This window comes from Pseudomonas sp. LFS074 (assembly GCF_047978165.1).
GTDB classification, from domain to species: Bacteria; Pseudomonadota; Gammaproteobacteria; order Pseudomonadales; family Pseudomonadaceae; genus Aquipseudomonas; species Aquipseudomonas putida_P.
Genome location: NZ_JBFPFV010000002.1, coordinates 1 through 113,442, shown reverse-complemented (window position 1 = coordinate 113,442; position 113,442 = coordinate 1). Strand labels below are relative to the sequence as shown.

The window sequence follows — 113,442 nt, the reverse complement described above, 5'->3', positions numbered from 1 at the left end:
CTTTGGGCTACGGCCTCGGCTGCAGCCGAGCGTACCATTGGCGATGGCCGCGCGATAGGCGGGCATGCCGTTCTCGACCTCCGTCTGCCGTACAGCAGCGGTGCGCAAGGTTGAGGGTGCATGTCGTCTCTCCTGTTCGTGTGGCCCAGGCCAATGGCCGGGCCGGGACGTTGATGGGCAGGAGAATGGCGCCGAAGGCCCAACGGCCTTCGGCTCGGGAGAAAAGAGGAACCACCCGTGGGCTGATTGGCAGGCCCGGTCGTCGCTAGAACCGTCTGCTCATCAAGCAATCACACCCGGCCCATGTCGTGGCTGGGGCCGGCATCGTCTGGCGCACATCCGCGCACAAAGGGAGCCCGTTTTTGCACCGGCGGGCACCGGCACCGATTACCGCTGACCACGAAGGGTCTCCCGGTGGCTCGTGCAGCCTGGCAAGCCACCGGGAGACCCTTCGCAGAGGGCGGAAGAAACGCAGATCAACAGAACGCGCGTGGTGCGGCTCGCAGAGAAGCTACCTTCAGGTCCCGCGGCCGGGGACGGCTGGGCGGGACGCGCACACGGATCAAGAAGGCGTTGCGCGCTGGGCGTCCCGCAGGGCATGCGGCGGAGTGCGGGACAGGGGCCACGCCGCCGAAGGCGGGCACGGCTCACGGGGAACGGGGGCGGTCAGGAGCCTTTGCGGCCGCTACGGCGCGGGCGCGAGGCGCCGCGCTTGGAGCTGCCGGATTCGACTGGCAGCGTGCCTTTGCAGTCCGGGTAGCGGCTGCACGACCAGAACGGGCCGCTCTTGCCGCTGCGCTGGCGCGTGGGTGCGCCGCACTGCGGGCATGCCGGCCCTTGGGGAACCTTGATGGACAGGGAGGCGCTGCCGTACTGCGCAATCAACTGCGAAATCCACGCGGCCTGCTTGCCGATGAACACGTCCAGGGTGAGCTGTCCGGCCTCGATCATGTCGAGCGCCTGTTCCCAGACGGCGGTGGTGCCAGGGTCGGCAATCGCCGCAGGCACGGCATCGATCAAAGTGAAAGCCGCATCCGAGGCGCGGATGGCGCGCCCCTTCTTCACGAGGTAGCCGCGAGCGATCAGGCCGCCGATGATGTTGGCCCGCGTCGCTTCGGTGCCGATGCCAACCGTATCCTTGAGCTTCTGCTTCAGGCGGGGATCGGACACCAGCTTGGCGACGCCTTTCATGGACTTGACCAACTCGCCTTGCGTGTACGGTTTGGGCGGCAGCGTCTTGAGTGCCTTGAGATCGACGTCGGCCACCTGGCATGCCAGGCCCTCATACAGTTTCGGCAGCGCGGGCAGCACCTGGGCGCGGACCGCAGTATCGCCCTCGCCATCACCGTCTTCGGCCTGCGGCTCGGCGAGCACCTGGCGCCAACCCGGGATGACAACCTGCTTGCCCGTGGCCGCCAGGTTCTGCCCCCCGCACGAAAACTTGGCCACAGTGCGGTCGAACTCGTGGTGAGGGAGGAACTGCGCCAGGTAATGCGACCGGATGAGCCTGTACACGGCCAGTTCCTTCTCGCTCATGGCGGAGAGCTTCGCCGGTTCGAGCGTCGGGATGATGCCGTGGTGCGCCGTGACCTTGCCATCGTTCCAGGCGCGCGAGCGCTGCGAGCGGTCGAGCTGGCCCATGATCGAGCGCAGCGAGGGATCGGTCTTGAGCAGGCTGTCGAGAACGGTGGGCACTTCGGCAAACATGCTCTCGGGCAGGTAGCCGGAGTCCGAGCGGGGGTACGTCGTGGCCTTGTGCGTCTCGTACAGGGCTTGGGCAATCTCCAAGGTTTCCTGCACGTCCAGCCCAAGCTGCTTGGAACACACTTCCTGCAAGGTGCCCAGGTCGAACGGCAGCGGCGGGCCTTCGCGGACACGCTCAGTCTCCACCGACACGACGTGGGCACTGCCCGCAGCGCGGATCTGCTGCATGGTCTGCTGTGCGACCGGCTGCCGCAGGCAGCGGCCTGCGTCGTCGGTGCACGCATCGGGTGGAACCCATTGCGCGGCGAAAGTCGAACCGCCTGCGAACAGGGACACGGCGATGGCCCAGTATGGTACGGACACGAAGCGCGCGATCTCGCGGTCGCGGTCCACAACGAGCTTGAGCGTCGGGGTCTGTACGCGGCCGACCGACAGCACGCCGTCGTAACCCGCCTGTCGCCCCAGCACCGTGAACAGCCGGCTCAGGTTCATGCCCACGAGCCAATCCGCACGGGAGCGCGCCAGCGCCGAGTGGTACATCGAAAGCGTCTCGGCCGAAGGCCGCAGCTTGCCCAGTGCCGCCCGAATGGACGCATCGTTGAGCGCCGACAGCCACAGGCGTTCGATGGGGCCGCGGTAGCCGCAAAGCTCCACGATCTCGCGGGCGATCAATTCGCCCTCGCGGTCGGCATCGGTGGCGATAACCAGGTGAGTCGCCTTCGCCAAGAGCGCCTTGACGACCTTGAATTGCGTGGCGGTCTTCGGTTTGACCTCGACCCGCCAGTGCTGGGGAATGATGGGCAACTGCTCAACGGACCATCGTTTGAGCTGCTCGTCGTAGGCCTCGGGCGGCGCCGCCTCCACGAGATGGCCGATGCACCAGGTGACCGTGACGCCGGAACCGTTGAGGCAGCCTTCACCGCGCTGCGTGGCGCCGAGAATCCGGCCAATGTCTTTGCCCTGGGAGGGCTTCTCGCACAAGAACAGCCGCATATCCGTCCATCCCGATTCCTGTTGTTCATGGAGTTGCTGGGATCGAGGATGCCGAGCGCAGCCCCTGGCAGCAGCAAACAAGCCGCATGCGGCAGCGACCGCTTTCACGCCGATGAAATGGCGAGTGCGGGGAAGGTGCGTGGCCGGAAGTGTGCGGGCCGAGAGCCGCGATTTCCGGGAGCGCGCGTGGAACTCGGTGGACGTTGGTGGAGCTATCCCCTGGGGATAATTCGCAGCGCATGGAGGGCGGCGAAGCACTGCGGCAGCCGCCCTCCATGCCCGATCACTTCCTGCGCTTGGTCTCTTTCGGCGCCGTCGATTCCTGGGTGGCCTGGGGCTTCGGCTCTGCCTCCTGTGGCTTCGGGCTGAGGGCCACAGACTCGATGCGGTACGGCAGGATGCCGACACTGCGCGCGTTGACCTGCCAAGTCTCACGCGGCTGATCTTCGTTGTCCGTCCAGGGGTCGCGCTCCATGCGGCCGACGACCAGCACCCGCATGCCCTTCTGGTAGAGCTGCTGCCAGCGGTCGGCGTCGTGGTGCCAGAGTTCCACCGGCGCCCAGAAGCCGCCGCGGTCCTCGAACTCGCCGCCCTTGGTGGGGACGGGGTTGTCGAAGTACACGTTCAGCCGGAGCAACCGGCGAGGATCGTCGTTGCCATTGGGGAATTCGCGGTACTCGGGAGGCGATCCGATGTTGCCCTCGCCGATGAATTGTGTGCTCATGTTGGAATCTCCGTGGTGGTTGAAATACCCGTGCCTCGTTGGGCTCGGGCGCGTGCTCGGATGGCAGGCGCAATCACCGATCGCGCACTGCGGCAGGAACGGACGCGAGCCGGCGCAGGTAGGTGTTGTCCGCCTGCGCGGCCTTGCTGGCGCATTCCTGTGCTTGCCTGCCCAGGGTGTGCAGCAGGCTGATCTGCATGTTCAGCATGACGCGCTGCAGTTCGATCTCGTGCAGGTCGTGCAGCAGGTTGACCGGCGTGCTGGGGCTCGCCATCAGCTCCTGCCACAACGCCACGCCCATGGCCGATCGATCGTGCTTGCGCCAGCGAAGAAAGGTCGTGCCTGCGCCAGTGGTCTGCTGGGCCAGCTCGACGGGAAGCAGGTGGAAGGGATGCCCGCACGCCTGTGGCAGCACCTGTCGCTGCGCCAGGGCAATCAACTCGTCGCGCATGGCGAAGCACTGGCTGGCCCAGGCCTCGAAGTCCCCTTTACCTTTAAAAGGCTTTAAAAGGCCTTTTAGAGAGGCCGCGTGTTCCAGCCGCATGAAGGCTGGCTGTTCCAGACCACGGAAGTAGCGAGGTTCGCGGTTCGGGTCGCTCATGCCTGTTCGTCCTCGCCGGTGCTGGCCTCGGCCGGATCGGCGGCAGTGCCTTCGTCGCTGGGAGGTGCGGCTGCGGCAGCGCTATCACTGCGCTGTTGCAGGCCGCGGCGCACGACGGGCGGCGCAAACTTCGAGCGGCGAGCGCCTTCGAGCACGTCCTGCGGCAAGTCGCCGAACTTCTCCAGCGCCGCCCGCGCTGCGGCGTTCTTGGCCGCGAAGTCGTCGCGGGTGCATCCCGAGTAGCGGTACTGCTGGGCCAGGCTGAACAGGCTGCGCAGCGTGTGAGCGCCTTCGTTGAGCCACCGCTCCAATGTCGAGCGATCGATCAGCGCGGTGTGATGGGCGAGGATCAGCTTGCGGGCGATGTCGTCATAGTCGGCCAGGAGATAGACCGCGGCAAAGCCGAGCTGCGCGTTCACGAACAAGGGGAGCTTCACCGGTTGCACGTTGAGGTTCTCGCCCAGGCTCAACGCCGCTGGCACGCCGGCCAATGCCTGGTCCACCTGCTCGCGCAGCGATTGCAACGTGGTCTTGGCCTGGTCGAGCTTTTCCTCGATGCGCAACATCCACCAGTCGCTGTACGGGTCATCCTGTTCCGAGCCGCGCTTCATCTTGTTCATCACGGCGATGTAGCCGTTCAGGCCGACGATGCCGGGTCGCCCCTCGGCGGCGGCGCGGCCATGCCAGATGCGCGATGCGTGGTGGGTGTGAAGCGTCAGCGACATCGCGCTGCGCAAAGAGCCGAGATTGAGTTGCAGAGGTTCGTTGGTTGCCATGGTGTCCGCTCGCTTGGGAAAAGGAGCGGTCAGGATCGGCATGCAGCGGAAGGCAGTCAGTCAACAAACCGAAATGAACTGGTCCCCGGTTGTCGTGGTGGTGGCGGCCCGCAATGCGAGCTATCCCCAGGGGATAGCTCCATCAAACGCCACAGAGCGCTGCTCGCGCAGATGGTGGGTGCGCTCAGGAACCGGACGCCACTGCAGCACCGTGGACAGAAGCACCCAGCCTGTGTCTTTCGGTGTTACGCCTTGCATCACATCTATCCCCAGGGGATAGCTCTACTGACGGCCACGGGCGTCTGCTTCACGCCCTTGTCGCTCGTCGCGCTCAGCTACTGCGCAGAAGGTCGCGCAGCCGGTCGATGTGCTGCCGGGCTACCTCGGGCGGAACTACATTGCGCGGTGGCTCAGGCGGTGCATCTCGTGCAGGGGCAGGTGGCGGTGCTGACCCAGCTTGCCTGGCCCATGCGTTGAACTCGCCACGGATGGCACGTTGGATGATGCCGAACAGGTAGCCTGCCGGGTTGCGGATGGTGCTGCCACGACAGCGATCCGCCCATTCGTCCAGCACGGCCTGGCGTAGCGGGGCATCGACCTGCTGCAATGCCACCATGGCGCCGGCCTGCTGTTCATCTTTCAAGCCGAGAAAGCGATCAGGCAGACGAACTCCCGGCATCGCGCGCGCCTGCCCACGCTCACGCGCGGTAGTACGTACTTCATTAATACGACTACTACGTACAGTACGGTCCTGTTTCGGATTCCGAAGAGCGCCGTCTGCTGCGTGTTTTGGCCCTGCTTCGGAATCCGAAGAGGGCCGATCAGAATTCCGAAGAAGGCTCGGCGCCCCTTCTTCGGAATCGTGAACCGTGTCCTCCTGTGGATAACTCTCCTGCGACCCAATGCCTTGGCTTGCGAGGCGTTCGGCAAGGACCTGCAGCCGCGAGGGCAGCATGCGGCCAGACAGCAGCGGGTCTTCGGCGATCTCATTGAGCGTGTGCAAGCCCACGACCTGAACGGCCCTGGCCGAATGGCCCAGGGCTTGGCTGACGAGCTGCAGGTAGTCCGGGTCGAGCTGCATCGCCTCGAACGGGGTCAGGGGCTCATCGTGCAGGACGTAGAGGTTGCCGAGGATGCGCCCGGTCTTGGGGTCGCGCCTGCGGCGCACGAGACTCAACCAGCGCGTCAGGCGCAACAGCGTCAGCGCCCGTGCCACGGTCTCGTGGGAGGCCTGTCCGGCGCAGGGCATTGACGCGAGCCACGGGCGAAGTTGCTCATACGTCGGAAACGCCGTGACGCCATCCTCGTTGAGCATCATCCGGAAGACTTGCCAGGCATTGCGTTCCAGCGGCGTCAGGCGTCGGTCGAGGAACAGCCGTCGCGGCACGCTCTCGTGCCGATTTCCACTGAACAGGAAACCGTCGCCGGTTGCAGACACAGGAGACGTCGCGGATGCGAAGGCGGGAGCCGGTGCTAGTGGGCGAGGTTTCGGTGCAAGGTCTTTCAGCGCGCTGTCGAACAGATCAGCGAGGGCGACCGGACCTTGGCGTGGTGCTCGTGGTGCAGCGTCGTCCACGGCCATGATTCAACCCAGTCCCTGATCGATCCAGTTCTTGATCGCAGCCCAGACCACCGACAGCGGCAGCTCCATGCCTTCGGCGAGGTCCATTGCCGCATCAAGAACCGAGGTCTCATCCTCCAGCTCGACGTTCCTGCTGCTGGTCACGACCTTCCAGCGCCGCCACAGCTCGGTGTCCTGCTCCTCGTCCAGAACCGGATGGCGCCCCTTGCGTTTGGGCAGGCCGAGAACTTCGCGCCGAAGTGCGACTTCCTGATGTGTCAGCCCGTAGAAGCGGCTCACCATTTCGGTACTGGCACCCAGGCGCAGCATGCGATCGACGGTGGCGATCTCCTTCTCCACGTCCTGCGCCTGTTTGAGCAATCGCCGGAGCACTTCCCGGTTCACCGAGACAGAGCACCAGGAGACGTTGGCATTGGCCAGCACGCTGATCAGCGCCGGATGCTTGAGCGCATCCAGCTCTTCCTCGCCGAACCCCATCGCCTTGCAGCGACGCAGTTGCCCGTTTCGTAGGTCGTAGAGTGCCTGCGCGATGACGGCCTGGTTGAGTGGGTTCGGTGCGGACATGCAGGCCTCCCTCGCTCAGATCCCAGAACCGACAGCGCCGGCTTCCAGATCCAGCAGGCGCCGGGCCAGCCGCAGCAGACGAAACAGCTTGACCAGCGCGGTGTCGCTCAATCGCCGGGCCCCGCCGTCACGACGTTGACCCTGGCCGTGCAACAGCGCTGGCAGGTCTGTGATGAGTTGCCCGCTGTCCAAGCCGACGCCGGCTGGCTGCTGACCGGCCAGGGAAACCAGTAGTGCGAGCACGGCGCGTGCGAGCGGCGACGAAGCCTGGGCTGGGGCACGACACGTGAACCCGATGCCATCAGAACGATCCTCGACACACGCGTCCAGGTCGGCCTCGCCCGCGATCTCGCGCGCGAACTGCGCGATGTGGATGCGCAGGCGGTCGGGTGTGTCGAGGCCAGGGTCGATATACCAGATGTCCGAGATGGGATAGAGGCCACCGGCCTGCACGGGAATCGACTGCAAGACGTTGGCCGAGAAGTCGGGCGGCAGCGCATCGCCCAACTGGTCGGCGACCATGCGCTGGATGGACTGGAGCCGCTCCGTCGTGGGTGCCGGAGAGATGATGTGCTCGTCAAGCAGACCGCCATTCGCTGCCGCAGGGCTGGCTGCGGATGCCTCGCTCGGGGCCCCATCGTCCCGGGGCCTTGTCGGCGCGTCGGCAGAGTGGCCCGCAGAAGGTGCAGTTGTAGTGGGGGGCGGTGCCGGTTCGATCGGCGGCCGTGCGATGGCCCCAGGCTCGGGCAATGCCGGCGGCGCCGATGGCGGGGTTGGGTCGCTGACCAGGGCGCGGTGGCGGCTCTCGGATTCGGTCAGGTCCAAGGCGAGCACGTCGTAGTCGATGCCCAGCAGCTCGGACATCTGACCGATCAACTCGTCCTGCACACGCGGCGGCGAGAACTCGTCGGGCTGGACATCAAATTGCGACAGCGCCTCCAGAAAGAAGCTGTCGAAGTCCAGCGGCAGGGAGCGGCCTTTGGCATAGTGCTCCCACGTGCGTTCGCTGGCTTTGCGCATGACCGACAGCCGCTCGACCTGGTGGCGGCCGAGGCCCCCGTATAGGACGGTCGGGATCGCGGGCAGCAGGTAGCGCACCGCGTCAGCCATGCGGCTGATGTGCGACTGCTGGACTGGGAAGCCGTCGGCGGCCAGGCGGCGGGCCAGCTCGGACTGGCTCAGGGTGGTGCCGCTTTCAGCCTCATAGAACTCGCGGGCTTTCTCGACGCCCAGGGCGCGCTCGATGAACGTGAGGCCGCCGCGTAGTTCGTTCTCGGCGAGGTGCCCGGTCAGGGCGACGATCTCTCCGCGCGCAGGCCACGGCCGGAACAGGCACGATATGCGGAAGAAGCGTTCGTCCTTGGTCTCCGCCCAGAGTTCACGCAGGATCGCCAGCCTGGTGTTGCCGCCGTTGCGGATGATGTAGTGCGCCTCGCCAGGACGGCGTGTGATCGCTGGCGCCGCGTCCAGGCCGCGCTCTCGGATGGAGGCCTTGATTTCATCGTAGGCCGAGTTGCGCTTTTTGCGGGGGTCGTGGTCGTAGGGCCGCAACTGGTCCAGCGTCACGACCATCGGCGTGTCGGCGATCGGGTCGCTCAAGGCCGTGGCCGATGGCCCACTGCGCTCGAACCCGGCGGCAAGCAGCTTGCCGGCCATGTCCTGGGAGGTCATCTCAGCCATGACCACATCCCTCGGCGTTGACGGCCCGGGCCATGCGGGCCTCGCGCTCGGCGCGGCGGATCTGTGCACGGGCGTTGAGATCCGCCCGGTAGTCGCTCGCTGTTGAGCTGGTGTAGATGGCGGCGCAGCCGGCCTTGGTGAACTTGAGGTGTCCGCCCCGTGTGCGCTTGACGTGCCAGCCTTCGCTCACCGCAAACTCAATCAGGGCGCGCAGCCGTTTGTGGCCGCGGGCCAGTTCATGTGCGTTCGCCATGTGACCTCCCGGTTTCAATGGAACGAGGAGGACGGCCGGACACGAGGGCAAATCTGTCTTGCCACTGTGGGAACAGTTCGCCGGCGAGCGCGCGCATGGTGTCGAGCGCGGCGGGCGCAACTCTGCCCGGCGGCTGGCGATGCTCGACGCGATGCACCGGCAGGCCGCGGGTTGCGGCGCGCGGATAGGCCTCGATGGCCGGCACGTCGGTGCCCAGCACGCATATGCCGGCATGGTCCTGGAACAGGTCGCGCAGCGCCTGCTGGATCATCCGTGCATTCGCGGACACGGGGTGGACGCGATTGATGAGCAGGTGCAGGGATGGCGGTTCGATGCCGAGGTGCCGGTATGGCGCGATGTCCTCCAGCAACTGCATGGTGCCGCGTCGCAGTTCGCGGGCAGCGAGAATTTCCGGGGTCACGGGCGACAGCGCCAGGTCAGAGGCGAGCACCGCCATCTCCAACAGCACCGAGCGTGCACCCTGGGTGTCGATCAGCACCAGGTCATAAAGCGGCGCCAGCGCCGGCAGCAGGTGCCGCAGTCTCAGGCGTCCGTCTGGCGCGTGCAGTAGCAACGTGTTCAGTTCACCCCGGTGATCGTTCGAGAGCACCAGGTCCAGGCCCGCGATGATGGTGCGGGACACCAACTGATCGAGGGCGCGTTCGTTGAACGCCAGCAACTCATAGATACCGCCGGCAGCGCGGTGTGCCAGCTCGTAATAGGACGACAAGGTCGGCTGCACGTCGAGATCGAGCAGCAGCACACGCAGCCCCGCGTCCGCGGCGAGGCCGCCGAGGTTGGCGGCCGTAGTCGTCTTGCCTACGCCGCCTTTCGTTGAAATTATGGATACGACCTGCATGGCGCTCTCCGTTTGGCGATGGGAAAATCGAGGGGGAGCGGGTCAGGTCCGGTTGTTGAGGCGTTCGGCGATCCACTGGTCGATCTCGACCGAATCCCAGCCCACGGCGCGCACGCCCAGGCGCAACGCCTGCGGAAACTGGCGCTTCTTCATCAGGTTGTAGATGTGGGCGCGTTTGAAGCCGGACTTCGCTTCAACTTCATCGAGCCGCAGGATGCGGCGCTCGTGCGGTGGCAGTACAGGTATTTGCGACATGGCGGTCACTCCTGAACGCTCAGTAGCGTTTGTTGGCGTGACCTCTATTCAATAGACATGGCTGCGGAAAAACATTGCAAATGCAATCTCCGCGACTGCACATACAAGATGGAAGAATTCACGCGGCTGCGCTACGGACATTCTTCCTGGCATTGGCGAACTTGCCGTTCAAGGTTCGCTCCGTGATGCCCATGGTGCCGCCATAGTGGGCGAGCAATGCGGTGACGATGGCCTCCTGCGTCTTGAAGCTGGAGTACGGCACGCCGGATGGGGATTGGCTCAGCATCAGCGTCAGCATGCCGCCGATGATGTTCAGGTATGTAGTTTCCGCCCGATCACTGATCACGCACTGCTTGGGAGCCAGCAGTACGGCGGACTGCTTTAGCAAGACTTCGTGTTGCTGTTGCAGTTCGCGCATCTCGCGTCGGCTATGGTCCAGCGCGGCCTGCAGAGCCAGCCGTTCCAGCAGGATTGCCTGTCCTGTCTCGATGGTGATGAAGGGATGCACCATGCGCTCGCCGCGACTGAACAGAAATCCCGGCCGATGCTCGGGATAGTGGGTGCGCATCCACCGCTTCAGATCGACATGGCGGACGGTCAGATCGAGTGAACTCACCAGATCTGGGTCATTAAGTGTGATCCCGTTCTTGCCGAAGGGTAGTTCGGCGTTGAGGATACCGTCGTAGATGCGTTCCGAGTACAGCCGACACTCGTTCCATCGCGGGCAGTCCAACATCTGCGGCAGACAACGCGGTGATGCGATCGATGCGACGATCACCGCTTCGTACCGCAACAACCCAGCCCACCGTATGGCAGCTTCGATGGGACGATAGAACACCTTTGATAGTGGTGGCTCCTTGTGCATGTTTTCGTCTCCTTTCGGAAGCGCTACATCACCGGCTCCTTCTTGCCCCACCAAGGGGCTGTTTTTTCGTTATGCCTGTGGCTGATGCCTGGGGCGATGCCCTGGAACATGGACGGAAGAGATCATGGCACCCGTCACAGGTGGTTCTCTCTTGCTCGATATGCAAGAATTGACCAGTTGCCGGTCCGTCGAGTAATAAGGAAGAAGCACGCTCGACAATTGCGCTCACGGTGCCAGCGTCATGGGGTGCGTCAAGCACATCAAGACCGATTCGATATGGTCTGATATCCCCACGGTTTCACAAGGCGCAGGGGATTGCATCCGCTGCTCCACGTCCAGAGGGACCTGGAGAAATCCGCGCATGTCATGCTTGTTTCGGCATCCTGATATATCGACATAGCATCTTGCGGCGAAGCATTTTGCTTGGTTCAATCCAACGCACTTTGCGTTCACGCGCCTGCGGTGTGGGCCAAACATGGTCACATCGCATCAGGATGCAGTGCAGTTCTATCGCCCGCTAGGCATCCTGCCTTCCCTTGAACTAGTCCGTGGTGCGAGAAGGCATCCGCCGCTCTTGATAGAAGCATCTTGCTGCCGCGATGACTTTGATGGGCGTGATGCGCGGAACATAGTCCAAGAACTCGACGGCGGTATGCCGCGAAGCCATGAATGACTTGCCCGCTGATTCTTATCCATTAATTCAATAATTGTTGTACTATCGAATCATGAACGAAGATCAAGCCGTTTCCGCCCTGAGCGCCTTGGCGCACACCCAGCGCCTGCGTGTGTTCCGCGCCCTGGTCGTCGCCGGCCCGGAAGGACTCACGCCCAGCGTGCTGGCCGACCAGCTCGACGTGGCCCGCAACACCTTGTCCTTCCATCTGAAGGAACTGGCCCACGCCGGCCTCGTCAGCATCGAGCAGCAAGGCCGCAACCTGATCTATCGCGCCGAATACGACCACATGAACGGCCTGATCGGCTACCTGACCGAGCATTGCTGCCAAGGCGGAGTGTGCGAGGTTTCCGAATCCACCCGCTGCGACTGCTGACGCCATGACCGACACGATCTACAACGCATTGTTCATTTGCACGGGTAATTCCGCCCGCTCCATCCTTGCCGAAGGCATGCTCAACGAGCTGGGCAAGGGCCGCTTCCACGCTTATTCGGCGGGCAGTCACCCCAAGGGCGAGGTTCATCCGCTGGCACTTGCCACGCTGGAGCGGCTGCACCTGCCGACGACCGGCTACCGCAGCAAGAGCTGGGACGAGTTCGTGGCACCGGGTGCGCCGGTGTTCGACTTCATCTTTACAGTTTGCGACAACGCTGCTGGGGAGGCTTGCCCGCTGTGGCCGGGCAAGCCGGTGTCGGCGCATTGGGGCGTCCCTGATCCGGCAGCCGTCGAGGGCACTGAGGAGCAACAGCGCAAAGCGTTCCTCGACGCCGCGATCACGCTGCGCCGACGCATTGAACTGTTCCTGTCGCTGCCGCTCCAGCGCCTGGACGCCATGTCGTTGCAGCGCGAGCTGCGCGACATCGGCCGCCAGTAAGGGCGGCGCGATGACTACAGAAACCGAAGCGGCCGGTCACGCGCCGGCCGCATCTGCCATGAGCAGCTTCGAGCGCTATCTGACCCTGTGGGTGCTGCTGTGCATCGTTGCCGGCATCGCGCTGGGCCAGTTCGCGCCGGGCGCGTTCCAGGCCATTGGCCAGCTGGAAGTCGCCCAGGTCAACCTGCCGGTGGGCTTGCTGATCTGGGTGATGATCGTGCCGATGCTGCTGAAGGTGGACTTCGGCGCACTCGGCCAGGTCAGGCGACACTGGCGCGGCATCGGCGTCACGCTGTTTGTGAACTGGGCGGTCAAGCCGTTTTCGATGGCGCTGCTGGCGTGGATCTTCATCCGCCATGTCTTCGCACAGTGGCTGCCGGCCGGGCAGCTGGACAGCTACATCGCCGGGCTGATCCTGCTGGCCGCCGCGCCCTGCACGGCGATGGTGTTCGTGTGGAGCCGGCTGACCGGCGGCGATCCGGTGTTCACGCTGTCGCAGGTGGCGCTGAACGACACCATCATGGTGTTCGCCTTCGCGCCCGTCGTCGGCCTCCTGCTGGGCCTGTCGTCGATCATCGTGCCATGGGCCACGCTACTGGTGTCGGTCGCGCTCTACATCGTCATTCCTGTCATCCTCGCGCAGCTCTGGCGCCGGGCGCTGCTGCGCCGGGGTCAGGTTGCGTTCGACCGGGCGCTGGAACGTATTGGCCCGCTGTCGATCGCCGCGCTGCTACTGACGCTGGTGCTACTGTTCGCCTTTCAGGGAGAGGCCATTATCCGGCAACCGCTGGTGATCGCCATGCTGGCGGTGCCGATCCTGATCCAGGTGTTCTTCAATTCCGGGCTGGCGTACTGGCTCAACCGCAAGGTAGGCGAGAAGCACAGCATCGCCGGCCCCTCGGCACTGATCGGCGCGAGCAACTTCTTCGAGCTGGCCGTGGCCGCCGCCATCAGTCTGTTCGGCTTCCACTCGGGCGCGGCGCTGGCCACCGTGGTTGGCGTGCTGATCGAGGTGCCGGTGATGCTGCTGGTGGTGCGCGTGGTCAACCGCTCGCGCGGCTGGTACGAGCGCCAAGCGTAATCATGGACAACACCATCCCGCGCTCTCGCGGCTGGCTGATTCCCTCGCTCGGACTGACGCAGATCGTCGCGTGGGGGTCGATGTTCTACGCCTACGGCGTCCTGATGCAGCCCATGCAGGACGAACTCGGCCTGTCCAAGCCCGCCATCGTCGGGGCTTATTCGGTGGCCTTGCTGATCTCGGGACTGCTTTCGACCGCGGCCGGCAGCATCATCGACCGCATCGGTGGACGTCTGCTGATGGGAAGCGGCGCCTTGCTGGCCGCCGTCATGCTCGCGTGCCTCTCGCGGGTACACAACGCGACGGAGCTTTACCTCGTGTGGGCCGGTATCGGCGTGGCCATGAGCGCGACCTTGTACCAGCCGGCCTTCGCGGTCATCACGCAGGTCCATGGCAGCAACTATCGCCGGGCGATCACGCACCTGACGTTGTTCGGCGGTTTCGCCAGCACGGTATTCTGGCCGCTGACGCAAACGCTGTTGCAACACGTCGGCTGGCGCGAGGTCTGGTTGATCTATGCGGCCGCGAACCTGCTGATCTGCCTGCCCATCCATGCCAGCCTGCCAAAGGGACGCGGCCCGGCACACGGCACACCCCCAGCGCGGACGGAAACCCGATCCCGCAATCTCACCGCGGTCATGCGCGAACCGGTGTTCTATCTCGTCACGGCGGCTGTGACGCTGAATGCACTGGTGTTCGCGGCGATGTCGCTGCACATGATCCCAGTCTTGCAGGCACATGGCATCTCTGCCGCAAATGCGGCCTGGGTCGGTGCGCTGATCGGGCCAATGCAGGTACTCGGCCGTGTGGTGCAAGCCACGGTCGGCAAGCGGGCCAGCACGCGCCAGGTCGGCATGGCGGCCATCAGTCTGCTGCCGCTGTCATTGCTCCTGCTCTTTGCTTCCGAGCAGTGGCTGCCGGTGTATGTCGTGTTTGCCGCGCTCTACGGCATCGGCAATGGCGTCATGACGATCGTACGAGGCGCCTTGCCCGCCGAGCTGTACGGTCGGGCCGCTTATGGCGCCATCAGCGGCGCGATGGCGACACCCGTGCAGATCGCAGTGGCCGCCGGCCCCTTCGTGGCCTCGCTGCTGTATTCCGCCGGCAACGGCTATCCCGGCACGCTGCTGGCCCTGACCGGCATCAGCGCGGCGGGCGCGATCCTGTTCGGCTATGTGATCAGGCATCTGCGCCAGCAATCCATGCTTCTCTCGAACGAAGGCACCTCGACATGAGCCACATCACGATCTACCACAATCCCGATTGCGGCACGTCACGCAACGTCCTCAGCCTGATTCGCAACAGCGGCGAGGAACCGGCTGTCATCGAATATCTGAAGACACCGCCCGACCGCGACATGCTGAAGGCGCTGATCGCCGCGATGGGCATCCCGGTACGCGCGGTGCTGCGCGAGAAAGGCACGCCGTATGCGGAACTCGGCCTGGGAGATCAGAAGTGGAGCGACGAGCAATTGATCGACTTCATGCTCCAACATCCGATCCTCATCAACCGACCTATCGTGGTCACGCCGCTGGGCACGCGCCTGTGCCGCCCGTCGGAAACAGTGCTCGACATCCTGCCGCAACCGCAGCGCGGCGCGTTCAACAAGGAAGACGGCGAGCCGGTAGTGGATGTGGAGGGCCGTCGTGTCTGAATCCCGTCTCGACCTGCCGAACATCGACGCCGCATTGCTCCAGCCGCCGGACATGGAACGGCTACTGGCACCCGAACGTTCCACCCATGCGCCACGCTTCCTGCTGCTCTACGGCTCGCTGCGCGAACGCTCGTTTAGCCGACTGGCCGCCGAAGAGGCAGCCCGCGTGCTGCGGGCGTTGGGCGGCGAGACGCGGCTGTTCAACCCGTCGGGCCTGCCGCTGGTGGATGACGCGACCGAGGATCATCCCAAGGTCAGGGAACTGCGCGAACTCGCGCAGTGGGCCGAGGGTATGGTGTGGAGTTCGCCGGAGCGCCATGGCGCGATGTCCGGCCTGATGAAAACGCAGATCGACTGGATTCCGCTGTCAGTCGGCGCGGTGCGTCCGACTCAGGGCAAGACGCTGGCAGTGATGCAGGTGTCGGGCGGCTCGCAATCTTTCAATGCTGTCAATCAGATGCGCGTGCTGGGCCGCTGGATGCGGATGCTGACCGTCCCCAACCAGTCCTCGGTCGCCAAGGCGTATCAAGAATTCGATGAAGCGGGACGCATGAAACCGTCGGCCTACTACGACCGCATTGTGGACGTGATGGAGGAACTGATGAAGTTCACGCTGCTCACGCGCGATGCGTCGCCGTATCTGGTGGACAGGTATAGCGAGCGCAAGGAAAGCGCCGAGGCGTTGACCAAGCGCATGCAGCAGGCGGTAATCTGATAACCCCTGATTCCATTCGCCTATCGCCGCACGACGGCCTTGGCCACTGGAGGCCCCATTGCATCGCGACAGCATCGTAGGGCGGTGCGACTGCGAAAAGAGCAGTCCTTGGACTTCAATGGAAGTCGTTGGATGAACTTTGTTGCCGAGGGCGAAAAACAAGGCTATAATTGAGTTCTTCACTGATCACCACAGTGAAGAAAGTGATTGGGAAACAGAGACTTAGCGCTCTAGTGCATGACTCGTTTCCCGCTCCAAATTCGATCCTCAGTGCGTCGCTGGGATCAAAAAGAAGAGGCCTTAATGGCCTCTTTTTTTTTGGGGATTTTTTACCTATGGCTGGGTTGGCGGCTGCTTACCCGGCAATTTCAGCACTGGTTAGATCAAGCGCCGCTTCAGAGCCCCAGGCGTGCGCTGGGTTACACCCACAACGCCAGCAGCGCGGCAGCCAGGGCAGGGGGCATTACCAATAGCCCCAGGCGTAAGAAGTGCCAGGCCCCCACGTGCTCTCCCTCACGGCGGATCGCGACCAGCCATAGCAACGTGGCCAGTGATCCGGTAATCGACAGATTCGGGCCCAGGTCCACGCCGATCAGCAAAGCCGCGGTAGTTTGCTGCGGCAACTCGACGACCGACCCCATGGCCCCGGCAATCAGCCCGGTCGGCAGGTTGTTCATCAGGTTGCTGGCAATAGCAACCCCTGTGCCCGCTACCCAACTTGCTGTGTTCGGCGAGCCCTCGGCGAGCGCCGCCAGCGCATGGGCAAGACGCACCACCAGGCCGGTTTGGGCGACCGCTTCGACCAGCACGAACAAGCCTGCTACAAGTGGCAGCACGCCCCACGCGATATGGCGCAACACTGGCGTCGGGCTGCGCCGCTGGCGCAGGTGGATCAGGGCGGTGGTCGCTACCCCCGCGCAGAATGTCGGCAGCCCCAGCGCCTGGTCCAGCGCCGAGGCGCCCAGCAGCAAGACCGCGGTGAAGGCGATACCCACTGCGCACAACCGTGCGCCCGCGCTCAGTGGCAGGGTTTGAACGTTCAAGGCCAGCGGCTGGCGGATCTGTCGGCGCTGGGACAGGCGCAGGGCCACGTAGGTCAGGGCAATTGCCGCCAGTGATGGCAGGCTGAACTGTCTTAACCAGTCCAGTAGCGGCGGCATCTGGCTGCCAAATACCACGAGGTTGGCCGGGTTCGAGATGGGCAGCACGAAGCTGGCGGCGTTGGCGATGAAGGCGCAGATGAACAGGTACGGCAAAGGCTCGGCCTTGGCGGCCTTGCACGCAGCGTAGACTGCTGGGGTCAGCACCACCGCGGTGGCATCGTTGGACAGAAAAACAGTGACCAGCGTGCCCACCAGGAACACCAGGTCGAACAGCCGTTGCCCCGATCCTCGCGCGTGCTGGACGGCATAGTGGGCCAGCCAGTCGAACAGGCCTTCCTGGCGAGCAAGCTCGGCCAGCACCATCATGCCGATCAGGAACAGGTAGACGTCGCTGCCTTCGGCCACCGCAGCCAGCGCGCTGTGCGGCGTGATCAGGCCAAGAGCGGTCAGCAGCAGTGCGCCGCCCATGGCCCAGGCGTACTCCGGAATACGCCAGGGGCGCAGGATGACGCCGCAAGTGGCGAGGGCGGCTACGACCCAGATGATCGATGCGTTTTCGCTGACAGGCATGGAGGGGCGGTTTCCGGGAGGGATCGCGAAACAGGGGCGTGATCGGCAGCTGTCTTACGCGCCGGTTTCAACCCAATTGCAAGCGGTTGCGGCCGCTCCTTGACAATGTACAGTAGCCTGCTGGGCGCATGCGAGCAGTGTTTGGGCGGCTGAAGCGAGGATCAGGCCCAGAAGCCGAACAGTACCAGGGCTGTAACGCCAAGCCCCACCGCAATCGAGCAACCACCCAGCGACAGTGCAGCCCGGCCTTGCCGATACCAGCCGTCGTGGCCCAGTTGTCGTGCCGGTGCCAGCAGGCTGCGCCAGCGTAGCTCTGTCTCATGAAACGCTTGCAAGTTAGCCGGGTCCGCATCCAGCCAGCGGCGGAAGTCGATCCGCTCGCACGCTGTCACCTGTGGGCTCTGCAAGCGTACATACCATTGCCCGGCAACACTCGCCAGTACATCCCGGCGCGAGCGGCCCACCTGCAGCACTTGGTCCATGTTCCGTTCAATGCTTGCCAGTGGCAGATCAAGGCGGCTAGCGATCGTGGCAAAGTCCAGCTGGTCAAGGCGGTTGAGCAGGAACACTTGCTGCACGCGCCGTGGCAGCCGTTTCAGGGCATGTAGAAGGGCATCGTCGGCATTGTGTTCGGCGGCAGTGGTAGGGTGTTCAAGGGGCAGCAGCAGACGGGTCATGGACAGCTCCTTGCTCTATAAAGGGGAGGGGTGGGGGCATCTTCCCTGATGCGTGATCAGCGTAGGTGAAACGAGATTGATTCTCAAGTGCTGATTCCGCAAAGTTTTGTAATGAGCGTTCACGCCCTGAAACACCTTTGCTATCATGCGCGCCATCACGATCTTCATTAGCCTGAAGAGCCAAAAAAAAGACCCGGCAAAAAGCCGGGTCAAAAACCGTGATTAGCCTGATGAGGAGATAATCTGAGAGCGACCTAAGCTCCAGGTTATCCAGCAGATCTCGCGATCAGCTGAGTGCAATAATAATCGTTATCATTTGCCAGTCAAATGAATTTTCGCTAATTCGGTAAAAAAGTTTTACCGATGCGCTTCCTTGTCCCGGCAATCGGGGCATTTGCCGTTCCAGGCCATCACGTTTTCTCCCTTCTTCATTACTTGAAAACCGGTTCTCCGGCGCCTTTGTGCTCCAGCAGTGCCCGCGCCATGTCCATCATGTGCATCAGGGCGAAGGTCAGCTCGCGCTGGCTACCGTGCTGGTGGCTTGCGGTTTCCTGGGCGGTTGCAGCGGCGCAACGCAGCAGGGCGATGGCATGCTGCTGGGCCTGGTCGTTGGTTACGCCTTCGTGCAGCGTCCAGATCTTGTTGTCCAGGCTGGGCCGTGGCGGGTTCGGGTTGAGGTAGTAATCGAGAGCGCGGCGGGCCGCTTCGCTGTCGAGATCTGTTTCGTCGTTTTTCGGTGGTTTCATCGCGATACCTTCTGATTTCCCTTCAAACACACTGGAAATACAGGATAGGTCAATCTGTACTGTTAGATACCAGATAAATAATTCAGATTGTGTATTGCTGTGGGTAATACAGTCCGTATTGTTGCCGCTCATGGAAAACTGGAACGCATTTCTCAAGCGCTACAAGCGCGAACATAACCTCAGCCAGCTCAAGCTGGCTGAACGCCTGGGCATGACTCAGGGCGGCGTGGGGCATTGGCTGCGCGGCACGCGGCGGCCGACGGTGGAAACCATCAACGAAAAGCTCGAGAAACTCGGCCTGGTGTTTTTGGAAGCACAAGTCATGGTGGTAGAGCGCAACATCGTGCGCGAAGCCCCTGGGCGTTATGCAGTCGAGCAGCCGGTGTCGGGCGAAGCGCTGCTTTATGCAAGCTTTCGCTTCCCGGTGTTGGCTTGGTCCGACTTGCAGGGGCCTTTGCCTGAAACAGCCAAGTCCAACGAGCAGACCGATTACATGCCAGCAGGTAATGCGTTCTGGCTGTTGGTTGAAAACGACTCGATGAATGCAGCCAGCGGCAAGAGTGTTCCTGAGGGCATGCGCGTATTGGTGGATACTGGCCTGCCGGTAGAGCCCGGCAGGCTGGTGATTGCGCGCCAGCCGGGGCGGCCTGCTGTGTTGCGGCAGTTGGTCGAAGAGGGTGGCGACAAGATGCTCAAGCCGCTGAATACGCGCTATCCGACAATCCTGTGTGAAGAGGGATGCGAGTTTATCGGTGTGGTCGTGCGGGTGCATGGCGCCTTCTAGAATGCCGGGGCCGCAAAGCGGCCCCCGTACCCTTACTCCACCAGTTCGACCAGCACCGTCCCTTCGCTGACCATATCGCCTTCCTGGCAGAACAATGCCTTCACTGTGCCTGAATGCGGCGCACGAATGCTGTGCTCCATTTTCATGGCCTCCAGCACCACCAGCGCGGTGCCTGCTTCCACCACCTGTCCCGGTTCCACCAGCACCCGCACGATGCTGCCGTTCATGGGCGCACCCAGCCCGCCCTGATGACTGTGGCTGGCTTCCGCCTGCGCGATCGGGTCGAAGGCTTCGATGGCATGCATCTCGCCATCCCACTGCAGATACAGCGTGCCACCCCGGCGGATGGCCAGGTGCTGACGACGTACGCCGTCCTGGTCATGCAGCAGTTGTTCGCCCGTTAGCTGCCAGGTAGACGCAGCACTGCGTTCCAAGGCAACCGCCTGATCCTGCCCGCCGCTCACCAGATGCAGGCTGCTACGCGCTGGCAGGCCCAAGCGCAGGCCGTTGCACTCACCCCACGGCGAATGGCAGTCGTCATCGCGGTGATGGCCGGCCTGGCCTTGCAGCCATGCCTCGGCCGCCGCCTCCCAGAAACCTGCTGGCATTGCCTGTGGTGCCGGCAGCAAAACCGCCTGGTGGCGCGGAATGAAGCCGGTATCCAGCTCCGCCGCCGCAAACGCCGGGTGGGCCAGGATGCGGCGCAGGAAGGCGATGTTGGTCTTCAGCCCGCCAATGGCGAACTCTTCGAGCATGGCCAGCAAGCGCAGGCGCGCCTGCTCGCGGTCTTCGCCCCAGGCGATCAGCTTGCCCAGCATCGGGTCGTAGAACGGCGACACCACATCGCCTTCGCTGACCCCGCTGTCCACCCGCCGGCCCTCGCCTGGCGCCGACTCCCGATACAACATCAGCTTGCCGGTTGCGGGCAAGAATTCGTTGGCCGGGTCCTCGGCATACAGGCGCACCTCGATGGCATGGCCGATCAGCGGCACCTGCTCCTGGGTGATCGGCAGGGCTTCGCCGCAGGCCACGCGAATTTGCCAGGCCACCAGGTCCAGGCCGGTAATGGCTTCGGTGACCGGGTGCTCCACCTGCAGGCGCGTGTTCATCTCCATGAAGAAGAACTCGCCACGGGCGTCGAGCAGAAACTCCACGGTGCCGGCGCCCACATAGCCGATGGCTTGTGCCGCGCGCACTGCGGCTTCGCCCATGGCACGGCGCAGTTCTGGCGAGAGGCCGGGGGCGGGAGCTTCTTCGACCACTTTCTGGTGGCGGCGCTGGATCGAGCAGTCACGCTCGTTGAGGTACAGGCAGTTGCCGTGTTGGTCGGCGAACACCTGGATCTCTACGTGGCGCGGTTTGAGCACGTATTTTTCTACCAGCATGCGCGAGTCGCCGAACGACGATTGCGCCTCACGCTGGGCCGAGGCCAGGGCGTCGGCCAGCTGGCTTTCTTCCTCGACCACCTTCATGCCCTTGCCACCGCCACCGGCGCTGGCCTTGAGCAGCACTGGGTAGCCGATGCGTTCGGCGGCGGCGCGGAAGGTGTCCAGGTCCTGGGCTTCACCGTGGTAGCCCGGCACCAGCGGTACGCCGGCAGCCTCCATCAACGCCTTGGCCGCCGATTTGCTGCCCATGGCGTCGATGGCGCTGGCCGGTGGGCCGAGGAAAATCAGCCCGGCTTGTTCGATGGCCCGGGCAAAACCTGCGTTCTCGGACAGGAAGCCATAACCTGGGTGGATGGCCTGGGCGCCTCTGGCCTTGGCCGCGGCCAGCAGTTTGTCGACCTGCAGGTAGCTTTCGGCAGCCTTGGTGCCGCCGAGGTCGACGCGGATGTCGGCTTCGCGGCTGTGCCGGGCGTCACGGTCGGTGGCGCTGTGCACGGCCACGGTGGTCAGGCCCATGGCCTTGGCGGTGCGCATCACCCGGCAGGCGATTTCGCCGCGGTTGGCGACCAGCAGGGTGGTCAAAACGGGGCGGCTCATGGGCGCGGCTCCTTCTTGTCATCGGTTTGCCAGGCGGGGCGGCGTTTTTCCAGGAAGGCGCGCAGGCCCTCCTGGCCTTCGGCGCTGACGCGGATACGGGCGATGGTGTTTTCGCAGTAACGGCGCAGGGCCGGGCTGAGTTCGCCATCGTCCACTTCGCGCAGCAGGTCCTTGGTGGCGCGCAACGCTTGTGGGCTGTTCTGCAGCAGGTTGTTCACCCAGGCTTCGACGTGGGCGTCCAGCTCGCTGGCTGGATACACCTCGGCCAGCAGGCCCAGCTCGCGGGCGCGCACGCCGCTGAAGCGCTCTGCGGTGAGCGCATAGCGGCGCGCGGCACGCTCGCCAATGGCCTTGACCACGAACGGGCTGATCACTGCCGGGGCCAGGCCGATGCGTACTTCCGACAGGCACAGCTGGGCGTCTTCGGCGCCGATGGCCATGTCACAGCAACTGATCAAACCCAGCGCGCCGCCAAAGGCTGCACCTTGCACCACCGCCAGGGTAGGGGCCTTGAGGCGGTGCAGGGCGTACATCAGCTCGCCCAGTTCGTGGGCATCATCCAGGTTGGTATTGAAGTCCAGCTGCGCCGATTGCTGCATCCAGGCCAGGTCGGCGCCGGCGCTGAAGTGCCGGCCGCGGCCGCGCAGCAGCACGAAGCGCAGGCTGGCGTCTTCGGCCAACTGGTCGATGGCCACGATCAGCTCGCGGATCATCTGCGCGTTGAAGGCGTTGTTCTTGTCCTCGCGGCTCAGCCACAGGGTGGCGAAACCGCGCGGGTCGCGGGTCACTTCGAGGGTGCTGAAGTCGCTCATGGGTCACATCCGGAAAATGCCGAAGCGGCTCTGTTCGATCGGCGCGTTCAGCGCGGCAGACAACGCCAGGCCGAGCACGTCGCGGGTCTGTGCCGGGTCGATGACACCGTCGTCCCACAGGCGGGCGCTGGAGTAGTAGGGGTGGCCTTGATGCTCGTACTGGTCGAGGATCGGCTGCTTGAGCCTGGCTTCATCCTCGGCGCTGAACGGCTGGCCGCTGCGTTCGCTTTGCTCGCGCTTGACCTGGGCCAGAACCCCGGCGGCTTGTTCGGCGCCCATCACGCCGATCCGTGCGTTGGGCCACATCCACAGGAAGCGCGGGTCGTAGGCGCGGCCGCACATGCCGTAGTTGCCGGCGCCGAAGCTGCCACCGATGATTACCGTGAATTTCGGCACCTGGGCACACGCCACGGCGGTAACCAGCTTGGCGCCGTGCTTGGCGATGCCGCCTTCTTCGTACTTTTTGCCGACCATGAAGCCGGTGATGTTCTGCAGGAACAGCAGTGGGATACCGCGCTGGCAGGCCAGCTCGATGAAGTGCGCACCCTTTTGCGCCGCTTCGGCGAACAGAATGCCGTTGTTGGCCAGGATCGCTACCGGGTAACCGTGCAGGTGGGCGAAGCCGCACACCAGCGTAGTGCCGAACAGGGCCTTGAACTCATCGAAAACCGAGCCATCGACCAGCCGCGCAATCACTTCGCGCACGTCGAACGGTTGCTTGGCATCCGCTGGCACCACGCCATACAGTTCATCGGCGGCATACAGCGGCGCCACCGGTGCCAGGCGTTGCAGCTTGCCCAGCTTGTGCCAGTTGAGGTTGGCCACGCTGCGCCGGGCAATGGCCAGAGCGTGCTCGTCATTGTCGGCATAATGGTCGGCCACGCCGCTGGTACGGCAATGCACATCGGCGCCACCCAGGTCTTCGGCGCTGACCACTTCACCGGTTGCGGCTTTCACCAAGGGCGGGCCAGCCAGGAAGATGGTCGCCTGCTGGCGCACCATGATCGCTTCGTCGGCCATGGCCGGTACGTAGGCGCCGCCAGCGGTGCACGACCCCATCACCACGGCAATCTGTGGAATACCTTGCGCGCTCATGTTGGCCTGGTTGAAGAAAATCCGCCCGAAATGCTCGCGGTCGGGGAACACTTCGTCCTGGCGTGGCAGGTTGGCGCCGCCCGAGTCCACCAGGTAGATGCACGGCAGGCGGTTTTGCAGCGCGATGGTTTGCGCGCGCAGGTGCTTCTTTACCGTCAGTGGGTAGTAGGAACCGCCCTTTACCGTGGCGTCATTGGCCACGATCATGCATTCCACGCCTTCGACGCGGCCGATGCCGGCAATCACGCCCGCAGCCGGCACGTCTTCGCCGTACACCTCATGGGCGGCCAGCTGGCCGATCTCGAGGAATGGCGAGCCAGGGTCCAGCAGGCGGTCGATACGCTCGCGCGGCAGCAGTTTACCGCGCGAGGTATGCCGTTCCTGGGCCTTGGGGCCGCCGCCCTGGGCGACCTGGGCGAGCAGGCCGCGCAGGGCCTGGACCTGTTCGAGCATCGCCGCACTGTTGCCGGCGAATTCCGCCGAACGTGGGTTGATCTGGGTGTGCAAGGTAGCCATGTGCGCCCGTCCCTTTATGCTCAGCGGGTTTCGTTGAACAGTTCGCGGCCGATCAGCATCCGGCGAATTTCGCTGGTGCCAGCGCCGATTTCGTACAGCTTGGCGTCGCGCAGCAGGCGGCCAGCCGGGAATTCGTTGATATAGCCGTTGCCACCGAGAATCTGGATCGCCTCCAGGGCCATTTGCGTGGCGCGTTCGGCGGTGTACAGGATGACGCCGGCAGCGTCCTTGCGGGTGGTCTCGCCACGGTCGCAAGCCTGGGCCACGGCATACAGGTAGGCGCGGCTGGCATTGAGCTGGGTGTACATGTCGGCGATCTTGCCCTGGATCAGCTGGAACTCGCCGATGCTCTGGCCGAACTGCTTGCGGTCATGAATGTAGGGCACCACCAGGTCCATGCAGCTTTGCATGATGCCGGTCGGGCCGCCGGACAGCACCACACGCTCGTAGTCCAGGCCACTCATCAGCACGCGCACGCCGCCATTGAGTTGGCCCAGGATGTTTTCTGCCGGCACTTGCACGTCGTCGAAGAACAGCTCGCAGGTGTTGGAGCCACGCATGCCAAGCTTGTCGAACTTGTTGCTGCGGCTGAAGCCTTTCCAGTCACGCTCGACGATGAAGGCGGTGATGCCGTGCGCGCCCTTGTCCAGGTCGGTCTTGGCGTAGATCACGTAGGTGTTGGCGTCGGGGCCGTTGGTGATCCAGGTCTTGCTGCCGTTGAGCACGTAGTGGTCGCCGCGCTTTTCCGCACGCAGTTTCATCGACACCACATCGGAGCCGGCATTGGGCTCGCTCATGGCCAAGGCGCCGATGTGCTCGCCGCTGATCAGCTTGGGCAAGTACTTGAGCTTCTGCTCGTGGGTACCGTTGCGGTTGATCTGGTTGACGCACAGGTTGGAGTGGGCGCCATAGGACAGTGCCACCGAGGCCGAGCCACGGCTGATTTCTTCCATCGAGACCACATGGGCCAGGTAGCCCAGGCCAGCGCCACCGTATTCTTCCGGGACGGTGATCCCCAGCAGGCCCATGTCACCGAACTTGCGCCACATGTCGGCGGGGAACAGGTTGTCGTGGTCGATTTGAGCGGCGCGCGGGGCCAGTTCGGCGGCGACGAAGGTACGCACCTGGTCGCGGAGCATGTCGATGGTCTCGCCCAGGGCGAAGTTCAGGGAGGGGTAATGCATGCTGGGGCACCTTCTTGTTCTTGAAATGGGGTTACACCGTAGCGTCAGGGCAATCCGCCGGCCCTGCGAGACCCGGTGTCGTTCATCACCTTTACGTTAACGTAAACCTGCGTGCGATCACTGTCAATCCACTCATCACCTTTACGTAAACGTAAATCTGCGCCAGAGTATTCCCGCTTGCTTCAGCCGTGCCCAGAACAACCACAAGAAGGGACACCCATGAGTCAACCGAGTTATACCCGCGGTCGCCAGGACCAAGCCTTGCTGACCCAGACCATCGGCCAGGCCTTCGATGCCACCGTGGCCCGCTGTGCCGACAGCGAGGCGCTGGTGTCGCGCCATCAAGGCCTGCGCTACAGCTGGCGGCAGTTGGCCGCACAGGTCGAAAACCATGCACGCGCGCTCATGGCCCTGGGCGTGAACACCGGCGAGCGTGTCGGTATCTGGTCGCCCAACTGCGCGCAATGGTGCATTTTGCAACTGGCCAGCGCCAAGGTCGGGGCCATCCTGGTCAACATCAACCCTGCCTATCGCGTGGGCGAGTTGGAATACGTGTTGCGCCAGTCCAGCTGTCGCTGGCTGGTGTGTGCCGATGCCTTCAAGACGTCTGATTACCATGCCATGGTTCAGGAACTGGTGCCTGAATTGGCCAGCGCCAAGCCAGGTGAACTGGCCAGTGAGCGCCTGCCAGCGTTGCGCGGTGTGATCAGCCTGGCCGCCAACCCGCCTGCCGGCTTCCTGCCCTGGCACGCATTGCCCGAGTGGGCAGGGCAGACCTCGCCAGAGGCCTGCAGCGCTCGCCAGCAAAGCCTGCAGTTCGACCAGCCGGTGAACATCCAGTACACCTCCGGCACCACCGGCGCGCCCAAGGGTGCCACCCTCAGTCACTACAACATCCTCAACAACGGTTTCATGGTCGGCGAAAGCCTGGGGCTGACCGAGCGCGACCGTATGGTGATCCCGGTGCCGCTGTACCACTGCTTCGGCATGGTCATGGCCAACCTCGGTTGCATCACACACGGCAGCACCATGATCTACCCCAACGACGCCTTCGACGCCGAGCTTACCCTGCGCGCCGTGGCCGAGGAGCGCGCCAGCATCCTCTATGGCGTGCCGACCATGTTCATCGCCATGCTCGACCACCCGTCGCGTGCGCAGATGGACCTGTCGACCCTGCGCAGTGGCATCATGGCCGGTGCCACCTGCCCGATCGAGGTGATGCGCCGGGTCATCGACCAGATGCACATGGCCGAAGTGCAGATTGCCTACGGCATGACCGAAACCAGCCCGGTGTCGCTGCAGACCGGCCCGGACGACGACCTGGAACTGCGCGTGACCACCGTCGGCCGCACCCAGCCGCAGCTGGAAAACAAGCTGGTGGACGCCGACGGCTGCATCGTCCCGCGCGGTGAGATCGGTGAACTGTGCACCCGTGGCTACAGCGTGATGCTCGGCTACTGGGACAACCCCCAGGCCACGGCGGACGCCATCGACCCGGCGGGCTGGATGCATTCGGGCGACCTGGCGGTGATGGATGAACATGGGCACGTGCGCATCGTCGGGCGCAACAAGGACATGATCATTCGTGGCGGTGAGAACATTTACCCGCGTGAGCTGGAAGAGTTCTTCTATACCCACCCGGCGGTGGCCGATGCGCAGGTGATCGGCATTCCGTGCAGCCGCTATGGTGAAGAAATCGTGGCCTGGATCAAGCTGCACCCAGGGCATAGCGCCACGGTCGAGGAACTGCAGGGTTGGTGCAAGGCACGCATCGCCCACTTCAAGGTGCCTCGGCATATTCGTTTTGTTGAGGAATACCCGATGACGGTGACCGGCAAGGTGCAGAAGTTCCGCATGCGGGAGATTAGTGTGGCGGAAATCTCGGCGGTATCTGCGGGTTGATGGGTTGGGTCAACCGGCCCTTTCGCGGGTAAACCCGCTCTCACAGTACGGCGCCACTTGCAAGGTTGGCGCAATCCCTGTGGAAGCGGGTTTACCCGCGAAGAGGCCGGTCCTGCCAGTACACAATCCTGGTCTACCCTTAAGCCTTCACCGGTGGCTCCTGGCTCGGCGGGTCGCCCACCGTCGGTGGCATGGTCGGCTTGATCGGCAGCTCGTCCGGTTCTTCTTCTGGCACGGGCGGCGGCAAGCTCGGGTCGTCGATGTTGGGATCGGGGGTTTCCGGTGGAATGGGAATGTTCATGGCCTGACCTCGCGTGGGTGAATGAAGAGGTGCTGCAGGCTCTGACCGCTGGCAGCTGCCGTTCGCTCATTTTTTTTGAACCCCGCGCTTGTGCCTGGCTCTGAATCCTTACCGCCACCAGCCTGAGGGAGCAAGGTCGATGTCACGTAACGAGCCCTTTGAAAACGTGCCCACGGCGAACGATCACCCGGACCAGGCCATCAGCCTATCCCAGGCGTTGCTGGCGCCACGCATCGTGATCGAAGACACCCAACCGGTGCTCGAAGCCGGCACCTTCGCCGCCAAGGCCATCAGTGGCCAGCCGGTGGTCGTCGGCAGCAAGGTCTATTGCGATGGCCACGACCGCCTGGCGGTGATGCTCAACTGGCGCCAGGCCAACAGCCGCCGCTGGCATTGCGTGCCCATGCACTCGCCGGGCAACGACCTGTGGCTGGCCGAGTTCACCCCCACCGAACTTGGCCCGCACCTGTTCAGTATCGAGGCCTGGATCGACCCGTTTGCCACTTATTGCCACGACCTGGAGAAAAAATACCACGCCGGCGTCGAGGTGAAACTGGAGCTGGAAGAGGGCCGTTTGCTGCTGAGCAAAGGCCTCGAACTGTGCAGCGGCGCCCTGCACGAGGAACTTGAGGCCGTGCAGCAGCGCCTGGCTACACTCGGTCCCGACGACCAGGTGGCGTTGTTTCTCGACCCAACCACCGCCCGCCTGATGAGCGAAGCCGAACACCGCAGTTACCTGGCCCGCAGCCGTGAATTTCCGGTCGATGTCGACCGCCCGGCGGCGCAATTTGCCAGCTGGTACGAACTGTTCCCGCGTTCGATCACCGACGACCCGCAGCGCCACGGCACCTTCAACGACGTGCACGAACGCCTGCCGATGATTCGCGACATGGGCTTCGACGTGTTGTACTTCCCGCCCATCCACCCCATCGGCATGCAGCACCGCAAGGGCCGCAACAATGCCCTGCATGCCGAACCTGGCGACCCCGGCAGCCCTTACGCGATCGGCAGCGCCGAAGGCGGCCACGATGCGATCCACCCGCAACTGGGCAGTCGCGAAGATTTTCGCCGGTTGGTCGCCGCTGCGGCGGAGCACGGCCTGGAAATCGCCCTCGACTTCGCCATCCAGTGTTCGCAGGACCACCCCTGGCTCAAGGAGCATCCGGGCTGGTTCAGCTGGCGCCCCGACGGCACCATCCGCTATGCCGAAAACCCACCGAAGAAGTACCAGGACATCGTCAACGTCGACTTCTATGCCCCCGACGCGGTGCCGAGTTTGTGGCTGGCCCTGCGCGATGTGATCATCGGCTGGGTCGAGGAGGGGGTCAAAACCTTTCGCGTCGACAACCCGCACACCAAGCCACTGCCGTTCTGGCAATGGCTGATCGCCGATGTGCGTAGCCAGCACCCCGACGTCATCTTCCTCGCCGAAGCGTTTACCCGGCCGGCGATGATGGCGCGCCTGGGCAAGGTCGGCTACGCGCAAAGCTATACCTACTTCACCTGGCGCAACACCAAGCAGGAGCTGCGTGAATTCTACGAGCAGCTCAACCAGCCGCCGTGGAGCCAGTGCTATCGCCCCAACTTCTTCGTCAACACACCGGACATCAACCCGTACTTCCTGCACACCTCTGGACGCGCCGGCTTCCTCATTCGCGCGGCGCTGGCGACCATGGGCTCGGGCCTATGGGGTATGTACTCGGGTTTCGAGCTGTGCGAAGGCACGCCGCTGCCTGGCAAGGAGGAGTACCTGGATTCGGAGAAGTACGAAATTCGCCCGCGTGATTTCACCCAGCCCGGCAACATCATTGCCGAGATCGCCCAGCTCAACCGCATCCGCCGGCAGAACCGTGCGTTGCAAACGCATCTGGGCGTGGCGTTTTTCAACTGCTGGAACGACAACATCCTGTACTTCGCCAAGCGCACGGCCGAGCGCGACAACTACATCCTGGTGGCGATCAGCCTCGACCCGCACAACGCCCAGGAAGCGCACTTCGAGCTGCCGCTGTGGGAGCTTGGTTTGGATGACAACGCCGAAACCCATGGCGAAGACCTGATGAACGGCCATCGGTGGTCGTGGTACGGCAAGACTCAGTTCATGCGCATCGAGCCTTGGCACCAGCCATTCGGAATCTGGCGTATCGAAAAGGCTAGGTGAAAGTGGGAGCGGGCGTGCCCGCTCAACCTGGAAAATGCAAGGAGTCGCACATGGCCAAGCGTGCCCGCACGGCAGCCTTCATCGACGACCCGCTGTGGTACAAGGACGCCGTCATCTACCAGTTGCATATCAAGTCGTTCTTCGATTCGAACAATGATGGTATCGGCGACTTCGCCGGCCTGATCAGCAAACTCGACTACATCGCCGAGCTGGGCGTCAACACCCTGTGGCTGCTGCCGTTCTACCCCTCGCCTCGGCGCGATGACGGCTACGACATCGCCGATTACAAAGCCGTGCACCCCGACTACGGCAGCCTGGGCGATGCCCGGCGTTTCATCGCCGAGGCACATAAGCGCGGCTTGCGGGTGATCACCGAGCTGGTCATCAACCACACCAGCGACCAGCACCCGTGGTTTCAGCGTGCCCGCCATGCCAAACGCGGCAGCAAGGCGCGCGATTTCTACGTGTGGTCGGACGACGACCAGAAATACGACGGCACGCGCATCATCTTCCTCGACACCGAAAAGTCCAACTGGACATGGGACCCGGTCGCCGGCCAGTACTTCTGGCACCGCTTCTACGCGCATCAGCCAGACCTCAACTTCGACAACCCGCAAGTACTCAAGGCGGTGATCGGCGTGATGCGCTTCTGGCTCGACCTGGGTGTTGACGGCCTGCGCCTGGACGCCATCCCGTACCTGATCGAACGCGACGGCACCAACAACGAGAACCTCGCCGAAACCCACGACGTGCTCAAGGCGATCCGCGCCGAAATCGACGCCAACTACCCCGACCGCATGCTGCTGGCCGAAGCCAACCAGTGGCCGGAAGACACGCGTCCATACTTCGGCGAAGGCGAGGGCGACGAATGTCACATGGCCTTCCACTTTCCGTTGATGCCACGCATGTACATGGCCCTGGCCATGGAAGACCGCTTCCCGATCACCGACATCCTGCGCCAGACCCCGGAAATTCCCGCCAACTGCCAATGGGCGATTTTCCTGCGCAACCACGATGAGCTGACCCTGGAAATGGTCACCGACCGCGAGCGCGACTACCTGTGGAACTACTACGCCGAAGACCGCCGCGCGCGCATCAACCTGGGTATCCGCCGGCGCCTGGCGCCGCTGCTGCAGCGTGACCGTCGGCGCATCGAGCTGCTCACCAGCCTGCTGCTGTCGATGCCCGGCACGCCAACCCTGTATTACGGCGACGAACTGGGCATGGGCGACAACATCTACCTGGGTGATCGCGATGGCGTGCGTACGCCCATGCAGTGGTCGCCGGACCGCAACGGCGGGTTCTCCCGCGCCGACCCGCAGCGCCTGGTGCTGCCGCCGATCATGGACCCGCTGTACGGCTACCAGACCGTCAATGTCGAAGCGCAAAGCCACGACCCGCATTCACTGCTGAACTGGACCCGGCGCATGCTGGCGGTGCGCAAGCAGCAGAAGGCCTTTGGCCGCGGCAGCCTGCGCACCCTCACGCCCAGCAACCGGCGCATTCTCGCCTACGTCCGCGAGTACACCGATGTCGACGGCAACACCGAGGTCATTCTGTGCGTGGCCAACGTGTCGCGCGCTGCCCAGGCCGCAGAACTGGAATTGTCACACTTCGCCGACAAAGTACCGGTGGAGATGCTCGGCGGCAGCGCCTTCCCGCCCATTGGCCAGTTGCCGTTCCTGCTGACCTTGCCACCCTATGCCTTCTACTGGTTCCTGCTGGCCAGCCGTGACCGCATGCCCAGCTGGCATATCCAGCCCACCGAGGGGTTACCTGAATTGACCACGCTGGTACTGCGCAAGCGCATGGAAGAACTACTGGAAGCACCTTCAAGCGATACCCTGCAAGCCACCATCCTGCCGCAATACCTGCCCAAGCGGCGTTGGTTCGCCGGCAAGGAAGGGCCGATCGACGCCGTGCGCCTGTGTTACGGCGTGCGTTTTGGCACTGCCACCACACCGGTGCTGCTCAGTGAAATCGAAGTGCGCAGCGACGGCACGGCCACCCGCTACCAACTGCCGTTCGGCCTGCTGCGCGAGGAGCAGATCACTACCGCGCTGCCGCAGCAGTTGGCCTTGTCGCGGGTGCGCCGCGCCCACCAGGTTGGCTTGATCACAGATGCCTTCGTGCTGGAGCCGTTCATCCGCGCCGTGATGCTTGCCTGCCAAGATGGCCTGCGCCTGCCATGCGGCAACGATGAGGGTGAATTGCGCTTCGAATGCACGGCGCAATTGGCCGGCCTGGCGCTCGACGAGGAAAGTGAAGTGCGCTACCTCAGCGCCGAACAGTCCAATAGTTCGGTAGTGATCGGCGACCGGGTGGTGCTCAAGCTGATCCGCCGGGTCAACCCAGGTGTTCATCCAGAGCTGGAAATGAGTGCCTACCTGACCGCCGCCGGCTTTGCCAACATCTCGCCGCTGCTGGCCTGGGTCAGCCGAGTGGATGAGCAGCAGGCACCGCACCTGCTGATGATTGCCCAGGGTTACCTGAACAACCAGGGCGATGCCTGGGGCTGGACCCAGAACACCCTTGAACGGGCCATTCGCGACCAGATGGAGCCCACCACCAGCGACCCCGAGGCGCACACCGACGCACTGGCCGAGCTCAGTGGCTTCGCTGCCTTGCTTGGCCAGCGCCTGGGCGAGATGCACCTGTTGCTGGCCGCGCCAACCGAAGACCCGGCCTTCCAGCCACGTCCCAGCAATGCGCAGGACAGCCAGCGTTGGAGCACGCAGATCAGCGCCGAACTGACCCACGCTCTCGACCTGCTGGCCCAACACCGCGACACGCTCGACCGCGATAGCCAGGCCCTTGTCGATGACCTGCAGCAGCAGCGCGACGGCCTGGCCCAGCACATCGACAATCTGACCGACCAGGCCCAGGGCGGCCTGTTGATGCGGGTGCATGGCGACCTGCACCTGGGCCAGGTGCTGGTGGTGCAAGGCGATGCCTACCTGATCGATTTCGAAGGCGAGCCGGCCCGGCCGCTGGAAGAGCGTCGGGCAAAACACAGCCCGTACAAGGATGTCAGCGGCGTGCTGCGATCCTTCGACTATGCTGCTGCGATGATCTTGCGCAGCGCGTCTGCGGTGGACCTTTCAGACCCGGCGCGGCAGGCCCGGCAACGGGTTGCCCGGCAGTACCTGCACCAGTCGCGGCATGCCTTTGTCGAAGCCTATGGCCTGGCCACCGCCGCCATGCCCCACGCCTGGCAGCGGGCCGAGGGTGAGCGCGCGGCTCTGGAGCTGTTCTGCCTGGAAAAAGCCGCCTACGAGATTACCTACGAAGCCGAGAACCGTCCGAGTTGGCTGGCCGTGCCTTTGCATGGCCTGCATGGATTGATCAGTACCTGGGGAGAGTCAGAATGAACGTTACATTGCGTGAAAACGGTGGCCTTCGGCAACGGGACCTCGATGCCCTGGCCCGCGCCGAACACGCCGATCCATTTGCGGTACTCGGCCCCCATGGCGACGGCGCAGGCGGCCAGGTGGTCCGCGCCTTCCTGCCCAGTGCCCTGAATGTGCGCATCCTGGCTCGCCACGATGGGCGCGTGCTTGCCGAAATGGTGCAGGGCAGCTTGCCCGGGTTGTTCAGCGCGCACCTTGATGAGGCACAACCCTACCAGTTGCAGATCGGTTGGGCCGGTGGCGATCAGATTACCGAAGACCCCTACAGCTTCGGCCCACAATTGGGTGACATGGACCTTCACCTGTTCGCCGAAGGCAATCATCGAGACTTGTCCGGGCGCTTTGGCGCCCAGCCTACCCAGGTCGATGGTATCGACGGCGTGTGCTTCTCGGTGTGGGCGCCGAACGCTCGGCGGGTGTCGGTGGTGGGTGACTTCAACAACTGGGATGGGCGTCGCCACCCCATGCGCCTGCGCCACAGCGCCGGGGTGTGGGAGCTGTTCATTCCGCGCTTGGGTGTGGGTGAAACCTACAAGTTCGAAGTGCTCGGCAAGGACGGCATACTGCCGCTGAAAGCCGACCCGCTGGCCCGTGCCACGGAACTGCCGCCGAGCACCGCGTCCAAGGTGGCCGGTGAGCTTGGCCACGCTTGGCAAGACCACGACTGGATGGCGCAACGCGCGCAGCGCCATGCCTACAACGCGCCACTGTCGATCTACGAACTGCACCCAGGGTCATGGCGCTGCGAGCTGGACGAGGCGGGTGAAGTCGGGCGCTATTACAACTGGCGCGAACTGGCCGAGCGGCTGGTACCCTATGTGCAGGAACTGGGCTTTACCCACATCGAGCTGTTGCCGATCATGGAGCACCCCTTCGGCGGTTCCTGGGGTTATCAGCCACTGTCGATGTTCGCGCCCACCTCGCGCTACGGCAGCCCGGAGGACTTCGCAGCCTTCATCGATGCCTGCCACCAGGGTGGCATTGGTGTGCTGCTGGACTGGGTGCCGGCGCATTTCCCCACCGACGAACACGGCCTGGCGCGGTTCGATGGCACTGCGCTGTACGAATACGATAACCCCCTGGAGGGCTACCACCAGGACTGGAACACGCTCATCTACAACCTCGGCCGTAACGAGGTGCGTGGTTTCATGATGGCTTCTGCGTTGCACTGGCTGAAGCACTTTCACATCGACGGCCTGCGCGTCGATGCAGTGGCTTCGATGTTGTACCGCGACTATTCGCGCAAGGCCGGTGAATGGGTGCCCAACCGCCATGGCGGGCGCGAGAACCTGGAAGCCATCGACTTCATCCGCCACCTCAACGGCGTGGCTGCCCACGAGGCCCCTGGGGCACTGATCATCGCCGAGGAGTCCACCGCCTGGCCCGGCGTCAGCCAGCCGACCCAGCAGGGCGGCCTGGGCTTTGCCTACAAGTGGAACATGGGTTGGATGCACGACACCCTGCATTACATCCAGAACGACCCGGTGCACCGCACTTTCCACCACAACGAGATGAGCTTCGGGCTGATCTATGCCTATTCCGAGCACTTCATCCTGCCCATCTCCCATGACGAAGTGGTGCACGGCAAGCACTCGCTGATCGACAAGATGCCCGGCGACCGCTGGCAGAAGTTCGCCAACTTGCGCGCCTACCTCACCTTCATGTGGGCGCACCCGGGCAAGAAGCTGCTGTTCATGGGGTGCGAGTTCGGCCAGTGGCGTGAGTGGAACCACGACAGCGAACTGGACTGGTACCTGCTGCAGTACCCCGAGCACCAGGGCGTGCAGCGCTTGGTGGGTGACCTCAATCGCCTGTACCGCGACGTGCCGGCGCTGCACGAGCAGGACTGCCAGCCGCAGGGCTTCCAGTGGCTGATCGGTGACGACGCGCAAAACAGCGTCTACGCCTGGCTGCGCTGGAGCAGCAGCGGTGAGCCGGTGCTGGTGGTGGCCAACTTCACCCCGGTGCCGCGCGAGGGCTACCGTATTGGCGTGCCGTTTGGCGAGCGTTGGCAAGAGCTGCTGAACAGCGATGCCGGGCTGTATGCCGGGTCCAACGTGGGCAACCTGGGGGCAGTGGCCAGTGAGGCATTGCCCAGCCATGGGCAGCCATTGTCGCTGGCGCTGAACCTGCCGCCGCTTGGGGTTCTGATACTGAAACCGGCCTGAGATTGTTGGGGCTGCTGCGCAGCCCATCGCGACACAAGGCCGCTCCTACAGGCTGACGCGATCCCTGTAGGAGCGGCCTTGTGTCGCGATGGGCCGCGCAGCGGCCCCAGCAATGGCACAGGCCTACCACCGCATCCGCACCCCAAGGCTGCCAATCAACCCGTTCAGGTCATTGTCATCCACATCGCTGCTGTAGTCGGCACTCACGAACAAGGCCACTGAAGGTGTTACCCGTGCCACCAGCCCCAAGCCCAGTTCCACCGTGGTCGAATAGCGCGAGCTGGAGATTTTGTCGACCTGGTCCAGCTTCACTTCATCGGCATTGCTGAAGTCATACCACACGTTGGTCCGTACATAGGGCTCGATGGGCATGCCACGCACTTCGTAGCGACCGGACAATTTGGCACCCACACGGCCGCTCCAGGTTGGCTGGCTGTCAAATGCCTGCAAGGTCTCTTCCTGCACCTGGTTGCCAGGGAAGAACTGTTGATTTATCAACTGTGCCTGAGGTTCGATCACCCAGTTGCCGCCCAGGCGGATCGGGTAACCGCCCTCCACCGAGAAGGTCATCGCGTGGCCGCTGTCGTCCAGTCGTTGGCCGCTTTCGCCACGGCCCAGCACATCGATGCGCGAGCCCATGGCCACGGCGTCCAGGTGCCAACCCTGTTCATGGGTCATGCTCCAGTAAACGCCCAGGCTTTCCCCACTCAGGTTCACGGCATTGCGCTGCTTGTCGCCCAACAGCGGGCGCATGCCGTTGAAGCTGCTTTGCAGGTTGTTGTGCCCCACGAAAATCCCTGCGCGGTGCACATTGCCCGCTGCAGTTTCACGCACGAACAGGTCCGGGCCGATTGTCAGTTGCTGGCTGGGTGCCTCCAGTTGGTCTGGGGGCTGTGAAACACTGCGCGAGGTGGTTGGGAAGAACTGCGCCCACTGGCTGGCGACCAGGTCCGGTGCCGCCTGCCCGTGACGTGCAGTCATGGCTTGGGAGAACGCGTTCAGGGTGCCGATGCTCAAGCCACTGGCGCTGATCGGGTCGAGCGACAGCTGAGGCACTGCTGTCTGCTGCAGAAAGCCGGGCGAAATAGGGTCATCCTGCAGTTCGTACGCGAAAGTTTCCACCGGGGTTGCCAGAAGCAGCGACGTGGAAACCGCGTAGAAAATGCTGTCGAAGCGCAAGGGGTTCGAGGTGCTTTTCATGGCGGATCTCCTTTGTTTTTGTGGGGTACAGCCCGAGGACCTGGCCTGTTGTCACGAGCTGTACGGCAAAAACAGTGGGCGACCCAAACCAGCACGCCGGCTTTCGCAAACGCGCACGAAGGCGCGAGCTAGAGGCCCGGCGCGAGATCTTTACTACTTGGTAATGTTCAGCTAAGGAGAGGTGGCCGCTTGCGTCAAGAAAGCGTGAAGGAAGTGTTGATGATGTGTGGTAATGCTCAACCCCTTGTTTTGTTGAGCAAAACAGTAGGGTATAGCGGGGTTCGCTATTTGCCGTGCCCTGGCTATGAAGAATGATTGCTAGAGGCGCACTTCAACCGCCAACGGCAGGTGATCTGACAGGTGCGACCAAGGTTTGTGCCCCAAAATCCGCGGCCCATGGCTTTCGGCGTTACGCAGATAGATGCGGTCCAGGCGCAGCAGCGGCAGGCGGGCAGGGTAGGTGCGGGCGAGGTGCCCATGGTGGCGCTCGAATGCCTCGTGCAAGTCGCGTTGCAGGCCGAGCGTGCGGTTGCCGTGGGTTTTCCAGTCGTTGAAGTCGCCGGCGATGATCACCGGGGCATCGGCGGGTAAGGCGTCCAGCAATTTGCGCAGCAGTTGCAGCTGTTTTTGCCGGTGGCTTTCCAGCAACGACAGGTGCACGCAGATCGCGTGTACTTGGCCTTGCCCCGGTACATCCAGCACGCAGTGCAACAGGCCACGGCGCTCTGGCCCGGTGATTGACACATCAAGGTTGCGGTGCTCGATGATCGGGTATTTGGACAGCAGTGCATTGCCGTGATGGCCGTCGGGGTAAACCGCGTTGCGGCCATAGGCGAAGTCGCTCCACATGCTGTCCGCCAGGAATTCGTACTGCGAAGTCTGTGGCCAGCCGGGGTAACGGGCGGCGTGGCGGTCGTGGCTACCGAGCACTTCCTGGAGGAAGACGATATCGGCCTGGGTGCTGCGCACCGCCTCGCGCAGTTCCGGCAGGATGAAGCGCCGGTTGAAGGCGGTGAAGCCCTTGTGGGTATTCACCGTCAGCACCCGCAGGCGTTTTACGGCCGGGGCCTGGTTGATGCTGGCGAAACCTTCACTGCCGGCTTCGGGGTCCACGGTAACTCCTCGAACAATGGGTTTACACAAGGCCGCTTCTACAGATAACGGACATGCGCCAGTTACTCAGGTTCACTCCTCGTCGCGCTGCAGCACCATCAGCAGCATCGACCGCCCCTTGACCTCGAACGTGCTGTCGAACTGCAAATGCTGCCCTTTGCGTAACTCTGGCCGGTCGGTATCCACCAGGCAGCTCCAGTACTCGCCTTCAGGCACGGACGGCAACTTGAAAGGCACGATGTCATGGTGGGCATTGACGATCAGCAGCACCGTGGCCTCGGCGCCCGGCCGGGCGATGCCGCTGACCTGTGCGCGGCCATCGATCAGCATGCCCAGGCAGCGCCCGTGCGGGTCTTCCCACTGCTCCACAGTCATCTCGCTACCATCCGGCGCCAGCCAAGTCACATCCTTGACCCCGATCGCCTCATTGTAATCGCCCACCAGGAAACGTGAGCGGCGCAGCACCGGGTAGGCCAGGCGCAGACGGGTCAGGCGCTTGACGAAGGCCAGCAGCTCTTCGCCTTGCTGATCCAGGTCCCAGTTCACCCAACCGATCTCGCTGTCCTGGCAGTAGGCGTTGTTGTTGCCGTGCTGGGTGCGGCTGAATTCGTCACCGGCGACGATCATCGGCGTGCCCTGGGCCAGCAGCAGGGTAGCGAAATAGTTGCGCATTTGGCGCATGCGCAGGGCATTGATCCCCGGGTCGTCGGTCGGCCCTTCGACGCCGCAGTTCCACGACAGGTTGTTGTCGGTGCCGTCCTGGTTGTTCTCGTCGTTGTCTTCGTTGTGCTTGTGGTTGTACGACACCAGGTCGCGCAGGGTGAAACCATCGTGGGCGGTGATGAAGTTGACCGAGGAATACGGCCGCCGCCCACGGTTGTTGAACATGTCGCCCGAGGCGGTCAAGCGTGCGGCAAAATCGGCGAGTTGGCCTTCATCGCCTTTCCAGAAGGCGCGTGCGGTGTCGCGGAAGCGGTCGTTCCATTCCGCCCAGCCAGGGGCAAAGTTACCCACCTGATAGCCGCCGGGGCCGCAGTCCCAGGGCTCGGCAATCAGCTTGACCTGGCTCAGCATCGGGTCCTGGCGGCAGGCGACGAGGAAGCCATGACGCTCGCTGTAGCCGTCGTGGTAGCGGCCAAGGATGGTCGCCAGGTCGAAGCGGAAGCCGTCAACGTGCATTTCACCCGCCCAGTAACGCAGCGAATCGGTGACCAGCTGCAGCACGCAGGGGTGGCTCAGGTCCAGGGTGTTGCCGGTGCCGGAATCGTTGATGTAGTAGCGCTTGTCGTCCGGCATCAGGCGGTAGTACGAGGCGTTGTCGATACCGCGCATCGACAGGGTCGGGCCGCGCTCGTTGCCTTCGGCGGTGTGGTTGTAGACCACGTCCAGGATCACCTCGAGCCCGGCGTCGTGCAGGTGGGCGACCATTTCCTTGAACTCGGCAATCTTGCCGCTGGCCAGGTAGCGCGGGTGCGGGGCGAAAAAGGCGATGCTGTTGTAGCCCCAGTAGTTGTTCAGGCCTTTGTCCAGCAGGTGTTGGTCGTTGACGAAGGCGTGAATCGGCAGCAGCTCGATGCTGGAGACGCCCAGGTCCTTGATGTGCTTGAGCAGTTCGTCATTGGCCAGGCCGGCAAAAGTGCCGCGCAGCGCTTCCGGTACCGCCGGGTGGCGCATGCTGATGCCACGGGTGTGCGCCTCGTAGATGATCGTGCGTTCCCAGGGGATCAGCACGCGTTGGTCGCGGCCCCAGGTGAAGGCCGGGTCGATCACCTTGCACTTGGGGACGAAGGGCGCACTGTCGCGCTCGTCGAACGACAGGTCGCCATCGGGGTGGCCGATGGTGTAGCCAAACAGCGCTTCGGACCATTTCAGGCTGCCGACCAGTTGCTTGGCATAGGGGTCGATCAGCAGTTTGTTGGGGTTGAAGCGGTGGCCGTTTTCCGGCTCGTACGGGCCGTATACCCGGTAGCCATAGACCAGGCCAGGGTGAGCGTCGGGCAGGTAGCCGTGGTAGATCTCGTCGGTGTATTCGGGCAGCTCGATGCGCTCGATTTCCTGTTCGCCGGTGGAATCGAACAGGCACAGCTCGACCTTGGTGGCGTTGGCCGAGAACAGGGCGAAGTTAACCCCAAGGCCATCCCAGGTGGCACCGAGGGGAAAGGGCATGCCTTCGCGGATGCGCGACGGTGCGACCGAGCGGGTTTTCTTTGGGGTGCGGGGGCTCATGGCGGTCCTCGTATGGCCGTGGTGGAGGGGATTGTGCAGTCCTGCCCCGGCCTCTTCGCGGGTAAACCCGCTCCCACAGGTTCATCACCGGTGCTGAAAGCCGTGCAGTACCTGTGGGAGCGGGTTTACCCGCGAAGAGGCCAGTACAGGCTTAACCAGCAGAAGGCTTTTTCACCGCCCTGGGCTTTTTCGCCGCAGCCGGTTTAACCCCTGGCAGCGCGGCCACCTTGGGTTCGGCAGGTGGCTTGGGCTTGGCCGGTGCCCGTTTGCGTGGCGCCGCCTTGGGTGCCAAGGCTTCAGCCTCGGCCAACTTGCGCGCCATATCCCAGTGGCGGTCTTCCTGGCCGGCGGGTTTACCTTCGGACTCCCATATCTGGTAGGCAAATTCGCGAATACGCTTTTCATCGACACTCATCATGACGCTCCTGATGCTCAAGATTGTTGTATCAACAGGTTGACCGGAAACTCCGCCAGCACGGCGCTCAACATCAGCTCCTTGGAAGAGCTGACCGCCGCACAGGGGAAAAGTCCCGTCGAGTTGGCAGTTGACAAGGCAAACGGCAATACCAGCCGGGTGTCGTCCCAGTTCTGTGCCGGGATCAACGGGGTTGTGGCGCCACCGAGCAGGCTACTGGCCAGGCGTGGCGCGACGATGACGGCCCGCTCGCCTTCTCCCAGGCGGGCAAACGCAATCACGTTGTCTGCGTGCCGGCCCTGCACGCTCAGTGGCAGGTAGGCACCACGGCGGAACAAGTCGGCGTGTGCCTGGCGGCAGTCCAGCACTTTGGCGATCAAGGCCTGCTTGATGCGGCCATCGCGCCAGTGCGTCAGCAACTCGGCGGGCGCTGTGGCGTCGTCGAGGGTACGACGCCTGCAAGCGTAGTCCACGGCGCGGCGGTTATCCGGGTCGACCAGGCTGAAGTCCCAGTATTCATTGCCCTGGTACAGGTCGGGCACGCCTGGGGTTGTCATGCGCAGCAGGGTTTGGACCAGGCCGTTGAGGGCGCCTGGGCAGGCCAGCAGTTGTGCGGCATCGGCCACGGACTTGCGCAGTTGCTGGTTCTCGCTGTCCAGCAGCAGGCCATCGACATAGCGGGTGCAGGCGCTTTCATAGGCTTCGTTCGGTGCATTCCAGCTGCTGCGCAACTTGGCTTCGCGCAGGGCCTTCTGCTGCCATTGGCGAATGCGCTCGGCGTATGTGCGCAGGCCGCCCGTGTCCTGCAGGTCGAGCGTTAGCGGCCAGCTGCCGAGCAAGGTCTGCAAGAGCATCAGCTCGTCGCCAGGGCTGGGTGCTGGGCCGTCGTCCAGCAGTGTGCGCAAGGGGGCAGCCAATTCACGCCAATGCTCCACCCGACTGGCCAGCCACGGCCCGCGCTCGCTGAGTACGGCCAAGCGCGCTCGGGTGTCTTCACCGCGCTTGTGGTCGTGGGTGGCGGTGGCCAGCAGGTTGTCGGGGAAGTCGCGCAGGCGCCGCTGGGCTTCGTTGTGGAAGTGCGCAGGTGCTGCGCTGAAATGCTCGGCCTCGAAGCCCACGTCATTGCGCGACAGCAGCCGCGCGTTGCGGTAGAAGGCGGTGTCTTCCACGGCTTTGGCGGCGCTGGGCGCGGTCAGTTGCTGGAAACGCACGCAGGCATGGCGCAGCTGCTTGCGGGCGCGGCCCGGTGGCAGGTGACGCCAGGCTTGCCCGCCCAGCCATCGTTCAAGTTGTTCCAGCAGTGGCCAGTCGGCTTCGCCAAGGTCTTGCCGGGCGTTGACCAGCGCCTGCTGGAAAAACCTTTCGTCTTCAGCCGGGCGCCCGCAGGCGTTGAAGTAGGTACGGTAGACAGGGTAATGCGCCACCAGCGCCTGCAAGGCCCGGCGAATCGCGCCCAGGGTCAGGTCGCGGGTCATCAGGTCGTTGCGTGCCACTTGCAGCAGGGCCAGGGCCACCGATTCGCAGTCACCGGCCAGGCTGGCGTTGAGTACCAGGTGACGGGCCTGGCGCACTTCTTCGGGGAAGTCCGGGCGCTCGCTGAGGTTGGCCCACAGCTCGCTCAGCGGCGCTTCGCCGGCCGGGTCGTGTTGCAGCAGCGACACCTGGTTCATGAACTCGTAGCCGGTGGTGCCGTCGGTGAGCCAGTCGCGGTGCAGGTGCTCGTCAGCGCCAAGAATCTTCTCCACGTAGATCGGGAAGTGTTCCAGTGCTGCACTCAGCGGCCGCTGTGCCAGCAGGCCATCGACCCGTCGGCGCAGTTTGCGGCAATAGCCGCGCGGGTCGGCAAGGCCGTCGATATGGTCGATGCGCAGGCCGTCCACCAGGCCGCGTTCGATCAGTTCGAACAGCTTGGCGTGGGTGGCCTCGAACACCACTGCGCGCTCCACCCTCAGACCTCCGAGCTCGTTGATGTCGAAGAAGCGCCGCCAGTTGATGTCGTCGGCGGCGGTGCGCCAGCTGGCCAGGCGGTAGGTCTGGCGCTCCAGCAGCAGGTGCAGGCGCTTGAAACCATTTTCGGCGCGGCTGTCGAATGCCACTAGCGCTGATTCCAAGTCGGCACCTTCGCGCACCAAGCGTGCCAGTTCGGTGTGCAGCGCAAGGGCATCGGCCAGTGGGGTGGTCGATTCGGCCAATGCCGTGAAGTGCTCGGCCAGGGCCTTGAGTGCCGGCTCTGGGCTGAGGGCGAGAATCCAGCCATAGTCGACCGGGCAGATTGGGAAGCGGTGATCGTAATGGGCGATTTGCAGCGTGCCTTGCTGCTTGTCGAATTCAAGCGGTATGTCGCCGTTCTTCAGCGCCACGCCATAGTCGCTGCCGAGAAACGGCAACAGCAGTTGCCCGGCCAGCAGCGGGTCGCTGGAGTGCCACTGGATGTCGAAGAACTCCGCATACGGGCTGCGCCGGCCCCAGGCCAACAGGCTTTGCCACCAAGGGTTGTCGGCACCGCCCACGGCCATATGGTTGGACACAGTGTCAAGGATCAGCCCCATGCCATGCTGGCGCAGGGCGGCGACCAGTCGCTGCAGTGCCGCCTCGCCGCCAAGCTCCGGGTTCACGCAGGTAGGGTCGACCACGTCGTAGCCATGGCGCGAGCCCGCGCGGGCCTTGAGGATAGGCGAGGCATACAGGTGGCTTATGCCCAATTGAGCGAAGTACGGTACCAGCGGCACGGCGTGATCAAGGGTGAAGTCACTGTGAAATTGCAGGCGCAGGGTCGCGGTCAGTGGCTTCATCGGTCACGCTCCCAGGCTTGTTCGCGGGCCTGGGCCAGCAGCTCCAGGCGGCGGGCGGCATGCTCGTCGTCGAGCAGTTCGCGCACTGGCTGGGCGAAGCGCCGCCTCCAATTGGGGTGGCCGCTGGTGGTCCCCGGCAGGTTGGGCTGCTCGTCGCAACCCAGCAAGTCTTCCAGCGGCACCAGCACCAGCGGTGCGCGGGTATGGCCAACGTAGCGGATGGCGGCGTCGATTACCGCGTCATTGTCCTTCAGCTCGCCGTAGTTGGCCTCCAGGGTGCGGCGCAGGCCGTCGTGTTCTTTCTGGCGGTCGTGGCGCCAGTGCAGCTCGGTAGCGGCGTCGATCAGTTGCAAGCGCTGGCTCCAGTCGATGTCGCGGTTTTCCAGCCAGCCGGCCAATGGCGCGAGGTCATGGGTGCCCGTGGTGGCCAGGGCGTTGTCCGGCCAGTCGAGAATCGGCTTGAACTGGCCGGGCTGGGTCTGCTCGAAGGGCAGTACGCGCATGCCCAGCACGGCTTTTTCGGCCAGTGCCTCGCGCAGGCCATCGGGTACGGTGCCCAGGTCTTCGCCAAGAATGATCGCCTGGTGGCGCACCGATTCCAGCGCCAACAGGCGCAACAGGTCGTCCAGCGGGTAATTGAGGTAGGCGCCTTCGCTGGGCTTTGCCCCCTGCGGGATCAGCCACAGCCGGCGCAGGCCCATCACATGGTCGATGCGCAGGCCGCCAGCGTGGGCGAGGTTGGCCCGCAGCATCTCGATGAAGGCGCGGTAGCCGTTGCGCTTGAGGCCCTCGGGCGAGAAGGCGCAGATACCCCAGTCCTGCCCGGCGCGGTTGAGGATGTCGGGCGGCGCCCCCACTTTCAGGCCGGCCAGCAGTTCATCCTGGCGGCTCCAAGCCTGGCTGCCGGCGCCGTCGGCGCCCACCGCCAGGTCGGCGATCAGGCCCACGGCCATGCCGTTGCCACGGGCTGCCTCGTGGGCACGCTGCAGGCCGCGTTCGGTCAGCCACTGGCAAAAGGCATGGAACTCGACCTTGGCCGGGTAGGCGCTGGCAAAGGCTTCCACTTCCGGGTGGTACGGGTCGTGCCAGGCCTTGGGCCAGTTGCGCCAGTCGGCGCCCAGGCCATGCTCGACTGCCTGGGCCTGGAGCACCTCGAAGCGACAGTGGTGTTCCAGCGCCTGGCCACCGGCTGCGCGGAAGCTGTCGAAATCGCTGCGTAGCGGGTGGTTGCCTTGGCTGAAGCCCTGGTACAGCGCTTCTAGCAGGCGCAGGCGGGCGCTGGCGGCGCGTGGCCAGTCGACCAATGGGCGTTGCTCCAGCTCCTCCAGTTGCTGTTCCAGGCCGCAGGCTTCGATGGCTATGCGCACCTCCCGTTCACCCAGCAAGGACGCGGGGCTGGCGTACAGGGTGTTGAGCAGCAGGCGACTGGACGGCGAGTAGGGGCTGTAGTGTTCCTGGTCGATGGCCGACAAGGCGTGGATCGGGCTGATGGCCAAGGCATCGGCGCCGCGCTCGGCTGCCGAGCGTGCCAACTGCTCCAGTGCCAGGCAGTCGCCGTAGCCACCATCGCCGGGGCGACGCAGGCTGTACAGCTGCACCGCCAGGCCCCAGCAGCGTGGTGGTGGTTGTTGCACATCGTCTTCCAGGCTGTGGCAGCGTGGCGGGGCAATGGCCACAGTGAAGCGGCGGCTGTCGATTTCTACCTGATGGTAGCCAATCGGCAGATCACCGGGCAGACGCGCCTGCTGGTCAAGGCTCAGGGTAAGCGAGGCCTGGTCTTCCAGGGTGCAGTGGGCGACGCTGGCGGCGCTGAAGTAGCGCGCCAGCGCCAGCGGTTGGCCCTGCTCGGCGGTCAGTAAGGGCGGCAGGTGCTCACTGTCCTCGGCGGCTTCCACCGCACGCAGGCTGGCGGCAATGGCCGTGTCATCGCTGGCTGGGTGGCCAAGGCCTGCGAGGATATTGCGCAGCACTTCGTCGCTGACACGCTGAGGCCGGGCATTGGCGTCGATCCAGTCGCGGCTGAGCCCGACGAGGGTCGCCAGACGGTGCAGGGCGGTTTCGCTCATAGGCGCTCCTGGGCAGGGGGAAGCAGGCTGACCACACAGCTGTACGCAGCCAGGTGGGTATCCGGGTGCCGGGTGTCGCTGCTGTCGAACAGCCGAGCGGGTGGCGCGGGCAGCTCGACGGCTTGCGCGGTGTCGGCCAGGTTCAGGTCGATGCGCAATGTGTTGCCATTGCCTAGCCGCCAGCGTGCGGTCAGCGCCTTGTCGCCGTGCACCTCGGCGCCCAGTGCACGGCTGCCGGGCAAGTGCGGGATGACGTGGCGGCGGCGCAGGTCGAGTAGCTGCTGGTACAGGCCGTGCCAGCCGGCGATCACCTCCTTGTTTTGCGGGCGCGAAGACTCGAAGGTCTGCTCGGCGTTGGGGTCGGGAATATGCTCACGCTGATCGGGGTCGGCAAACGCGGTGAAGTGGGCGAATTCACCTCGGCGGCCTTCGCGCACGGCATCGGCCAGCGCATCATGGAAATCGGTGAAAAACAGAAATGGCCGGCAGCTGCCGTCGTCATCGCCCATGAACAGCAGCGGAATCATCGGTGCCAGCAACAGCAGGCCGGTGGCCGCACGCAGGGCCGGTGGCGAGCACAGGCGGGTCAGGCGTTCACCGAGCGCGCGGTTGCCGATCTGGTCGTGGTTTTGCAGGAACAACACAAAGGCACTGGGCGGCAGATGCGCGCTGGGTTCGCCGCGTGGCGTGCCATGCCGGTTGGGTTCGCCCTGGAACACGAACCCTTCGCCAAGGCAGCGCGCCAACTGGTCGATGGGGCGTTGCTGGTAGTCGGCGTAGTAACCCTCGGTTTCGCCGGTCAGCAGCACGTGCAGGGCATTGTGGCCGTCGTCGTTCCATTGGGCGTCGAAGCCTTGTTCCAGCAGGCCGGCTTGGTTGTGCTCGTTTTCCAGCACCAGCCACACCTGGCGGCCAGGTTCCACTGCAGCGCGTACGCGCTGCGCCAGTTCGACGAGGAAGTCCGGCTGGTCGATGGCGTGCACGGCGTCCAGGCGCAGGCCGTCGCAGCGGTAGTCGCACAGCCACATCAGGGCATTCTGGATGAAGTACTCGCGCACCTGCGGGCGGCGGAAGTCGATGGCCGCGCCCCATGGCGTCTGCCGGTCTTCGCGGAAGAACGGGCTGGCGTACTGGTGCAGGTAATTGCCGTCGGGGCCGAAGTGGTTGTACACCACGTCCACCAATACCATCAGCCCTTCGCCGTGGGCCTGGTCGACCAGTGCGCACAGCTGTTCGGGGCTGCCGTAGGTGTTCTGCGGCGCGTAGGGCAGCACCCCGTCGTAGCCCCAGTTGCGTTCGCCGGGGAACTGCCCCAGCGGCATCAGTTCGATCGCGCTGATGCCGAGTTCGGCCAGGCGCGGCAGTTGCCGAGCTACCCCGGCGTAGCCATCGAGCAGGCCAACATGCACCTCCTGGATCACCGCTTCATGCCAAGGCCGGCCTTGCCACGGGTGTTGCCAGGCGTAACCGGCCACATTCACCACCTGGCTCGGCCCTTGTACGCCGTCGGGCTGGTAGCGTGAGGCCGGGTCGGCCACCAGCAATTCACCGTCGATTCGGTAGTGGTAACGGTCACCGGCCTGGCATGGGGCCACGCCGGTGTACCAGCCATCGTCGCCGGGCAGCAGCTCGATGGCCGGTTGCTGTTCCAGTTCAACGCTCACGCTGCGCGCATCGGGTGCCCAGAGGGCGAAGCGCGCCGACGTGGCGTCCAACAAGTGTGCGCCATGCCTGTGCATCTTCCAGCCCCCGCTCAGTAGTGGCTCAGTTGTGCCTGCTTGACCAGGTCCTCGTACAGGCGGGCGTAGGGCTCCACCGCCTGGCACCAGTTGAATGGCTGGGTCATCGAAAGGCAGCGCATGGCGTTGAGCAGGTCCTTCTTGCCGTATACATAGAAGGCGCGGCTCAGTGCCTGGCGGTAGCTCTCGACGGTCGATTCGTTGAACAAGAAGCCCGTGACGCCGCACTCGATGGTGTCGGCCAGGCCGCCTGTATTGCGCGCCACCGGCAGTGAGCCGAAGCGTTGCGCGTACATCTGGCTGAGGCCGCAAGGCTCGTAGCGCGACGGCATAAGCAGGAAGTCGCTGCCCGCGAACATCCGTCGAGCATCGGTTTCATTGAAACCGATGCGCACACCGATACGCCCTGGGTGGCGCAGCGCCAGTTCGCGCATGGCTTGTTCTTCTTCCGGCTCGCCACGGCCGATGATCGCGATCTGCCCACCTTGTTCGACGATGTAGTCGGCCACGCCCAGGGTCAGGTCCAGGCCCTTCTGATAGACCAGCCGCGAGACCACGGCGAACAGCGGGCCTTCGGAATCTTCCAGGCCGAACAGCTCGCGCACTTCATGGGTGTTGCGCGCCTTGCCTTCCCAATCGTTGATGCTGAAGTTGTGCTGCAGGTGCTTGTCGGTGGCCGAGTCCCAGCTTTCGTCGATACCGTTGGGGATGCCACCTAGCAGGCCTTGCTGGGCCTTGCTGGCGAGGAAGCCGTCCAGGCCGCAGCCGAATTCCGGGGTGGTGATTTCCCGCGCATAGGTGGCGCTGACCGTGGTGATGTGGCTGGAGTAGGCCAGCCCAGCCTTGAGGAACGACAACTTGCCGTAGAACTCCATGCCTTCCTGCTGCATGGCGTGGTCGGGGATCGCCAGCTCCGGGCTGCAGCCGCGGCTATATACTCCCTGGTAGGCCAGGTTGTGGATGGTGAACAGGGTGGGCGTGCTCAGCCCGCGCCAGTGCATGTAGGCCGGGGCCAGGCCGGCGGGCCAGTCATGCGCGTGCACCACTTCCGGCGTCCAGTGGATCTTGCCTTCGCCAGCGGCGATTTCGGCGGCAGCCAGGCCCAGGCGAGCGAAGCGAATGTGGTTGTCAGGCCAGTCTCGGCCGTTGTTGGCACCATAGGGTGTGCCGTCGCGTTGATACAGTTCGGGGCAGATCAGCACGTAGATGACCAGGCCGTCGGCCATGTCCATGCGCCCGATCTTGCACGGCGGCAGGGCCGCGTGGCCGCCCAGTTCACCCACGATATGGATCGGGTTGTCGCTTTCCATGACCTGGCGGTAGCCGGGGATGAGCACCCGTACATCGTGCAGGTGCGCCAGGGCACGGGGCAGCGCGGCGGACACGTCGCCCAGGCCGCCGGTTTTCACCAGGTCGGCGATTTCCGAGGTCACGAACAGAATCTTGCGCATGTTCGGGTTGTGTTGGCGCTGGGCGCCGGGTGCCTTGCCTGTCGTGGCGAAATCCGGGGTGAGCGGCTCGCGGTTGTCCGGGTTGAATGAATCTACGTGAGGCTCGACAGCGGCACTGATCATACTTCTCTCCGTCCCTATGCTTGGCCGGGTGCTGGCACCCGTGGCGATGTTTCGTGTTGGTTCTCTCTAATTTTGAATCTGCGTAGTGCGTTCCTTGCCCCAGGGGCGTGCGCGCAGGCACAGCGCGATCGGCGCTCCGGCCGAAGGCGATTGGACTGGTTGGGGTTGTAGGCTGAGGATTGGGAGTAGCCCAATGCGTCTGGCCTTCTTTGTTCATGACCCGCCGGCTTTCCTGAAAGTTCGACTTATTTTGGTCACTCTTCCTGATGAGCAAATGGCGGGCCGAAAACCGAGTGTAGGAGAGAAAGTGCTAAAAAGGTGACCCGCTGGTCACTATTGTTATGTGCGGAATAGACGCAAACGTTGGCGTATGTGACTGGATGTGAAAAGGTTTGTCGGGGGTGTTTGGCGGGTGCGCCAATTTGTGGCCAGCAGGGGGCCGTGCACCAAGTTGGTGCTTGGTGGGGGATTAAAAAGCTACGTCGGGGAGATCAGCAGGTGGGAGCCTTACAGCCCCCACTGGAGGAAGGGAAGATCAGAGGCTGACAGCTTTATCGCCATCACGTTGTTGCGCCAGCAGCAGGTTCAGCTGGGCGACCTGTTGGCGCAGTTGGTCACGTTCGTCCTTCAGTTTACGCAGCTCATCACGGCGCACGGAGACATAGAGTGTCTGGGGTGGGGTTGCAGGCATCAAGGTACCCATGAGCACACCTCGCGGTTTTGGCTGGTGACAAGTCAAAGCGTAGACGCTTCACGCGGGGCGCATTTTGAATTCTTTCGCAGGCCTTGGGAACTTTTTTGTTTATCGTGGTCTTGCCGTTCGTCGCTGAACCCTCGGGCGGCATGCTGGACTAATCTGAACAGCTGGACTGTATTGTCATCCATTTCGAAAGGGGAGCATCGGCTCATGCAACTGGGAATCGTCGGGCTGGGCCGCATGGGCGGCAACATCGCAAGGCGCCTGATGCGCGCCGGCCATCGCACCGTGGTACACGACCGCAACCGTGAAGCCATCACTGGGCTGGAGGGCGAGGGCGCCCAGGGCGCGCACGACCTCGGTGCACTGGTACAAAAGCTGAAAGCGCCGCGTGCCGTATGGGTGATGCTGCCGGCCGGCGAGCCCACCGAGCAAACCATCGCCCAATTGGCCGAGCTGCTGGAGCCGGGCGATGCGATCATCGACGGCGGCAACACCTTCTACAAGGACGACATGCGCCGCGCCGCAGAACTGGCCAAGCGCGGCCTGCATTACCTGGACGTCGGTACCTCCGGCGGCGTATGGGGCCTGGACCGTGGCTACTGCATGATGATCGGTGGCGAAAAGGACGTGTTCGAGCGCCTGGAGCCCCTGTTCAAGGCGCTGGCGCCAGGCGTGGGTGACATCCCCCGTACCCATGGCCGCAGCGGCGAGCACCAGCGGGCCGAACACGGCTATATCCACGCCGGCCCACCTGGCGCCGGGCACTACGTGAAAATGGTGCACAACGGTATCGAGTACGGCTTGATGCAGGCTTATGCCGAAGGCTTCGACCTGCTGCGCAGCAAAGGCGGCGACGAGCTGCCGGAAGACCAGCGCTTTGACCTGAACGTGGCCGAAATCGCCGAAGTGTGGCGGCGCGGCAGCGTGGTGACCTCGTGGCTGCTCGACCTTACCGCCGATGCGCTGGTGGCCGACCCGCAGCTGTCGCAGTTCAGTGGCTCGGTGTCCGACAGTGGCGAAGGCCGCTGGACCATCGACGCTGCGGTCGAGCAGGCGGTGCCGGTGCCGGTGTTGTCCAGCGCATTGTTCGCGCGCTTCCGCTCGCGCCAGCAGCAGGGTACTTATGGTGACAAGATTCTCTCGGCCATGCGCCTGGGCTTCGGTGGCCACGTCGAGAAGAAAGCCGAATGACCAAACAGACCATTCCCGCTGCACCCCCTTGTACCCTGTTCCTGTTCGGCGCCAATGGCGACCTGGTCAAGCGCCTGCTGATGCCGGCGCTGTATAACCTCAGCCGCGACGGCCTGCTGGACCGTAACCTGCGCATCGTCGGCGTCGACCACAACGCGGCCAGCGCCGCGGATTTCGCTGAGCGGCTGCAGGCGTTCATGCGCGAGCGTGACAAAGGCCGCGAGGGCGGCGACCAGTGCCTCGACGATAAGCTCTGGGCCCGCTTGGCCAAGCGCCTGGATTACCAGACAGGCGACTTCCTCGACCCGGCGACTTACCAAGCCATTGCCAAGCGCATCGAAAAGACCAGCCATGGCAACGCCATCTTCTACCTGGCCACGTCGCCGCGCTTCTTCCCCGAAGTGGCGCAGCGCCTCGGGCAGGCCGGCTTGCTTGACGAGTCTGCCGGCGGCTTTCGCCGAGTGGTGGTGGAAAAGCCCTTCGGCACCGACCTGGCCAGCGCCGAGGCGCTCAACGCTTGCCTGCTGAAGGTGATGGGCGAGCGGCAGATCTACCGCATCGACCATTATCTGGGCAAAGAAACGGTGCAGAACATTCTGGTCAGCCGCTTCTCCAACGGCCTGTTCGAATCGTTCTGGAACAACCACTACATCGACCATGTGCAGATCACCGCAGCAGAAACCGTCGGCGTCGAGACCCGTGGTGCGTTCTATGACAGCACCGGCGCCTTGCGTGACATGGTACCCAATCACCTGTTCCAGTTGCTGGCGATGGTGGCCATGGAGCCGCCGGCCGCGTTCGGCGCCGATGCGGTACGCGGTGAAAAGGCCAAAGTGGTCGGTGCCATCCGCCCATGGTCGGCAAAAATGGCCCTGAAGAACTCCGTGCGTGGCCAGTACAGTGCCGGCAAGCAGGGGCGCAAGCAACTGCCCGGTTACCGCCAGGAGGCCAACGTCGCGCCTGAGAGCCAGACCGAAACCTACGTGGCGCTGAAGGTGATGATCGACAATTGGCGCTGGGCCGGCGTGCCGTTCTACCTGCGCACCGGCAAGCGCATGAGCGTGCGCGACACCGAGATCGCCATTTGCTTCAAGCCCGCGCCGTATGCGCAGTTTCGCGAGTCGGAGCTGGAGCGGCCCAAGCCCAACTACCTGAAAATCCAGATCCAGCCCAACGAAGGCATGTGGTTCGACCTGCAGGCAAAGCGGCCCGGGCCGGAGCTGGTGATGGAGAATGTCGAGCTGGGCTTTGCCTACAAGGACTTCTTCAAGATGACCCCGGCGACCGGCTACGAGACGCTGATCTACGACTGCCTGACCGGTGACCAGACCCTGTTCCAGCGGGCCGACAATATCGAAAACGGCTGGCGAGCGGTGCAGCCGTTTCTCGATGCCTGGGCCCAGGGCGGCGATGTGCATGGCTACCCGGCCGGCGAAGATGGGCCCGAAGCGGGCAATGAATTGCTGGCGCGGGACAAGCGCGAGTGGCACCGGTTGGGGTAAGACTTTTGTAAATTCTGTGCCGGCCCTTTCGCGGCTAAAGCCGCTCCCACAGGGATACCACTTCCCTTAGGGCCGATGCGATACCTGTGGGAGCGGCTTTAGCCGCGAAAGGGCCGGCACAGGCGATCACACCAAGGAGACTTAATGCCCGCCCACATCGAAGACTACGCCCTGCTGGGCAACTGCCGCAGTGCCGCCCTGGTCAGCCGCGATGGCTCGCTCGACTGGCTGTGCCTGCCGCGCTTCGACGCTCCAGCGGTATTCGCTGCCCTGTTGGGCAACGAAGAAAATGGCCGCTGGCGCCTATCTCCTTGCGACCCGATCGAACACAGCAGCCGCCAATACCTGGACGATACCTTGGTACTGGAAACCACCTGGGTGACGGCCACTGGCCGGGCCCGCGTGCTCGATTTCATGCCCCTGGGTGAGGTCAATTCGGTGGTGCGCATCGTCGAAGGCCTGTCTGGCGAAACCAACTTCGAAATGGACCTGGTCATGCGCTTCGACTACGGTCGCAGCGTGCCTTGGGTCGAGCGGCTCGACCCACTGACCCTCAGCGCCGTGGCAGGCCCGGACCGGCTGATCCTGTGCAGCACCGTGCCCCCGCATGCCCGCGACCACCATACGGTTGCCCGCTTTCGCGTCGGCACGGGCCAGCGCCACGTCTTCAGCCTGCGCCACCAACCCTCGCACTTGTCGGTGCAGCCCAACTGCGATGTCGAACAGGCCTTGGCCCAAACTGTCGACCAATGGCAGGCTTTCGCCGCCCGTTGCCCAGAGGTAGGCCCATACACTGCGCTGGTGCGCCGCTCGCTGCTCACCCTCAAGGCCATGACCTACGCCCCCACCGGCGGCATCGTCGCCGCCGTCACCACTTCGTTGCCCGAGCGTGTGGGCGGGGAGCGCAACTGGGACTACCGTTTCTGCTGGCTGCGCGACGCCACCATGACCCTGCTGGCCTTCATGAACCTCGGCTACTTCGACGAGGCCCAGGCCTGGCGTGAGTGGCTGCTGCGCTCGGTAGCCGGCAACCCCGAGCAGATGCAGATCATGTACGGCCTGGCCGGTGAGCGCGACCTGCAGGAGTACACCTTGCCGTGGCTGGCCGGTTACGAACATTCGCAACCCGTGCGAGTCGGCAATGCTGCCTCGCAGCAGATGCAATTGGACATCTATGGCGAACTGGCCGATGCCATGAGCCAGGCGATCAAAGGCGGCTTGCCGCGTCCCCCACGCAGCGCCGCCATCTCCCGATTGATTCTGCCCTACGTCGAGCGCATCTGGCGTGAGCCGGACGAAGGCATCTGGGAGGTGCGTGGCGGCCGGCAGCAGTTTGTGCATTCCAAGGTGATGGCCTGGGTCGCCTTCGACCGTGCTGCGGGGCTGGCCGACACCACTGAAGAGGGCCGCGAGCGCGGGCAGCATTACCGCCAGGTGGCTGACGAGATTCACCGCGAAGTGTGCGAGAACGGCCTGGACGCCAGCGGCAAATACTTTGTCCAGGCTTATGGTTCAAGCGAAATGGACGCCAGCCTGTTGCAGATTGCCCTGACCGGCTTCCTGCCAGCAGATGACCCACGCTTTCTGCGCACGCTGGCACAGATAGAACAGCGGCTATTGAAAAACGGCCTGCTGCTGCGCTACGACAGCGACAGCTGCAGCGACGGCTTGACCCCGGGTGAGGGCACCTTCCTGGTGTGTTCGTTCTGGCTGGCCGATGTTTACGTGTTGCTGGGGCGCCAGCAAGAAGCGCAGGCCTTGTACGAACGCCTGACCGGCCTGTGCAACGACCTCGGCCTACTGGCCGAACAGTACGACCCGGCGGGCCAGCGCATGCTCGGCAACTTCCCCCAGGCGTTTAGCCATATTGGCATCATCAACACCGCCCTGAACCTGCACCGCGCACAGTGTCCGGTGCGAGACAGGGCACGTTGTGGATAGCGTCGTTACCATTGGTAAACAGTGTGTGACGCATTGCGTCACATATGATATTTTGCTTCGTGTGATGCATGGGGTCACACTTGGTTCGTCTCCCAAATGGACGCGGCGAGCTACCCATGATCATCAGTTTTCGGCACAAGGGACTGCGAGTTTTTCATGAAACGGGTAACACCCGAGGGATTCAGGCCCCTCACGCAAGGCGTTTAAAACGGCAACTCCAGTTCCTTGACCGCGCCATGGCTGCGCAGGATTTGAACGTACCAGGCTGGCAGTTGCATCCGCTCAAAGGAGCGTTATCGGATTTCTGGTCAGTCAGTGTTTCCGGTAACTGGAGGCTGACTTTTCGCTTCGTGGGTTCGGATGTCGAACTGGTCGATTACCTTGATTACCACTGAAAAGGAAAACTGATCATGCCTTTGCATAATCCGCCACATCCCGGTGAAACCCTGCGTGAAGATGTTCTGCCCGCGTTAGGTCTGACGGTGAAGGCGTTCGCGTCGCATCTTGGGTTCTCTCGCGAAGCACTGTCGCGGGTATTGCACGGCCGCGCGGCGATTTCTCCAGACCTGGCGATACGCCTGGAGATGGCGGGTATCAGCACCGCCCGCCTGTGGTTGGCCATTCAGGCTGATTACGATATCTGGCAGGCGCGTCACCGACAGCAACCTGTGATTACCCGGTTGTTTCAGGCCGCCTGATGTAAAAGTGTGAAACGACCGGAGTAGACTAGGCCAAACCCCTTCGGCACGGAGCACACATGGGCATTCGCGGTACGGATCGGCAGATCGACAACATCGAGTTCAATGTCAGCGACATCGCACGTAGCAAGGCCTTTTATGGCAGCGTGTTCGGCTGGGTCTTCGCCGACTACGGGCCAACATACACCGAGTTCAGCGACGGCCGCCTTACGGGTGGTTTCACCACGGGTGAGCCGGTGCGCCCGGGCGGGCCGTTGGTGATTTTGTACGCCGATGACCTTGACGCCACGCAGCAACGGGTCGAAGCGGCCGGGGCGAAAATCAGCCGGGCGACCTTTGCCTTCCCTGGCGGGCGGCGTTTTCATTTCATCGACCCGGACGGTTACGAACTGGCCGTGTGGACGGCCCAAGCCTGATGGCCAACCACAAGATCGAAATTCGCCGACGCAACATCGAGAAAATCCTGCAGGCGGCGGAGAAGGTGTTCGCTGAGAAGGGCTACGGCGCCACCTCCATGGGCGATATCGCCGAGCAGGCGGAGCTGCCGCGCTCCAACCTGCATTATTACTTCAGCACCAAGGACGAGCTTTTCCGCGCGGTTTTGCAGGACCTGCTGGATGTTTGGAAGCAGGATGCACTGTGCTTCGAGAACTTCGACGACCCACGCGTGGTGCTGACCAGCTACATCCGGGCGAAGATGGGCCATTCGCGTTCGCGGCCGCTGGGCTCGAAGATCTGGGCCGAAGAGATGCTGCACGGGGCGCCGGTGCTGGGGGTGAACCTGGATGACAGCCTTGTGCCTTGGGCCAAGTTGAAAGAAGCCAAGATCCGCCGCTGGGTGGAGGAGGGGCGCATCCTGCCGGTGGAGCCGTCGGCGCTGTTGTACATGATCTGGGCCTCTACCCAGCACTATGCCGACTTTGGCTACCAGGTGCAGTTGCTCAACGGCGGCGAGGTGCTGTCGGACATGGCGTTCGAGAGTGCGGTGCAGACGGTGACCAGCGTGATCTTGCGGGGGATTGGGCTACAGCCGTGAACCGCTGTTGCGGGCTGGCTCGGTCCTTTGTGGGGGCGGCCTTGTGTCGCGAAAGGGCCGCTAAGCGGCCCCCGGATTTCTGCATCGTTGCGAAGATTGCTGGGGCCGCTCTGCGGCCCTTTCGCAACACAAGGCCGCTCCTACACGGGGGTAGTCGGTGCGGTAGCAGCTTGCTTCAACTGGCCTCGCGGTAGGGGTTGCGTGGGTCCTGCGTCCAGTTCAGGTATGGCTTGCCGGTATCCTGCGCCTCCATCTCGATGCAGTTTTCAACCGGGCAGGTGATTTGGCACAGGTTGCAGCCCACGCATTCCTCTTCGATCACGTTGTACGCATGGGTACCGTCAGCCTTGAGCGTGCTGGCAATCGCCTGGTGCGAGGTATCCTCACACGCAATGTGGCAGCGCCCACAGCCGATACAGGCCTCCTGGTCGATATGCGCCACCGACTTGTAGTTGATGTCCAGGTACTTCCAGTCGGTGGTGTGCCCTACCGCCTGGCCACGGAACGCCTCGATATTGGCGTGCCCATGCTGGTCCATCCAGCGTGCCAGGCCGTCCTTCATGTCCTCGACAATACGGAAACCATGCAGCATCGCCGCCGTGCAGACCTGCACGGCGCCACTGCCCAAGGCCATGAATTCCGCTGCATCACGCCAGTTGCCGATACCGCCGATGCCACAAATCGGCAAGCCACGGGTGTCTGGGTCGCGGGCGATTTCTGCCACCATGTTCAGGGCAATCGGCTTCACGGCCGAGCCGCAGTAACCGCCATGGGTGCTCTGGTCACCGACGATGGGGTGGGCCACCATGCGGTCCAGGTCGACGCTGGTAATGGAGTTGATGGTGTTGATCAACGACACCGCATCGGCCCCACCACGGTGGGCGGCGCGGGCCGACTGGCGGATGTCGGTGATGTTCGGCGTGAGCTTCACGATCACGGGCAACGCGCAGTAGGTTTTGCACCAGCGGGTGACCATTTCCACGTATTCCGGCACTTGGCCTACCGCCGCGCCCATGCCGCGCTCCGGCATGCCGTGCGGGCAGCCGAAGTTCAGCTCGATGCCATCAGCCCCGGTGGCTTCCACCAGCGGCAGGATGAATTTCCACGACTCCTCCACGCAGGGCACCATCAGCGAGACGATCAACGCCCGGTCGGGCCAGTCCTTCTTCACCTGGGTGATTTCGCGCAGGTTGATGTCCAGCGAGCGGTCGGTGATCAGCTCGATGTTGTTGATGCCTTGCACCATGCGGTTGGCGCCGTAGTGCGCCGAATAGCGCGACGACACGTTGACCGCCGCCGGGTCTTCCCCCAGTGTTTTCCAGACCACGCCGCCCCAGCCGGCCTCGAAGGCGCGGACCACGTTGTAGGCCTTGTCGGTTGGCGGTGCGGAGGCCAGCCAGAACGGGTTGGGTGCCTTGATGCCGGCGAATACGATAGACAAGTCGGCCATTTACGCTGCCTCCACGTTGAGCATGAGTTGGGCATGGATGGCTTCGGCGGCCAGCTTGCCGTGTTGCACCGCCTGGACGGTGAGGTCCTGGCCCAGCGCGGTGCAGTCGCCGCCTGCGTACACGCCCGGCAGGCTGGTTTGCATCGTTTCATCAACGCGGATACGTTCGCCGTCGCGGGCCAGTTGTGCGGCCACCGGGTCGCCAAGGCTGGCCTCGTCGAAGCGCTGGCCGATAGCTTTGAAGATGGCGTCGGCGGCCAACTCGAAGGTTTCGCCGGTGTCGCGCAGGCGGCCGTCCGCCAGTTCGGTGCGGGCAAAGCGCATGCCGCGCACCTTGCCGGCGTCATCGAGCAGCACAGCATCAGGGCGGGCCCAGGTGTGCAGGCGCACCTGGTTGGCCTTGGCGATGTCCTGCTCGTGGCCGGTGGCACCCATGTCGGCGTGGCCACGGCGGTACACCAGGTTGACGTCGCGGGCACCCAGGCGGCTCATTTGCACGGCCATGTCGATGGCGGTGTTGCCGGCACCGATCACCAGGCAGCGGTCGGCCAATGGCAGCTGGCTCAGGTCATCGGCCTGGCGCAACTCGCGGATGTATTCGGTGGCGGCGAGCACGCCGGGGGCTTCTTCATCGGGAAGCCCCAGCTGGCGCACGGCATTCAGGCCAAGGCCCAGGAACACTGCGTCGTACTGGTCGCGCAGTTCACCCAGGCTGAGGTTGCCGCCCAGGCGCTGGCCATGGCGAACTTCAATACCGCCAATGCCCAGCAGGAACTCCACTTCGCGCTGGGCGTAGTCATCCACCAGCTTGTAGCGGGCGATGCCGTACTCGTTGAGGCCGCCGGCCTTGTCGCTGGCCTCGAACACCACCACGTCATGCCCGTGCATCGCCAGCCGGTGGGCGCAGGACAGCCCGGCAGGGCCGGCGCCAACCACGGCAATGCGCTTGCCAGTGGCGGGCGAGCGCTTGAACGGGTGTTCGCTGAATTGGGCGTTGTCCAGCGCGTAGCGCTGCAACTGGCCGATCAGCACCGGTGCGCATTCCTGGGCGTTGTTGCGCACGCAGGCTTGCTGGCAAAGGATTTCGGTGGGGCACACGCGGGCGCAGCTGCCGCCGAGGATGTTGGCCGAAAGAATGCGCTCGGCGGCGCCTTGCAGGTTTTCGTCGCTGATGCGGTGGATGAACGAGGGGATGTCGATGTCGCTGGGGCACGCGTTGACGCAGGGGGCGTCGTAGCAGTACAGGCAGCGTGCACTTTCGACGGCGGCCTGGCGGGCGGTGAGGGGTGGGGCCAGGTCGCTGAAGCGCTCGGCCAACTGGTCGGCGCCGGCCCGGGGGCGCGGCAAATGGTTCAGGGCGTCGATCACGGGTGTAGCCTCTCTATTTTTTATGGGGCAGGCGACAGGTAATGCGATGGGTTTTGGGGCCGCTGCGCAGCAGCCCCAATGGCTTAGCGCTGAACGGGCGTCGGCCGCTGCTGTTCGGCCCTGCGCCCCAGCACCTCATACACCGACGGATACGCCGGCCGTTCCACATACCGCCCTGCGCCGGCTTCGGCGCGCAGGTCACCGTCGGCCCAGAGCACCTTGCCCTGGCTAATGGTGTGGCTGGGGATGCCGCGCACGGTGCGGCCTTCGAAGATGTTGAAGTCCACCCGCTGGTGGTGGGTTTGGGCGGAGATGGTGCGGGTGCCCTCTGGGTCCCACAGCACCAGGTCGGCATCGGCACCCACGCGGATGGCGCCCTTGCGCGGGAACAGGTTGAAGATTTTCGCCGTGTTGGTGGAGGTGAGTGCGACGAACTCGTGCATCGACAGGCGCCCGCTGTTGACCCCGGCATCCCACAGCACCGCCATGCGGTCTTCGATACCGGCGGTGCCGTTGGGGATGCGGCTGAAGTCGTCGCGCCCCATGGCTTTCTGCTCGGCGCAGAAGCAGCAGTGGTCGGTGGCGGTGGTGTGCAGGTTGCCCGATTGCAGGCCGCGCCACAGCGCCTCCTGATGCTCGCGTGGGCGGAACGGCGGGCTCATCACATAACCGGCGGCGGTGGCCCAGTCCGGGTCACGGTAAACGCTGTCGTCCAGTAGCAGGTGGCCAGGCAAGACTTCGCCGTAAACCGGCTGGCCCTTGGCGCGCGCATAGGTGATTTCATCCAGCGCTTCACGGCTGGAAATATGCACCACATACAGCGGTGTACCAATCGTTTCGGCAATGCGGATGGCGCGGCTGGCCGCTTCACCTTCCACTTGCGAAGGGCGCGAAAGGGGATGTGCCTCTGGCCCGGTCAGGCCCTGGGCCAGCAGCTTTTTCTGCAGGTGGTACACCAGCTCGCCGTTCTCGGCATGCACGGTGGGCACCGCGCCCAGTTGCAGGCAGCGCTCGAAGCTGGCCACCAGGGTGTCGTCGGCGGCCATGATCGCATTCTTGTAGGCCATGAAATGCTTGAAGCTGTTCACCCCATGCTGGGTCACCAGCTCGCCCATCTCTTCGGCCACCTGCTCGCTCCACCAGGTGATGGCGACGTGGAAGCCGTAGTCGCTGGCGCTTTTCTGCGCCCAGCCGCGCCAGGTGTGGAAGGCCTCAAGCAAGGATTGCTGCGGGTTGGGGATGACGAAGTCGATGATCGATGTGGTGCCGCCGGCCAGGCCCGCAGCGGTGCCGCTGAAGAAGTCCTCGCTGGCCACGGTGCCCATGAACGGCAACTGCATATGGGTGTGCGGGTCGATGCCGCCGGGCATCAGGTACTGGCCGCTGCCATCGAGAATCTCGCAGTCGGTGGGCGGTTCGAGGTTTTGCCCGATGGCGCGAATCAGGCCATCGGCACACAGGACATCGGCGGGGTAACTCTCTTCGTGGGTAACCACGGTGGCGCCACGGATCAACAGGGACATGCCGTTTTCCTCGCAGGCTGACCGGTCTTGGCCGGTTCTTGGAATTGTCTTGGGTGCAGGCAGGCAGGGCGGTTAATCCTGTCAGTCCTGACAAGATTCGAGGCTAGATGCTGATCTGGAAATCAGCAAGAAAATTTTCCCATTAAATTTGTGGTCTTTAACTATTTGATATTTAACATTTATTTTTTAATGACCTGCTGACTGCGGGGCTTTCAGAGGTTTTTGACTTACTTGACAAGATGGAATTCTGGTCAAGATTTCTAAGCACCAATGCGCGTGTGTACTCCGGCCATCGAATTAGCCCGATGAGCAAACAACTACAAGAAAATCTGGAGAAGGCCCCATGCAACAGAGCAGATCGGAAGTGGTCGAGCAAAATGGCCTGTTCGAGCTGTCCGAGGGTAGCGATGTCCTCGACAGCCCGCGCTACAACCACGACATCGCACCGACCAAGGTGCATCAGCGCACCTGGAACAAATGGCACATCACCGCCCTGTGGGTAGGCATGTCCATCTGCGTACCCACCTACACCTTGGGCGGCGTGCTCACCGCCTACTTTGGCCTCAGTGTCGGCGAAGCGTTGCTGGCAATCCTGCTGGCCAACGTGATCGTGCTGATACCGCTTACCCTCAACGCCTTCCCCGGTACCAAGTACGGCATACCGTTCCCGGTGTTGCTGCGCTCGTCGTTCGGCATCCTGGGCTCCAACGTACCGTGCCTGATTCGCGCGGTAGTCGCCTGTGGTTGGTTCGGTATCCAGACCCTGTTCGGCGGGCTGGCCATTCACCTGTTCCTCGGCTCGGTGTTCGACGGCTGGAAGGCCCTGGAGGGCACCGGTGAGGTGATTGGCTTCATGATTTTCTGGTGCCTGAACCTGTGGGTGGTACTGCGCGGCGCCGAGTCGATCAAGTGGCTGGAAACCCTCTCGGCACCGCTGCTGGTGGCGGTGGGCGTCGGCCTGCTGTTCTGGGCCTTGCCGCACATGTCGATGACCGAACTGCTGGCGCAGCCGCCCAAGCGCCCCGAAGGGGCGAGCGTGGTCAGCTACTTCTGCGCCGGGCTTACCGCCATGGTCGGCTTCTGGGCCACGTTGTCGCTGAACATTCCCGATTTCAGCCGCTACGCCCGCAGCCAGAAGGACCAGATTCTTGGGCAGATCTTCGGCTTGCCGCTGACCATGTTCCTGTTCGCTTCGCTAGGTGTGGTGCTGACCGCCGCCTCGGCGTCGCTGGTGGGCGAAACGGTGTCCGACCCGGTCAGCCTGATCGGCAAGATCCACAGCCCGTTCTGGGTGGCCCTGGCCATGGCGCTGATCGTGATCGCCACGCTGTCGACGAACACGGCGGCGAACATCGTGTCGCCGACCAACGACTTCCAGAACATCGCCCCTCGGCTGATCGGGCGCAGCCGCGCGGTATGGCTGACTGGCTTCATCGGCCTGGCCTTGATGGGCCATGAGCTGCTGAAGAAGCTGGGGTTGATCGTCTCCGACCTGAGCCTTGAGAGCGTGTATTCCAACTGGCTGCTGGGCTATTCCAGCCTGCTGGGGCCGATTGCCGGGATCATGGTGGTGGACTACTTCCTGATCCGCCGGCAGCAGTTGGACCTGGCTGGGCTGTACCGCGACGACGTGTACCCGGCGTGGAACTGGGCCGGGTTTGCCGCCTTCGCCTTGCCGGTGGGGCTGACGGTGTTGGCAATTGGCAACAGCAGTTTCAGCTGGTTCTACGACTACGGCTGGTTTACCGGCTCGCTGCTGGGTGGGGCGCTGTACTACGTCTTCGCCGGCCTGGCGGCACGCAACCCAGTGGGAGCGGGCTTGCCCGCGAAGAGGCCCGCACCAACAACAAAAAAAGCCTGAAGGAGATACCCGTGACCCCCGTCAAAGAGATCCTGAAGACCACCGCCCAGCACGTCGACAGCAACCGGCTGTGGCAATCGCTGATGGACCTGGCGCGCCTCGGTGCCACCGCCAAGGGCGGCGTCTGCCGCCTGGCCTTGACCGACCTCGACCGCCAGGCTCGAGACCTGTTCGTGCAGTGGAGCGAGGCCGCTGGTTGCACGGTCAGTATCGACGCGGTCGGCAACATCTTCGCCCGCCGCCCTGGGCGTAACCCCAAGCTGCCACCGGTGATGACCGGCAGCCATATCGACACCCAACCCACCGGCGGCAAGTTCGATGGCTGCTTCGGGGTGATGGCCGGGCTGGAGGTGATCCGCACCCTCAACGACCTGGGCGTGGAAACCGAAGCACCGCTGGAAGTGGTGGTGTGGACCAACGAGGAGGGTTCACGTTTTGCGCCCTGCATGATGGGTTCAGGCGTGTTCGCCGGCAAGTTCACCCTTGCGGACACCCTGGCCAAGCGCGATGCCCAGGGTGTCAGCGTTGGCGAAGCGTTGAACGCCATTGGCTACGCTGGCCCGCGTGCGGTGCTGGGCCACCCGGTGGGGGCGTATTTCGAAGCGCATATCGAGCAGGGGCCGATTCTGGAGGATCAGGCCAAGACCATCGGCGTGGTCCTTGGCGCCCTGGGCCAGAAGTGGTTCGACCTGACCCTGCGCGGCGTCGAAGCCCACGCCGGCCCAACGCCCATGCACCTGCGCAAGGACGCCCTGGTAGGCGCTGCCGCCGTGGTGGAGGCGGTCAACCGCACCGCCCTTGGCCACCAACCGCATGCCTGTGGCACGGTAGGTTGTCTGCAGGCGTACCCAGGGTCGCGTAACGTGATCCCGGGCGAAGTGCGCATGACGCTGGACTTCCGTCACCTCGAAGGCGAGCAGCTGAATGCGATGATTGCCGAGGTACGCGCGGTGATCGAAGCGACCTGCGCCAAGCATGGCCTGAGCCATGAGCTGGTGCCCACGGCCGACTTCCCGGCGCTGTACTTTGACAAAGGCTGCGTCGATGCCGTGCGCGAATCGGCCAAGGCCTTGGGCCTGCCGCTTATGGACATCGTCAGCGGTGCGGGGCATGACGCGATCTTCCTGGCCGAGCTGGGGCCGGCGGGGATGATCTTCGTGCCGTGCGAAAACGGCATCAGCCATAACGAGATCGAGAACGCCACGCCTGGTGACCTGGCAGCGGGATGTGCGGTGTTGCTGCGGGCGATGCTGGCGGCGTCGGAGGCGATTGCCAGCGGGCGGTTGGCGGCATAGCACCTCGGGCGAACGTCTCTACTGGGCGCGCGCTGTTGATACAGGCTGTCTGAGGTCTGCCAGCAGCGCCTCAATCTGTCGCCTACCTTGCACATGCACCACCGGCACCTGCGGCCCGACAGCCTGGCGCATCGCCTCGATCCCAGGCCGATAGCCCCGATCGAATGTCCACACAAACTTGAGAAACTCCAGAAACGCCCGGTCCAGCCGCTCGCTGCAACCAGCAGGCAGGTCCGGGCGTGGCTTGTTCAGCACACTGCGCAGGATCACCCTTTTCAGGCACGTCAGCCGTGGCGTATCCAGCCAGATGACCAGGTCGGCCCGGGGCAAGCGCAGGTCGAATGTGCGGCGAGCATAGTTGCCCTCACATACCCAGGTTTCCCCGGCAACCGCTTCGCGCACGCGGGCGCGGAACGTCTTGGCATCTGCCTCCACCCAACCGGCCTCCCAGAACAGCGTGTCGAGGTGCACCACGGGCGCCCCCAACCGTGCGCCAATCTGCCGGGCCAGGGTGGATTTACCACTGCCGGCGTTGCCCAGTATCACGATGCGTTGCATGGCCAAGTCCTTTTGGAAAAAACCGGCCATGCTAAATCATCCGACCGGCTCAAGACAGCCATCACGGCCAAGGTGATAGCGCTGCAGGTCCTGCGCCAGGGTCAGCTGCCCGCTGTAATGGGCGAGGGCCTCGTCGCGCACGTTGTCGATGTTGGGGCTACGCCTTGGGTCGCTTTGGTAACGGGCGCTGAAATGCGTCAGTACCAGGTTGCGCACACCAGCGCCCTCGGCAAAGCGCGCCACTGCAGCGGCGGTGCTGTGGCCGAACGTGACCCCGGTGCGTTCGACCACCGCCTGGGTGAACGTGGCCTCATGCACCAGTACGTCCGCACCCTTGGCGACGTCGGCCAGCAGCTCGGGGTTGTCGTTGTCCCCGCACACGATCACCCGCCGTGGCGGGCGTGACGGGCGCAGGTAGTCGTGACCGTCCAGCAACTGCCCGTCATGCTGCACCGTCAGGCCTTTGGCCAGTTCGCCCCACAGCGGGCCACGGGGGATACCTTCGGCTTGCAGCCGCTGGGTGTCCAGGCGGGGTTCGGGGTTGAGTTCAGTGAACACGAAGCCCACGCTGGGCACCCGGTGCGACAGTTGCACGGTGGTCACCTGCAGGGCCTCGTTGCGCCATTCGGCCAGTTCCTCCACGGCCAACAAGCGCAACTCGAATGGCAGGAACGTGTCGCTGGCCACCAGGCCCTGGCGTACCCAGTCGTGCAGCGCGACGGGCAGAATCAGCTCCAGCGGCTGGGTGCGCCCGCTCATGCCAGCGCTGGCCAGCAGGCCGGGCAGGCCAAAGCAATGGTCGCCATGCACGTGGGTGATGAAGATTGCACGCAGGTCGCGGATCGACAGTGGCGTATGCAACAGCCGGTGCTGGGTGCCTTCGCCGCAATCGACCAGGTACCAGTGGCTGCCGTTGGTTTCGATCACGGCCGTGGCGCTGACATTGCGTGCCTTGGTCGGCACCCCGGCGGAGGTGCCGAGGAACAGCAGGTCCATGGTTCAGGTTCCCTTTTTCAGCTCAACAGCGACAGGTCGCGCAGCAGGGCCTGCAGCCCTTGTGGCACCAGCGGGCCAATGCGTGCGAAGTCGGCGCTGTCGCACCAGCGCGCACGGAACGGGCTGCTGTCGGACTCCTGGCCGTCAAGCCAGTCTTGCTGGTACAGGCTGGCATCATCGAAGCGCGCGTCATACACCTGCACGATCTCATGCCCTGGCTTGCCGGCATAGGTGAACAGGCTTTCCAGGGTGCCGAGCAGTTTTACCGCGCTGATCGGCTGGCCCAGTTCCTCGGTGATTTCCCGGGCGATGGCGTCGCGGCCCAGCTCACCGAACTCGATACCGCCACCCAGCGGGCGGCACAGGGTCTGCCCACTGGACGGGTCGTCGAACACGTTGACGAGGATCTTGCCCTGATGGTGGAACACACACAGGGCAAGAAAGCGGATGCGCGGTGTTGGCAGCGGTTGGGGCGTCACGGGCTCGTTCCTTCGAGGCGATAAAGGGCGCACACCATAGCCCGATTGCCGCCTGCCGTCGACGGCCTGCTAGTCGCCCTGGCGCCAGATGAGCTTGCTGGTGTCATAGCCTTGCTCGCGAGCGATCGTCAACAGTTGCTCGCGCTGTTGGTCGGTGACCGCCGGCGTGCGCGAAAGCAACCACAGGTACTCACGGTTGGGGTGCCCGACCAGCGCCACGCGGTAGTCTTTGTCGTGGTACAGCACCCAGTACTCGCCCTTGGTCAGGCCCGGTGCCAGGCGGCTGAACCAGTTGTCGAAGCGTACCCACAGCTTGTCGGTGCTGCCCGGTTGCTGGGCCTCGGCGATGCCCTTGGCTTCATTCCATTGGCCGTCCTTTTCCTTGCAGCGGTTGGTTACGTCGATGCGGCCATCGGTACGCAGGCCATAGTGCGCCTCGGACTGCACGCAGTTACGCTGGAAGAACATGGGCAGCCGTGCCAGTTCGTACCAGGTGCCCTGATAGCGTTGCAGGTCCACCTGCTGGGTGCGCGGCGGTGCCGGGTGATCGTTGCCAGCGCAGCCGAGCAGGGCCAGGGTCATGCAGGAAAGCAGCAGCGTGGTACGTAGCGCCATGGTGAACCTCCTTGAGGCGGATGGGGGCTTACCTGTGTTTCGATGCGGGCGCGGGGCAAAAGTTGTACGCGTTTACCTTTATTCGAATGAGCCGGTCTGCACTTGACCTGCGCGCACGTAGCGGGCGATGACCACGCCCTTGGGTGAGACCACCCAGTGCTGCAGGGTGAAAGCCGCCGCTGCCGCATCATTGCCGAACAGGCGTTTACCGTGGCCTAGCAGCAAGGGGTGGATCAACAATTGCAGTTCATCGACCAGGTCGGCCGCCAGCAGTTGCTGCACAAGGTCGGCGCTGCCCTGGGTCAGCAGGTTGGCGCCGTCTTGCTGTTTAAGTGCGCTTACCGCTGCGGCTACGTCCCCGCCAAGCGGGTGGCTGTTGTGCCACTCGAGGGTAGCAGGGGTGTGGGTGGCTACGTGCTTGGGTACGCTGTTGAACAGGTTGGCGATGGAGAAGTCTTGCGAGTCGTCTTTTATTTTTGGCCAGTAGCCAGCAAAGATGTCATACGTGCGCCGGCCGAGCAGCAACTCGAAGGGCTGGCTGAACAATGCCTGCATGGCCTGGCCGAAGACTTCTTCGGCGTAGGGCACGATCCAGCCGCCGTAACTGAAACCGCCGCTGGTGTCCTCTTGCGGGCCACCGGGGGCTTGCATGACGCCGTCGAGGCTGATGAAGGCGGCTACGATGAGTTTGCGCATGGGGACTCTCCGGTTGGCAGCCTGGGGGTGGCGGCCTTCATGGGTAGTCGAATGGCAAAAGGCAAAATCGACAGGGTTGACCTGTGCCGGCCCCTTTCACGGGCTCACCCGCGAAAGGGCCGTTACAAACTCACAGCCAGTAGGTCACTGCCCACCATCCCAGCCCACCCATCACTACGGTATAGGGCAACGCCATCCACACCATTCGGCCATACGACAGCCGGATCAACGGCGCAATCGCCGAGGTCAGCAGAAACAGAAACGCCGCCTGCCCGTTAGGCGTCGCCACGCTGGGCAGGTTGGTGCCGGTGTTGATCGCCACCGCCAGCGTTTCGAAATGCTCGCGGCTCATGCCGCCATTGAGAAATGCCTGTTTCACTTCGGTGATATAGATAGTGGCGACGAACACGTTGTCGCTTATCGCCGACAGCAAACCGTTGGCCAGGTACAGCATGCCCGGTTGCTGCTCGGTCGGCAGAGTCAGCACCCAGCTGATCAAGGGGCTGAACAGTTGCTGCTGGTGAATTACTGCGACCACGGCGAAAAACACCACCAGCAGCGAAGTGAACGGCATGGCGTCCTGGAAGGCACGGCCCAGGCGGTGTTCGTCGGTGATACCGGTAAAGGCCGTGATCAGCACGATCACCATCAGGCCAATCAGGCCGACCTCGGCCACATGCAGCCCCAGGCAGATGATCAGGATCAGCGCAGCGAGCCCTTGCACCCACAGTGCGATGCGTTGCGCCTGAGTGCGCGCGGCGTCGTCTTCGGCCGCATAGGCGGCCAGCACCTGGCGTACCGGCTCGGGCATCAACGTGCCATAGCCGAACAGGCGCAGCTTTTCCAGCAGCACGCAGGTCAGCAGGCCGGCACCCAGCACCGGCAGCGACACGGGGGCCACCTTGAAGAAGAAATCGGCGAAGTGCCAACCCATTTCGTGGCCGATCAGCAGGTTCTGCGGCTCGCCCACCAACGTGCAAACCCCGCCCAGGGCGGTGCCCACCGCGCCATGCATCAGCAGGCTGCGCAGGAAGGCGCGGAACTGGTCGAGGTCTTCGCGGTGCAGCTGGGCGACCTGCTGGTCGCTGTCCAGTGCACTGTCTTCACGCGGATTGGCCCCGGACGCGACGCGGTGGTACACCGCATAGAAGCCGACGGCGGCGCTGATGATTACCGCCGTCACGGTCAGCGCATCGAGAAACGCCGAAAGAAACGCCGACAGCACGCAGAACAGCAGCGACAGGATTGCCTTCGAGCGCACCCCAAGCAGGATGCGCGAGAACAGGAACAGCAGCAGCTCCTTCATGAAGTGAATGCCGGCCACCATGAACATGAGCAGCAGAATCACCGGGAAGTTGTGTTGCAGTTCCTCGTACAACGCCTGTGGTGTGGTCATTTGCAGCAGCAGGGCTTCGACCAGCAACAGGCCGCCGGGCATCAACGGGTAGCACTTCAGCGCCATGCCCAAGGTGAAGATGAACTCGAGCACCAGCGCCCAGCCGGCCGCAACCGGGCCTACGGTTACCAGCAGCAGCGGGTTGAGCACCAGGAACAGGCAGATAATCGCCTTGTACCAAAGCGGCGACTGGCCCAGAAAGCCATGGGCGAGGGCGCCGGTCAGGGAGCGTGACATGAATATGTATCCTTATAATTCGGCGATGGCGCACGGTGCCGTATCAGCACGACTTAGGCAAGTCGCGCAGTCCCGCTTTTGGCACAAGTGCGGTCATCGGGCTGGGTTAACATCCGGGCCATGAACCTTTCACCCGCAGGAGTGCCGCCCGTGACCGAGTACAGTGCATTCAAGGTCGAACTGACCGACAACATCGCCCACGTTCAGATCAACCGCCCGGAAAAGGTCAACGCGATGAACGCGGCCTTCTGGGATGAGATCGTCGAAATCTTCCAGTGGATCGACGACACCGATGCCGTGCGCGCCGTGGTAGTCAGCGGTGCCGGCAAGCACTTCTCTGCCGGTATCGACCTGATGATGCTGGCGTCCCTGGCCGGGCAGATGGGCAAGGACGTGGGCCGCAATGCGCGTTTCCTGCGCAAGACCATCCAGCGCCTGCAGGCCTCGTTCACTGCCGTGGACAAGTGCCGCAAGCCAGTACTGGCCGTCGTGCAGGGCTATTGCATCGGCGGCGCTATCGACCTTGTCTCGGCCTGCGACATGCGTTACTGCAGCGTTGATGCGCAGTTTTCGATCAAGGAAATCGACATGGGCATGGCGGCCGATGTCGGTACACTGCAACGTTTGCCACGTATCATCGGCGACGGCATGATGCGTGAGCTGGCCTTCACCGGGCGCAATGTGGCGGCCGACGAGGCGCTGCGCATAGGCCTGGTCAACCGGGTTTATGATGATCAGGCCGCACTGATGGACGGTGTCTTTGCCATCGCCCGCGAAATTGCCGCAAAATCGCCAATCGCCGTGGCCGGCACCAAGGAAATGCTCAGCTACATGCGTGACCATCGCATCGACGATGGCCTGGACTACATCGCCACCTGGAACGCCGCGATGCTGCAATCCGAAGACTTGCGCGTGGCCGTGGCGGCGCACATGAGCAAACAAAAACCGACGTTCGCCGACTGATCGGGCCGGGGGACGCGCAGTAAAGGAACCCCCCGACATGTCAGCACGCTGGACTACCGCAGTACTCGACCCGCAAATCACCGGGGGGCTGGCCGTGGCCCGCAGCCCGGACGGGTTTCTGGTGGACGCCAACGACGCGCTGTTCCCCCGCGACTGGCTCAAGCGCCAGGACCTCAATGTGCTGTGCGAGCACGGCATCGGCCATTTTGACGGCCAGCCGGTGTTCCTGCTGGAACTGTGCAGCGCCACCGATGTACCCGGCTGCAGCTGGCGCGGCCTTCGCGCCTTCATGCTCGAAGGCGACTTCGACACCTACAAGGTGCTGGGCTACGCCGCGCAAATCGGCACCTGGGCCCGCGAGCACCGCTTCTGCGGCAGCTGCGGCCAGGCCATGACGCAAATTCGCTGGGAGCGGGCAATGTATTGCCAGCCCTGCGACCTGCGCAGCTACCCGCGCATCTCGCCGAGCATGATCGTTTTGGTGACCCGTGGCGATGAAATCCTGCTGGCGCGTTCGCCACGCTTCGTCACCGGGGTGTACAGCACCTTGGCAGGTTTTGCAGAGCCGGGTGAATCGGCCGAGGACTGCCTGGTGCGTGAAGTGCGAGAAGAAGTGGCGGTTGAGGTGCAGAATATTCAGTACGTCGGCAGCCAATGCTGGCCGTTCCCGCATTCGATGATGCTCGGCTTCCATGCTGAGTACGCTGGTGGCGATATCGTCATGCAACCGGACGAGATCGAGGACGCCCAGTGGTTCAGCGTTCACGACCTGCCGCCGCTGCCGGCCGGGCGCTCCATTGCCCGGTATCTGATCGACCTCTACGTGGCGCGCCGCTTAGGCCTGCCCGAACCAGTGCTGCCACGCTAGGCGAACGGTCAACGCCAGTACCACGGTGATGAACACAGGGCGGATGAATTTGCTGCCGCCACTGATCGCCGTGCGTGCGCCGAAGAAGGCGCCGACCATCACCGACAGGCCCATGCACAGGCCGACGATGTAGTCCACCTGCCCGGAAATGATGAACACCGTCAGCGCCGCGATGTTGCTGACGAAGTTCATGCTGCGCGCCACGCCGCTGGCGCGGACCAGGTCGATGGGGTACAGCAGCAGGGTGCTGACCGTCCAGAACGCCCCGGTACCCGGGCCGGCCACGCCGTCGTAGAAGCCCAGGGTGAAGCCTTGCGGCACTTGCCACTTCTTCTTGATGGGGGCATCGGCATCCAGCGGCGCCTTGGGCGTGCCACCGAACAGCAGGTAGATGCCACAGGCGAAGACGATGACCGGCAGCATCTTGTTCAGCCATTCGGCGGGCATGTAGTGGGCGATGACCGCGCCGAGCAGTGCCCCGATCAAGGTGGCGAACAAGGCAGGGCGCCACTGCGCCGGGTGGAAGAGTTTGCGCTTGTAGTAGGTGAAACCGGCGGTGGCCGAGCCGAAGGTGGAGCTGAGCTTGTTGGTGCCCAGTACCAGGTGCGGCGGCATGCCGGCGGTGAGCAGGGCCGGGGTGGTGAGCAGGCCGCCGCCACCGGCGATAGCATCGATGAAACCGGCGACGAAGGCGACCAGGGCCAGTATCAGCAGAGTTAGGGGTTCTACGGTGAGTTCGAAGGGCATGGGTTTTGACAGGCAGAGAGGCAAGGGGCGGCAAAGAGCCGCACTAGAAGGGGGACATGGTAATCCTCGGGTGAATGTGTTGCCAGTGCCGGCCTCTTCGCGGGTAAGCCCGCGAAGAGGCCGGTGTAGACGCAACTACATCAACTACGGATAAATGCCAGTAAATCCGCGTTGATCACATCGGCATGGGTAGTCGGCATGCCATGCGGGTAGCCCTTGTAGATTTTCAGCGTGCCATTGGGCAGTAACTTGGCCGACAGCACCCCGGCGTTTTCATACGGCACGATCTGGTCATCGTCGCCATGCATCACCAGCACAGGCTGCTCGATACCCTTCAGGTCCTCCGTGAAGTCGGTCTGGGAAAATGCCACGATGCCGTCGTAATGGGCCTTGGCGCTACCGATCATGCCCTGGCGCCACCAGTTGCCGATGATACCTTCGCTGGCTTCGACACCGGGGCGGTTGTAGCCGTAGAACGGCCCGGCTGGAACATCCCGGTAGAACTGCGCCCGGTTGCTGGCCACCTGGGCCTGGAAACCGTCGAACACCGCCTTGGGCAGGCCGCCTGGGTTGCCGGGCGTTTGCACCATCAGTGGCGGTACGGCAGCGATCAGCACGGCTTTGGCCACCTTGTCTTCCGGGTGTCGGGCTATGTAACGCACCACCTCGCCACCCCCGGTCGAGTGGCCGACATGCACAGCGCCCTGAGTGCCCAGGTGGGCGACCACGGCGGCCACATCGTCGGCGTAGTGGTCCATGTCGTGCCCGTCCCATACCTGGCTGGAGCGGCCATGGCCACGCCGGTCGTGGGCGACCACGCGGTAACCTTGGGCGAGGAAGAACAGCATTTGCGCGTCCCAGTCATCGGCACTGAGCGGCCAGCCATGGTGGAAGTGGATGACCGGGGCATCGCGCGGGCCCCAGTCCTTGTAGAAAATCTGTACGCCATCCTTCGTGGTCACATAGCTCACGGTCGGGTCTCCTGTGTGCAGGCACCTAAGGGAGCTATTGAGAATAGGAGAGATTTCAGCGTAGCAAGCGCCCGGCCGTCTTCAGACGCGATCGCGCATTCTGTACCAGGCCTTGGCGGCAGCTTCCAGTGGTGCTGCCAGCAGATCGCCGCCGGGGAACCGGCCGTTGTCGATCCCTTGGTACAGCGTCAGCAGGTCGTCGTCACCGAGGATGGCGTCGCTCACGGCCCGTGCTGCAGCCAGGGTCGGCAGCACGCCGTGGCCGGAGAAGCCCTGCAGCCAGTAGCGCTGGCCTTCGCGGCCGACGTCCGGGGTGCGCTGGATGCTGCAGTCGATATGGCCGCCCCAGGCATAGTCGATGGCTACCCCGGCCAGTTGCGGGAACACCCGCTCCAGGTAGGGGCGGGTGGCGCTGGCGACGTCCTTGGGAATGCCCCCCAGATAAGTGCAGCCACCGCCGAACAGCAGCCGGTGGTCTGGGGTGAGGCGGAAGTAGTCGGGCACGAACTGGTTGTCGATCACGCAGCTGTTGCGCGGCAGCAGCGAACGGGCCAAGTCGGCGTCCAGCGGCGCGGTAGCTACCTGGTAGGAGCCAACGGGCAACAGGCGCCTCGACAGACCACGATCGAGGCGGTCGATGTAGGCGTTGCAGGCCAGCACCAACATCTGGGCGCGTACTTCGCCGTGGTCGGTACGGGCGACAAAGCCGTCGCCAGCCTGGTGGTAACTGAGCACCTGGCTTTGCTCGTAGATGCGCCCGCCAGCAGCCTCGAGGGTGCTGGCCAGGCCTTGCGCCAGTTTCAGCGGGTTGAGGTGTGCCCCTTTGGCGTCGTACAGCGCGGCCTGGTAGCGCGGGCTGTCGACCCATTGCGGCAGCTCGTCACGGCCGATCAGGCGCAGGGCGTCGTAGCCCCACTTGTGTTCGGCCTCGTGCAGGGCTTCTTCAAGTATTTTCACTCGGCGCGGCATGACAGCAGTCCACAGGCTGCCCAGCCGGTAGTCGATATCGAAGCCGTGGCGCTGGGGCAGTTCGCGCATTTCGTCGGCGGCCCAGCACATGCTGGCCCACAACCGTTGGGTACGTTCGATGCCCAGGGCTTTTTCCAGCGGCGGCATGTCGCACGACCAACCCAACAGCGCCTGGCCCCCGTTGCGCCCGGAGGCAGCCCAGGCAACCCGGCTGGCTTCCAGCAATGTGACGCGCTTGCCGGCCTGAGTCAGGCGCAGGGCAGTGTGCAGGCCGCTGAAGCCGGCGCCGATGATGAGTACGTCGGTGTCGTGGGTGCCTTGCAGGGTAGGGCGTAATGGGATGTTGGCGGGGTAGGTCTGGGCGTAGTAGCTGGCGACGTGCTGAGCGGACTGTTTGAACATGCCGGGCTTCCATGAAATTTATTGTGGTTATTTTCATGAAAACTTAGCATGTAAATTTCATGGTGCCAATGTGACGGTCAGGTTGAAGCCTTTTTCCGAGGCTGCCGCGGCTTGCTGGCGGTAGCCTTGCTTCCAGCCGCTTTGCTTTTTCCGCCACCGCGACGCTTCTTTTTCCAGGGAGGCGCCGCCCCGGCCGCCGGCCCGCTGATTGTCATGCGCATGCCACTGCACCGCTCGACCAGCTTGCCCATCCACGTTGATTGCCTGGCGACGAACTCTTCCAGGGTCATCTCGCCGCTTTGCACCATGTCCAGCGCCTGCTCCCAGATTGCCGTGGTGCCTGGGTCGGCAATGGCGCGCGGCACGGCGTCGATCAGGCTGAAGGCTGCTGGCGTGGCCGCCAATGCCTTGCCGTTCTTCACCAGGTAACCACGGTCGAGCAGGCCCTGGATAATACTGGCGCGGGTGGCCTCGGTGCCGATGCCGGTGGTTTCCTTGAGCTTCTGTTTCAGTCGTGGATCGTCCACCAGCTTGGCCACGTTCTTCATCGCCTTGATCAGGTCGCCTTCGGTGAACGGCTTGGGCGGCTGGGTCCACAGGTCTTTCAGCTGCAGGCCATGCACTGTGCAGTCCTGGCCTTCGCACAGCGCTGGCAGCACCTGGGCCGGTGGGGCTTCGCGACCCTTGGCTGGCGTCAGCGCTTCGGGCAGGGCACGGCGCCAACCCGGTTCGACAATTTGCTTGCCCACCGCGCGCAGGGCATGGCCAGCGCAGTCGAAGTCGGCCTGGGTACGATCGTACTCATGGTTGGGCAGGAACTGCGCCAGGTAACGGGCGCGGATCAGGGTATACACCGCCTTGTGCTTGGCCGGCAGGCGCGACGGGTCACTGGCGGCGGCAGTGGGGATTATGCCGTGGTGGGCGCTGACCTTGGCGTCGTTCCAGGCCCGTGAGCGGCGTTGCGGCTCGAGGTAGGGTTGCAGCGGCGTGAGGCTGGCATCGGCTCGCTGCAGTGCAGCGAGGATCGCGGGTGCCTCGGCATGCTGGCTTTGCGGCAAGTAGCCGCAATCGCTGCGCGGGTAGGTGATCAGTTTGTGGGTTTCGTACAGGGCCTGGGCAATGTCGAGGGTTTCCTGGGCGCCCAGGCCGAATTTTTTCGAGCACAGCTCCTGCAGGGTGCCGAGGTCGAAGGGCAGCGGCGCGGCTTCGCGGACGCGCTCGGTGGCTACCTTGACGGCCCGGGCAGTGGCGGCATTGCCGATGTCGGTGGCGGCCTGTTGTGCCAGGTCCTGCTTCAGGCAGCGACCCTGGTCGTCGCAGGCGTCTTCGGGGGCGCGCCATTGGGCATTGAAGCGCTGAGCGGCGTGTTCCAGTTGCACCTCGATGGCCCAGAACGGCACCGGCACGAAATCGGCGATGCTGCGGTCGCGGTCGACCACCAGGCGCAAGGTAGGTGTTTGTACCCGGCCCACCGGCAGCACGCCCTGGTAGCCGGATTGGCGGCCCAGCAGGGTGAACAGCCGGCTCATGTTCATGCCGATCAGCCAGTCGGCGCGCGAGCGACCTAGCGCCGAATGGTACAGGTTGAACGTTTCATGGCCCGGCAGCAGGCGCGCCAAGGCCTTGCGGATGGAGGCGTCATCCAGCGCCGACAGCCACAGGCGCTGCACCGGGCCACGGTAGCGGCAATGCTCGACCAGCTCGCGGGCGATCATTTCGCCTTCGCGGTCGGCGTCGGTGGCGATCACCAGCTCCCGTGCTTCGCCGAGCAGGCGCTTGACCGCCTTGAACTGGCTGGCAGTCTTGGGCTTGACCAGCATCTTCCACTTGTCGGGAATGATCGGCAGGTCGGCCAGGTTCCAGCGCTTGTAGCGTTCGTCATAGCTGTCGGGCGGGGCGGTTTCCAGCAGGTGGCCGATGCACCAGGTGACGCAGACGTCGGTGCCTTGCCAGCAGCCGTCGCCTTTGCGGTTGGCGCCGAGCACTTTGGCGATGTCTTTTGCCTGGGAGGGTTTTTCGCAGAGGAACAGGCGCATGGCCGGGGACGCTTTATCGGGGCTGATAGGCCCTAGGATGCGCAAGCAGGGGCGCGGAGGCAAGTTTTATCTGGATGGATGTACAGGTTTTTTGTCAGCAAGGATATACATGACGTGTACCGGCCTCTTCGCAGGCTTGCCCGCGAAGAGGCCGGTACACGTCATGAATCAGACGCGCGAGTCGCGCACCATGTCCACATGCGGGATGCCGGCTTCGAGAAACTCTTCGCTGACTACGCGAAAGCCCAACCGCTCGTAGAACGGTGTGGCGTGTACCTGGGCGCTGAGCATCTGCTGCTTCAGGTCGCGGTTCTGCGCTTCGTCGATAACCGCATTCATCAGCGCGTCACCCACCTTCAGCCCGCGCCAGTCCTTCAGCACCGATACCCGGCCAATGGTGCCGTCAGGCAGCAGGCGGGCAGTACCGATCGGGTAGTCGCCTTCCTGGGCCAGGAAGTGCGCTGCGGTCGGGTCATCCGAGTCCCACTCCAGCTCTGGTGGCACGTGCTGCTCGGCAATGAACACCGCTTCCCGGATACGGCGAATGTCGGCGTTGTCTTTCTGCCAGTCGGCGAGGCGAACGCTGATCTTATTCATTGGCGAATCCCAGACTTCCCTGTTTGACCAACTGCTGTACCAGCATAAGGCCATCTTCGTCTTGCAGCCAGTCTGCCAGGTTGTCGATGTGCAGGGCGTCGGCCGCGCATACCAGCTTCAGCAGCTCGCGCAATTTGCCCGGCAGTGGGCAGCTGCGGCCGCTGGCGAACAGCAACAGGTCGTCTTCGAATTCCGACCAGGCCAGGCGTGCGCTCGGGTTGCGGATCAGGATGGCGCCTTGTTCAAGGGCGTCGATCAGCTCTTCCTCGCTCAGCTCTTCGCCGACGATCTGCTCCGGGTAGCGCGGCTCGGTCATGAATTGGCCGAACCAGGTCAGCAACAGGTCCTTGTCGCCCATGTGCTTGTCGAGCAGCGCCTTGAGGCGGTCGAGCGCGTCGTGCTGGATCTGGTGCGGGTCGCTGGCTGGCTGGGCGTCAGCGTCGCTGTAGCGCTCTTCGTCGGGCAGGAACTGGCCCAGGAAGTCGGTGAAGTGGGTCAGCACTTCGGCGGCGCTAGGTGCGCGGAAGCCTACCGAGTAGGTCAGGCAGTCGTCCACGGCCACGCCGTAGTGGGCCAGGCGCGGTGGCAGGTAGAGCATGTCGCCGGGTTCCAGGGTCCACTCTTCGCTCTGCTCGAACTCGGCCAGGATACGCAGGTCGGCGTGCTCCAGCAGCGGGCTGTCGCTGCTGCACATCTGGCCGATCTTCCAGTTGCGCTGGCCGTGGCCCTGCAGCAGGAACACGTCGTAGTTGTCGAAGTGCGGGCCGACGCTGCCACCGGGGGCGGCGAAGCTGATCATCACGTCATCAATGCGCCAGCTGGGCAGGAAGCGGAAGTTTTCCAGTAGCTCGGCCACTTCCGGGACGAACTGGTCCACGGCCTGTACCAGCAGGGTCCAGTCCTTTTCCGGCAGCTCGGCGAAGGTGTCTTCGTTGAACGGGCCGCGACGCAGTTCCCATGGGTGGGCGCCGTGCTCCAGCACGATGCGCGACTCGACTTCGTCTTCAAGGGCCAGGCCGGCCAGTTCGTCGGGGTCGATGGGGCTGATGAAGTCCGGGAAGGCCTGGCGCACCAGCAGCGGCTTCTTCTGCCAGTAGTCGCGCATGAATTCGCGGGCCGAGATGCCGCCGAGCAGCTGCAGTGGAGTATCAGGATTCATGTTCAACCTATTGAAAAAACGTAATTTTCGTCCGGGAATAAAAACGCCCGGCCAGGCCGGGCGTTGTACGCGACGGTCAGCTTAGATGCGTTTGGCCTGGGCTGCCGCGTTACCGATGTAGGTAGCGGGGGTCAGCAGCTTGAGCTCGGCCTTGGCGTCGGCTGGCATGTCCAGGCCGTCGATGAAGGTCAGCAGCGCTTCAGGGGTGATGCCCTTGCCACGGGTCAGCTCTTTGAGCTTCTCGTAGGGGTTTTCGATGTTGAAGCGGCGCATCACGGTCTGGATCGGCTCGGCCAACACTTCCCAGCAGGCGTCCAGGTCGGCGGCGATGCGGGCTTCGTTGACTTCCAGCTTGCCGATGCCCTTCAGGCTGGCTTCATAGGCGATGACGCTGTGGGCAAAGCCCACGCCCAGGTTGCGCAGCACGGTGGAGTCGGTCAGGTCACGCTGCCAGCGCGAGATCGGCAGCTTGCTGGCCAGGTGCTGGAACAGCGCGTTGGCGATACCCAGGTTGCCTTCGGAGTTTTCGAAGTCGATCGGGTTGACCTTGTGCGGCATGGTCGACGAGCCGATTTCGCCGGCAACGGTCTTCTGCTTGAAGTAGCCCAGCGAGATGTAGCCCCACACGTCACGGTCGAAGTCGATCAGGATGGTGTTGAAGCGGGCAATGGCGTCGAACAACTCGGCGATGTAGTCGTGCGGCTCGATCTGGGTGGTGTACGGGTTGAACTGCAGGCCCAGCTCGTCTTCGATGAAGGCGCGGGCGTTTTCTTCCCAGTCGATTTGCGAGTAGGCGGACAGGTGGGCGTTGTAGTTGCCCACGGCGCCGTTGATCTTGCCCAGCAGCGGCACGGCGGCAACCTGGGCGATCTGGCGCTCCAGGCGGTACACGACGTTGGCCAGCTCTTTGCCCAGGGTGGTCGGCGAAGCCGGCTGGCCGTGGGTGCGCGACAGCATCGGCACATCGGCGTGGGCGTGGGCCAGGGCGCGGATGGCGTCGGCGATCTGGCGCATCAGCGGCAGCAGCACGTCGTCACGGCCGGCGCGCAGCATCAGGGCGTGGGACAGGTTGTTGATGTCCTCGCTGGTGCAGGCGAAGTGGATGAATTCGCTGACTTTGGCCAGCTCAGGCAGCTTGGCGGCCTGCTCCTTGAGGAGGTATTCGATCGCCTTGACGTCGTGGTTGGTGGTGCGCTCGATTTCCTTCACGCGCTCGGCGTGTTCCAGCTTGAAATCGCTGGCCAGGTTGTCCAGCAGGGCGGTGGCTTCGGCGGAGAACGCCGGCACTTCGCCGATCTGCGGGTGGGCGGCCAGGCGCTGCAGCCAGCGCACTTCGACCAGGGCGCGGAAACGGATCAGGCCGAATTCGCTGAAGATGGGGCGCAAGGCCTGGGTTTTGCCGGCATAACGGCCGTCTACAGGGGAAACCGCAGTGAGCGAAGAAAGCTGCATGGGGTGTTCTCGGACAGTCAGGCTTTTGGAAGGGCGCATATCATACATGAAAAATGCCTGTAGGAGCGGCCTTGCGTCGCGAAAGGGTCGCGCAGCGGCCCCGGCAACCTATGCTGGGGCGGCGATTCTGGGGCTGCTGCGCAGCCCTTTCGCGACGCAAGGCCGCTCCTACAAGTCCGGCGTTTTTCTTCAGGACGGTGTGCGCATCATATCGTACAGTTCGTTCAGCAACTTGCGACGGCTGAACACCAACTGCCAGCGGTGTCCACCCAGCTGGCGCCACAGGCGCGCGGCACGGATGCCGGCCAGCAGCAGGGCGCGAATCTTCGACGCGTTGCTGGCCTGCTGCAGGAAACGCATGTCGCCGTGCACCTGGATGCGCTGGCGCAAGGTGCTAAGCGTGTCCTGGTACAAGGCTCCGCTGGAAGCGATGACGTTTTCGTGAACCAGGCCGAAATGCTCGGCCTGCGACTGGATTTGCGGCAGGCGATTGCCGATGGTGTCAAGCAGGTCGCCACGTTTGTTCAGTTGGCGCTCCAGGCCCAGCATCGACAGGGCGTAGCGCAGTGGCTCGCGCTGCAGGCTGCTGGGGTCACGCTCCAGGGCGCCGACCAGCGCGCGGTAGCCGTCGCGCAGGTTCAGGTCGTCACCGCCGAACACCTCCAGGGTGTCCTTGGGGTCACGTACCAGCAGGCTGCCCAGCATGCAGCCGATATTGGCCTCGCTGGCCTGGCCGGTGCGGGCAATGCGGTCGACCAGCACAGCGGCCTGAAATACGCCGCCCAGGGCAATCAATTGCTCCTGCAGGTTGCTCATGCGCGCGGGCTCCACGGCTCGGCGGCTTCGATTACACCACCGCCCAGGCACACTTCGCCGTCGTAGAACACCACCGACTGGCCTGGGGTGACGGCGCGCTGTGGCTCGTCGAACACGGCGCGGTAGCCGGTTTCGGTCAGTTCGAGGGTGCACTGCTGGTCGCTCTGGCGGTAACGCACCTTGGCGGTGAGCTGGCGCGGGCTGCTGAGGTCGATCGGGTTCACCCAGAAAATCTCCGAAGCCAGCAGGGCGCGGGAGAACAGCCATGGGTGTTCGTTGCCTTGGCCAACCACCAGCACATTGCGGGTCAGGTCCTTGTGCAACACGTACCACGGCTCGTCACCGGCATCCTTCAGGCCGCCAATGCCCAGGCCCTGCCGCTGGCCGATGGTGTGGTACATCAGGCCGTGGTGGCGGCCGATCACTTCACCTTCGGTGGTTTCGATGTCACCCGGCTGAGCTGGCAGGTACTGCTTGAGGAAATCGCTGAAACGACGCTCGCCAATGAAGCAGATGCCGGTGGAGTCCTTTTTCTTGGCGGTGGCCAGGCCGTGTTTTTCGGCGATGGCGCGCACTTCGGGTTTTTCCAGCTCGCCGACCGGGAATAGGGTGCGGGCAATTTCCTTGCCGCCAACGGCGTGCAGGAAGTAGCTCTGGTCCTTGTTCGGGTCCAGGCCCTTGAGCAGTTCGGTGAGGTCGCCAGTGTCGCGGCGGCGCACGTAGTGGCCGGTGGCGATCAGGTCGGCACCCAGCGACAGGGCGTAGTCGAGAAACGCCTTGAACTTGATTTCGCGGTTGCAGAGGATGTCCGGGTTGGGCGTGCGGCCGGCCTTGTATTCTTCAAGGAAGTGCTCGAACACGTTGTCCCAGTATTCGGCGGCGAAGTTGGCGGTGTGCAGCTTGATGCCGATGCGGTCGCACACGGCCTGGGCGTCGGCCAGGTCTTCACGGGCGGTGCAGTATTCGGTGCCGTCGTCTTCTTCCCAGTTCTTCATGAACAGCCCTTCCACCTGGTAGCCCTGCTCGATGAGCAGAAGGGCGGAGACGGAAGAGTCCACGCCGCCGGACATGCCGACGATGACGCGGGTCTTGGCGGGGTCTTTGAGTGCTGGGCTGGTCATGGGTACCGGTGTAGATCAAGGGGGAAAAACGCCGATTCTATCAAACCCGTGGCGCCGCGTCAGTCGCGCAGCAGCTCAAGGCTATGCAGCGGGCCGTTCAAATAGTCGTCGAGGCAGCGCGGCACCAGCTCGCTGCGCCAGCGGGCGGGGTCGGCCAGCAGCTCGTCGCGGGTCAGCCATACGGCGCGGACGATGTCACTGTCCAGGGCGAGGTCTTCGTGGTGGCGCACAGGGCGGGCGGCGAAGCAGATGCGCTGGTAGGTCACGCCGTTGCTGGGGGCGGTGTACAGGTAGATGCCGACAACGCCGGTGAGCTCGACTTCCCAGGCAGTTTCTTCCAGGGTTTCGCGCAGGGCGGCCTGGGGCAGGGTCTCAAAGGGTTCGAGGTGGCCGGCGGGTTGGTTGAAGACGTGCTGGTTGGCTTTGAGCTCCTCGACGAAAAGGAACTTGCCTTCGTGTTCGACGATGGTAGCGACGGTGATGTGGGGTTGCCAGGACATGAGTATTTCCTAGGGTTGGCGCGGGTCCTGTAGGAGCGGCCTTGTGTCGCGATGGGCCGCAAAGCGGCCCCGACGATATCCGCTGCGAAGCCGAAAATCTGGGGCCGCTTCGCAGCCCTTTCGCGACACAAGGCCGCTCCTACAGGGAGCCGTGTACGCACTTTAAGAAAGCAAAAACCCCGGTGCGTGGCCGGGGTTTTTGCTGTTACTTCAAGCGAACCTTACAGGGCGGCAATGGCGCTGTTCAGGGTCTGGCTTGGGCGCATCACCTTGGCGGTCAGCTCGGCATCCGGGGCGTAGTAACCACCGATGTCGGCTGGCTTGCCCTGAACGGCATTGAGCTCGGCGACGATGGTCGCTTCGTTCTCGGCCAGGGTTTTTGCCAGCGGTGCGAAGCGTGCCTGCAGGGCAGCGTCGTCAGCCTGAGCGGCCAGGGCTTCAGCCCAGTACAGGGTCAGGTAGAAGTGGCTGCCGCGGTTGTCGATACCACCGACCTTGCGCGACGGCGACTTGTTGGTGTCGAGGAACTTGCCGGTAGCCTGGTCCAGGGTGTTGGCCAGAACCTTGGCGCGCGGGTTGTCGTAGGTGTTGCCCAGGTGCTCCAGGGAAGCGGCCAGGGCCAGGAATTCACCCAGCGAGTCCCAACGCAGGAAGTTCTCTTCAACCAGCTGCTGTACGTGCTTGGGCGCCGAACCGCCGGCGCCGGTTTCGAACAGGCCACCGCCGTTCATCAGCGGCACGATCGACAGCATCTTGGCGCTGGTGCCCAGTTCCATGATCGGGAACAGGTCGGTCAGGTAGTCGCGCAGCACGTTGCCGGTCACCGAGATGGTGTCCTTGCCTTCGCGGATGCGGGCCAGGGAGAACTTGATGGCGTCGACCGGGGCCAGTACGCGGATGTCCAGGCCAGTGGTGTCGTGATCCTTCAGGTACTTCTGTACCTTCTCGATCATCACGCCGTCGTGGGCGCGAGCCGGGTCCAGCCAGAACACCGCCGGGGTGTCGCTCAGGCGGGCACGGTTGACGGCCAGCTTGACCCAATCCTGGATCGGAGCGTCTTTGGTCTGGCACATGCGGAAGATGTCACCGGCTTCGACGTTCTGTTCCAGCACGACGTTGCCCTTGCCATCGACCACGCGCACGACGCCGTCGGCCTTGATCTGGAAGGTCTTGTCGTGGGAGCCGTACTCTTCGGCCTTTTGCGCCATCAGGCCAACGTTCGGCACGCTGCCCATGGTGGTCGGGTCGAAGGCGCCGTGTTTCTTGCAGTCTTCGATGGTGGCCTGGTAGATGCCGGCGTAGCAGCGGTCCGGGATCACGGCCTTGGCGTCTTGCAGTTCGCCAGCGGTGTTCCACATCTTGCCCGAGTCACGGATCATGGCTGGCATCGAGGCGTCGACGATAACGTCGCTCGGCACGTGCAGGTTGGTGATGCCTTTGTCGGAGTTGACCATGGCCAGGGCTGGGCGGTCGGCGTACAGGGCCTGGATGTCGGCTTCGATCTCGGCCTGCTTGTCAGCTGGCAGGTCCTTGATGCGGGCGTACAGGTCACCGATACCGTTGTTGGCGTTGAAGCCCACTTCGGCCAGTGCTGCGGCGTGCTTGGCCAGCACGTCGTTGTAGAACTCTTCGACGATGACGCCGAACATGATTGGGTCGGAGACCTTCATCATGGTGGCTTTCAGGTGAACCGACAGCAGCACGCCAGAAGCCTTGGCATCGGCGATCTGCTCGGCGATGAAGGCTTTCAGGGCCTTGCGGCTCATGGTGGCGCAGTCGATGATTTCGGCGGCTTTGACGGCGGTCTTTTCTTTCAGCACGGTGGTGCTGCCATCGTTGCCGACCAGCTCGATGCGCAGGCTGTCGTCACCTTCGATCAGTGCGGCCTTCTCGCTGCCGTAGAAATCGCCTTGGGTCATGTGGGCAACGTGCGACTTGGAGTCGGCGGCCCAAGCGCCCATCTTGTGCGGGTGCTTGCGGGCGTAGTTCTTGACCGACAGCGGCGCGCGGCGGTCGGAGTTGCCTTCGCGCAGCACCGGGTTCACGGCGGAACCCTTGATGCGGTCGTAGCGGGCGCGGGACTCTTTCTCGTCCGCGGTGGCCGGCTCGTCGGCGTAGTCAGGGATGTTGAAGCCCTTGCCTTGCAGTTCCTTGATCGCGGCTTTGAGCTGCGGTACCGAGGCGCTGATGTTCGGCAGCTTGATGATGTTGGCTTCAGGGGTGGTAGCCAGCTGGCCCAGTTCCGCCAGGTGATCGCCTACTCGCTTCTCTGCGCCCAGTTGCTCCGGGAAGGCGGCAAGGATACGGCCAGCCAGGGAGATGTCGCGAGTTTCGACGGCGATGTCAGCGCAAGCTGTGAAAGCTTCGACGATCGGCAGCAGCGAGTAGGTGGCGAGGGCGGGGGCTTCGTCGGTGAAGGTATAGATGATCTTGGAACGGGTGGGCATGCGGGTTAACTCTCTGTGTGCTGAGCGTGCTCGAGTCTCGTGGTGCGCAGGGTAGGCGCATCGCCCTGGCAGCGCCATGAGCGGAAAGTCGAGAGGCTGCGAGCGGTGATGGTGGATGCATCAGTCGAGCGTCAAGTGCTGGGCTGCGGTAACAACCCAGGCTTAGTGGCCATTCATGGCCTAGGGCGGTCCGCATTTTCCTGGGATTCGCCCCGATGACCCTTCGGTCGCGGCGGAGTATACCAAACCATTCGGGCTAATCAGCAAGGCCAAGTGATATCGGCCCATTTATAAGACCAAAGACTAAGCGGCAATGTGGCGGGTTGTCGCATGCCTTGCAGGTCGGCAGATGTGGTTTAGGCTCATTGCATCGCATGATGTCCAAACCACACCCGACAGCGGAGTAGTGCAAGCATGGGATACCAGAAAATCAAGGTTCCGACCGACGGCGCCAAGATCACCGTCAATGCAGACCATTCGCTCAACGTGCCTGACAATCCGATCATTCCGTACATCGAGGGCGACGGGATCGGCATCGATGTCTCGCCCGTGATGATCAAGGTGGTCGACGCCGCCGTGCAGAAGGCCTATGGCGGCAAGCGCAAGATTGCCTGGATGGAGGTGTACGCCGGCGAAAAAGCCACCCAGGTATACGACCAGGACACCTGGCTGCCGCAGGAAACCCTCGATGCCGTGCGAGATTACGTGGTGTCGATCAAGGGCCCGCTTACCACCCCGGTCGGTGGCGGCATCCGCTCGCTCAACGTGGCGCTGCGCCAGCAGCTCGACCTGTACGTGTGCCTGCGCCCGGTGCTGTGGTTCCAGGGTGTGCCGAGCCCGGTGAAAAAGCCGGGCGACGTCGACATGGTGATCTTCCGCGAGAACTCCGAGGACATTTACGCGGGCATCGAGTGGAAGGCCGGCTCGCCCGAGGCGAACAAGGTGATCAAGTTCCTTAAAGAGGAAATGGGCGTCACCAAGATCCGTTTCGACCAGGACTGCGGCATCGGCGTCAAGCCGGTATCCCGCGAGGGCACCAAGCGCCTGGTGCGCAAGGCCCTGCAATACGTGGTGGACAATGACCGCGAGTCGCTGACCCTGGTGCACAAGGGCAACATCATGAAGTTCACCGAAGGGGCCTTCAAGGACTGGGGCTACGAGGTGGCGCGGGACGAGTTCGGCGCCGAACTGCTCGATGGCGGCCCGTGGATGAAGTTCAAGAACCCCAAGAGTGGCCGCGAGGTCATCGTCAAGGACGCCATTGCCGACGCCATGCTGCAGCAGATTTTGCTGCGCCCGGCCGAGTACGACGTGATTGCCACGCTCAACCTCAACGGTGACTACCTATCCGACGCCCTGGCGGCGGAGGTGGGCGGTATCGGCATTGCGCCGGGCGCCAACCTGTCCGACACCGTGGCCATGTTCGAGGCCACCCACGGCACCGCGCCCAAGTATGCCGGGCAGGACAAGGTCAACCCGGGCTCGGTGATACTCTCGGCAGAAATGATGCTGCGCCACATGGGCTGGACCGAGGCCGCCGACCTGATCATCAAGGGCACCAACGGCGCGATTGCGGCCAAGACCGTGACCTACGATTTCGAGCGGCTGATGGAGGGGGCCCGGCTGGTGAGCAGCTCAGGTTTTGGCGATGAAATGATCAAGCACATGTAAGGCAATACAAAACCGGCCGCTTCCTGTAAAGAAGCGGCCGGTTTTTTCGTATACCGGCAGTAAAGCAGGGTTCACGCATTAGCGGTCGTGGGCGAGTTCGGTACTCCCGTTGAAGCGCTGACGTTGATGCCCTTGATTTCAACCGCATGCAGGCCTTTCGGGCCCTGGATGATGTTGAACGTCACAGCTTGTCCGGCTTTCAGCGTCTTGTAACCGTCCATCTGGATCGCCGAATAGTGTGCGAACAGATCTTCGGTTCCGCCGTCCTCATTGATGAATCCATAGCCCTTGGCATTGTTGAACCACTTGACTTTACCGCTTGCCATCCCTATGTCCCTCTGCAAAGGACTCCATCACTGGAGTATCATCCACGTCATCCGCATACGAACCTTGCGAAAAATCTGGTTGACTGCGCGGATCTTTATCGACCACGGTGGGTTCTTATTGGTTGTAACACCGTTTTGCCGATAGTCAAGGTCACGCGGCGCCTGCGCTGGCGGTGGCCTGTGCGGTCAACCCACAACCTTAACCTGACGCTCATGATGAAATTCTTTCCATGCATGCACCTAGTGAGATTCGACTAACATTCAATCAGGATCGCCCGCAATCGAATGAGGACGACGGCTCGGGTCTTGCAGTTCAGGAAGCCAAGCCGATCCTGCAGGCGCCACCGATGTACAAGGTGGTTTTGTTCAACGATGACTACACGCCAATGGATTTCGTCGTCGAAGTGCTCGAGACGTTCTTCAGTCTGAACCGCGAGCTGGCGACCAAGATCATGCTGACCGTCCATACAGAAGGGCGGGCAGTGTGCGGATTGTTTACCCGTGACATCGCCGAAACAAAGGCTATGCAGGTCAACCAATACGCCAGGGAAAGCCAGCATCCGCTACTCTGTGAAATCGAGAAGGACGGTTAATCGCCGACCACTTGGGTATGAGGTGAAGCTATGTTAAACCGCGAGCTCGAAGTCACCCTCAATCTGGCCTTCAAGGAGGCCCGTTCGAAGCGTCATGAGTTCATGACTGTCGAACATCTGCTGCTGGCACTCCTTGACAATGAGGCTGCTGCGACCGTTCTGCGCGCCTGTGGCGCCAATCTCGACAAACTCAAGCATGACCTGCAAGAGTTCATCGACTCCACAACGCCGCTGATTCCTGTCAACGACGAAGACCGGGAAACCCAGCCGACCCTGGGCTTCCAGCGTGTGCTGCAGCGTGCCGTGTTCCACGTGCAAAGCTCCGGCAAGCGCGAAGTGACTGGCGCCAATGTGCTGGTGGCGATCTTCAGCGAACAGGAAAGCCAGGCCGTGTTTCTGCTCAAGCAGCAGAGCGTGGCCCGTATCGACGTGGTCAACTACATCGCCCATGGTATCTCCAAGGTGCCAGGGCATGGTTCGCAGTCTGAAAGCGACCAGGAAATGCAGGACGAAGAGGGCGGTGAAACCTCCTCTTCGAGCAACCCACTGGACGCCTATGCCAGCAACCTGAACGAGCTGGCGCGTGCCGGCCGCATCGACCCACTGGTCGGCCGCGAGCAGGAAGTGGAGCGGGTGGCGCAAATCCTTGCCCGTCGGCGCAAGAACAACCCGCTGCTGGTGGGTGAGGCAGGCGTGGGCAAGACGGCCATCGCCGAAGGCCTGGCCAAGCGCATCGTCGACGGCCAGGTGCCCGACCTGCTGGCGCAGAGCGTGGTGTATTCCCTCGACCTGGGCGCGCTGCTGGCCGGTACCAAATACCGTGGCGACTTCGAGAAGCGTTTCAAGGCGCTGCTCGGTGAGCTGCGCAAGCGCCCGCAGGCCATCCTGTTCATCGACGAAATCCACACCATCATCGGTGCCGGTGCAGCGTCGGGTGGGGTGATGGATGCCTCCAACCTGCTCAAGCCGCTGCTGTCGTCGGGTGAAATCCGTTGTATCGGCTCGACCACCTTCCAGGAGTTTCGCGGCATCTTCGAGAAGGACCGTGCGCTGGCACGGCGCTTCCAGAAGGTGGACGTCAGCGAGCCATCGGTCGAAGACACCGTGGGCATTCTGCGCGGCCTGAAGGGGCGTTTCGAAAGCCACCACAACATCGAGTACAGTGACGAAGCCCTGCGCGCCGCCGCTGAACTGGCCTCGCGCTACATCAATGACCGGCACATGCCGGACAAGGCCATCGACGTAATCGACGAAGCCGGCGCCTACCAGCGTCTGCAACCGGAGGCCAACCGCGTCAAGCGCATCGATGTGCCGCAAGTCGAGGATATCGTCGCCAAGATCGCGCGGATTCCGCCGAAGCATGTCAGCAGTTCCGACAAGGAGCTGCTGCGTAACCTTGAGCGCGACCTGAAACTGACCGTGTTCGGCCAGGACCAGGCAATCGACTCGCTGTCTACCGCGATCAAGCTGTCTCGTGCCGGCCTCAAGTCGCCAGACAAACCGGTTGGTTCGTTCCTGTTCGCTGGCCCCACTGGTGTCGGCAAGACCGAAGCGGCGCGGCAGCTGGCCAAGGCGCTGGGCGTGGAACTGGTGCGCTTCGACATGTCCGAGTACATGGAACGCCACACCGTGTCGCGCCTCATCGGTGCGCCGCCTGGTTATGTTGGTTTCGACCAGGGTGGTTTGCTGACCGAGGCGATTACCAAACAACCGCACTGCGTGTTGCTGCTCGACGAAATCGAGAAGGCTCACCCGGAAGTCTTCAACCTGCTGTTGCAGGTGATGGACCACGGTACCCTGACCGACAACAACGGGCGCAAAGCCGACTTCCGTAACGTGATCCTGATCATGACCACCAACGCCGGTGCCGAAACCGCGGCGCGGGCGTCGATCGGCTTCACTCATCAGGACCACGCGTCCGATGCCATGGAAGTGATCCGCAAGAGCTTCACGCCAGAGTTCCGCAACCGCCTGGATACCATCATCCAGTTTGGCCGCCTGAGCACAGAGACGATCAAAAGCATCGTCGACAAGTTCCTTATCGAACTGCAGGCGCAGCTGGAAGACAAGCGTGTGCTGCTGGAAGTCAGCGATGATGCGCGCGGCTGGCTGGCGGTTTCGGGGTACGACGCGCAGATGGGTGCGCGGCCGATGGCGCGGCTGATCCAGGACAAGATCAAGCGGCCGCTGGCCGAGGAGATCTTGTTCGGCGAGCTGGCCGAGCATGGCGGCGTGGTGCACGTCGACCTGCGCGATGGCGAACTGGTGTTCGACTTCGAGACCACGGCTGAGGTCGCGTGATGCAGGGGGCTGCAAAGCAGCCCCCTTGTAATCTGGCAGGCACAAAAAAGCCCGGCACATGGCCGGGCTTTTTCATGGCTGGAGCTTAGCGCGCACGGTAGGTGATGCGGCCTTTGCTCAGGTCATAAGGCGTCAGCTCGACGCGGACCTTGTCGCCAGTGAGAATACGGATGTAGTTCTTGCGCATCTTTCCGGAGATGTGCGCGGTTACGACGTGCCCGTTTTCCAACTCCACGCGGAACATGGTGTTGGGCAGGGTGTCGACGACAGTACCTTCCATTTCGAAGCTGTCTTCTTTCGACATGCAGTAGAGCCCTCGGATCCAGTGTTGGCCCGACGCATAACCGCACCGGGCAAAAAAGTGGCGTGGATTATGCCGGAAAACTGCGTGTCAAGCCAATGTCTTTCAGTTGAGGGTGACCCAACGCTGGTTTATCAGCAGCTCGATAGGCCGATACTGCGTCTTGTAGTTCATTTTCTTGCAGTTCTTGATCCAGTAACCCAGGTACACCGCTTCCAGGTCCTGGCGAAGGGCTTCGGTGATCTGCCAGAGGATGGCGAAGCGGCCAAGGCTGCGGCGTTCCTCGTCCGGCTCGTAGAAGGTGTACACCGCTGACAGGCCATTGGGCAGCAGGTCGCACACGGCCACCGCCATCAGGTGGCCTTCGAGGCGGAACTCGTAGAACCAGCAGAACGGCAGGTCACGTACCAGAAAAGTGGAGAACTGGTCGCGGCTGGGTGGGTACATGTCACCGTCGGCGTGGCGCGTTTCGATGTAGCGCCGGTAGAGCTCGAAGTACTCTTCCTTGAACGCCGGGCGAGCTGCCGTCACGGTCAGGTCGGCGTTGCGTTTGAGGATGCGCCGCTGCTGGCGGTTGGGGATGAAGCGCGCCGCCGGGATGCGCGCCGGCACGCAGGCGTTGCAGTTCTGGCAATGTGGGCGGTACAGGTGGTCGCCGCTGCGTCGAAAGCCCATTTCCGACAAGTCGGCGTACACATTCACGTCCATCGGCTGGCTGGGGTCGAGGAACAGCGTGGTCGCCTGCTCGTCTGGCAGGTAGCTGCAGGAGTGGGGTTGAGTGGCATAGAACTTCAACCGCGCCAGCTCTGTCATGATCAACCCCCTCGGTGAGACTTTGATTTAAGTGTAAGCCAGCTACGGCAACTCGCCTAGGCAACCCATGTAGCGCTGTTGGGCTGGTCGAGGTGGCGTGCCAGGTAATCGGCGAACTCGGCGCGGCTGATGGCATGGGCACCCAGGCTGTGCAGGTGGTTGGTGGGCATCTGGCAGTCGATAAGCGCAAAGCCCGCATCGCGCAGGTGGTTGACCAGGGTGACGAAGCCGACCTTGGAGGCGTTGTCGGCGCGGCTGAACATCGATTCGCCAAAGAACAGCTGGCCCATGGCCAGGCCGTACAGGCCGCCGACCAGCTTACCGTCCTGGCGTACCTCCACCGAATGGGCGATGCCGCGGCGGTGCAGCTCGCAATAGGCGTTGCGCATGGTGTCGGTAATCCAGGTGCCGTCGGCGTAGTCGCGTGGCGCAGCGCAGGCGGCGATCACGGCCGGAAAGTCGGTGTCGAAGCTGACCTGGTAGCGGCCTTGGCGCATCAGCTTGGCCAGCGAGCGCGACACGTGCAACTGGTCGGGGAGCAGCACTGTACGTGGGTCGGGCGACCACCACAGGATCGGCTGGCCGTCCTGGTACCACGGGAAGCAGCCATGGCGATACGCTTGTACCAGGCGCTCGGGGCTCAGGTCACCGCCAGCGGCCAGCAGGCCGTTGGGGTCATGCAGGGCCTTTTCCAGGGGTGGGAAGGTCAGCGAGTCGCGAGTCAGCCAAGTAAGCATGGTCTATCGTGCGGTGGGGGAGGGGAGAGGGCAGCATGGCGCGGGTGAAATGCAGGGTCAATCTCTTTGGCTTCTTCGCGGGCGATGAAAACAGGCAATTTAAGACACATTCATCAAGCCGCAGGCACCATCCGCTACATTTGCTGTCACACCTGTGCAAAAACACAGCATAAGCCTTTGTCACAAAAGAAAATGCGTGCTCAAATTGCAGCTATATGATTCGCCCCCGCTCAAACACCCATACGGCGTGCCGTCATGGCGGCTGGCGGGCAGTAATGTTAAAAGTAGTGGTTCATTGGTCGCGCAGCGGCCGATCACTATTGGACGCGCACCACGCGCAGGAATAGACGCGTTTTGAAGAAATCCACCGCAACCCCAGCTCCCTTGCCTGTGCCTCTGTGGCGGCAGCAGCTGCATTATCGCCTCAAGGAAGGTGCGTTGATCGCTGTCGGCGCCCTGTGCCTGTACCTGTGGATGGCGCTGCTGACCTACGACACCTCTGACCCAGGCTTCAGCCACACCAGCAACGTCGACCAGGTGCAGAATGCTGCCGGGCGTGCCGGTGCCTACTTCGCCGACATCCTGTTCATGGTGCTGGGCTACTTCGCCTATATCTTCCCGCTGCTGCTGGCGGTCAAGACTTGGCAGATATTCCGTGAGCGCCACCAGCCGTGGGATTGGAGCGGCTGGTTGTTCTCCTGGCGGCTGATCGGCCTGGTGTTCCTGGTGCTGTCGGGGGCGGCGCTGGCGCATATCCACTTCCACCCGCCGGCGAGCCTGCCGTTCTCCGCCGGTGGTGCACTGGGCGAAAGCCTCGGCGACCTGGCGCGCAACCTGCTGAACGTGCAGGGCAGCACGCTGATGTTCATTGCCCTGTTCCTGTTCGGCCTGACCGTGTTCACCGATCTGTCGTGGTTCAAGGTGATGGACCTGACCGGCAAGATCACCCTCGACCTGTTCGAACTGGTGCAAGGGGCGGCCAATCGCTGGTGGGAAGCGCGCAACGAGCGCAAGCGCCTCGAGGCACAGCTGCGCGAGGATGAGCCAGTGGTCAGGGCTGCACCCATGGCCACCGAGAAGCGGGAACCGGCTAAACCGGCGCTGCGTGAACGTATCTTCAAGCGTGAAGAGTCGCCCGCCCCGGTGGTTGAACCCCGTGAGCCAACCCTCGGCCGCGAGCCTGCCGCCCCGCCGCGCGAGCCAACCCTCGCCCGTGAGCCGGTCGTGCCGCGTGACGCGGTGGTGCCACGTGCGCAGCCTGCAACCCCGATGATCGTGCCACCGGCAGCCGACAAGGCGCCGGAACCGAGCAAGCGGGTGATGAAGGAGAAGCAGGCGCCGCTGTTCGTCGACAGCGCCGTGGAAGGCACCTTGCCGTCGATTTCCATTCTCGACCCGGCGGAGCAGAAGAAGATCGAGTACTCGCCGGAGTCTCTGGCCGGTGTCGGTCAGCTGCTGGAAATCAAGCTCAAGGAATTCGGTGTGGAAGTGGCGGTGGACTCGATCCACCCGGGCCCGGTGATTACCCGCTACGAAATCCAACCGGCCGCCGGTGTGAAGGTCAGCCGCATCGCCAACCTGGCAAAGGACCTGGCGCGTTCGCTGGCCGTGACCAGCGTGCGGGTTGTCGAGGTCATCCCTGGCAAGACCACCGTCGGTATCGAGATCCCCAACGAAAACCGCCAGATGGTGCGCTTCTCCGAAGTGCTGGCCACGCCGCAGTTCGACGAGCAGAAATCGCCGGTCACCCTGGCCTTGGGCCACGACATCGGCGGCAAGCCGGTGATCACCGACCTGGCGAAGATGCCGCACCTGCTGGTGGCCGGTACTACGGGTTCTGGTAAGTCGGTGGGTGTCAACGCGATGATTCTGTCGATCCTGTTCAAATCCAGCCCGGAAGACGCGCGGCTGATCATGATCGACCCGAAAATGCTCGAACTGTCCATCTACGAAGGCATCCCGCACCTTCTGTGCCCGGTGGTCACCGATATGAAGGACGCCGCCAACGCCTTGCGCTGGAGCGTGGCCGAGATGGAACGGCGCTACAAGCTGATGGCGGCCATGGGCGTGCGTAACCTGGCTGGCTTCAACCGCAAGATCAAGGACGCCCAGGAAGCCGGTGAAGTCATCCATGATCCGCTGTATCGCCGCGAGAGCATGGACGACGAGCCGCCTACACTGAAAACCCTGCCGACCATCGTGGTGGTGGTGGACGAGTTCGCCGACATGATGATGATCGTCGGTAAGAAGGTCGAAGAGCTGATTGCCCGTATCGCGCAGAAGGCGCGGGCAGCCGGTATCCACCTGATCCTCGCCACGCAGCGCCCGTCGGTGGACGTGATCACCGGCCTGATCAAGGCCAACATTCCGACCCGTATGGCGTTCCAGGTGTCGAGCAAGATCGACTCGCGCACCATCATCGACCAAGGCGGCGCCGAGCAGTTGCTGGGCCACGGCGACATGCTGTACATGCCGCCGGGCACCAGCCTGCCAATCCGCGTGCACGGTGCGTTCGTTTCCGACGACGAAGTGCACCGCACGGTCGAAGCGTGGAAGCTGCGCGGCGCCCCGGACTACAACGACGACATCCTCAACGGCGTCGAAGAGGCCGGCAGCGGCTTCGATGGCGGCGGCGGTGGTGGCGATGGTGACGATGCCGAAACCGATGCACTGTATGATGAAGCGGTGCAATTCGTGCTTGAGAGCCGTCGTGCTTCCATTTCTGCAGTGCAACGCAAGTTGAAGATCGGCTACAACCGTGCTGCGCGCATGATCGAGTCGATGGAGATGGCTGGCGTCGTCACCCCGATGAACAGTAACGGCTCGCGGGAAGTGATTGCCCCAGGTGGCCCGCGCGACTGATGAACACCCTGTCGGGCGCCAACGGTGGTGCCCGGCCTTTTCAACGCTCAATGAGGATTCCCATGCGCGCGATTCGCATGCTGTTGGTTTCTGCCCTGGCTCTGGGCACTGTTACGGCTTATGCCGGTGAGCAAGATGTACAACGCTTGACCCAGCTGCTGGAGAAGTCGCAGACCATCGAGGCCAACTTTTCCCAGCTGACCCTGGGCGCCGATGGCACCAGCTTGCAGGAAACCTCGGGCAAGATGACGGTCAAGCGCCCAGGCCTGTTCTACTGGCACACCGATGCGCCGCAGGAGCAGGTGGTGGTGTCGGATGGCAAGAACGTCACCCTGTGGGACCCGGACCTGGAGCAGGCCACCATCAAGAAGCTCGACGTGCGTCTGAACCAGACCCCGGCTCTGCTGCTGTCCGGTGACGTGTCGAAGATCAGCCAGAGTTTCGATATCGCCTCGAAGGAGCAGGGCGAAGTAATGGACTTCACCCTCAAGCCCAAGACCAAGGACACGCTGTTCGATTCGCTGCGCGTCTCGTTCCGCAAGGGCCTGATCAATGACATGCAATTGATCGACAGTGTTGGTCAGCGCACCAACATCCTGTTCAATGGCGTCAAGGCCAACCAGGCGGTGCCGGACAGCAAGTTCACGTTCGACATCCCCAAAGGCGCCGACGTGATCAAGGAGTAACCAGAGCCCGTCATGGACCTGTTTCGAAGCGAACCCGTCGCTCAGCCCCTGGCCGCCCGCCTGCGCCCGTCCAACCTGGATGAATACGTTGGCCAGGAGCACCTGCTGGCGCGCGGTAAACCGCTGCGCGAGGCGCTGGAGCAGGGTGCGCTGCACTCGATGATTTTCTGGGGGCCGCCTGGGGTGGGCAAAACCACCCTGGCGCGGCTGCTCGCGCAGTTCTGCGATGCGCACTTCGAAACGGTGTCGGCGGTGCTGGCTGGGGTGAAAGAGATTCGCCAGGCGGTGGAGGTGGCCAAGCAGCAGGCTGGTCAATATGGCCGCCGCACCATCTTGTTCGTTGACGAAGTGCACCGTTTCAACAAGTCGCAGCAGGACGCCTTTCTACCCTATGTGGAAGACGGCACACTGCTGTTCATCGGCGCCACCACCGAAAACCCGTCGTTCGAGCTGAACAACGCGTTGTTGTCGCGGGCGCGGGTCTACGTGCTCAAGAGCCTGGACGAGGCGGCCCTGCGCAAGCTGGTCAACCGTGCGCTGACCGAAGAGCGTGGCCTGGGCAAGCGCAACCTGCGGGTGGGTGACGAAGCTTTCAAGATGCTGATGGCCGCCGCCGACGGTGATGGCCGGCGCATGCTCAATTTCCTCGAGAACGCTTCGGACCTGGCCGAAGATGGCAGCGAGATCGACGTCGAGATGCTGCAGAGCCTGCTGGGTGACAGCCGTCGCCGTTTCGACAAGGGCGGCGAGGCGTTCTACGACCAGATTTCCGCGTTGCACAAATCGGTGCGCGGCTCCAACCCTGATGGCGCTTTGTATTGGTTCGCCCGCATGCTCGACGGCGGCTGCGACCCGCTGTACATCGCCCGCCGCGTGGTGCGTATGGCCAGCGAGGACATCGGTAATGCCGACCCGCGCGCGCTCAGCCTGTGCCTGGCAGCCTGGGACGTGCAGGAGCGCCTTGGCAGCCCCGAGGGTGAGCTGGCGGTGGCCCAGGCCATCACCTACCTGGCCTGTGCGCCCAAGAGCAACGCGGTGTACATGGGCTTCAAGACGGCGCTGCGAGAAGCCGCCGAACATGGGTCGCTGGAAGTGCCGCTGCACCTGCGCAATGCCCCGACCAAGCTGATGAAGCAACTGGGCTATGGTGACGAGTACCGCTACGCCCACGATGAACCCGACGCCTACGCCGCCGGTGAGGATTACTTCCCCGATGAGCTGGAGCCACGCCAGTACTACCAGCCAGTGCCCCGTGGCCTGGAACTGAAAATTGGCGAGAAACTGCGCCACTTGGCCGACCTGGACCGAAACAGCCCCCGTCAGCGGAGAAAACCATGATCGCACTCATTGCCGCGGTCAGCGCGGGCGGTGTTGCTGGCACTTTGTTGCGCTTCGCTACCGCCAATTGGGTCGCGGCCCACTGGCCACGGCACTTCTATGCCGGTACGCTGGCGGTCAACCTGGTTGGCTGCCTGCTGATCGGCCTGCTCTATGGCTTGTTCTTGCACAAGCCGCTGGCGCCGATCGAATTGCGCGCTGGCTTGATTGTCGGCTTCCTCGGTGGCCTGACAACCTTTTCCTCTTTCTCGCTCGATACCGTGCGCCTGATGGAAAGCGGGCAAGTGCCCCTTGCCTTGGGCTATACCAGTATCAGCGTGGTGGGTGGGCTGCTTGCAACCTGGGCTGGCCTGTCCCTGACCCGATTCTGAACCAACACTTACATATAACGAGAGAACGATATGCTCGATTCCAAACTGTTACGCGGCCAACTTCAGGAAGTGGCGGATCGCCTGGCCTCCCGTGGCTTCAGCCTGGATGTCGCGCGCATCGAATCACTGGAAGAACGCCGCAAGGCGGTGCAGACCCGCACCGAGCAACTGCAGGCCGAGCGTAACGCCCGCTCCAAGTCCATCGGTCAGGCCAAGGCCAAGGGCGAAGACATCGCGCCGCTGATGGCCGACGTCGAGCGCATGGCCAATGAACTGGCCGCCGGCAAGCTTGAGCTGGACGGTATCCAGGCCGAGCTGGACGGCATTCTGCTGACCATCCCCAACCTGCCGGACGCGAGCGTACCGGTCGGTGCCAGCGAAGACGACAACGTCGAAGTGCGCCGTTGGGGCACGCCGAAGGCGTTCGACTTCGAAATCAAGGACCACGTCGCCCTTGGTGAAGTCAGCGGTGGCCTGGACTTCGAAGCGGCTGCCAAGCTGTCCGGCGCCCGTTTCGCTGTGCTGCGTGGCCCGATCGCCCGCCTGCACCGCGCCCTGGCGCAGTTCATGATCAACCTGCACACCGGCGAGCACGGCTACGAGGAACACTACACCCCTTACCTGGTGCAGGCTCCGGCCCTACAGGGCACCGGCCAGCTGCCCAAGTTCGAGGAAGACCTGTTCAAGATCACCCGCGAAGGCGAGGCTGACTTCTACCTGATCCCGACCGCCGAAGTGTCGCTGACCAACCTGGTAGCGGGTGAAATCCTCGACGCCAAGCAACTGCCGCTGAAACTGGTTGCCCACACCCCATGCTTCCGCAGCGAAGCCGGTGCTTCCGGCCGCGACACCCGCGGCATGATCCGCCAGCACCAGTTCGACAAGGTCGAGATGGTCCAGGTGGTAGAGCCGGCCAAATCGATGGAAGCCTTGGAAGGCCTGACTGCCAACGCTGAGCGCGTGCTGCAGTTGCTGGAGCTGCCGTACCGCGTGCTGGCCCTGTGCACCGGCGACATGGGCTTTGGTGCAGTGAAAACCTACGACCTGGAAGTGTGGGTGCCGAGCCAGGACAAGTACCGCGAAATCAGCTCGTGCTCCAACTGCGGCGACTTCCAGGCGCGCCGCATGCAGGCCCGCTGGCGTAACCCGGAAACCGGCAAGCCAGAACTGGTGCACACCCTCAACGGCTCTGGCCTGGCCGTAGGCCGTACCTTGGTTGCCGTATTGGAAAACTACCAGCAGGCCGACGGCTCGATCCTGGTGCCGGAAGTGCTGAAGCCGTACATGGGCGGCGTCGAGGTCATCCGCTAAATGAATTACCTGCCGCTGTTCCACAAGCTGCAGGGCGGCCGCGTGCTGGTCGTCGGCGGCGGTGAGATCGCCTTGCGCAAGGCGCGCCTGCTGGCCGATGCCGGCGGTGTGCTGCGCGTGGTGGCGCCGGACGTCGACGGCCAGTTGGCCGCGTTGGCCCGGGAAGGTGGCGGTGAGGTGCTGGTGCGTGGCTATCAGGCAGCCGACCTTGTCGGTTGCCGGCTGGTGATCGCGGCTACCGACGACCCTGGGCTCAATGCCCAGGTGTCGGCCGATGCGCAGGCCCTCAGCCTGCCGGTCAACGTGGTGGATGCGCCGGCCCTGTGCACGGTGATCTTCCCGGCGATCGTCGACCGCTCGCCGCTGGTGATTGCGGTTTCCAGCGGTGGTGATGCCCCAGTGCTGGCGCGCTTGATTCGCGCCAAGCTGGAGGCGTGGATCCCTTCGGCCTACGGCGAGCTGGCCGGGCTGGCGGCGCGTTTCCGGCACAAGGTCAAATCCTTGTACCCAGACGTCAATCAGCGCCGCGGCTTCTGGGAAACCGTGTTCCAGGGGCCGATCGCCGAGCGCCAGCTGGCCGGGCAGGGCGCTGAAGCCGAGCGCCTGTTGCAGGCGATGGTAGAAGGCGCGCCGGTGCAGCAGGGCGGTGAGGTGTACTTGGTAGGTGCTGGCCCGGGCGATCCGGACTTGCTGACCTTCCGAGCCTTGCGCCTGATGCAGCAGGCCGATGTGGTGCTGTACGACCGCCTGGTGGCGCCAGCTATTATCGAGATGTGCCGGCGGGATGCCGAGCGCATCTACGTGGGCAAGCGCCGCGCTGAGCATGCCGTGCCGCAGGATCAGATCAACCGCCTGCTGGTCGATCTGGCCCAGCAGGGCAAGCGGGTGCTGCGCCTGAAGGGTGGCGACCCGTTCATCTTCGGCCGGGGAGGCGAAGAGATCGAGGAGCTGGCCGAGCATGGCATCCCGTTCCAGGTGGTGCCGGGCATCACGGCGGCCAGTGGCTGTTCCGCTTATGGCGGCATTCCGCTGACTCACCGCGACTATGCCCAGTCGGTGCGTTTCGTCACCGGGCACCTGAAGGATGGCACCAGCAACTTGCCGTGGAATGACCTGGTGGCGCCAGCGCAGACCTTGGTGTTCTACATGGGGTTGGTGGGTTTGCCGACCATTTGCGCCGAGTTGATTCGCCATGGGCGAGCGGCCAGCACACCGGCTGCTTTGGTTCAGCAGGGGACGACGCGAAACCAGCGGGTGTTCACCGGTACCCTGGCAGACCTGCCGGGCCTGGTGGCCCAGCATGAAGTGCATGCGCCAACCCTGGTAATTGTCGGGGAAGTGGTGCAGTTGCGTGAAAAGCTGGCCTGGTTCGAAGGTTCGCAGAACAGCTGACAATGCTGGGGCTGCAAAGCAGCCCCGGCTTTCTCAAGCCTGCCAAATCCCCTTGCCCACCAGCCGCTCCCGATCATGCGGCGCGCCAAAGTCCAGCAAAGGCCCTTTAGGCACTATCCCGTTCGGGTTGATGGTCTTGTGGCTCATGTAGTAGTGCTTCTGTATATGCTCCATATCCACAGTGGCCGCTACCCCTGGCCACTGGTACAGCTCGCGCAGCCAGTTCGACAGGTTGTGGTAGTCGCTCAGGCGCCGCAGGTTGCACTTGAAGTGCCCGTGGTACACCGCATCGAAGCGCACAAGCGTGGTGAACAGGCGTACATCGGCCTCAGTCAGGTACTCGCCCGCCAGGTAGCGATTGCGGCTTAGCAAGTCTTCCAGGTAATCCAGTTCGTTGAACACATCATCAAACGCCGCTTCGTAGGCGTCTTGCGTGGTGGCAAAGCCTGCCCGGTAAACGCCGTTGTTCACCGCCGGATAAATGCGCTCGTTCAGCGCCTCGATGACCGGTCGCAGTGGTTCGGGGTACAAATCCAGGGTGTTGCCAGTCAGCTCGTTGAACGCGCTGTTGAAGATACGGATGATCTCCGACGATTCGTTGTTGACGATGCGCTGCTCTTTCTTGTCCCACAGGACAGGCACGGTCACCCGGCCGGTGTAATGCGGGTCATCCTGGGTATAGCGCTGGTGCAGATACTGCAGGGCGCCAAGGTGGTCGCCGCTGGAGCCTTGCTGCTGGTCGAAGGTCCAGCCATGGTCTTGCATCAGCCAACTGACCACCGACACATCGATCAATGGCTCAAGGCCTTTGAGGGTGCGCAAGATCAGGGTGCGATGAGCCCATGGGCAGGCCAGCGAGACGTACAGGTGGTAACGGCCGGCTTCGGGGGCGGGGAGTTGATTGCGGCGTTGGGCGTTTTCGCGTTTGAACGTACCGTCCTTGCCGTTTTCATACCACTGGTCATGCCAGCGGCCGTCGATCAAAAGGCCCATGAGTGAGCTCCTCGGTACAAAGTGATTTCTCGTTGGAGCCCAGTCTAGGCCAAATCGTTCGAACAAATAGCGCAAAGATCGGGGTTATACGATCGGTTAAATCGATCGGTTTCGCGTGTTCCAATAGCCTTGAGCTGTCGCAAACGCTTGTTCGCGGTCCCGCCCTAAGCCCCGCAATGCCAGGGCCATGGTGGCGATGACGGCCTTCTCGCCATAGCTGTCTTCAATCTCGCCACGCCAGAACGCCAGCAACTGTTCGGCCTGCAGGCTGGGCGGTTTGACATGTCGGCGCTCGCTCAGCGCTGGCCACTCTTCGTCCCACGCTTCGCCCGCCGTGGTGCCGTAGAGGTGGCTGATGACATCAGGGTTGACCTCGATCTCGCCACCGTCGCCCTTGATCACCACGGCATGATCGCCCAGCAGCCGGCTAGCCTCGCGGTGCACGGCCTGATAGCCGGGATGGAAGATGCTTTGCAGGCCACAGCGCGCACCCAGCGGGTTGAGCACCCGGGCCAGCGAGTGGATCGGTGAGCGCAGGCCCAAGGTGTTGCGCAGGTCGATCATGCGCTGCAATTGCGGCGCCCAATCGTGCAGCGGGAAGAACGCCAACTGATGCTGGTCCAGTGCGTTGCCGACTGCATCCCAATCGCGGCACAGCGGGATCTGCAACCGTTCGAGCAACTGTTCGCTGTACATGCGCCCGGCGGTGTGCGCGCCACCGCCGTGCATCAGGATGCGCACGCCATTGTTGGCCAGGCACTTGGCAGCCAACAGGTACCAGGGCAGGTGGCGCTTCTTGCCGGCGTAAGTGGGCCAGTCCAGGTCCACGGCGATGCGCGGTGCCTGCAGGTGGGAGCGCAGGGCCTCGGTGAAGCCGGCCAGTTCTTCGGCGCTTTCTTCCTTGTGCCGCAGCAGCATGAGGAAGGCGCCCAGCTGAGTGTCTTCGACCTTGCCTTCCAGCAGCAGGGTCATGGCAGCACGGGCTTCTTCGCGGGTCAGGCCGCGCGCACCGCGCTTGCCTTTGCCGAGAATGCGCACGAATTCGGCGAACGGGTGTTCGGCGGGAGTTTCCAGGGTGAGCGGACGAGGGTCGGTCATATGCAGTTGGTCGGCTTGGGCAGGCCCGCCAGCTTGGCGGCGAGTTTGGCGGGGGTGCCGTTGAACAGGCGGTTCAGGTGCGGGCTGTTGCCCTTGTCCGGGCCCAGTTTCAGCGCCGTGTACTTGATCAGCGGGCGCGTGGCCGGGGACAGCTGGAATTCCTGGTAGAACTGGCGCAACAGTTCGAGGATCTCCCAGTGGTCCGCCGTCAGCAGGATGCCTTCGCGTTCGGCCAAGGCCTCGGCAGCAGCGTGGGACCAGTCTTGCAGGTCGACCAGGAAGCCGTCCTTGTCCAGGGCGATCGCTTGATCGCCAACGGTGAGCGTACTCATAGCCAGCTATTGACCTTGTCGTAGTGAAGCGACAGTTCGACGAACCCGGCGTAGTCCACGGCTTTGGCCAGTTCGTTGTCGATGGCGCGGGCTTGCAGGTCTTCGTTCAGGGCGAACAGGCGTGTGGCTAGGCCGGCACCTTGCAGCTGGCGGTGCGGCTCGCTGCCGCAGCGCAGGGCATACACCGCATCGCCGCACAGTAGCAGCGCGTCGTCGGCTCCGAGCAGGCGCAGGCAGCTGGCCAGGCGCTCGTCGCCAAACGGGGAGTGGGCAATTACATGCAGGGTCGTCATCAAAGTGTTATCACCTGGTCAAAACGGGCGATCAGCGCGGACAAGGCCGCGTCATCGAGCACTTGCACCGGCAGTGCCAGGGTATCGGCTGCCAGGCCGCGGCGGGTGAGGCTGTGGCTGCAAGCGAACAGTTCCTCTACACCGAACATCGGCAGCGCTTGCAGGTTAGCGGCCAGGTTCTTCTGTTGCACCTCGGTGGGTTGCTGGCCGGGAGCGAGCTGGAACACGCCGTCGTCCAGAAACAGCATGCCCAGCGGCAGGTCGAATGCCCCGCCGGCCAGGGCGATGTCCAGTGCCTCACGGGCCGATGGGCCGTTCCACGGGGCCTGGCGGCTGATGATCAACATGGATTTAGCCATTTCAATCGCCTCCGAAGCAGACAAGGCGGTCAGCAACCTGCGCCGCTTCATGCAGTTGGCCAAGCCCCGACAGTTCCCAAGGTTTGGGCAGGTTCACGGCCGGGCGCTGGTAACGGTTGGCTTCGGCTTCATCGAGCACGCCACGGCGCAGGGCAGCGGCGATGCACACCACGGCGTCCAACTGGTGGGTCTCGATAAAGGTACGCCACTGGCCAGCCACGTCCAGTTCGTCCTGGGGGGCGACCACGTTGGCCGAGGCACTGTGCACCCCGTCCTGATAGAAGAACAGCCGGGCAATCTCATGCCCGCCGGCCAGCACTGCCTCGGCATAGCGCAAGGCACGCCGCGAGGAGGGCGCATGGGCCGGGGAGAACACCGCGATAGCGAATTTCATGGATAACTCATGCAAAGGAATGCTGCCATGATAAAGCAAAAAAGCCCGCGCCCGCTTGTGCAAGCGGCGCGGGCTTCTATTGATTCCCCAGGCCTGTGCGATCCCTTGCAGGAGCGGCCTTGTGTCGCGATGGGCTGCATGGCAGCCCCCCATGGCCCTAACAGGTAGACACCAGACTTACGCCTGTTCCTTGCTTTCCGGCAAGAACCAGTTCAGCACCAGGGCACAGATCCCCCCGGTGGCCACACCCGACTCCAGCACATTGCGAATCGCCGCCGGCATGTGCGCCAGGAACTCCGGCACCTGCGCCACACCCAGGCCCAGTGCCAACGACACGGCAATGATCAGCAGCGCGCGACGATCCAGCCGGGTGCTGGCCAGAATGTTGATGCCCGAAGCCGCAACCGCCCCGAACATCACCATGGCCGCGCCACCCAGCACCGGCTCTGGCACCGCCTGGATCACCCCGGCAACGCTGGGGAACAGCCCCAGCAGCACCAGCATCACGGCAATCCACATACCGATATGGCGGCTGGCAATCCCGGTCAGCTGAATTACCCCGTTGTTCTGGGCAAAGATCGAACTAGGGAAGGTGTTGAACAAGCCGGCCAGCAGCGAGTTGGCGCCGTTGACCAGTACACCGCCCTTGATCCGCTGCATCCATACCGGCCCTTCGACCGGCTGGCGCGACACCTTGCTGGTGGCGGTCACGTCACCAATGGCTTCCAGCGAAGTGACCAGGTAAATCACCAGCATCGGAATGAACAGCGCCCAGGAAAAGCCCAGGCCGAAGTGCAGCGGCGTCGGCACCTGGAACAGCGCGGCCTCGTGCATGCCGGTGAAGTCCAGGCGGCCCATGTAGCCGGCCAGCGCGTAGCCGACCGCCAGGGCGATGACGATGGCACAACTGCGCATCCACACCACGGGAATGCGGTTAAGGATCACGATAATCGCCAGCACCACGCCCGACAGCAGCAGGTTTTCGCCATTGGCGAAGGTGCCGTTGGCCATGGCACCAAAGCCGCCACCCATGCTTATCAGGCCTACCTTGATCAAGGTCAGGCCGATCATCAGCACGACGATGCCCGTCACCAGCGGGGTGATCAGGCGTTTGACGAAGGGCAGAATGCGCGACACCCCCATCTCGACGAACGAGCCCGCAATCACCACACCAAAAATGGCCGCCATCACCCCTTCAACGGGCGTGCCTTGCTTGACCATTAGCGCGCCGCCGGCAATCAGCGGGCCTACGAAATTGAAGCTGGTGCCCTGAACGATCAGCAGCCCGGCGCCAAATGGGCCGAAGCGTTTGCACTGGACGAAGGTGGCAATACCGGAGATCACCAGCGACATGGAAACGATCAGGTTGGTATCACGCGCCGAAACGCCCAGCGCCTGGCAGATCAGCAGGCCAGGGGTGACGATCGGCACAATGATCGCCAGCAGGTGCTGCAGGGCTGCCAGCAGGCCGATCAACAGCCGTGGCTTGTCCTCAAGGCCAAGCACCAGTTCATTGGCAGGCGCCGCTGCGCCTGGGCTGTGTTCGTGTGAGCTCATTGCTGAAAGCTGCCCCGGAAGAAAAAAGGAGCGCATTCTACGGGGTGACGGAGGATTACGGTAGAGAAAAGCACGATAGCGGCATGATCGGCGGGTATGCATCCAATAAGCTGACTTTTAAGTCAATCCACTGGGTGCAAAAAAGCCCGCCGAGGCGGGCTTTCTCTTACACCAGTCAATCAGTCATCACGACCCATGATGCCAAACAGCTGCAGCAGGCTGACGAACAGGTTGTAGATCGAAACATACAAGCTGATGGTCGCCATGATGTAGTTGCGCTCGCCACCATGAATGATCGCGCTGGTCTGGAACAGGATGCACACCGACGAGAACAGCACGAAACCAGCGCTGATCGCCAGCTGCAGGCCGCTGATCTGGAAGAAGAAGCTGGCCACGACAGCGCCCAGCAGAACAAAGAAGCCAGCAGTGATGAAGCCGCTGAGGAAGCTCATGTCCTTGCGGGTAATCAGCACATAGGCCGACAGACCACCAAATACCAGCGCAGTCATGGCGAATGCCGAGCTGACCACTTCAGCGCCACCGGCCATGCCCAGGTAACGGTTGAGGATTGGGCCGAGAATGAAGCCCATGAAGCCGGTGAGGGCGAAGGTGGACACCAGGCCCCAGGCGGAATCACGCAGTTTATTGGTAAGGAAGAACAGCCCGTAGAAGCCGATCAGCACCACGAACACGTTCGGGTAGCCGACACGCATCTGCTGGGCAACGAAAGCCATGACACCGCTGAAGGCGAGGGTAAGCGCCAGCAGGCTGTACGTGTTGCGCAGGACCTTGCTGATCTCCTGCTGCTCGACCTGCTGGCCGTGGTGTACGGCGTAATCCTGTTCGCGCATGGCGACACTCCTTGGTAAACCTGTGGTTTCGAACGTTCAGATGCTAGGAGTCTATCAGAGCTCCTGCAACCCGCGACACAGAGAGTTTGACAGCGTGTTTCATTACGGTATGATGGCGGCCGCAAAACGAGCTGGAAGCGTGGCCGAGTGGTTTAAGGCAACGGTCTTGAAAACCGTCGATGGGCAACTATCCTAGAGTTCGAATCTCTACGCTTCCGCCATATTCAAAGCCCTGATTATTCAGGGCTTTTTGCGTTTTTGGGGCCTGTAAGAACGGGCCTGTGGAGTGGGGCGGTTCGACTTTGCGCCCAGAGATCTCTCGCACGCCGGCGCTGCGTAGGCTGTGCCCCTCACGATCTATGCCGTTCGCACCTGGAGGCCGAAATGAACAAGCTGATCCTGCCCGCCGCCATTTTCGTAAGCGTGATCATCGCCGGGAAGATAGCGGAGCACTTCGGCCTGGAAGGGGGTTGGAAAATAGGTGTGCTTTGCCTAGTGGCCGGTGTTGTTCAAATCGCAGTTACCCGTTTTCAACGTGCCCCGCGCAACAACGCCTAATTTTGAGCGCAGCGCACATGCGCAGCTCGGCATCATCCATCACCGCCTTGGCCAATGCGCAGCCCAAGGCCTAGCCTGCTGCGATTGCGGGCTGGGGTGGTGGGATAGTGGGTGTTGCTGGTGTCTTGGGGGCTGCAAGGCAGCCCCCCGGATTTCAGCGTTACATCAACAACTGCCGGGGCTGCTTCGCAGCCCTTTCGCGACACAAGGCCGCTCCTACACAGGTCTGCGTCGATCAAAACATCACTTGATCAGCGGCACACCACTCAGCTTCTGCAGCTCGTCAAAGTCGATGTCCGCGCAAATCTCGACCACTTTCAGGCCTTCAGGCGTTACTTCCAGCACGGCCAGGTCGGTGTAAATGCGGCTGACGCAACCAATACCGGTCAGCGGGTAGGTGCACGCGGGCACCAGCTTGCTTTCGCCGGTCTTGGTCAGGTGGTCCATCATCACGAACACCTGGCGGGCGCCGGTGGCCAGGTCCATCGCACCGCCCACGGCGGGGATCGAACCTTCGGCACCGGTGTGCCAGTTGGCCAGGTCGCCCTTGACCGACACCTGGAAGGCGCCCAGTACGGCGATGTCCAGGTGGCCGCCACGCATCATCGAGAACGAGTCGGCATGGTGGAAGAATGCACCGCCGGTCAGCAGGGTGACGTGCTGCTTGCCGGCGTTGATCAGGTCATCGTCTTCCTCGCCCGGCGCTGGGCTTGGGCCCATGCCCAGCAGGCCGTTCTCGCTGTGCAGGAATACTTCCTTGTCGCCCAGGTAGTTGGCCACCAGGGTCGGTGCGCCAATGCCCAGGTTTACGTACGCGCCTTCTTGAATGTCTGCGGCCACGCGTTGGGCCATCTCGGTGCGGGAGAGCTTTTTGGTGATGGTCATGGCAGGCCTCAGACAGCTTTGGCAATCGAAGAAGCGGCAGCGCCGGTGACGGCGACCACGCGCTGGACGAAGATACCCGGAGTGATGATGTGTTCCGGGTCCAGTTCACCGAGTTCGACAACCTGGTCGACCTGGGCGATGGCAGTCTTGGCGGCCATGGCCATGATCGGCCCGAAGTTGCGCGCGGCTTTGCGGTAGGTCAGGTTGCCCCAACGGTCACCCTTGTGCGCCTTGATCAGTGCGAAGTCGGCGTGCAATGGCATTTCCAGCACGTACATGCGGCCGTCGATTTCACGGGTTTCCTTGCCTTCGGCCAGCAGGGTGCCGTAGCCGGTCGGCGAGAAGAACGCACCGATGCCCGAACCGGCTGCGCGGATACGCTCGGCCAGGTTGCCTTGCGGCACCACTTCCAATTCGATCTTGCCGGCCCGGTACAGTTCGTCGAACACGTAGGAGTCGGATTGGCGCGGGAATGAGCAGACCACCTTGCGCACGCTGCCTGCCATGAGCAAGGCGGCCAGGCCGATCTCGCCGTTACCGGCGTTGTTGCTGATGATGGTCAGGTCGCGGGCACCGGTTGCGATCAGGCCATCGATCAGCTCGGACGGCATGCCGGCAGTGCCGAAGCCACCGACCATGATGGTCGAACCGTCGGTGATTCCTTCCACCGCGCTGGCGATGGACTCGTACGTTTTATTGATCAAGGCGAGCTCCTGGTTGTTCCTGGAGTTGTGGTTGTCGGGCTGGCCGGAGCGCGTGAAGCGATGGGGCCTGTCAGCGCTTGAAAGTGTTTGCTGACTTTCGGTATAGCGTGCCGCAAGATAGGGCAACAGTAGAGGGGGTTTGGCTGAATTTGTGCGATTATCGAACCGTTGTGCGATGTGCGAGCAGCTGCAGTGGGCATCAGAACCCCATCAACCAAAGGAGACCCCATGATCCGGCTGGCCGTAGCAACCGATGAGCCCGAGATCAGAAAGTGCGCCGAGCAGGCCTATGCTCGCTATGTGCCACTCATCGGACGCAAGCCAGCCCCGATGACCGCACATTTCGCCAGGCAGATCGCGCAAGGGGTGGTCTACGTAGCGACGGATGACCAGGCGACCTTTCAAGGCTTCATTGTCTTCTATGCCGAAGAAGGGCATTTGCTGCTGGAAAACGTGGCGGTCCTGCCCCGTGCAGCCGGGCGTGGTGTAGGAAAGGCGCTGATCGGCTTCTGCGAAAATGCCGCCCGGCGATTGGGGATAAGCACCGTCCATCTCTACACCAACGAGATGATGACCGAGAACCTGTCGATTTACCCCAAGCTCGGCTACGTAGAGGTGGGGAAACGTACAGAGGACGGTTTCAATCGGGTTTACTTCGAGAAAACCCTCGCTCCCTGATACCCCGTTCATGCGCGCGCACAAAGCATGCCCCGCACGCAGGCAATGCGTCATGCACCCCAGGTTCAGGCATCATGTACCCAGCCCCATTCAGAAAGCTGAACCCGCCCAATGCCAGAATCCACCAACCCCAACCGAGCCATCTACGACCTGGACATGCTCCGCACCGTGGTCATGGTGGCCGACTGCGGCAGTTTCACCGCCGCCGCTGCACGCCTGCACTCCACCCAATCGACGGTCAGCCAGAAGGTGCGCCGGTTGGAGGAAATGGTCGGCCACCAGTTGCTCGACCGCAGCAACCGCGAGGTGCACCCGACCGATGCCGGGGAAACATTGCTGGGTTTCGCACGGCACCTGCTGGCAGTGAGCAGCCAGTTGACCGAAGCCATGTCAGGCGGGGTGACGGTTACCGTGCGTATCGGCCTGCCGGACGATTTTGTCGCGGGCAAGACGATGCAGGCGTTGGCAGCGTTCAATCGGCGTAACCCGACAGTGAAGCTGGAGATCACCGGTGGCCTGAGCCGGGATTTGATGAGCACCTACGACCGTGGCGAACTGGACCTGGTGCTGATCAAGCAGCGGCGGCATAGCCGGGAGGCCAATGCCTGCCAGCCGGAGTGCATCGAGTGGATCGACAGTGCGCAGTACCCGTGTTTTGCCCAGGATCCGATTCCGCTGGTGACCTTTCCGCCGCGGGGGCTGTACCGGGATGACATGATCGGTGCGGTCGAGGCGATGGGGCGCAGTTGGCGGATCGCCTTTACCAGTTCGAGCCTGGCAGGGATTCAGGAGGCGGTGGCCAATGGCCTGGGGGTGAGTCTGTTGCCTTCGCGCGTGGTGACGGCCAGGCATCGAGTTTTGGGGGCGCAAGAGGGGTTCAAGCCGATCAAAGTGTTTGAGGCGGCAATTTTCCATCGGCCTACGGCGGACCCGATGGTGATGGAGCTGGCTGAGATTCTGATTGGGATTTTGCGGGCTGAGGCAGAGTAAGCACGGGGCTGGAAACCAGCTGGGGCGATGAGGGCTGCCAGGCAGCCCATCACCGGCAAGCCAGCGCTGACCTCAACGGCGCAGCTCGTTGGCAAACTGCGTAGCCTTCAACCGCAATTGCGCAGGCCCGCCCCAGAATGTGCCGTGGCGCACGATCACGCGTTCATGGAGGGCTGCCGCCACCGCCGCCGCCGCATTCGGCGCCTTGAACAGCACGAAACTGGCCTCGTTGCCGACCTTCAAACCGTAGTCTTGTTTGCCCATCACTCCGGCGCTGGCCTCAGTGGCCATTTCCAACGCAACCCGCAATTCTTCGTCGGTGTTGAAGCCCGAGCGATAGCTGATCAGCATCGCCCGTTGCAGCATGTCGCCATTGCCATACGGCCACCAGGCATCCTGGATATTGTCGTTACCGGTGAACACCCGCACACCGCCTGCACGCAGGCGTAGCACAGGCGGGAAGGCGTGTTCGCCGGGTGCGTTGGTCATGATCGATACGCCGGCGCCGGCCAGCAGCTCGGCCGTGCGGTCGACCACCGCGTCGGATACATCGCCCAGGCCATAGGCGTGGCTGACTGCCACCAAGCCTTGCATGCCCAAGGCGGTGGTGCGCGCGGCGATGCGTTCAAGCTGGGCGATGCAGATGTCGCCGGGTTCATGCAGGTGGATATCGACCTTCACGCCGTGCCGGTCGGCAATGCCGAACACGATGTCCAGCTGCGCTTCGGCGTCGCCATCCAGGGTGGTTGGGTCGATACCGCCGACGACCTGCACACCTTCGCGTATAGCCGCTTCCATCACGTCGGCAGTGCCGGGGCAGGTCACCACACCGGCCTGGGGGAAGGCCACAAGTTCGATGTCTATCAGGTCTTTCCAGGTGTCCCGGGCTTCGAGCATGGCGCGCAAGTTGGTCAGGCCGGTGGTGGCGTCCACGTCCACATGGCAGCGCATGGCCACGGTGCCGTAAGAGGCGGCCTGGCGCATCAGCGCGTCGGCGCGCTCGAGGATCGGTGGGGCGCTGGCAAGTTCGCGTTTTTCCACGGCCAGGCGCTCACGCAGGCTGGCGACGGGTTGGTGTGGGCGCCAGCGGTCGCCGACGAAGCTTTTGTCCAAGTGGATGTGGCCGTCGACGAAGCCGGGGAGCGCCAGCAGGCCTTCAAGGTCGATGGTCTCGCGGGCGGCTGTGCTGGCGCGTTGCGGGCCGATGTGGCTGATGCGGCCGTTGCTTACGGCGATGTGCAGGGGCAGGCCATCGGCGTCGATGGCATTGATGAACTCACGGTCGTTCATGAACGGGCCTTTTTTACTGAGGCTTGGGTGACGTACCACGGTAGGGCGGATGCGGGTATGTCTCCAATTAATTATCAGGATCCTATGCAGTGCATTTCTGGATGCAGGCAGGGCGCGTCAGCCTGCATTAAAAAGCCCACTGAAGTCGATTTCGATAATTAACTTTCCAAGCCTTCGCTCTCGGCCCAGGATTGCCCACGGGACCCGCCCGCCGCCAGCTACGGCGCCTTTCAGGGCCGGTCGCCACACACAATAAAAACAAATGCCGTGTCGGAGTCCCCATGACCCATGATTCCAAGCTGCTGCGTGCCGCGCTGATTTTCATTGCCTGTACCTCCTTCATTGTTTGTGGTGTGCAACCCATCTTCATGGGGTTGGTCACCGAACAGCTCAGCCTGTCACTCGACCAGCAAGGTTGGGTGGTGTCGGTCGAGATGATTGGCATGACCCTGGGCACCTTGCTGTGCCCACTGTTGATGAAGCGCCACGGCGGGCGCGGCTTGTGTCTGTTCGTAGGTGGGCTGTGCGTGGCGCTTAGCATCGCCACGGCTTTTACCAGCAGCAACGCGATGTTGCTGGGCGTGCGCCTGGCGGCCGGCACCTGCGCGGGGCTGGTGTATGCCTATGCGGTGTCCACGTTGGGCCGCCTACCCAATCAGGACCGTTCGTTCGGCCTGATGCTGTTACTGCAAACGCCGGAGTACTCGCTGTTTTCCGCAGCGCTGCCATTGCTTGCCGCGCAGAGTGGAACGGTAACCGCCTTGTGCGCGTTTGGCCTGTGGTACCTGTTGATCTGCGGCGCCAGCCTGGTGCTGCCGCGTCGCCCGGCAGTTTCGTTGGCCAATGACGAAGGTTCGCCCGCCCAGGGTGGTTCGGCGCGTGCGGGACGCACTGCACTGGTGGGCATGCTGTTCATGCAGATCGCCATCTATTGCGTGTGGGGCTTCATCGACCAGCTGGCGCGAGACCAGGGTATCGAAGGTGTCGACATTGGCTGGGCATTCGGCCTGTCTGCCATTGGCGGCCTGCCTGGGGCAGGGCTGCCGAGTTTGCTGGGCGCGCGGGTAAACCGGCAGTTGATGATTGCCGTAGGCTTGGTGGCAGTGTTCATTTCCATTGCCATGCTCACCGGCCATACCCGCACGCCGATGCAGTTGTTCGTGGCGCTGTTGCTGATCAACTTTGGCTGGGTGCTGTCGTTGTCGTACTACATGGCGCTGATTACCACCAACGACCCGACCGGCAAGCTTACGCCGCTGGTCAGCATTACCTTGATGGGCGCGGCGGCCGTGACGCCTGCGCTGATTGCCTTGTTGGTGGAAGGGTCCAATCAACAACTGATCTTCTTGCTGGGGACGGGGGCGTTGGTGATTGCTTTTGCGGTTACCTGCCTGGGGGGCGGGGTTAGAGGTGTGCGTAGAAAGGCTGTTTACTGAGCGTTCGCGGTTGAGGCTGCGCCGCAGCCCCAAGGTGCATGACGATTGGCGCAAGACCATGCATCCGAGAACAAGTCGAACATCAATTGTCGAAGCCAGCGGTTGGCCGGGTCCTTGTTGTACCGCCCATGCCAGAACAGGTTGATTTCGATGTTCGGCAATGCCACCGGGGGTGGCATAACGCTCAACCCGAACGGTGCCTCGCAACTGGCGGCAAACCGCTCTGGCACCGTTGCCAACAAATCACTGTGCTGCAGGATGTGCCCCACCGCCACGAAGTGCGGCACTTCCAGGCGAATGTTGCGCACCACCCCAGCCCGCGCGTAATACGTGTCGACCTCGCCATGCCCGGTATTGGCCGCCACCACACTCACATGCTCGAAGCTCATGAAGTTCTCCACGGTCAGGGGCTGCTGCGTAGCGGGGTGCCCTTTACGGCACAGGCACACATAGCGATGGTGAAACAGCCGCCGTTGAAAGAACCCCGCCTGCAGATGCGGTAACAGGCCAACCGCCAGCTCAATAGTGCCGTTCTGCAGCCCTTCGGCCAGGGTGTCAGCCGAGTTGCGCAATGTGCTGATGGTGCAGCCGGGCGCCAGTGCGGCAAACGCGTCCATCAGCTTGGGCATGAAGTAGATCTCGCCAATGTCGGTCATGGCCATGGTGAAGCGGCGATTGCTGGTGGCCGGGTCGAAAGTGTCCTGCCGGCTGAATGCGTCGCGTAGCGTTTGGATGGCTGTGGTAATCGGCTCCGCCAACTGCAGGGCGTAAGGAGTGGGCTCCATGCCCTGGTAGGTGCGCACGAACAACTCGTCCTGCAGCACAGTGCGCAGGCGCTTCAGGGCATTGCTCATCGCCGGTTGGGTCAGGCTCAGGTTTTCGGCGGCGGTCGAAACTTTGCGGTCGATCAGTAGCTGGTTGAAAACCAGCAGCAGGTTCAGGTCTAGATCGCGTAAATCCATGATACCTCTCAGGTATTGGTCGAGACGCGATGGGTATTGTTTTCAGGGTTTATCTGCGTCCGAATGCAACGCTACCGGAAACGAGACTCACTGGGTATGCATAAACAGTATTCATACCCGAAATAGCCACTATTCGAGTGGCTGCATATCAGCCGTGTCGCGCCTTGGTCATGATGGATCGCGCTAGCCAATTTGGGGGCATGCCCCATCCATAACAACTACAAGAGCGATGCCATGCGAAATATCAATGCAGCGGCCCTGCTGGAACGGGCCCGGTTCAATGCCTTTCACGCGCGTTTACTGTTCTGGTGCGCGCTGATCATCATCTTCGACGGCTATGACTTGGTCATCTATGGCGTGGTACTGCCATCGCTGATGGCCGAATGGGGCCTGAGCGCGGTACAGGCGGGGGTACTGGGCAGTTGCGCGCTGGTCGGGATGATGGCGGGGGCGCTGTTCTTCGGTTCGCTGTCGGACCGGATCGGGCGGCGCAAAACCATCATGACCTGTGTCTTGCTGTTCAGTGGCGTCACGGCCTTGAATGGGCTGGCCACTTCACCCGAAACCTTCGCGCTGTGCCGCTTTGTTGCCGGGCTGGGGATCGGCGGTGTCATGCCCAATGTGGTTGCGCTGATGAACGAGTACGCACCCGGCAAGATGCGCAGCACCTTGGTGGCGATCATGTTCAGTGGCTATTCGCTGGGCGGCATGCTGTCGGCTGGGCTGGGCATGCTGTTCATTCCCCAGTGGGGCTGGCAGGCGGTGTTCTATGTGGCTGTGATACCGCTGTTGCTGCTGCCGTTGCTGATCCATCAATTGCCCGAGTCCATGGACTTTCTGTTGCGCAGCGGTCAGGCCGAACGCGCCAAGGTTTTGCTGGCCCAGGCCACATCAGACTATTTGCCGGAGCACGATGACCAACTCAGCTTGGTCGCTACGCGGGCTGGGAAAGTGTCGATTCGGGAGGTTTTCAGTGAAGGGCGGGTGGTAAACACGCTGACGTTGTGGGCGGCATTCTTCTGTTGCCTGTTGATGGTTTATGCATTGAGTTCGTGGCTGCCAAAGTTGATGAGCAGTGCGGGCTATGGGCTGAACTCAAGCCTGGCATTTTTACTGGTGCTCAACTCGGGTGCGATCGTTGGGGCGATTGCGGGTGGCTGGCTGGGTGACCGTGTGGGTATCGCCAACGTGTTGCTGTGCTTCTTCGCCTGCGGTGCGCTGTCGCTCAGCCTGCTTGCGCTAAAGGCGCCCGTGGCGGTGCTGTACCTGCTCATCGCCGTGGCTGGCGCTTCTACCATTGGCACGCAGATTTTGGCCAATGCCTGCGCGGTGCAGTACTACCCGCCACACATCCGTTCCACCGGACTTGGGTGGGCAATGGGTATAGGGCGGCTGGGGGCAATCGTCGGGCCGGTACTGGGCGGGGTGCTGCACAGCGCGAACCTGCCTTATCAAAGCAGTTTCCTGGCGTTTGCCATACCGGGCGCCATTGGCGCCGTCGCCATTCTGCTGTTTATCCGGCGTCAGGTTGTGGCAACGCGAAGCCGGGGCGTTCAGCGAGTTACCGGCTGAGGAATATTCAGGTAGGTGATGGCGTTTATGGGTTTGGCGATATTTATCAATGGTCTGCCAGCAGTAATGATCGGCTCACTCCAATAACAATCAGCCCCGAGGTACCTTGCAATGCAACAGGCTACTGCACTTGAAGTTTCCATAGTTGGCGGTGGTATCGCAGGTGTCGCACTTGCGCTCGATCTTTGCCGCCATGCGCACTTGAACGTCCAACTGTTCGAATCGGCTGCGGCCTTTGGTGAAGTAGGCGCAGGCGTCTCTTTTGGTGCCAATGCGGTGCGTGCCATTGCCGGATTGGGCATTGCCGAGCCCTATGCCAGGATCGCCGACAGCACGCCGGCACCTTGGCAAGATGTGTGGTTCGAATGGCGTGATGGGCGTGACGCGCAATACCTGGGCAGCAGTGTGGCAGAAGGGGTTGGGCAGTCGTCGGTACACCGGGCTGATTTTCTCGATGCGCTGGCCAGCCAGTTGCCGCCGGGCATCGCCCAGTTCGGCAAGCGTGCGCAGCAGGTCGAGCAGGTGGGGGAGCGTGTGCGGGTGTGCTTTACCGATGGCACGGAGCATCACTGCGACGTGTTGATTGGTGCCGACGGCATCAAGTCATCCATCCGTGACCACGTGCTCGACGGCCTGGGTGTTGCGCGGGTGGCGCCGCGTTTCAGTGGCACATGCGCCTACCGTGGGCTGATCGACAGCGCGCAGTTACGTGAAGCCTGTTGGGCGCGCGGCGTGGGTGAGCATCTGGTCGATGTGCCGCAGATGTACCTGGGGCTCGACGGCCATATCCTGACCTTCCCGGTCAAAC

101 protein-coding genes and 1 tRNA gene are annotated in these 113,442 nt (G+C 63.2%); 38 read left to right on the top strand and 64 right to left on the bottom strand.

Annotation, left to right across the window (positions count from 1 at the left end; all coding sequences use genetic code 11):
• Window positions 1–666 precede the first annotated feature (666 nt).
• The 11 genes from ACNQP3_RS18605 to ACNQP3_RS18555 all read right to left on the bottom strand — a co-directional run bounded on the left by ACNQP3_RS18605 (window position 667) and on the right by ACNQP3_RS18555 (window position 10,856).
• A complete protein-coding gene (locus tag ACNQP3_RS18605) occupies window positions 667–2,697 on the bottom strand; it encodes a DNA topoisomerase III (RefSeq protein WP_003116834.1) in 2,031 nt (676 codons plus the stop codon).
• 283 nt (window positions 2,698–2,980) lie between these two features.
• A complete protein-coding gene (locus tag ACNQP3_RS18600; protein ID WP_003098976.1) occupies window positions 2,981–3,421 on the bottom strand; it encodes a single-stranded DNA-binding protein in 441 nt (146 codons plus the stop codon).
• Between the two features lie 73 nt (window positions 3,422–3,494).
• On the bottom strand, window positions 3,495–4,022 hold the full coding sequence (locus ACNQP3_RS18595; RefSeq protein WP_049323458.1) for a DUF3158 family protein: 528 nt from the start codon (window positions 4,020–4,022) through the stop codon (window positions 3,495–3,497).
• The gene (locus tag ACNQP3_RS18590) at window positions 4,019–4,798 is read right to left on the bottom strand and encodes a PFL_4669 family integrating conjugative element protein (protein ID WP_011871436.1); all 780 of its coding nucleotides are present in this window, start codon (window positions 4,796–4,798) and stop codon (window positions 4,019–4,021) included. The genes ACNQP3_RS18595 and ACNQP3_RS18590 overlap by 4 nt, the downstream gene beginning before the upstream one ends.
• 331 nt (window positions 4,799–5,129) lie before the next feature.
• Complete coding sequence (locus ACNQP3_RS18585; protein WP_011871435.1) at window positions 5,130–6,380, bottom strand: STY4528 family pathogenicity island replication protein; 1,251 nt, start codon at window positions 6,378–6,380, stop codon at window positions 5,130–5,132.
• 3 nt (window positions 6,381–6,383) lie between these two features.
• On the bottom strand, window positions 6,384–6,944 hold the full coding sequence (locus ACNQP3_RS18580; RefSeq protein WP_009876573.1) for a DUF2857 domain-containing protein: 561 nt from the start codon (window positions 6,942–6,944) through the stop codon (window positions 6,384–6,386).
• Window positions 6,945–6,959: 15 nt separating this feature from the next.
• Window positions 6,960–8,624 carry a ParB family protein gene (locus ACNQP3_RS18575; RefSeq protein WP_009876572.1) on the bottom strand — a complete coding sequence of 555 codons (1,665 nt, stop codon included), beginning with the start codon at window positions 8,622–8,624 and terminating at the stop codon, window positions 6,960–6,962.
• Complete coding sequence (locus ACNQP3_RS18570; RefSeq protein ID WP_009876571.1) at window positions 8,617–8,877, bottom strand: hypothetical protein; 261 nt, start codon at window positions 8,875–8,877, stop codon at window positions 8,617–8,619. Before ACNQP3_RS18570 ends, ACNQP3_RS18575 begins: the two co-directional genes overlap by 8 nt.
• Window positions 8,861–9,736, bottom strand: a complete 876-nt coding sequence (locus ACNQP3_RS18565) for a ParA family protein (protein ID WP_011871433.1) — start codon at window positions 9,734–9,736, stop codon at window positions 8,861–8,863. Before ACNQP3_RS18565 ends, ACNQP3_RS18570 begins: the two co-directional genes overlap by 17 nt.
• Window positions 9,737–9,778: 42 nt before the next feature.
• Window positions 9,779–9,991, bottom strand: coding sequence for an AlpA family transcriptional regulator (locus ACNQP3_RS18560; protein ID WP_009876569.1), 213 nt, complete (start codon window positions 9,989–9,991; stop codon window positions 9,779–9,781).
• Window positions 9,992–10,109: 118 nt separating this feature from the next.
• Window positions 10,110–10,856 (bottom strand): hypothetical protein, encoded by a 747-nt coding sequence (locus ACNQP3_RS18555; RefSeq protein WP_011871432.1) that lies wholly within the window; start codon window positions 10,854–10,856, stop codon window positions 10,110–10,112.
• Between the two features lie 725 nt (window positions 10,857–11,581).
• On the opposite strand from ACNQP3_RS18555, the gene ACNQP3_RS18550 reads away from it, so the two are divergent.
• From ACNQP3_RS18550 to arsH, 6 genes are read left to right on the top strand one after another with little or no spacing between them, the layout of a single operon-like run.
• A complete protein-coding gene (locus ACNQP3_RS18550; protein WP_009876567.1) occupies window positions 11,582–11,905 on the top strand; it encodes an ArsR/SmtB family transcription factor in 324 nt (107 codons plus the stop codon).
• Between the two features lie 4 nt (window positions 11,906–11,909).
• Complete coding sequence (locus tag ACNQP3_RS18545) at window positions 11,910–12,404, top strand: arsenate reductase ArsC (protein ID WP_009876566.1); 495 nt, start codon at window positions 11,910–11,912, stop codon at window positions 12,402–12,404.
• Window positions 12,405–12,414: 10 nt separating this feature from the next.
• Window positions 12,415–13,485 carry an ACR3 family arsenite efflux transporter gene (gene arsB / locus ACNQP3_RS18540; protein ID WP_011871431.1) on the top strand — a complete coding sequence of 357 codons (1,071 nt, stop codon included), beginning with the start codon at window positions 12,415–12,417 and terminating at the stop codon, window positions 13,483–13,485.
• A gap of 2 nt (window positions 13,486–13,487) precedes the next feature.
• Window positions 13,488–14,720, top strand: coding sequence for an MFS transporter (locus ACNQP3_RS18535; protein ID WP_009876564.1), 1,233 nt, complete (start codon window positions 13,488–13,490; stop codon window positions 14,718–14,720).
• The gene (gene arsC, locus ACNQP3_RS18530) at window positions 14,717–15,139 is read left to right on the top strand and encodes an arsenate reductase (glutaredoxin) (RefSeq protein ID WP_009876563.1); all 423 of its coding nucleotides are present in this window, start codon (window positions 14,717–14,719) and stop codon (window positions 15,137–15,139) included. Before ACNQP3_RS18535 ends, arsC begins: the two co-directional genes overlap by 4 nt.
• Window positions 15,132–15,854 (top strand): arsenical resistance protein ArsH, encoded by a 723-nt coding sequence (gene arsH, locus ACNQP3_RS18525; RefSeq protein ID WP_011871430.1) that lies wholly within the window; start codon window positions 15,132–15,134, stop codon window positions 15,852–15,854. The genes arsC and arsH overlap by 8 nt, the downstream gene beginning before the upstream one ends.
• 419 nt (window positions 15,855–16,273) lie before the next feature.
• Here arsH and ACNQP3_RS18520 read toward each other — a convergent pair whose 3' ends face one another.
• From ACNQP3_RS18520 to ACNQP3_RS18510, 3 genes are all read right to left on the bottom strand, one after another.
• Entirely contained in the window at window positions 16,274–17,527 is a 1,254-nt protein-coding gene (locus ACNQP3_RS18520) for an arsenic transporter (RefSeq protein ID WP_264316329.1), read from the bottom strand.
• A 161-nt stretch (window positions 17,528–17,688) separates the two neighbouring features.
• Window positions 17,689–18,204 (bottom strand): DUF4880 domain-containing protein, encoded by a 516-nt coding sequence (locus ACNQP3_RS18515; RefSeq protein ID WP_264316328.1) that lies wholly within the window; start codon window positions 18,202–18,204, stop codon window positions 17,689–17,691.
• 431 nt (window positions 18,205–18,635) lie between these two features.
• On the bottom strand, window positions 18,636–18,950 hold the full coding sequence (locus ACNQP3_RS18510) for a DUF6124 family protein (protein WP_012273269.1): 315 nt from the start codon (window positions 18,948–18,950) through the stop codon (window positions 18,636–18,638).
• Window positions 18,951–19,080: 130 nt separating this feature from the next.
• Here ACNQP3_RS18510 and ACNQP3_RS18505 point away from each other — a divergent pair, with 130 nt between their 5' ends.
• Window positions 19,081–19,734 carry a LexA family protein gene (locus tag ACNQP3_RS18505; protein WP_012273268.1) on the top strand — a complete coding sequence of 218 codons (654 nt, stop codon included), beginning with the start codon at window positions 19,081–19,083 and terminating at the stop codon, window positions 19,732–19,734.
• 32 nt (window positions 19,735–19,766) lie between these two features.
• Here the strand turns inward: ACNQP3_RS18505 and ACNQP3_RS18500 are convergent, their stop codons facing one another.
• The 4 genes from ACNQP3_RS18500 to ACNQP3_RS18485 are packed head-to-tail and all read right to left on the bottom strand — an operon-like array spanning window position 19,767 to window position 25,326.
• Window positions 19,767–21,719, bottom strand: a complete 1,953-nt coding sequence (locus ACNQP3_RS18500) for an acetyl/propionyl/methylcrotonyl-CoA carboxylase subunit alpha (protein ID WP_264316327.1) — start codon at window positions 21,717–21,719, stop codon at window positions 19,767–19,769.
• Complete coding sequence (locus ACNQP3_RS18495; RefSeq protein ID WP_012273266.1) at window positions 21,716–22,531, bottom strand: gamma-carboxygeranoyl-CoA hydratase; 816 nt, start codon at window positions 22,529–22,531, stop codon at window positions 21,716–21,718. The genes ACNQP3_RS18500 and ACNQP3_RS18495 overlap by 4 nt, the downstream gene beginning before the upstream one ends.
• A gap of 3 nt (window positions 22,532–22,534) precedes the next feature.
• Complete coding sequence (locus tag ACNQP3_RS18490; RefSeq protein WP_012273265.1) at window positions 22,535–24,142, bottom strand: carboxyl transferase domain-containing protein; 1,608 nt, start codon at window positions 24,140–24,142, stop codon at window positions 22,535–22,537.
• A 20-nt stretch (window positions 24,143–24,162) separates the two neighbouring features.
• The gene (locus tag ACNQP3_RS18485; RefSeq protein WP_012273264.1) at window positions 24,163–25,326 is read right to left on the bottom strand and encodes an isovaleryl-CoA dehydrogenase; all 1,164 of its coding nucleotides are present in this window, start codon (window positions 25,324–25,326) and stop codon (window positions 24,163–24,165) included.
• Between the two features lie 219 nt (window positions 25,327–25,545).
• Here ACNQP3_RS18485 and ACNQP3_RS18480 point away from each other — a divergent pair, with 219 nt between their 5' ends.
• The gene (locus ACNQP3_RS18480; protein WP_012273263.1) at window positions 25,546–27,228 is read left to right on the top strand and encodes an AMP-binding protein; all 1,683 of its coding nucleotides are present in this window, start codon (window positions 25,546–25,548) and stop codon (window positions 27,226–27,228) included.
• Between the two features lie 139 nt (window positions 27,229–27,367).
• Here the strand turns inward: ACNQP3_RS18480 and ACNQP3_RS18475 are convergent, their stop codons facing one another.
• Complete coding sequence (locus ACNQP3_RS18475; protein ID WP_012273262.1) at window positions 27,368–27,529, bottom strand: hypothetical protein; 162 nt, start codon at window positions 27,527–27,529, stop codon at window positions 27,368–27,370.
• Window positions 27,530–27,668: 139 nt separating this feature from the next.
• On the opposite strand from ACNQP3_RS18475, the gene ACNQP3_RS18470 reads away from it, so the two are divergent.
• Genes ACNQP3_RS18470 through glgB form a run of 3 tightly spaced genes read left to right on the top strand, consistent with a single transcriptional unit; the run spans window position 27,669 to window position 35,265 of the window.
• Window positions 27,669–29,687, top strand: a complete 2,019-nt coding sequence (locus tag ACNQP3_RS18470) for an alpha-1,4-glucan--maltose-1-phosphate maltosyltransferase (RefSeq protein WP_012273261.1) — start codon at window positions 27,669–27,671, stop codon at window positions 29,685–29,687.
• Window positions 29,688–29,737: 50 nt separating this feature from the next.
• Complete coding sequence (treS, locus tag ACNQP3_RS18465) at window positions 29,738–33,058, top strand: maltose alpha-D-glucosyltransferase (RefSeq protein WP_060494546.1); 3,321 nt, start codon at window positions 29,738–29,740, stop codon at window positions 33,056–33,058.
• A complete protein-coding gene (gene glgB / locus ACNQP3_RS18460) occupies window positions 33,055–35,265 on the top strand; it encodes a 1,4-alpha-glucan branching protein GlgB (RefSeq protein ID WP_012273259.1) in 2,211 nt (736 codons plus the stop codon). Before treS ends, glgB begins: the two co-directional genes overlap by 4 nt.
• A 123-nt stretch (window positions 35,266–35,388) precedes the next feature.
• Here the strand turns inward: glgB and ACNQP3_RS18455 are convergent, their stop codons facing one another.
• The 9 genes from ACNQP3_RS18455 to ACNQP3_RS18415 all read right to left on the bottom strand — a co-directional run bounded on the left by ACNQP3_RS18455 (window position 35,389) and on the right by ACNQP3_RS18415 (window position 49,093).
• Window positions 35,389–36,465: an autotransporter outer membrane beta-barrel domain-containing protein gene (locus tag ACNQP3_RS18455; protein ID WP_012273258.1), complete on the bottom strand. Its 1,077-nt coding sequence runs from the start codon at window positions 36,463–36,465 to the stop codon at window positions 35,389–35,391.
• Between the two features lie 318 nt (window positions 36,466–36,783).
• Window positions 36,784–37,578 (bottom strand): endonuclease/exonuclease/phosphatase family protein, encoded by a 795-nt coding sequence (locus tag ACNQP3_RS18450; protein ID WP_012273257.1) that lies wholly within the window; start codon window positions 37,576–37,578, stop codon window positions 36,784–36,786.
• A 72-nt stretch (window positions 37,579–37,650) separates the two neighbouring features.
• Window positions 37,651–39,804, bottom strand: a complete 2,154-nt coding sequence (gene glgX, locus ACNQP3_RS18445) for a glycogen debranching protein GlgX (protein WP_012273256.1) — start codon at window positions 39,802–39,804, stop codon at window positions 37,651–37,653.
• Window positions 39,805–39,955: 151 nt separating this feature from the next.
• Entirely contained in the window at window positions 39,956–40,222 is a 267-nt protein-coding gene (locus ACNQP3_RS18440; protein WP_012273255.1) for a DUF2934 domain-containing protein, read from the bottom strand.
• A gap of 14 nt (window positions 40,223–40,236) precedes the next feature.
• On the bottom strand, window positions 40,237–43,011 hold the full coding sequence (locus ACNQP3_RS18435; protein ID WP_012273254.1) for a malto-oligosyltrehalose synthase: 2,775 nt from the start codon (window positions 43,009–43,011) through the stop codon (window positions 40,237–40,239).
• Window positions 43,008–45,077, bottom strand: coding sequence for a 4-alpha-glucanotransferase (gene malQ, locus ACNQP3_RS18430; RefSeq protein ID WP_264316326.1), 2,070 nt, complete (start codon window positions 45,075–45,077; stop codon window positions 43,008–43,010). The genes ACNQP3_RS18435 and malQ overlap by 4 nt, the downstream gene beginning before the upstream one ends.
• Window positions 45,074–46,816, bottom strand: a complete 1,743-nt coding sequence (gene treZ / locus ACNQP3_RS18425) for a malto-oligosyltrehalose trehalohydrolase (protein ID WP_060494002.1) — start codon at window positions 46,814–46,816, stop codon at window positions 45,074–45,076. The genes malQ and treZ overlap by 4 nt, the downstream gene beginning before the upstream one ends.
• Window positions 46,817–46,830: 14 nt before the next feature.
• Window positions 46,831–48,390 carry a glycogen synthase GlgA gene (gene glgA / locus ACNQP3_RS18420; RefSeq protein WP_012273251.1) on the bottom strand — a complete coding sequence of 520 codons (1,560 nt, stop codon included), beginning with the start codon at window positions 48,388–48,390 and terminating at the stop codon, window positions 46,831–46,833.
• A 535-nt stretch (window positions 48,391–48,925) separates the two neighbouring features.
• Complete coding sequence (locus ACNQP3_RS18415) at window positions 48,926–49,093, bottom strand: DUF6026 family protein (protein ID WP_012273250.1); 168 nt, start codon at window positions 49,091–49,093, stop codon at window positions 48,926–48,928.
• Window positions 49,094–49,264: 171 nt separating this feature from the next.
• Between ACNQP3_RS18415 and gnd the strand changes: the two genes are divergently transcribed.
• From gnd to ACNQP3_RS18380, 7 genes are all read left to right on the top strand, one after another.
• Window positions 49,265–50,281, top strand: coding sequence for a phosphogluconate dehydrogenase (NAD(+)-dependent, decarboxylating) (gene gnd, locus ACNQP3_RS18410; RefSeq protein ID WP_223296387.1), 1,017 nt, complete (start codon window positions 49,265–49,267; stop codon window positions 50,279–50,281).
• Window positions 50,278–51,783, top strand: a complete 1,506-nt coding sequence (zwf, locus tag ACNQP3_RS18405; protein WP_060494001.1) for a glucose-6-phosphate dehydrogenase — start codon at window positions 50,278–50,280, stop codon at window positions 51,781–51,783. Before gnd ends, zwf begins: the two co-directional genes overlap by 4 nt.
• 144 nt (window positions 51,784–51,927) lie before the next feature.
• Window positions 51,928–53,724 carry a glycoside hydrolase family 15 protein gene (locus ACNQP3_RS18400; protein ID WP_264316325.1) on the top strand — a complete coding sequence of 599 codons (1,797 nt, stop codon included), beginning with the start codon at window positions 51,928–51,930 and terminating at the stop codon, window positions 53,722–53,724.
• A 116-nt stretch (window positions 53,725–53,840) separates the two neighbouring features.
• A complete protein-coding gene (locus ACNQP3_RS18395) occupies window positions 53,841–54,119 on the top strand; it encodes a type II toxin-antitoxin system RelE/ParE family toxin (RefSeq protein ID WP_082425804.1) in 279 nt (92 codons plus the stop codon).
• 15 nt (window positions 54,120–54,134) lie between these two features.
• Complete coding sequence (locus ACNQP3_RS18390) at window positions 54,135–54,422, top strand: HigA family addiction module antitoxin (protein ID WP_012273245.1); 288 nt, start codon at window positions 54,135–54,137, stop codon at window positions 54,420–54,422.
• A gap of 59 nt (window positions 54,423–54,481) precedes the next feature.
• Window positions 54,482–54,838 carry a VOC family protein gene (locus tag ACNQP3_RS18385; RefSeq protein WP_060493999.1) on the top strand — a complete coding sequence of 119 codons (357 nt, stop codon included), beginning with the start codon at window positions 54,482–54,484 and terminating at the stop codon, window positions 54,836–54,838.
• Entirely contained in the window at window positions 54,838–55,458 is a 621-nt protein-coding gene (locus ACNQP3_RS18380) for a TetR/AcrR family transcriptional regulator (RefSeq protein WP_012273243.1), read from the top strand. The genes ACNQP3_RS18385 and ACNQP3_RS18380 overlap by 1 nt, the downstream gene beginning before the upstream one ends.
• Window positions 55,459–55,633: 175 nt before the next feature.
• Here the strand turns inward: ACNQP3_RS18380 and preA are convergent, their stop codons facing one another.
• The 3 genes from preA to hydA all read right to left on the bottom strand — a co-directional run bounded on the left by preA (window position 55,634) and on the right by hydA (window position 59,799).
• Window positions 55,634–56,908: an NAD-dependent dihydropyrimidine dehydrogenase subunit PreA gene (gene preA, locus ACNQP3_RS18375; RefSeq protein ID WP_012273242.1), complete on the bottom strand. Its 1,275-nt coding sequence runs from the start codon at window positions 56,906–56,908 to the stop codon at window positions 55,634–55,636.
• A complete protein-coding gene (locus ACNQP3_RS18370) occupies window positions 56,909–58,276 on the bottom strand; it encodes an NAD(P)-dependent oxidoreductase (protein ID WP_012273241.1) in 1,368 nt (455 codons plus the stop codon).
• An 83-nt stretch (window positions 58,277–58,359) separates the two neighbouring features.
• Window positions 58,360–59,799 carry a dihydropyrimidinase gene (hydA, locus tag ACNQP3_RS18365; protein ID WP_012273240.1) on the bottom strand — a complete coding sequence of 480 codons (1,440 nt, stop codon included), beginning with the start codon at window positions 59,797–59,799 and terminating at the stop codon, window positions 58,360–58,362.
• Between the two features lie 343 nt (window positions 59,800–60,142).
• On the opposite strand from hydA, the gene ACNQP3_RS18360 reads away from it, so the two are divergent.
• Both ACNQP3_RS18360 and ACNQP3_RS18355 read left to right on the top strand, forming a co-directional pair.
• On the top strand, window positions 60,143–61,660 hold the full coding sequence (locus ACNQP3_RS18360; RefSeq protein WP_012273239.1) for an NCS1 family nucleobase:cation symporter-1: 1,518 nt from the start codon (window positions 60,143–60,145) through the stop codon (window positions 61,658–61,660).
• Between the two features lie 11 nt (window positions 61,661–61,671).
• Entirely contained in the window at window positions 61,672–62,955 is a 1,284-nt protein-coding gene (locus tag ACNQP3_RS18355; RefSeq protein ID WP_012273238.1) for a Zn-dependent hydrolase, read from the top strand.
• 18 nt (window positions 62,956–62,973) lie between these two features.
• On the opposite strand, the gene ACNQP3_RS18350 is transcribed toward ACNQP3_RS18355, so the two are convergent.
• The 6 genes from ACNQP3_RS18350 to nhaB all read right to left on the bottom strand — a co-directional run bounded on the left by ACNQP3_RS18350 (window position 62,974) and on the right by nhaB (window position 67,932).
• Window positions 62,974–63,513: an AAA family ATPase gene (locus ACNQP3_RS18350; RefSeq protein WP_069942649.1), complete on the bottom strand. Its 540-nt coding sequence runs from the start codon at window positions 63,511–63,513 to the stop codon at window positions 62,974–62,976.
• Between the two features lie 36 nt (window positions 63,514–63,549).
• On the bottom strand, window positions 63,550–64,509 hold the full coding sequence (locus ACNQP3_RS18345; protein WP_012273236.1) for a ribonuclease Z: 960 nt from the start codon (window positions 64,507–64,509) through the stop codon (window positions 63,550–63,552).
• A gap of 17 nt (window positions 64,510–64,526) precedes the next feature.
• Window positions 64,527–64,973: an NUDIX hydrolase gene (locus ACNQP3_RS18340; RefSeq protein ID WP_177335375.1), complete on the bottom strand. Its 447-nt coding sequence runs from the start codon at window positions 64,971–64,973 to the stop codon at window positions 64,527–64,529.
• An 84-nt stretch (window positions 64,974–65,057) separates the two neighbouring features.
• Window positions 65,058–65,603 carry a lipocalin family protein gene (locus ACNQP3_RS18335; RefSeq protein ID WP_012273234.1) on the bottom strand — a complete coding sequence of 182 codons (546 nt, stop codon included), beginning with the start codon at window positions 65,601–65,603 and terminating at the stop codon, window positions 65,058–65,060.
• Between the two features lie 78 nt (window positions 65,604–65,681).
• The gene (locus tag ACNQP3_RS18330; RefSeq protein WP_069942319.1) at window positions 65,682–66,299 is read right to left on the bottom strand and encodes a dihydrofolate reductase family protein; all 618 of its coding nucleotides are present in this window, start codon (window positions 66,297–66,299) and stop codon (window positions 65,682–65,684) included.
• 130 nt (window positions 66,300–66,429) lie between these two features.
• Window positions 66,430–67,932, bottom strand: a complete 1,503-nt coding sequence (gene nhaB / locus ACNQP3_RS18325) for a sodium/proton antiporter NhaB (protein WP_012273232.1) — start codon at window positions 67,930–67,932, stop codon at window positions 66,430–66,432.
• 150 nt (window positions 67,933–68,082) lie between these two features.
• Between nhaB and ACNQP3_RS18320 the strand changes: the two genes are divergently transcribed.
• Both ACNQP3_RS18320 and nudC read left to right on the top strand, forming a co-directional pair.
• Window positions 68,083–68,895 (top strand): crotonase/enoyl-CoA hydratase family protein, encoded by an 813-nt coding sequence (locus ACNQP3_RS18320; protein WP_264316324.1) that lies wholly within the window; start codon window positions 68,083–68,085, stop codon window positions 68,893–68,895.
• A 37-nt stretch (window positions 68,896–68,932) separates the two neighbouring features.
• The gene (gene nudC / locus ACNQP3_RS18315; protein ID WP_264316323.1) at window positions 68,933–69,763 is read left to right on the top strand and encodes an NAD(+) diphosphatase; all 831 of its coding nucleotides are present in this window, start codon (window positions 68,933–68,935) and stop codon (window positions 69,761–69,763) included.
• Here nudC and ACNQP3_RS18310 read toward each other — a convergent pair.
• The 11 genes from ACNQP3_RS18310 to ACNQP3_RS18260 all read right to left on the bottom strand — a co-directional run bounded on the left by ACNQP3_RS18310 (window position 69,731) and on the right by ACNQP3_RS18260 (window position 82,980).
• Window positions 69,731–70,510, bottom strand: a complete 780-nt coding sequence (locus ACNQP3_RS18310; RefSeq protein ID WP_012273229.1) for a TSUP family transporter — start codon at window positions 70,508–70,510, stop codon at window positions 69,731–69,733. The two genes, nudC and ACNQP3_RS18310, sit on opposite strands and share 33 nt — an antisense overlap.
• A gap of 140 nt (window positions 70,511–70,650) precedes the next feature.
• Window positions 70,651–71,481 carry an alpha/beta fold hydrolase gene (locus tag ACNQP3_RS18305; protein WP_069942322.1) on the bottom strand — a complete coding sequence of 277 codons (831 nt, stop codon included), beginning with the start codon at window positions 71,479–71,481 and terminating at the stop codon, window positions 70,651–70,653.
• 81 nt (window positions 71,482–71,562) lie between these two features.
• Window positions 71,563–72,852: an NAD(P)/FAD-dependent oxidoreductase gene (locus ACNQP3_RS18300; protein ID WP_264316322.1), complete on the bottom strand. Its 1,290-nt coding sequence runs from the start codon at window positions 72,850–72,852 to the stop codon at window positions 71,563–71,565.
• Between the two features lie 77 nt (window positions 72,853–72,929).
• Window positions 72,930–74,888, bottom strand: a complete 1,959-nt coding sequence (locus tag ACNQP3_RS18295; protein ID WP_012273226.1) for a DNA topoisomerase III — start codon at window positions 74,886–74,888, stop codon at window positions 72,930–72,932.
• 168 nt (window positions 74,889–75,056) lie between these two features.
• Window positions 75,057–75,485: a GNAT family N-acetyltransferase gene (locus tag ACNQP3_RS18290; protein WP_012273225.1), complete on the bottom strand. Its 429-nt coding sequence runs from the start codon at window positions 75,483–75,485 to the stop codon at window positions 75,057–75,059.
• A complete protein-coding gene (locus tag ACNQP3_RS18285; protein ID WP_012273224.1) occupies window positions 75,478–76,644 on the bottom strand; it encodes a cupin domain-containing protein in 1,167 nt (388 codons plus the stop codon). The genes ACNQP3_RS18290 and ACNQP3_RS18285 overlap by 8 nt, the downstream gene beginning before the upstream one ends.
• Before the next feature lie 81 nt (window positions 76,645–76,725).
• Window positions 76,726–78,096 (bottom strand): adenylosuccinate lyase, encoded by a 1,371-nt coding sequence (purB, locus tag ACNQP3_RS18280; protein ID WP_041166755.1) that lies wholly within the window; start codon window positions 78,094–78,096, stop codon window positions 76,726–76,728.
• Window positions 78,097–78,285: 189 nt separating this feature from the next.
• A complete protein-coding gene (hflD, locus tag ACNQP3_RS18275) occupies window positions 78,286–78,912 on the bottom strand; it encodes a high frequency lysogenization protein HflD (protein ID WP_012273222.1) in 627 nt (208 codons plus the stop codon).
• Window positions 78,909–80,033 (bottom strand): tRNA 2-thiouridine(34) synthase MnmA, encoded by a 1,125-nt coding sequence (gene mnmA, locus ACNQP3_RS18270; RefSeq protein WP_012273221.1) that lies wholly within the window; start codon window positions 80,031–80,033, stop codon window positions 78,909–78,911. The genes hflD and mnmA overlap by 4 nt, the downstream gene beginning before the upstream one ends.
• Before the next feature lie 59 nt (window positions 80,034–80,092).
• Window positions 80,093–80,533 (bottom strand): NUDIX hydrolase, encoded by a 441-nt coding sequence (locus ACNQP3_RS18265; protein ID WP_264316321.1) that lies wholly within the window; start codon window positions 80,531–80,533, stop codon window positions 80,093–80,095.
• 221 nt (window positions 80,534–80,754) lie between these two features.
• Complete coding sequence (locus tag ACNQP3_RS18260; protein WP_012273219.1) at window positions 80,755–82,980, bottom strand: NADP-dependent isocitrate dehydrogenase; 2,226 nt, start codon at window positions 82,978–82,980, stop codon at window positions 80,755–80,757.
• 414 nt (window positions 82,981–83,394) lie between these two features.
• On the opposite strand from ACNQP3_RS18260, the gene icd reads away from it, so the two are divergent.
• Window positions 83,395–84,651 carry an NADP-dependent isocitrate dehydrogenase gene (gene icd, locus ACNQP3_RS18255; RefSeq protein ID WP_060493187.1) on the top strand — a complete coding sequence of 419 codons (1,257 nt, stop codon included), beginning with the start codon at window positions 83,395–83,397 and terminating at the stop codon, window positions 84,649–84,651.
• Between the two features lie 71 nt (window positions 84,652–84,722).
• Here icd and cspD read toward each other — a convergent pair whose 3' ends face one another.
• Window positions 84,723–84,977, bottom strand: coding sequence for a cold shock domain-containing protein CspD (gene cspD / locus ACNQP3_RS18250; RefSeq protein ID WP_012273217.1), 255 nt, complete (start codon window positions 84,975–84,977; stop codon window positions 84,723–84,725).
• Window positions 84,978–85,207: 230 nt separating this feature from the next.
• Between cspD and clpS the strand changes: the two genes are divergently transcribed.
• The gene (gene clpS / locus ACNQP3_RS18245; RefSeq protein ID WP_003251220.1) at window positions 85,208–85,570 is read left to right on the top strand and encodes an ATP-dependent Clp protease adapter ClpS; all 363 of its coding nucleotides are present in this window, start codon (window positions 85,208–85,210) and stop codon (window positions 85,568–85,570) included.
• 30 nt (window positions 85,571–85,600) lie between these two features.
• Window positions 85,601–87,871: an ATP-dependent Clp protease ATP-binding subunit ClpA gene (gene clpA, locus ACNQP3_RS18240; protein WP_012273216.1), complete on the top strand. Its 2,271-nt coding sequence runs from the start codon at window positions 85,601–85,603 to the stop codon at window positions 87,869–87,871.
• A gap of 85 nt (window positions 87,872–87,956) precedes the next feature.
• On the opposite strand, the gene infA is transcribed toward clpA, so the two are convergent.
• From infA to aat, 3 genes are all read right to left on the bottom strand, one after another.
• Complete coding sequence (infA, locus tag ACNQP3_RS18235; RefSeq protein ID WP_002553999.1) at window positions 87,957–88,175, bottom strand: translation initiation factor IF-1; 219 nt, start codon at window positions 88,173–88,175, stop codon at window positions 87,957–87,959.
• A 102-nt stretch (window positions 88,176–88,277) separates the two neighbouring features.
• Window positions 88,278–88,985: an arginyltransferase gene (locus ACNQP3_RS18230; RefSeq protein ID WP_012273215.1), complete on the bottom strand. Its 708-nt coding sequence runs from the start codon at window positions 88,983–88,985 to the stop codon at window positions 88,278–88,280.
• Window positions 88,986–89,041: 56 nt separating this feature from the next.
• A complete protein-coding gene (aat, locus tag ACNQP3_RS18225; protein ID WP_060493186.1) occupies window positions 89,042–89,722 on the bottom strand; it encodes a leucyl/phenylalanyl-tRNA--protein transferase in 681 nt (226 codons plus the stop codon).
• 294 nt (window positions 89,723–90,016) lie between these two features.
• Here aat and ACNQP3_RS18220 point away from each other — a divergent pair, with 294 nt between their 5' ends.
• The 6 genes from ACNQP3_RS18220 to cysG all read left to right on the top strand — a co-directional run bounded on the left by ACNQP3_RS18220 (window position 90,017) and on the right by cysG (window position 97,682).
• Window positions 90,017–92,584, top strand: coding sequence for a DNA translocase FtsK (locus ACNQP3_RS18220; RefSeq protein ID WP_375774555.1), 2,568 nt, complete (start codon window positions 90,017–90,019; stop codon window positions 92,582–92,584).
• 62 nt (window positions 92,585–92,646) lie between these two features.
• Complete coding sequence (gene lolA / locus ACNQP3_RS18215) at window positions 92,647–93,270, top strand: outer membrane lipoprotein chaperone LolA (RefSeq protein ID WP_012273212.1); 624 nt, start codon at window positions 92,647–92,649, stop codon at window positions 93,268–93,270.
• Window positions 93,271–93,282: 12 nt separating this feature from the next.
• Window positions 93,283–94,608: a replication-associated recombination protein A gene (locus ACNQP3_RS18210; protein WP_012273211.1), complete on the top strand. Its 1,326-nt coding sequence runs from the start codon at window positions 93,283–93,285 to the stop codon at window positions 94,606–94,608.
• Window positions 94,605–94,979, top strand: a complete 375-nt coding sequence (gene crcB, locus ACNQP3_RS18205; RefSeq protein ID WP_012273210.1) for a fluoride efflux transporter CrcB — start codon at window positions 94,605–94,607, stop codon at window positions 94,977–94,979. Before ACNQP3_RS18210 ends, crcB begins: the two co-directional genes overlap by 4 nt.
• A 30-nt stretch (window positions 94,980–95,009) precedes the next feature.
• Window positions 95,010–96,290 (top strand): serine--tRNA ligase, encoded by a 1,281-nt coding sequence (gene serS, locus ACNQP3_RS18200; protein ID WP_012273209.1) that lies wholly within the window; start codon window positions 95,010–95,012, stop codon window positions 96,288–96,290.
• Window positions 96,291–97,682 (top strand): siroheme synthase CysG, encoded by a 1,392-nt coding sequence (gene cysG / locus ACNQP3_RS18195; protein WP_012273208.1) that lies wholly within the window; start codon window positions 96,291–96,293, stop codon window positions 97,680–97,682. It begins immediately after the preceding gene.
• A 33-nt stretch (window positions 97,683–97,715) separates the two neighbouring features.
• Here the strand turns inward: cysG and ACNQP3_RS18190 are convergent, their stop codons facing one another.
• The 8 genes from ACNQP3_RS18190 to ACNQP3_RS18155 all read right to left on the bottom strand — a co-directional run bounded on the left by ACNQP3_RS18190 (window position 97,716) and on the right by ACNQP3_RS18155 (window position 103,559).
• Window positions 97,716–98,675 (bottom strand): glutathione S-transferase family protein, encoded by a 960-nt coding sequence (locus ACNQP3_RS18190; protein ID WP_264316318.1) that lies wholly within the window; start codon window positions 98,673–98,675, stop codon window positions 97,716–97,718.
• 96 nt (window positions 98,676–98,771) lie between these two features.
• Window positions 98,772–99,773 carry a glycosyl transferase family protein gene (locus ACNQP3_RS18185; RefSeq protein WP_264316317.1) on the bottom strand — a complete coding sequence of 334 codons (1,002 nt, stop codon included), beginning with the start codon at window positions 99,771–99,773 and terminating at the stop codon, window positions 98,772–98,774.
• Window positions 99,770–100,105 (bottom strand): TusE/DsrC/DsvC family sulfur relay protein, encoded by a 336-nt coding sequence (locus tag ACNQP3_RS18180; RefSeq protein WP_012273205.1) that lies wholly within the window; start codon window positions 100,103–100,105, stop codon window positions 99,770–99,772. The genes ACNQP3_RS18185 and ACNQP3_RS18180 overlap by 4 nt, the downstream gene beginning before the upstream one ends.
• Entirely contained in the window at window positions 100,102–100,398 is a 297-nt protein-coding gene (tusB, locus tag ACNQP3_RS18175; protein ID WP_012273204.1) for a sulfurtransferase complex subunit TusB, read from the bottom strand. The genes ACNQP3_RS18180 and tusB overlap by 4 nt, the downstream gene beginning before the upstream one ends.
• Window positions 100,398–100,757 carry a sulfurtransferase complex subunit TusC gene (gene tusC, locus ACNQP3_RS18170; protein WP_012273203.1) on the bottom strand — a complete coding sequence of 120 codons (360 nt, stop codon included), beginning with the start codon at window positions 100,755–100,757 and terminating at the stop codon, window positions 100,398–100,400. Before tusC ends, tusB begins: the two co-directional genes overlap by 1 nt.
• A gap of 1 nt (window position 100,758) precedes the next feature.
• Window positions 100,759–101,151 (bottom strand): sulfurtransferase complex subunit TusD, encoded by a 393-nt coding sequence (gene tusD, locus ACNQP3_RS18165; RefSeq protein ID WP_012273202.1) that lies wholly within the window; start codon window positions 101,149–101,151, stop codon window positions 100,759–100,761.
• A gap of 177 nt (window positions 101,152–101,328) precedes the next feature.
• Window positions 101,329–102,708: a nucleobase:cation symporter-2 family protein gene (locus tag ACNQP3_RS18160; protein ID WP_069942325.1), complete on the bottom strand. Its 1,380-nt coding sequence runs from the start codon at window positions 102,706–102,708 to the stop codon at window positions 101,329–101,331.
• A 179-nt stretch (window positions 102,709–102,887) separates the two neighbouring features.
• Window positions 102,888–103,559, bottom strand: a complete 672-nt coding sequence (locus ACNQP3_RS18155; RefSeq protein ID WP_003251184.1) for a Bax inhibitor-1/YccA family protein — start codon at window positions 103,557–103,559, stop codon at window positions 102,888–102,890.
• A gap of 133 nt (window positions 103,560–103,692) precedes the next feature.
• Here ACNQP3_RS18155 and ACNQP3_RS18150 point away from each other — a divergent pair.
• Window positions 103,693–103,780: transfer RNA gene (locus ACNQP3_RS18150), tRNA-Ser, on the top strand.
• Window positions 103,781–103,943: 163 nt separating this feature from the next.
• Window positions 103,944–104,117, top strand: a complete 174-nt coding sequence (locus ACNQP3_RS18145; protein WP_012273200.1) for a hypothetical protein — start codon at window positions 103,944–103,946, stop codon at window positions 104,115–104,117.
• A 243-nt stretch (window positions 104,118–104,360) separates the two neighbouring features.
• Here the strand turns inward: ACNQP3_RS18145 and ACNQP3_RS18140 are convergent, their stop codons facing one another.
• Both ACNQP3_RS18140 and ACNQP3_RS18135 read right to left on the bottom strand, forming a co-directional pair.
• The gene (locus tag ACNQP3_RS18140; protein ID WP_012273199.1) at window positions 104,361–105,002 is read right to left on the bottom strand and encodes a 3-oxoacid CoA-transferase subunit B; all 642 of its coding nucleotides are present in this window, start codon (window positions 105,000–105,002) and stop codon (window positions 104,361–104,363) included.
• Window positions 105,003–105,010: 8 nt separating this feature from the next.
• Window positions 105,011–105,706, bottom strand: a complete 696-nt coding sequence (locus tag ACNQP3_RS18135; protein WP_010954768.1) for a 3-oxoacid CoA-transferase subunit A — start codon at window positions 105,704–105,706, stop codon at window positions 105,011–105,013.
• 228 nt (window positions 105,707–105,934) lie between these two features.
• Here ACNQP3_RS18135 and ACNQP3_RS18130 point away from each other — a divergent pair, with 228 nt between their 5' ends.
• Both ACNQP3_RS18130 and ACNQP3_RS18125 read left to right on the top strand, forming a co-directional pair.
• Window positions 105,935–106,384, top strand: a complete 450-nt coding sequence (locus ACNQP3_RS18130) for a GNAT family N-acetyltransferase (RefSeq protein WP_012273198.1) — start codon at window positions 105,935–105,937, stop codon at window positions 106,382–106,384.
• Window positions 106,385–106,495: 111 nt separating this feature from the next.
• Entirely contained in the window at window positions 106,496–107,374 is an 879-nt protein-coding gene (locus ACNQP3_RS18125; protein WP_012273197.1) for a LysR substrate-binding domain-containing protein, read from the top strand.
• A gap of 72 nt (window positions 107,375–107,446) precedes the next feature.
• Here the strand turns inward: ACNQP3_RS18125 and ACNQP3_RS18120 are convergent, their stop codons facing one another.
• On the bottom strand, window positions 107,447–108,664 hold the full coding sequence (locus ACNQP3_RS18120; RefSeq protein WP_264316316.1) for an amidohydrolase family protein: 1,218 nt from the start codon (window positions 108,662–108,664) through the stop codon (window positions 107,447–107,449).
• Window positions 108,665–108,945: 281 nt separating this feature from the next.
• On the opposite strand from ACNQP3_RS18120, the gene ACNQP3_RS18115 reads away from it, so the two are divergent.
• Window positions 108,946–110,100, top strand: coding sequence for an MFS transporter (locus ACNQP3_RS18115; protein WP_264316315.1), 1,155 nt, complete (start codon window positions 108,946–108,948; stop codon window positions 110,098–110,100).
• Here the strand turns inward: ACNQP3_RS18115 and ACNQP3_RS18110 are convergent.
• Entirely contained in the window at window positions 110,094–111,062 is a 969-nt protein-coding gene (locus ACNQP3_RS18110) for a LysR family transcriptional regulator (protein ID WP_264316314.1), read from the bottom strand. The genes ACNQP3_RS18115 and ACNQP3_RS18110 overlap by 7 nt on opposite strands.
• Before the next feature lie 234 nt (window positions 111,063–111,296).
• Between ACNQP3_RS18110 and ACNQP3_RS18105 the strand changes: the two genes are divergently transcribed.
• A complete protein-coding gene (locus tag ACNQP3_RS18105) occupies window positions 111,297–112,634 on the top strand; it encodes an MFS transporter (RefSeq protein ID WP_264316313.1) in 1,338 nt (445 codons plus the stop codon).
• A 111-nt stretch (window positions 112,635–112,745) separates the two neighbouring features.
• Window positions 112,746–113,442, top strand: a 697-nt coding sequence (locus ACNQP3_RS18100; protein WP_416470175.1) for an FAD-dependent monooxygenase, incomplete at its 3' end; no start/stop codon positions are given.

Excerpts from the sequence above, each read along its gene's own strand:
- ACNQP3_RS18585 (WP_011871435.1), bottom strand. The coding sequence starts at position 6,380 with ATGGCCGTGGACGACGCTGCACCACGAGCACCACGCCAAGGTCCGGTC.
- cspD (WP_012273217.1), bottom strand. The coding sequence starts at position 84,977 with ATGGCAAGCGGTAAAGTCAAGTGGTTCAACAATGCCAAGGGCTATGGA.
- ACNQP3_RS18495 (WP_012273266.1), bottom strand. The coding sequence starts at position 22,531 with ATGAGCGACTTCAGCACCCTCGAAGTGACCCGCGACCCGCGCGGTTTC.
- clpA (WP_012273216.1), top strand. The coding sequence starts at position 85,601 with ATGTTAAACCGCGAGCTCGAAGTCACCCTCAATCTGGCCTTCAAGGAG.
- ACNQP3_RS18385 (WP_060493999.1), top strand. The coding sequence starts at position 54,482 with ATGGGCATTCGCGGTACGGATCGGCAGATCGACAACATCGAGTTCAAT.
- ACNQP3_RS18330 (WP_069942319.1), bottom strand. The coding sequence starts at position 66,299 with ATGCGCAAACTCATCGTAGCCGCCTTCATCAGCCTCGACGGCGTCATG.
- ACNQP3_RS18125 (WP_012273197.1), top strand. The coding sequence starts at position 106,496 with ATGCCAGAATCCACCAACCCCAACCGAGCCATCTACGACCTGGACATG.
- ACNQP3_RS18475 (WP_012273262.1), bottom strand. The coding sequence starts at position 27,529 with ATGAACATTCCCATTCCACCGGAAACCCCCGATCCCAACATCGACGAC.
- ACNQP3_RS18295 (WP_012273226.1), bottom strand. The coding sequence starts at position 74,888 with ATGCGCCTGTTCCTCTGCGAAAAACCCTCCCAGGCAAAAGACATCGCC.
- mnmA (WP_012273221.1), bottom strand. The coding sequence starts at position 80,033 with ATGACCAGCCCAGCACTCAAAGACCCCGCCAAGACCCGCGTCATCGTC.
- infA (WP_002553999.1), bottom strand. The coding sequence starts at position 88,175 with ATGTCGAAAGAAGACAGCTTCGAAATGGAAGGTACTGTCGTCGACACC.
- hflD (WP_012273222.1), bottom strand. The coding sequence starts at position 78,912 with ATGAGCAACCTGCAGGAGCAATTGATTGCCCTGGGCGGCGTATTTCAG.
- ACNQP3_RS18505 (WP_012273268.1), top strand. The coding sequence starts at position 19,081 with ATGGAAAACTGGAACGCATTTCTCAAGCGCTACAAGCGCGAACATAAC.
- tusD (WP_012273202.1), bottom strand. The coding sequence starts at position 101,151 with ATGAAATTCGCTATCGCGGTGTTCTCCCCGGCCCATGCGCCCTCCTCG.
- ACNQP3_RS18455 (WP_012273258.1), bottom strand. The coding sequence starts at position 36,465 with ATGAAAAGCACCTCGAACCCCTTGCGCTTCGACAGCATTTTCTACGCG.
- ACNQP3_RS18470 (WP_012273261.1), top strand. The coding sequence starts at position 27,669 with ATGTCACGTAACGAGCCCTTTGAAAACGTGCCCACGGCGAACGATCAC.
- ACNQP3_RS18560 (WP_009876569.1), bottom strand. The coding sequence starts at position 9,991 with ATGTCGCAAATACCTGTACTGCCACCGCACGAGCGCCGCATCCTGCGG.
- tusC (WP_012273203.1), bottom strand. The coding sequence starts at position 100,757 with ATGGCTAAATCCATGTTGATCATCAGCCGCCAGGCCCCGTGGAACGGC.
- ACNQP3_RS18290 (WP_012273225.1), bottom strand. The coding sequence starts at position 75,485 with ATGAATAAGATCAGCGTTCGCCTCGCCGACTGGCAGAAAGACAACGCC.
- ACNQP3_RS18350 (WP_069942649.1), bottom strand. The coding sequence starts at position 63,513 with ATGCAACGCATCGTGATACTGGGCAACGCCGGCAGTGGTAAATCCACC.
- ACNQP3_RS18335 (WP_012273234.1), bottom strand. The coding sequence starts at position 65,603 with ATGGCGCTACGTACCACGCTGCTGCTTTCCTGCATGACCCTGGCCCTG.
- ACNQP3_RS18520 (WP_264316329.1), bottom strand. The coding sequence starts at position 17,527 with ATGCCTGTCAGCGAAAACGCATCGATCATCTGGGTCGTAGCCGCCCTC.
- ACNQP3_RS18400 (WP_264316325.1), top strand. The coding sequence starts at position 51,928 with ATGCCCGCCCACATCGAAGACTACGCCCTGCTGGGCAACTGCCGCAGT.
- ACNQP3_RS18515 (WP_264316328.1), bottom strand. The coding sequence starts at position 18,204 with ATGACCCGTCTGCTGCTGCCCCTTGAACACCCTACCACTGCCGCCGAA.
- ACNQP3_RS18345 (WP_012273236.1), bottom strand. The coding sequence starts at position 64,509 with ATGGACCTGCTGTTCCTCGGCACCTCCGCCGGGGTGCCGACCAAGGCA.
- ACNQP3_RS18595 (WP_049323458.1), bottom strand. The coding sequence starts at position 4,022 with ATGAGCGACCCGAACCGCGAACCTCGCTACTTCCGTGGTCTGGAACAG.
- ACNQP3_RS18485 (WP_012273264.1), bottom strand. The coding sequence starts at position 25,326 with ATGCATTACCCCTCCCTGAACTTCGCCCTGGGCGAGACCATCGACATG.
- nudC (WP_264316323.1), top strand. The coding sequence starts at position 68,933 with ATGTCAGCACGCTGGACTACCGCAGTACTCGACCCGCAAATCACCGGG.
- ACNQP3_RS18160 (WP_069942325.1), bottom strand. The coding sequence starts at position 102,708 with ATGAGCTCACACGAACACAGCCCAGGCGCAGCGGCGCCTGCCAATGAA.
- ACNQP3_RS18575 (WP_009876572.1), bottom strand. The coding sequence starts at position 8,624 with ATGGCTGAGATGACCTCCCAGGACATGGCCGGCAAGCTGCTTGCCGCC.
- tusB (WP_012273204.1), bottom strand. The coding sequence starts at position 100,398 with ATGACGACCCTGCATGTAATTGCCCACTCCCCGTTTGGCGACGAGCGC.
- ACNQP3_RS18285 (WP_012273224.1), bottom strand. The coding sequence starts at position 76,644 with ATGAATCCTGATACTCCACTGCAGCTGCTCGGCGGCATCTCGGCCCGC.
- ACNQP3_RS18500 (WP_264316327.1), bottom strand. The coding sequence starts at position 21,719 with ATGAGCCGCCCCGTTTTGACCACCCTGCTGGTCGCCAACCGCGGCGAA.
- ACNQP3_RS18490 (WP_012273265.1), bottom strand. The coding sequence starts at position 24,142 with ATGGCTACCTTGCACACCCAGATCAACCCACGTTCGGCGGAATTCGCC.
- ACNQP3_RS18145 (WP_012273200.1), top strand. The coding sequence starts at position 103,944 with ATGAACAAGCTGATCCTGCCCGCCGCCATTTTCGTAAGCGTGATCATC.
- glgA (WP_012273251.1), bottom strand. The coding sequence starts at position 48,390 with ATGATCAGTGCCGCTGTCGAGCCTCACGTAGATTCATTCAACCCGGAC.
- ACNQP3_RS18395 (WP_082425804.1), top strand. The coding sequence starts at position 53,841 with ATGATCATCAGTTTTCGGCACAAGGGACTGCGAGTTTTTCATGAAACG.
- arsB (WP_011871431.1), top strand. The coding sequence starts at position 12,415 with ATGACTACAGAAACCGAAGCGGCCGGTCACGCGCCGGCCGCATCTGCC.
- ACNQP3_RS18545 (WP_009876566.1), top strand. The coding sequence starts at position 11,910 with ATGACCGACACGATCTACAACGCATTGTTCATTTGCACGGGTAATTCC.
- glgX (WP_012273256.1), bottom strand. The coding sequence starts at position 39,804 with ATGAGCCCCCGCACCCCAAAGAAAACCCGCTCGGTCGCACCGTCGCGC.
- ACNQP3_RS18605 (WP_003116834.1), bottom strand. The coding sequence starts at position 2,697 with ATGCGGCTGTTCTTGTGCGAGAAGCCCTCCCAGGGCAAAGACATTGGC.
- ACNQP3_RS18555 (WP_011871432.1), bottom strand. The coding sequence starts at position 10,856 with ATGCACAAGGAGCCACCACTATCAAAGGTGTTCTATCGTCCCATCGAA.
- ACNQP3_RS18120 (WP_264316316.1), bottom strand. The coding sequence starts at position 108,664 with ATGAACGACCGTGAGTTCATCAATGCCATCGACGCCGATGGCCTGCCC.
- ACNQP3_RS18260 (WP_012273219.1), bottom strand. The coding sequence starts at position 82,980 with ATGCCCACCCGTTCCAAGATCATCTATACCTTCACCGACGAAGCCCCC.
- ACNQP3_RS18230 (WP_012273215.1), bottom strand. The coding sequence starts at position 88,985 with ATGACAGAGCTGGCGCGGTTGAAGTTCTATGCCACTCAACCCCACTCC.
- ACNQP3_RS18415 (WP_012273250.1), bottom strand. The coding sequence starts at position 49,093 with ATGGGTACCTTGATGCCTGCAACCCCACCCCAGACACTCTATGTCTCC.
- nhaB (WP_012273232.1), bottom strand. The coding sequence starts at position 67,932 with ATGTCACGCTCCCTGACCGGCGCCCTCGCCCATGGCTTTCTGGGCCAG.
- hydA (WP_012273240.1), bottom strand. The coding sequence starts at position 59,799 with ATGTCCCTGTTGATCCGTGGCGCCACCGTGGTTACCCACGAAGAGAGT.
- arsC (WP_009876563.1), top strand. The coding sequence starts at position 14,717 with ATGAGCCACATCACGATCTACCACAATCCCGATTGCGGCACGTCACGC.
- ACNQP3_RS18435 (WP_012273254.1), bottom strand. The coding sequence starts at position 43,011 with ATGAAGCCACTGACCGCGACCCTGCGCCTGCAATTTCACAGTGACTTC.
- glgB (WP_012273259.1), top strand. The coding sequence starts at position 33,055 with ATGAACGTTACATTGCGTGAAAACGGTGGCCTTCGGCAACGGGACCTC.
- treS (WP_060494546.1), top strand. The coding sequence starts at position 29,738 with ATGGCCAAGCGTGCCCGCACGGCAGCCTTCATCGACGACCCGCTGTGG.
- ACNQP3_RS18510 (WP_012273269.1), bottom strand. The coding sequence starts at position 18,950 with ATGAAACCACCGAAAAACGACGAAACAGATCTCGACAGCGAAGCGGCC.
- ACNQP3_RS18140 (WP_012273199.1), bottom strand. The coding sequence starts at position 105,002 with ATGACCATCACCAAAAAGCTCTCCCGCACCGAGATGGCCCAACGCGTG.
- icd (WP_060493187.1), top strand. The coding sequence starts at position 83,395 with ATGGGATACCAGAAAATCAAGGTTCCGACCGACGGCGCCAAGATCACC.
- zwf (WP_060494001.1), top strand. The coding sequence starts at position 50,278 with ATGACCAAACAGACCATTCCCGCTGCACCCCCTTGTACCCTGTTCCTG.
- malQ (WP_264316326.1), bottom strand. The coding sequence starts at position 45,077 with ATGAGCGAAACCGCCCTGCACCGTCTGGCGACCCTCGTCGGGCTCAGC.
- ACNQP3_RS18110 (WP_264316314.1), bottom strand. The coding sequence starts at position 111,062 with ATGGATTTACGCGATCTAGACCTGAACCTGCTGCTGGTTTTCAACCAG.
- ACNQP3_RS18310 (WP_012273229.1), bottom strand. The coding sequence starts at position 70,510 with ATGCCCTTCGAACTCACCGTAGAACCCCTAACTCTGCTGATACTGGCC.
- clpS (WP_003251220.1), top strand. The coding sequence starts at position 85,208 with ATGCATGCACCTAGTGAGATTCGACTAACATTCAATCAGGATCGCCCG.
- ACNQP3_RS18565 (WP_011871433.1), bottom strand. The coding sequence starts at position 9,736 with ATGCAGGTCGTATCCATAATTTCAACGAAAGGCGGCGTAGGCAAGACG.
- ACNQP3_RS18570 (WP_009876571.1), bottom strand. The coding sequence starts at position 8,877 with ATGGCGAACGCACATGAACTGGCCCGCGGCCACAAACGGCTGCGCGCC.
- ACNQP3_RS18600 (WP_003098976.1), bottom strand. The coding sequence starts at position 3,421 with ATGAGCACACAATTCATCGGCGAGGGCAACATCGGATCGCCTCCCGAG.
- ACNQP3_RS18480 (WP_012273263.1), top strand. The coding sequence starts at position 25,546 with ATGAGTCAACCGAGTTATACCCGCGGTCGCCAGGACCAAGCCTTGCTG.
- ACNQP3_RS18360 (WP_012273239.1), top strand. The coding sequence starts at position 60,143 with ATGCAACAGAGCAGATCGGAAGTGGTCGAGCAAAATGGCCTGTTCGAG.
- ACNQP3_RS18265 (WP_264316321.1), bottom strand. The coding sequence starts at position 80,533 with ATGTCCTGGCAACCCCACATCACCGTCGCTACCATCGTCGAACACGAA.
- cysG (WP_012273208.1), top strand. The coding sequence starts at position 96,291 with ATGAATTACCTGCCGCTGTTCCACAAGCTGCAGGGCGGCCGCGTGCTG.
- ACNQP3_RS18190 (WP_264316318.1), bottom strand. The coding sequence starts at position 98,675 with ATGGGCCTTTTGATCGACGGCCGCTGGCATGACCAGTGGTATGAAAAC.
- ACNQP3_RS18300 (WP_264316322.1), bottom strand. The coding sequence starts at position 72,852 with ATGTTCAAACAGTCCGCTCAGCACGTCGCCAGCTACTACGCCCAGACC.
- ACNQP3_RS18115 (WP_264316315.1), top strand. The coding sequence starts at position 108,946 with ATGACCCATGATTCCAAGCTGCTGCGTGCCGCGCTGATTTTCATTGCC.
- serS (WP_012273209.1), top strand. The coding sequence starts at position 95,010 with ATGCTCGATTCCAAACTGTTACGCGGCCAACTTCAGGAAGTGGCGGAT.
- treZ (WP_060494002.1), bottom strand. The coding sequence starts at position 46,816 with ATGCACAGGCATGGCGCACACTTGTTGGACGCCACGTCGGCGCGCTTC.
- ACNQP3_RS18550 (WP_009876567.1), top strand. The coding sequence starts at position 11,582 with ATGAACGAAGATCAAGCCGTTTCCGCCCTGAGCGCCTTGGCGCACACC.
- ACNQP3_RS18380 (WP_012273243.1), top strand. The coding sequence starts at position 54,838 with ATGGCCAACCACAAGATCGAAATTCGCCGACGCAACATCGAGAAAATC.
- aat (WP_060493186.1), bottom strand. The coding sequence starts at position 89,722 with ATGCTTACTTGGCTGACTCGCGACTCGCTGACCTTCCCACCCCTGGAA.
- ACNQP3_RS18130 (WP_012273198.1), top strand. The coding sequence starts at position 105,935 with ATGATCCGGCTGGCCGTAGCAACCGATGAGCCCGAGATCAGAAAGTGC.
- ACNQP3_RS18580 (WP_009876573.1), bottom strand. The coding sequence starts at position 6,944 with ATGTCCGCACCGAACCCACTCAACCAGGCCGTCATCGCGCAGGCACTC.
- ACNQP3_RS18535 (WP_009876564.1), top strand. The coding sequence starts at position 13,488 with ATGGACAACACCATCCCGCGCTCTCGCGGCTGGCTGATTCCCTCGCTC.
- ACNQP3_RS18155 (WP_003251184.1), bottom strand. The coding sequence starts at position 103,559 with ATGCGCGAACAGGATTACGCCGTACACCACGGCCAGCAGGTCGAGCAG.
- crcB (WP_012273210.1), top strand. The coding sequence starts at position 94,605 with ATGATCGCACTCATTGCCGCGGTCAGCGCGGGCGGTGTTGCTGGCACT.
- ACNQP3_RS18590 (WP_011871436.1), bottom strand. The coding sequence starts at position 4,798 with ATGGCAACCAACGAACCTCTGCAACTCAATCTCGGCTCTTTGCGCAGC.
- ACNQP3_RS18105 (WP_264316313.1), top strand. The coding sequence starts at position 111,297 with ATGCGAAATATCAATGCAGCGGCCCTGCTGGAACGGGCCCGGTTCAAT.
- preA (WP_012273242.1), bottom strand. The coding sequence starts at position 56,908 with ATGGCCGACTTGTCTATCGTATTCGCCGGCATCAAGGCACCCAACCCG.
- ACNQP3_RS18180 (WP_012273205.1), bottom strand. The coding sequence starts at position 100,105 with ATGAGTACGCTCACCGTTGGCGATCAAGCGATCGCCCTGGACAAGGAC.
- ACNQP3_RS18185 (WP_264316317.1), bottom strand. The coding sequence starts at position 99,773 with ATGACCGACCCTCGTCCGCTCACCCTGGAAACTCCCGCCGAACACCCG.
- lolA (WP_012273212.1), top strand. The coding sequence starts at position 92,647 with ATGCGCGCGATTCGCATGCTGTTGGTTTCTGCCCTGGCTCTGGGCACT.
- purB (WP_041166755.1), bottom strand. The coding sequence starts at position 78,096 with ATGCAGCTTTCTTCGCTCACTGCGGTTTCCCCTGTAGACGGCCGTTAT.
- ACNQP3_RS18440 (WP_012273255.1), bottom strand. The coding sequence starts at position 40,222 with ATGATGAGTGTCGATGAAAAGCGTATTCGCGAATTTGCCTACCAGATA.
- ACNQP3_RS18210 (WP_012273211.1), top strand. The coding sequence starts at position 93,283 with ATGGACCTGTTTCGAAGCGAACCCGTCGCTCAGCCCCTGGCCGCCCGC.
- ACNQP3_RS18390 (WP_012273245.1), top strand. The coding sequence starts at position 54,135 with ATGCCTTTGCATAATCCGCCACATCCCGGTGAAACCCTGCGTGAAGAT.